Here is a 111,697-nt window from a genome sequence, read left to right as displayed (position 1 = left end):
TTGTCGGGGGCTACGTCGTCCCCATCGACGGTGATCCCATCGACAACGGCACGGTCCTGATCGACGACGGCAAGATCGTCGCGATCGGCACGGAGGCCGACGTCGACATCCCGGAGGACGCCGAACTGGTCGACGCGGCCGGCACCTGGGTGCTGCCCGGCTTCATCGACGCCCACGCGCACCTCGGCGTCCACGAGGACGGCGAAGGCTGGTCCGGCAACGACACCAACGAGATGACCGACCCGAACGGCGCCCGGTTCCGCGCGATCGACGGCATCGACCCGTACGAGCCCGGCTTCGACGACGCGCTGGCCGGCGGCGTCACGAGCGTCGTCATCAAGCCCGGGTCGGGCAACCCGATCGGTGGCCAGACCATCGGCGTCAAGACCTGGGGCCGCAGCATCCTCGACATGGTCTTCGCGGAGCACGTCAGCGTGAAGAGCGCACTCGGCGAGAACCCGAAGCGCGTGTACGGCGAGAAGAAGCAGACGCCGTCGACCCGGCTGGGCGTCGCGGCGATCCTGCGCGAGGCGTTCACCAAGGCCCGCAACTACCAGGCGAAGCGCGACCACGCGGCCGCCGAGGGCAAGCCGCACGAGGTCGACCTGACCCAGGAGGTCCTGGCCAAGGTCCTCGACGGCGAGCTGTACTGGGACCAGCACGTCCACCGCGCGGACGACATGGTCACGGCGATCCGCCTCGCCGACGAGTTCGGCTACAAGCTCGTGATCAACCACGGCACCGAAGGCCACCTGATCGCGGACCTGCTCGCCGAGCGCGACGTCCCGGTCATCCTCGGGCCGCTGTTCACCACGAAGTCCAAGGTCGAGCTGCGCAACCGCACGCTGCGATCCGCGGGCATCCTGGCCCGCGCCGGCGTCAAGATCGCGATCACCACGGACCACCCGGTGATCCCGATCAACTTCCTGGTCTACCAGGCGGCGCTCGCGGTCAAGGACGGCCTCGACCCGCACACGGCCCTCAAGTCGCTGACCGTCAACCCAGCTGAGATGCTGGGTCTGGACAGTCAGATCGGCTCACTGAAGCCGGGCCTGGACGCGGACGTCGTCCTCTGGTCCGGCGACCCGCTGGACGTGATGAACCGCGCCCTGCGGGTCTTCGTCCGCGGCGCCGAGGTGTACCACTTCGACGAGCAGCTGGGCGAAGGCGTATCGGCGGACCGCCGGTACCGAGAGTCCCGCTGACCGTCCCCAGAGCGGACGGACGACACGCCGGTTACCGGGCGGTTCCAGCGTGTCGTCCGTCTATTCACCTCACGACAGCAGGGCGTCGAGGTCGAGCTTGACCGGGAACGGGACGTCGGTCGCGAAGGTCCCGGTGACCGCGGCAGCGTCCATGTAGCCGCGGCAGTCGGCGAGCGAGACCGGCTCGCCGAGGTCGACGATCCAGTAGTGCGGGATCCCCGCGTCGGCGTACTCGTCGTGCTTCACCCGGTAGTCGGTGCGCCGGGAGCCCGGCGACACGATCTCGATGACCACGGCCACCTCGTCGGCGCGGATCAGGTCGCCGGCGCGCGCGACCGCGGCCCGATCGAAGACCAGCAGGTCCGGGCGGCGGGAGAAGCCGGGCTCGCCGTGCGGCGCCAGCTGCAGGTCAAGGTCGGTGCCGAGGGCGAAGGCGAGATCGCGCGGCAACTGCCGTTCGAGCTGTCCGGCCAGCCGGCACGCGGCCATGTTGTGCCTCCGGCCGGCGCCGGGCGACGGCACCACCCGGCCTTCCACCAGTTCGGTGAAACCGCGGTCGGTTTCCCCGAGCGCTCGATACTCCTCGACGGACAGCAGACGGCCGGACATGGGGTAACGGTATCCGTGCCGGCCGTGCGACAGCCTTCGCTGGACCGGGTTACAAGACCCCCGGCCGACAACCCGTAACCCGCGTGATCGAAGCCGCGACTCGCGTGATTGAGGCCGGAACTCGCGTGATTGGGGCCGGAACCGCGAGTTCCGGCCCCAATCACGCCGGATACGGCTCGGATCACGTCGGATACGGCTCGGATCACGTGAGTTCCGGCCCGGATCACGCGAGTTCCGGCCCGGATCACGCGAGTTACGGCTCGGATCACGCGGGTTCGGGGTAGCCGGGCTAAGAGGCCTTCAGTTCGCGGGCGATGACCATGCGCTGGATCTGGTTCGTGCCTTCGAAGATCTGCGGGACCTTCGCCTCCCGCATGTACCGCTCCACCGGGAAGTCGCGTGTGTAGCCGGCCCCGCCGAGGACCTGGACGGCGTCCGTCGTCACCTTCATCGCGCCGTCCGTGGCGACCAGCTTGGCGATCGACGCCTGGCGCTGGAACGGCATCCCGCGGTCGCGCCGCCGGGCCGCGTCCAGGTACGTCGCCCGCGACGACTCGACCGTGGCCGCCATGTCGGCCAGCAGGAACTCGACGCCCTGGAAGTCGATGATCGGGCGGCCGAACTGCGAGCGGCCCTTCGCGTAGGTGACCGCCTCGTCCAGCGCCGCCTGCGCCAGGCCCACCGCGCACGCCGCGATGCCCAGGCGTCCGGAACTAAGGGACGACAAAGCGATCCGAAGTCCCTGCCCCTCCGCGCCGATGAGCCGCGAAGCGGGCACCACGGCGTTGTCGAAGTTCAGCTGGGCCGTCGGGGAGCCCGTGAGGCCCATCTTCCGTTCGCGCGCCGCCGCCGAGAGGCCGGGTGTCGAGCCGTCGACCAGCAGGCAGGAGATGTCCTGCTCGCTCGTGCGGACCATCGTCGTGTAGAAGTCCGCGACGCCGGCGTGGGTGATCCACGCCTTCGTGCCGTTGACGACGTAGTCCGGGCCGTCGAGCCGCGCGCGGGTCGACAACGCGGCCGCGTCCGAGCCCGCCTGCGTCTCCGACAGCGCGTACGCGCCGAGCAAACCCCCTTCGAGCATGTCCGGCAGCCACTCGTCACGCTGCTCGTCCGTGCCCCAGTTCGCCAGGCCGTAGCAGGACATCGTGTGCACCGAGAGCCCGACGCCGACCGTCATCCACGCGGCCGCGATCTCCTCCAGGACCTGCAGGTACACCTCGTACGGCACGTCGCCGCCGCCCCAGCGATCCGCGTACGGCAGCCCCAGCAGGCCGGACTTGCCGAGCAGCCGGAACTGCTCGCGCGGGAACCGCTCGGCCTCCTCGGCCTCGGCCGCGCGGGGTGCCAGCTCGTCGCGGGCGATCTCGGTCGCCAGCGCGACCAGGTCTTCGGCGTCCGAATCGGGCAGCAGGCGTTCGGCAGGCATGGTCGTCCTCCCAGACAACGGTACTGAAAACAGTACTGTGGGTCTGTCGAGAGTACAGTACGACGAGCCTGGGGTGGCCGCGAGACGTAGGAGATAGTGGTCCGATGGAAGCCAGTCGCAGGCCCACCGCGAGGCAGCGCGCCCTGCTCGCCGACCTCGAGGCCCTCTTCCTCGCGGAGGGTTTCGCCGCCTTCACCCTGGACGACATCGCCGCCCGCCTGCGCTGCTCGAAGTCGACGCTCTACGCGCTCGCGCCCAGCAAGGAGCAGCTCGCCGTCAAGGTCGTCGCCCAGTTCTTCCGCGGCGCCGCGGCGCGCATCGAGGAGCGGATCGCCGGGATCGACGACGCGCCCAAGCTCATCGGCGAGTACCTGGCCGGCGTCGCCGAGCACCTGAACCGCGCGTCGGCGACCTTCATGCGCGACATCGCCGAGTTCGCCCCGGCGCGCGAGACCTACCAGGTCAACAGCCGGTTCGCGGCGCAGCGGATCCACGCGTTCATCGACAAGGGCGTCGCCGACGGCGTCTTCCGCGACGTCCACGCCCGGCTCATCGCCGAGATGACCGGGCTGATCGTCGAGGGCATCCAGACCGGCGTGCTCGCCCAGCGCACCGAGGTGTCGGACGCCGAAGCGTTCACCGCACTGGGTGAGCTGTTGCTCGGCGGGCTGAACAAATAGCGGACAGGAATTGTCAGCTGAATCTCCTCTAAACTCGCCGCGTGATCGTCGTAGGCGGAGAAGCGCTCGTAGACCTCGTCCCGGGTGACCCCCTGGACTCCACTGTGGACGGTGGGCTGCGCGCGCTGCTGCCGCGCCTGGGCGGCGGGCCGTACAACGTCGCGCTGGCCGCGGGCCGGCTCGGCGTGCCGACGGCGTTCCTGTCGCGGGTGTCCACCGACCGCTTCGGCGAGGCGATGGTCGAGCGGCTGCACGCGTCCGACGTCGACACGTCGCTGCTGCAGCGCGGCGACGAGCCGACGACGCTGGCCGTCGTCGCGCTCGACGCGAAGGGCGCCGCGCACTACACGTTCTACGTCGAGGGCACGGCGGATCGGCTCGTCGCCGACCCCGGCGCGCTGCCGGAGCAGGTCACCGCGCTTTCGCTCGGCACGCTCGGCATGGTCCTCGAGCCCGGCGCGTCGGCGTACGAGGCGATGCTGCGGCGCGAGGCCGCCCGCGGGGTGCTGACCGTGCTCGACCCGAACATCCGCGAAGCGCTGATCACCGATCCGGCCGTCTACCGCGCCCGGTTCGCGTCGTGGCTGCCGGACGTCCGGTTGCTGAAGATCTCCGACGACGACACCGCGTGGCTCACCGAAGGCGCCGACCCGGTCGCCGCCGCGAAGACGTGGGTCGAGTCCGGTGTGGACGCGGTCGTGCTCACCCGGGGCGCCGACGGCGTCGCGGTGATCACCGCCGCAGGTGAGGTGGCCCACGTGCCGTCGCGCAAGGTCACGGTGGTCGACACCATCGGCGCCGGCGACACCGTGCAGGGGGCCCTGCTGGCCTGGCTGACCACCCGCGAGGTCTCGGACCTGGCCTCTCTGGACGCGGACGCGTGGCGCGAAGCCCTCACCTTCGCCGCGAAAGCCGCCTCGATCACCGTGTCGCGCAGTGGCGCGGAGCCGCCCACATCGGCCGATATGGCATCCACCGTGTGAACCTGGTCCCAAAGCGGGTACCAGGGGCAACGTCACCGCTGCGCGGTGCCGGGGTTCTCGACTAGCGTAGAGGGGCATTCTTCATACCCCAGCGGGGCGGTGTGCAGCGAGGCGCCAGTGTTTCCTCGCGTGAACACGTGGCTACCTGTGGAACCTACAGGCGCCGCCGTCCCGTGCCCAACGTGAGAGGGACTTGCATGTCCGACGCGACGACTGCGGGGCAGTCCGGCGGCGAAACCGCGAAGCTGAGCCTTCCGAGTGGCGAGCACGAATTCAAGATCGTCCACCCGGTCGAGGGCGCGCCCGGGATCGAACTGGGGAAGCTGCTGGCGCAGACGGGGTACATCACCTACGACCCCGGTTTCGTCAACACCGGCGCCGCGTCGTCGGCCATCGCCTACATCGACGGCGACGCCGGCATCCTCCGCTACCGGGGTTACCCGATCGAGCAGCTGGCCGAGAAGTCGACCTTCATCGAGGTCTCCTACCTGCTGATCTACGGTGAACTGCCGACCGAAGCCCAGCTTTCCGACTTCACCCAGAAGATACAGCGCCACACGCTGCTGCACGAAGACCTCAAGGCGTTCTTCAGCGGCTTCCCGCGCGACGCGCACCCGATGCCGGTGCTGTCCAGCGCCGTGTCCGCGCTGTCGACGTTCTACCAGGACTCGCTCAACCCGTTCGACGAACCGAACGTCGAGCTGTCCACCATCCGCTTGCTCGCCAAGGTCCCGACCCTGGCCGCGTACGCGTACAAGAAGTCCGTGGGCCAGCCGCTGCTGTACCCGGACAACTCGCTCGGCCTGGTCGAGAACTTCCTCCGCATGACGTTCGGCTTCCCGGCCGAGCCGTACGAGGTCGACCCGGACGTCGCGAAGGCGCTCGACCTGCTGTTCATCCTGCACGCCGACCACGAGCAGAACTGCTCGACCTCGACCGTGCGCCTGGTCGGCTCGTCCGAGGCGAACCTGTTCGCCTCGATCTCGGCCGGCATCAACGCGCTGTTCGGCCCGCTGCACGGTGGTGCGAACGCCGCGGTGCTCGACATGCTCGAGGGCATCAAGAACGACGGCGGCGACGTCGCCAAGTTCGTCGAGCGGGTGAAGAACAAGGAAAAGGGCGTGAAGCTGATGGGCTTCGGGCACCGGGTCTACAAGAACTACGACCCGCGCGCGAAGATCATCAAGAACACCGCCGACGAGATCCTCGGCAAGCTGAAGGGCGGCGACCAGCTGCTCGACATCGCCAAGAAGCTCGAGGAAACCGCGCTTTCGGACGATTACTTCGTTTCGCGCAAGCTGTACCCGAACGTGGACTTCTACACCGGCCTGATCTACCGGGCGCTGGGCTTCCCGACGAAGTTCTTCACGGTGCTGTTCGCGCTCGGCCGCCTGCCGGGCTGGATCGCGCACTGGCGCGAGATGATCAACGACCCGGCCACCAAGATCGGCCGCCCGCGGCAGATCTACACCGGCCACGCGTCGCGGGACTACACCCCGATGTCGGAGCGCTGAGGGTTCTAACCCCGATCCGGCGTTTTCGGGGGCTCCGGGTGGCGGAGCCCCCGGCCCGGGGCGCAGCCCCGGCTGATACAGCGCCCCGTCGTGCACTGGCACGGCGGGGCGCTTATCGTTGTCCGGCGTGACCAAAGAAGCGCCGGTTGTCCTGTGGTTCCGCCGCGACCTGCGGCTGGGCGACCACGCTGCCCTGCTGGAAGCGTCGAAGCACAGCAAGCACGTCCTCGCGTTGTACGTCCTCGACGAGGCGCTGCTGAAGCCGTCCGGCGATGTGCGGACGGCGTTCCTCTACGGCTGCCTGGAGAAGCTCGACGAGCAGCTCGGCGGCCGGCTGATGCTGGTGCGCGGCGACCCGGCGGCCGAAGTGGTCCGGGCCGCGCGCAAGATCGGCGCGTCCGCGGTGCACGTCAGCGCCGACACCGGCCCGTACGGCCGTCGCCGGGACGCCGAGGTCGCGAAGGCCTTGGCGGAGAACAACATCGACTGGGTGGAGACGGGCTCGCCGTACGCGGTGGCGCCCGGGCGCGTCACCAAGCCGGACGGCGACCCGTACCGCGTCTTCACGCCGTTCTTCCGCGCCTGGACCGCGCACGGCTGGCGCGCGCCCGCGGACACCGGACCGTCCCTTGTGGACTGGGTCGAGCCGCCGAAGTCGTTGAAGATCCCCAAGCCGCCGCGCGTGTCCGCGGTGCTGCCCGAGCCGGGGGAGCAGGCCGCGCTGGACGTCTGGCACGCCTTCCTCGACGGCGGCGTCGACACCTACGACGAGGACCGCGACCGGCCGGACCGTGAAGGCACCACGCGGATTTCGCCGTACCTGCGCTGGGGGTGCGTCCACCCGCGGACGCTGCTGGCGGACCTCGCCGGTGACGACCGCGTCGGCGCGAAGTCGCTGCGCAGCGAGCTGTGCTGGCGCGAGTTCCACGCCGACGTCCTGTGGCACCGCCCGGAAACCGCGCGCAAGAACTACGACAAGCGCTTCGACAAGATGAGCCACGACGACGACCGCGAGGCCTTCGACCGGTGGTGCGCCGGGAAGACGGGCTACCCGATCGTCGACGCCGGGATGCGGCAGCTGCTGGCCGAAGGCTGGATGCACAACCGCGTCCGGATGGTCGTCGCGAGCTTCCTGGTGAAGGACCTGCACCTGCCGTGGTGGCAGGGCGCGCGGCACTTCATGAACCACCTCGTGGACGGCGACCTCGCGTCGAACCAGCTGAACTGGCAGTGGGTCGCGGGCAGCGGCACCGACGCGGCGCCGTACTTCCGGATCTTCAACCCGACGACGCAGGGCGAGAAGTTCGACCCGAACGGCGACTACGTCCGCAAGTACGTGCCGGAACTGCGTCCGGTGGCAGGGAAAGCGGTCCACAAGCTGAAGGACCGCCCCGCGGACTACCCGGAGCCGATGGTCGACCACGCCCACGAGCGCCAGGTGTCCTTGGAGCGGTACGGCAAGATCACCTCGTGAGTGGTAATGAGGGTTCTAACCCTCATTACCACTCACGACCGGTCAGCCGCGCAGGGCCTCCGACAGCTTGATGCGGCTGCCGATGCGCAGCACGCTGTTGCCGTAGATCTTGCCGCCCAGCCAGGTGAGCAGCGCGACCAGCGCGACGGTCAGGCCGAGCGACAGCCCGATCTCCCAGCCCGTCGCGGCGCCGGTCGCGATCCGGGCCGGCATCAGGATCGGCGAGAGCAGCGGGATCAGCGAGACGACCTTGGTCGCCGTGCCGTCCGGGTCCTGCAGGAGCAGGTTGAACCCGGAGACGAACCCGATGATCAGCACGATGTTGATCGGCCCGACCACGGACTGCGTGTCCTCCTGCCGCGACACGAGCGAGCCGAGCGCGCCGTAGATCGTGGCGTACAACAGGAACCCGAGCAGGTACCAGAGCAGGCCCCACAGCAACGCGCCGGTCGCGAAGCCGGTCAGGGAGAGCACGCCGGTCGCCGTCGCCGCGATCAGCCCGGCGACGGTGAGGATGACGAGCTGCGTCAGGCCGACCAGGCCGAGCCCGATCACCTTGCCCAGCAACAGCTGCCACGGCCGCACGCTGGCGAGCAGGATCTCCACGACCCGGCTCGACTTCTCTTCGACGACGCCCTGGGCGACCATCATGCCGTAGGTGATGATGCTGATGTAGAGCAGGAACGCGACGATCACGCCGAGGATGAGCCGTTCCGTGTGGTCGGCGGGCTCCGGCGACAGCGCGTCGTCCTGCACGTGGGTGCCGTTGACCTGCGCCATCACGTCGGCGGGTTCGAGCTGCGCGGCCGAGAGGACGCCGTCGAGCACCTGCTGCTGCGCGACCTGGTCGAGCACCGTGCGCAGGCTGGTGTCCAAAGAGGACTTGTAGGTGGCGGTCAGCTTCGCCGCGCTGCCCGAGACGAGCGCGTCGAAGTCGCCGTCCTCGACCTTCTGCTTGCCTTCGGCGGGATCGGTGACGATGACCGTCGAGATCTGCTGGCCCGACTGCGCCGCCTTGGTCTGCAGCTGCTGGGCGATCCCGATGGCCTGCCCGGTCAGCCCGACCGTGCGCTTGTCCGCCGCCCCGGCCAGCGCCGTCTGAAACCCGACGTAACCCAGCAGCAGCACCAGCATCACGACGGTGCCGATCACGAACGAGCGGGTGCGCAGCCGCGTGTTCAGCTCGCGCTTCATCACGAGCCAGACAGCCCGCCGGCCACTCAGCGTCCTCATCGTGGCTCCCCCTTGTCCGCTGTGTCGTTCTGAGAGACGGCGTCGCGGAACAGCTCCGTCAGTGTCCGGCGGCGGTGGCTGAACTCGGTGACCGGCCCGGTCGACAGCGCCGCGGCGAGCACGGCCTGGTCGTCGGCGCTCGGTTCGAGGCCGAGCACGGTGGTCGTGTCGTGTTCCTCCAGCACGCGCACGCCGGGCAGGCTCGCGGCCCAGCCGGGACGCGCACCCGGCGCCGTCACCACGAGCTTGCTGCCGGCTTCGGCGGTCAGCTCGCCGACGGTGCCGACGGCGACCATCCGGCCGTTGCGGATGATCCCGACGCGGTCGCAGAGCCGTTCGACGAGGTCGAGCTGGTGGCTGGAGAACACGACCGGCACGCCGGCCGCGGCCTTCTCGCGCAGCACCGCGCTCATCACGTCGACGGCCAGCGGGTCGAGGCCGGAGAACGGCTCGTCGAGCACCAGCACGGCCGGGTCGTGCACGAGCGCCGCGGCCAGCTGGACGCGCTGCTGGTTGCCGAGGCTGAGCTTCTGCACCTCGTCCTTGCGGCGCTCGGCCAGGCCGAGCCGGGTGATCCAGGTTTCGGCGTTGCGGTGGGCTTCGTTCGTGGTCAGGCCGTGCAGCTCGGCGAGGTAGACGAGCTGGTCCAGCACCTTCATCTTCGGGTACAGCCCGCGTTCCTCCGGCATGTAGCCGATGTGCGTGCGGGTTTCGTGCGTGATCGGCTTGCCGTCGAAGCGGACCTCGCCGCCGTCCGCGGCCAGCACCCCCAGTGCGATCCGCATCGTCGTGGTCTTGCCCGCGCCGTTGCTGCCGACGAAGCCGAACAGCTCCCCGGCGCGGACGTCGAACGTGACGCCGTCGAGCGCCACTTTCGCGCCGTAGCGCTTGGAGATCGCGTCGATCTCCAGGTTCCCCTCACTCATGTGTGTCCCCATCTTCGAAATCCTCGGGGTCGTCGTCCGGCAGCGACCAGCCCAGCACGACGGGCGGGACGGTGGTGCCGGTGACCAGCAGCGCGGACATCATCATCACGCCGCGGAACGCGCCCTCGGCCTGCCCGGCGACGACCAGGGTGTAGAACATCGCGACCAGCATCAGCGCGACGAGCGCCAGATAGCCGATGTAGGTGACGCGGTGGCGCCACTCGCGTTCGCGCTCGTCCAGCAGCCGGGAGAAGCTCCCGCTCATCCGGCCGGTCAGGATCTTCAGCAGCGTGAAGGCGGCTCCGCCGGCCAGCAGCGAGCCCATCCAGAGGCCGAAGTACAGCCACGGCGAGACCAAGGTGAAGACGGCCGCGCTGCCGACGAGCACCAGGTCGGCAACGACCAGCACCCCGGCCAGCGCACGCCGGTGCCGCCGGTCGCGCCAGCCCGGCAGCCGCTGGGCGTGCCGCAGTTCGCGTTCGTCCATCTTGTCGAGCTGACGTTCCCAGTAGGCCGCCAGCCGACCCTGCTGTTCGATCATGGTCATGCTCCCCCCTCGCGGTAAACCTGGGTGGACAGTGGCAGGAACGGCTCGCGGCTGAACACCGCTTCGACCGGCAGGTCGAACACCGCGCAGATCCGGAAGGCCAGGTCCAGGCTCGGATAGTGGTCGCCGCGCTCGAGCGCCCCGATGGTCTGCGGGTTCACTTCGACGGCATTCGCCAACGCGGCCCGGCTCATCCCCCGCTCCGCACGGAGCACGGGAAGCCGGTTGTGGATCGGCAGCTCCTTGCCGCGTCTGACCGGACTCATGAAACGTACTGTTGCAAAAACCCAACGACTCGTCAACCTAAGAGAACATCAAGCCTGCTTGTCCACAGCCTCCCCGTGATGTGGACAGCTCGGCCTCGGCGACGGCTTTTCGCGGGGTTTGTCGGGGGGTGCCGATACGCTGGAAGCGGGGCCGGTCCCCCGGAGAGGGCGGGGGCTGCTTTTGGGCGGCGGGCGTGGCCGGCGAGATTCAACGGCGGTGTTGGCTGGCGGTTCCCTGGGTGGGGGCAGGCCAGGTGGTGGGCGTTTGCTGGGACGTTCGTGGCGGGGCTGCCGCGGCAGGGCGCTGGCCGGATTCGAGCGGCACTTTCACGTGAAAGTGCCGCCCTGGGGCGAGGCTTGCCGACCGGTCCGCAGCCGCGGTGTTGCCACGGCCGCGTCGGAGGGCCGGTGCGATCGTTCGCGGATGAATGCTTCTGACGATGGAGGTTTCGGGACGTTCAACGTCCCGAAACCTCCATCAACGGCTAGCGGTCGGGGCGCGGGTGGAGTGAGCGGCGGTCGGTGCGTCGGGTCGCGTGCTCTTCGCCCGCCAAGCGGCACTTTCACGTGAAAGTGCCGTCTCGGCGTCAGGCCAGGCCGGCCAGGGCTTTGTCGACCAGTTCGGCCACTCGTGGGGTCGCCGCGGCGGCGTCCGCTGGGACCAGGGCCAAGCGGGTCCGGCGCTCCAACACATCCTCGATGTCCAACGCGCCCTCGTTGCGGACCGCCCAGACGATCTCCGCCGCCGTGATCTCCGTGCTCGGCGATACCGGTGCCGCGAACTCCGCGTCCAGCTCGCCCAGTGCCGCCACCCGAGGGGCCTCCGTGCCGTACTTGGCCACCAAGCGGGCCGGGGCGTCCACAAGGGACAGGTCCTCGCGGCGGGCCGCGCCCAGCAACGGAATTCTGGCCGTTCGGCAAGGGGAGGCCGACAGCCCGGCCAGTCGCACCGCGGCGTCGACCGCGTCTTCCGCCATGCGCCGGTACGTCGTGAGCTTGCCGCCCACCACCGTCAGCAGGCCGTCGGAACCCGCCAGTACCGCGTGTTTGCGGGACAGGTCCGCCGATCGGCCGCCCGTGCCCTCGATCAGCGGGCGCAGGCCGGCGTACGAGCCCGCGATGTCGTCGCGGGTCAGCGGGCGTGACAGGACCGACGACGCCAGTGACAGCAGGAAGTCCACATCGGACTCGGGAACCGTTGGCACGTCGGGCAACGGGCCTGAGACCGGCTCGTCCGTCAGTCCCAAGTAGACGCGGCCGTCCGGTTGGGGGAGCAGGAACACGAAGCGGTTGGTCTCGCCCGGCACGCCGATGTTGATCGACGTCGTGCCCATCGGGACCGTCCCTGGCGCCAGCACCAGGTGCGAACCGCGCGACGGGCGCAGGCGGACCGAGCCGGTCAGCGTGCCGGCCCAGACGCCCGTCGCGTTGATCACCTGGCGGGCGACCAGGTCCAGTTCGTCGCCCGAAACGCCGTCGCGGACGCGGACGCGGTCGGCCGTCACCGAGAGCGCCGACAGCCGCGTGAGGATGCGTGCTCCGAACGTCGCGGCTGTTCGGGCCAGGGAAACCACCAGGCGAGCGTCGTCGACAAGAGCGCCGTCGTACGCCAGCAAGGCTCCGCGCAAGCCGGAAGGGGACAACCCGGGCGCCAGGGCCAACGCTTCGGCCGCGGGGATCGTGCGGGGACGCGGCAGCACCGACGACGGCGTGCGCGCGGCTCGGCGGAGGCCGTCGCCCGCGCGCAAGCCTGCCGACACCAGCGCCTGCTGCGTCCGGGATGTGCTGGGGTACAACGGGAACAGCTGGGGCATCGCGCGCGTGAGGTGCGGTGCCGTGCGCGTCATCATGATGCCGCGCTCGACCGCGCTCTCGTGCGCCAAGCCCAGTTCGCCGTGCGCCAGGTACCGCAGTCCGCCGTGGACGAGCTTCGACGACCAGCGTGACGTCCCGAAGGCGAGGTCGTGCGCCTCGACGAGCGCCACCGACAGACCACGGGACGCCGCGTCGAGCGCGATCCCGGCGCCGGTGACGCCGCCGCCGACCACGATGACGTCGACGCGCTCGCCCGACGCCAGTTCCGCGAGCTCGCGTTCGCGGCGCCGCGCGTTGAGCGAACCGGAGGTCATGGTTTCAAGGCCGCGTCGAGCACGTGGGTGAACTCCGCCATCAGCGCCGCCGGGTCGAGGTCCATCGTGGCCGGCCGCAGCGAGAACGCGAAGGACTGGACCAGCAACAGCACCGACCGGGCCTGCGCCGCGACCGGCGCGCGCCGGACCGAGCCGTCCTGGTGGCCGGCTTCGAGCAGCTGGTGCAGCACCTGCTCGGCGAACCGCTGGGTCGCGCCGAGCCGCTCCACGATGTACGGCAGCACCAGCTCGGGGTCGACGTCGAGCAGCGTGCGGAACAGCGGGTCGTTCGACAGCGCGCGGATGCCGGCCGAGGCGATGAGCACGAGCCGCTCGCGGCTGTCCGCCGCCTCGGCGCCGCGTTCGCTCGCCGTGCGGAGCAAGCCGCTGAACTCGCGCGTCATCAACGCGGCGAGCACGCTGCGCACGTCCGGAAAGCGGCGGTAGACCGTCATCCGGCTGACGCGGGCGGTGCGGGCGATTTCGGCGAGTGTGGTGCGGCGCACACCGACGGCCAGCACGCAGGTGCGCGCGGCGTCGAGCAGCACGTCATCGGCCACTCGCGTCGCCGTCTGCCGGTTACGGGTGTCCGCGAGCGCGGAAGATCCCGCGGTCTGCGTGGTGTGACGTTTCACGTCCATATGTCACACTGTAGTCGTGAACGAGCTGATTGACCACCGTCTCCGTCAGTCCTGGACCGCGGAAGCCGCCGATGCCGCCCAGCTGCCCGCGCGGGCGGCGAAGTGGCTTGAACAGCGTATAGGCCAGGTGGCTCCCAGCGCTGCACAGGTGGCCGAATTGACGGTGAAAATACCGTCGTCAAGTTTGGCCGAGTCTGCAGTGGAAGCGCTGTCCGAGGTCGTCGGAACCGCGAACGTGCTGGTCGACGACGCGGCGCGGCTCGCACGGGCCACCGGGCTGTCCTACCTGGATCTCCTGCGCCGTCGGTCGTCCGCGGCGGACTTCCCGGTGCCGGACGCGGTCGTGCTGCCCGCCGGGCCGGACGAGGTCCAGGCCGTGCTCGACGTCTGCGTGCAGCACGATGTCGGAGTTGTCCCGTTCGGCGGCGGGACCTCTGTGGTCGGTGGGGTCGCGGCGCTCAGCGGCGGGAAGACGTCCGTGATCGCGCTCGACCTAGTCCGGCTCGACGCGCTGGTGTCGGTCGACACCGAATCGCGCATCGCCGTGCTGCAGGCCGGCGTCCGCGGACCGGAAGCCGAGCGGCTGCTCGGCGAGCGCGGCCTGACGCTCGGGCACATCCCGCAGTCGTTCGAACGCGCCACGATCGGCGGCTTCGCGGCGACGCGCTCGGCCGGCCAGGCGTCGGCCGGCTACGGCCGGTTCGAGGACATGGTCACCGGCGTCCGGCTGGCCACCCCGCGCGGTGAGTGGAAGCTCGGCGTCGCCCCGGCGTCCGCGGCCGGGCCGGACCTGCGCCAGCTCGCCGTCGGCAGCGAAGGCACGCTCGGCGTCATCACGGAGGTCTCGCTGCGCGTCCGGTCGGCGCCGCCGGTCAAGCGGTACGAGGGTTACGCGCTGCCCGGCTGGGAAGCCGGCGCGGCGGCGGTCCGCGACCTCGCCCAGAACCACGTGCTCGCCGACGTCACCCGGCTGTCCGATGTGGACGAAACTGAGGTGTCGCTCGCGCTGAACGCCGGGCTCAAGACGACGGCGCTGCGCAGGTACCTGGCCGCGCGCGGGGTGCGGCGGCCGTGTTTCCTCATCGTCGGCTGGGAAGGCACCGCGCACGACGTCGCGGTCCGGCGCCGCGAGACCACGCGCCGGCTGAAGGCGCTCGGCGCGGTGCGCGTCGGCAAGGCGCTCGGCGAGTCCTGGCGGCACGGCCGGTTCGGCGGCCCGCGCCAGCGTGACGCCCTGATGGACCGCGGCGTGTGCGTCGAGACGCTGGAGACCGCGACGTACTGGTCCACTGTGGACGAACTGCGCGACGACGTCCGCGCGGCGCTGACGGCGTCGCTGGGCCGCGCGATCGTCATGTGCCACATCTCGCACGCGTACGAGACGGGCGCGTCGCTGTACTTCACGGTGCTGACCGCGCGCGACCAGGCCGACCCGGTCGGGCAGTGGCAGCGCGCGAAGGCCGCGGCGTGCGAGGCGATCAGCGGCCTGGGCACGATTTCGCACCACCACGCCGTCGGCGTCGACCACGCGCCGTACCTGAGCGCGGAGATCGGCAAGCTCGGCGTCGAGGTGCTGCGCGCGGCGAAGTCCGCGGTGGACCCGACCGGGATCCTGAACCCCGGGAAGCTGATCTAGGGGAAGGTACGCCCGTCCGGCGGCTCGACGACCTCGCACGCGACGCCCGGACCGGCCGCTTCCTCGCCCCGCAGCTCGACGGCCTGCGCCTGCGGGACGTCGGCGGTGCGGACGGGCTTGCCGTCGACCAGCAACGGGAAGCGGATCGGCATCGCGCCGATGTAGGCCAGGACGTCGGTAACCTTGCTGCCGTCTTCGAGCGTGATGTCCGGGTCGGTCAGCCGGACGAGGTGGTAGCGGTTGCCGCGGCCCTCGCAGACGTCCAGCACCGCGAGCTGGTCCGGCGTCACGAACCAGACGGCGTGCTCCTCGACGCCCGGCAGCGCGGTGAGCGTCGCCGGGCGCTGGCCGTCGCGGTAGCGCAGGCCGGACGCCCAGACCGCGGCGAGGCCGTCGCACCGGGCGTGCGCGACGACGACCGGGCCCCGCAGGCCCAGCTCGGCGCGCATCCAGCTGATCTTCGACGGGTTCGCGTTGGAGCCGTACGCCAGCACGGCCTGGCGTTCCCGCCAGCCCTCCGGCGCCGTGTCCAGCGGGTAGCCGGCGCCGTCGGTGTGCACGAAGGAGAAGCCCGGCCGGGTCCCCGGGTAGGGGTCGGCCGGGTAGTCCTCGTCGACGAAGAGCGTCAGAACGTCACCACGCTACGCAGGACGTCGCCGTGGTGCATGCGCTCGAAGGCCTGCTCCACGCCGTCGACGCCGATCCGCTCGGTGACGAACTTGTCGAGCGGCAGCCGGCCCTGCAGGTAGAGGTCCACCAGCATCGGGAAGTCGCGGCTCGGCAGGCAGTCGCCGTACCAGGACGACTTGAGCGAGCCGCCGCGCGAGAAGAAGTCGATCAGCGGGAGGTCGTTCAGCCGCATCTCCGGCGTCGGCACGCCGACGAGCACGACGGTCCCGGCCAGGTCGCGGCCGTAGAACGCCTGGCGCCAGGTCTCCGGCCGGCCGACGGCGTCGATCACGACGTCCGGGCCGAAGGAGCTGGTGGCGTCCTGCATGGCCTCGACGACGGCTTCTTCGCTGAGCCCGCGGCTGTTGACGGTGTGGGTGGCGCCGAAGTCCTTGGCCCACTCCAGCTTCCGGTCGTCCATGTCGATCGCGACGATCGTGGTGGCACCGGCCAGCTTCGCGCCCGCGATGGCCGCGTCGCCGACGCCACCGCAGCCGATGACCGCGACCGAGTCACCGCGGGTGACGGCGCCGGTGTTGATCGCCGCGCCGAGCCCGGCCATCACCCCGCAGCCGAGCAGCCCGGCGACGGCCGGTTCGGCGTCGCGGCTGACCTTCGTGCACTGTCCGCTGTGGACGAGCGTCTTCTCGAGGAACGCCCCGACGCCGAGCGCGGCCGACAGCTTGGTGCCGTCGGCGAGCGTCATCGGCTGGGTGGCGTTGAACGTCGAGAAGCAGTACCACGGCTTGCCGCGCTTGCAGGCCCGGCAGGTGCCGCAGACCGCGCGCCAGTTGAGGATGACGTAGTCGCCGGGTTCGATGTCGGTGACGCCGTCCCCGACGGCCTCGACGACGCCCGCGGCCTCGTGGCCGAGCAGGAACGGGAAGTCGTCGTTGATCCCGCCTTCGCGGTAGTGCAGGTCGGTGTGGCAGACCCCGCAGGCCTGAACGTTGACGACGGCCTCGCCGGGCCCGGGATCGGGCACCAGAACCGTCTCCAGCGAGACCGGCTCGCCCTTCGCCCGCGAAACGACCCCCTGGACCTCGTACGGCATGTATCCACCTTCCGGCTGCACTGCTGGTTCGTCCGCAGCTTGCCACGGATCACGCGCAGATGGCGACATCCGCATGAGTGAGAGTCGATGCGGAGGGTGCACGGTGTTGCGCTCTATGCAACTGTGCGGCCGGACTTGGCGATGGCCTATGCGTGCGTGGCGAGCCAGGCGTCGATGACGTCGAGGTCACCCGGCGCGAGGCCGACGCTCGGCGTGACGGTGTGGAGCAGTGCCTGCCCCGGGTGGTGTGCCGCCACCCAGCGCTGGTCCGGCCAGGTCATCGCGGACAGTCATGAGGGGCACCCTGAGGGACACAACGTCCCTGGGGGTGCCCCTCACGACACGTCGAGGGCTACGCCGGGGTGATGATGTACGCGATCCCGCCCGGGCCGCCCGCTACGGTTCCGTCCGCGCGGTAGCGCTGCGTGCGCTGCCAGATCTTCTCGAACTGGTCCCGCTTGTAGACGTTGCGCACCCGGTCGTTGCTGCTCGACGCCGGGTCGTTGACGATCACGTCGCCGTCCTTGGTGAAGCCGACCACCACCATGATGTGGCCCGCCGTGCCGTAGCCCGCGCCGTCGAGCTCGTCGGCCAGGAACGACTGGGACGTGATCACCGGGATGCCGCGGACGATGTAGTTCTCCAGCTCGTTCAGCGAGTGCAGCCGGGTGATGTGCCCGCGCAGCCCGCGCGACGCCGCGTACGCCGTGTTGAACGGCCAGTTGCCCGTGCCGTCGTACGCGTGGTCGTAGGTGTAGCGCGCCGCGAACGCCACCGACGGGTCGACGTAGTCCGATGGGATCCACGACATCTCCGCCGCCGACGGCTTCTTGCCCCAGTACTCGGCCACCATCTCCGTCGACGTCGGGCTGCACCACGCCTCGCCGCCCCCGCCGTACTGCGGGAACTGTCCCTTGTGGAGGTTCTGCGCGTACGCCGGCACCTTCAGCTCGATCCCGCTCGCGCGGCCCGGCTTCGTCGTCTGGACGTCGAAGCGGCTCGGCACCGCCGAGGTCATCGCGCCCAGCGACGTCACTGACGGCGTCGCGTGCGAGCCCGCCTCGCGGTAGAGGCTGATCCGCAGCTTGTACGACTTGAGCGTGACGCCGGCTTTCGTGACCAGCGTGTCGACGTCGACCAGGGCGTTCGCGTCGTCCTGGCCGTCGACGCTGGTGCGCAGGATGTCGGCGTCGCCGCTGGCCCAGCGGCCCATCACGTACCAGCCGGTCTCCGCGCCCGCCGCCGTCTTGCCCTGCGCCTCGACCTGCAGCCAGGTCTTCGCCGGCGTCTGCGCGTTCCACGACGACACCAGCTGCGTCGCGCCGAAGCCCTGGCGGTACGACGGGGACGTCCACTGGCCGTATTCGTACGTCTTCGTCGTGCCCAGCTCGGGCTCGGCGTGCTCGACCGTGCCGATCGGGCGCGTGATGCGCAGGCCGTCGCGGGTCAGCGCGAGCCCGGCGAAGCTGCCCTCGTGCAGGCGGCCGCCTGCCCACTCGTGGTAGTCGATCGACTCGTCGTCGCCCGGCCGGCCGGGCGCGGCCTCGGCGACCTGCGCGGTCACCGCCGTCAGCATCACAACGGACAATATGGAGAACAAACTGCGTACCCGCATCCCGGCTCCTCGTTCGACCCACCCAGTAGCCAGGGATTTTCGCCGGTCCGGCCGGGTATGTAAACAGGTACCTAGAGGACGGCCTGGGTCTGTGTCACTTTCGCGACCAACTTGCCGTCGTCGTCGTGGATCTCCGTCTCCACCACGACGAACTTGCGGCCCGCGTGCAGTGGTCCGGACGACGCAGTGGCGTAGCCCGAACGCACCGCGCGCAGGAAGTTCGTCTTCGACTCGACGGTCGTCGTGCCCTGCGCGCCCTCGGGCAGGTTGAGGAACGCGCACACGGCACCGGTCGAGTCGGCCAGCGCCATGAGCGCGCCGCCGTGCAGCGCGCCGCCGAGCGTGCAGAGGCTCTCGTCCCACTTCAGCCGGCTGCGCACGAGCGCGGGCCCGTGCTCCAGAACCTCGACGCCGAGGCGTTCGGAGAACGGCATGGAGCGGTGGAAGAGCTGCGTGCCCTCGGGATCGGTCATGCCTCGCAGCTTGCCGGACGCCGGCGCCGCGGGTCGATTACCTCCGGGGTAGTCGTGAGTGGTTAGGGCGGTTAGAACCGCCCTAACCACTCACGACAAGCCGCGGAAGACTCAGGACAGCGGGTTGACGAGCAGCAGTTCCGTGTTGTGGTCCGCGTCCGAGCCGACGCGGCCCAGGTCGACGTGGATGTCGTTGTACGACAGCTCGCGGTACAGGGACGCAAGCGCTTGCGGGGTCCGGGCGTCGTAATCCACGGCGTACGGTGCTTCCGCCTCGATCAACGTCGTGAACAGCGACAACGTGCCGTCGGCGTTGTCCGCTACCTCGACGATGCGGGCCTGCTGCGGGAAGTCGACGTGCGACGCGGTGTTGATCTCCCAGAAGCTCTGCTTCGGCGTGCCGCCGGCGTGGGCGGTGATCTGGTTGCGGTGCGTGTGGCCGTTGACCCAGGCCAGCACGTTCGGGAAGCGCTTGAGCAGCGCCACGAACGCGTTGCCGTCGAGGCGCGGGTCGAGCAGGTGGCGCGAGTCCGGCAGCAGGTTGCCCATCGAGCCGCTGGTGTGGTGGCTGAACAGCAGGAACAGCTCGTCGGTGACGCTGTGGGTGACCTTGCGGCCGAAGAAGTCGTAGTACGCCGAGCTGCCGCGCTTGAGCGTCGACTCGACCCAGCTGTACTGCGCGAGGCCGATCGAGCCGTCGGCGAACCCGGCGTCGGTCGTCGTGTCGAGGCTGATGCCGGTGATGCCCGGCGCGATCCGGAACGTGTAGTAGACGGCCTTGCCGTCGGCGTTGTCGGCGCCGAAGCCGTGCCCGACCGGGCCGGGGCCGGTGTTGGCGGTGTCCAGGTGCGCGCGGACGAACTCGCCGGTGCTGAACGGGCGGCGACGCGCGTCCGGCGTGATCTCGCGGATCGTGCCCCCGCCGCCGAACAGCTCGGCGACGGGCACGCTCGAGCCCGGCTTCTTGATGGCCGCGGCGAGCTTCTTCGCGGTGCTCTCGTCCTTGCCGATCACCTTGTACTTGCTGGTGTACCAGGCGTCGATGCCGGGGATCTGGGCCGGCAGCGAGCCGACGATGCTGTCGTCGTGGTTGCCGAAGGTGCAGAACCACGGGACGTCGAGACCCGGCGCGGTGAACGTCCCGATGCCCGCTTCGAGCAGGCCGGGCAGCTGCGGGAAACCCTTGGCGGAGTAGGCGTCGGCGCCCGGGGTGGCCGGGTTCCAGAACGTGCTGTTCCCGGAGTTCTGGACGCCTTCGTACGCGCTCGCGTCGCCGGAGTTCGGCGTGATGCTGCCGCCGTTGAGCAGCTTGAGGAACCAGTCGAGCTCGATCAGCTCGTGGTTGTCGGTGTTGTCGCCGGTGGTGACCATGAGGTCGAACGGCCGGCCGGTGAACGGGCCCTGCCGCACGCTGTTGACGCGTTCGACGAGCGCGCTGGTCGCGACGGTCCCGAGCGCTTCCTGCGGCCGGTGCGCGGAGCCGATGTAGGGGTGCAGGTACTCGAAGCGCGCGGGGCTTTCGGTGTCGGTGATGTGCAGGTCGGTGAACTGCACGAACGCGCTGAGCGCGCGGCGCCGGTCGTCGCGCCCGGTCTGCGGGGCGGCGAGATCGCCGCGGACGACGAGCGGCCAGCCGGGGCCGGCGCTCAGCCGGGAGTAGGTCGTGGTGCCGCCGCCGGTCGCGACCTGCTCGAGGGTCGTCCCGGCGGTGCTGACGGAGCGGGTGGAGGTGAGCCGCAGCGCGCGGTCGAGCGCGTTCGCGGTGGGCGTGCAGAGCAGCAGCCCGAGACCGGCGGCGCCGGCGGTGGCGAAGGTGCGCCGCGTGAGTTCGGCCATGGTGTCTCGCTCCCCAGGTATCTCGGTTGCCCAGCACCGTGCCGGACGACGTTGACCACACGGTGAACATGAAAAACATTCACCGTGACACTTGGGTTCACCATGTCACGGTGGCTGGGTGGGGTGTACCGCCGAAGGTCGTGGTCATTTCCGCCGCTGCGGCGTATCGACGACGGTTACGCCCGCTCGGAGATGGGTGCTGCGGTCGTTAGGAGGCGATGCTGGAAGCAGTGACCGCCCTGAAGAAGGCGACGAAGATCGACATGGCCGCCTCGCTATAGCACGGTATCTATGATCCATGAACCAGGCCTGCGATCGCCATCGCCCTGCCGGCTGGTGCGCCGCCTAAGTTCGCACCCCATACTGCGCGCCGACGACGGGCGTACCAGGTCGGGCCGGGAAAGAAGGTGCTGTTCTGGCTGGTAGCAGGCGAATTTAGTTGCACCTGCCTCTTGCGCGGTGACGTCGTTCCGTCGACACCGCTCCTTACCTGCGCTGTCGGGTCTCACTCGATTGCTTAGAGTCTGCGAACGAAGCGATGGCTTGGATTTCAGTGGGCTTGCATGGTCGGAACATCATCCTGCGACCGCAGATGGCCCGGTCTTAGGTGTGATACGCAGCGGTATCGCTGCTGCGTAGAGTGCCTTTGCTTCTTGTCGGAAGCAAGTCGATGTCTTGCAACATGGTCTGCCGGTCACATTTTGGTGAATATTGCGGCTGGGGATGAGTCGGTGTTTCCAAGCGATCTAGCCTCATCTTAGGATTGAAAGATGCCTATGATTCCGATCACGCGCATGCGGGAACGACTTGCGCGGTCGCGAGAAGACAGCGATGACATGACCGTGTTATTTGAGTTGATGTTTCTTGGCGAGCTAACCCTGAAGGTTATTGTCGCGGGAATGCTCGCCGCAACAGAAGATGACCGCGATAGGCATAGGTATCGGCTGGAATACGGCCTTGTTAGGGCTAGTGGTTTAGGTGAGTGGTGCGACGCCCTGGATGACCTCCTTACTGGTCCGTCAGCTGCGACTCTGACAAGCGACTCGTTTCCGGATAGAGTTGAACTGACGAAAAACTATGACTTGAAGGCTGCGGATTCATGGCAGGCGAAAGCCTTGAACTCGATGCTCGAAGCCTGTCGAGTCATTGACAGTTCGTACTGGTCTGATCATCCCACCCGGGTGGGGTTGCGGATCTGGGCGCGGCATTTTACGTGGCTGAGAAACAAGACGCGAGGACATGGCGCTACCACCATTGGGACGAGTGCTCAAATTGTGGTAGCACTTGAGTTGTCGATAAATGCAATCATCGATAACTTCAAGATGTTTCAACGCGAGTGGGCTTACCTGCATAGGAATCTTTCGGGTAAGTATCGCGTAGTCCCCATCTCTGAAAGTGTCGCAGCTTTGGATCATTTGAAGCGCAATAACGACTCTTCATACGAAGACGGAGTGTATGTCGTATTCGGGGTGACGCCGCGTCCTGTGCCGCTCATGTTTTCTGATGTAGAACTCAGTGACTTCTTTCTCTGCAATGGTGGTTATAACGAGGTAAAATTTGAGGCTCTGTCATATGTAAATGACACGAGAAAATATCTGGATGCGCAGCGCTATGTGACGCCGCCGACGCAGCTGCCGACAAGTGAGACGGAGGGGCTTGGCAACCTGGAGGCGCAAGGTGAGATTTTTGGCAACTTGCCGCCGAGGAAGCGGGACTACATCGACCGGCCGCAGCTTGAGAGCTCTTTAGAAGCCGTGCTAACCAATGATAGACATGCCATTGTTACTTTGGTTGGTCGCGGTGGCACAGGGAAGACTTCACTCGCGGTCGAAGTCCTACATCGAATGGCAAATTCGAGTGACGAGAAAACGCGGTACCTTGCAATACTTTGGTTTTCTGCAAGAGATGTCGATCTCGCTGAGCGAGGTCCTAAAGTCGTTCGCCCGCGCGTTGTCAGCATTGCCGATATTGCGGATCAGTTTATAGGCCTTATCGAGCCGATTGAAGCTGCTCGGAAAGGTTTTAAGAAGGTAGATTACCTGGCGGATCAGCTTGGTAAACGAGAGGGCGATCCTATGCTCTTTGTCTTTGATAACTTTGAGACGGTTAGGGACCCGCAAGCTATATACGAATGGCTGGACACCTATGTCAGATCGCCTAATAAGATTCTCATTACAACCAGACTTCGTGATTTCAAGGGCGATTACCCGGTGGAAGTCGGGGGAATGCGGCGCGAAGAGTTCGACAAGCTGGTATCGGCGACTGCGGTTCAGCTTGGCGTGTCCAATCTTTTGTCCGAAGCTCATCGGGCCCAGCTTTTCGATCAGTCGGACGGCCATCCTTATGTGGCAAAGCTGCTGCTGGGAGACATTGCGAATCATCAAAAATGGACTGATCTCAGTCAAATAATTGCAGGAAAAGACGATCTCCTTCAGGCTTTATTTGAGCGGACTTACAATCAGTTGAGCCCGTTGGCTAGAAGGATTTTCTTGACCCTTTGTGGATGGCGTTCAGTTGTACCGCGTCTTGCTATAGAGGCGACTTTGCTTCGAGCTGCTGACGAGCCTCTTGATCCTGGCAAGGCTGTCGATCAGTTGATTCTCAGTTCCATGGTTGACCCATCTCGGTCAGATGATGGAGATGAATTTCTTGCCGTTCCGTTGGCTGCAGCATTATTTGGCCGAAAAAAGCTCTTAGTTAGCCCGCTGGCGAGCGCAATTGAGGCGGATCTGCAGTTTCTGCATATGTTTGGTGCTGCACGAGGTTCGGATGTTGGGCACGGCATTCGGCCCAGGCTGGTCCGGATGTTCAAGGCTGTCGCGGAGAAGATTCAAGAGGGATCGAGTGGTGAGGCACTGGAGACTTATAGGCCCGTCTTGGAGCATATCGCCAGGAGATACGCTCCGGCGTGGATGATGTTATCAAACTTATATGAAGAGCAGCAAACGGAAGCCGGCAATCGATTAGCTATTGAGAGTGTTCGTCACTATTTGGAAGAGTCTCCTGATGATCTAACTGCATGGGAGCGGCTGGCCAATCTATGTCGTCGAGTTGGCGACTATGTCGGTGAAGCGCAGGCTCTAGTGAGTCGTAGCATTCAGCCAGGAGCCTCCTTCGACTTGGCTAGCAGGGCGGCTTGGCGAATAAGCTCATTGACCACGTCCCGTTTGCTTTTGGCGATGCCTGAAGATGAGTTCGCTGTACTTGTTGAAACGTTGTTGAATAGACTTGACGCGGAGCAGGGTCAGGCCACGGCAACCGACTACTCGAGGATGGCCTGGCTTGCAGTTGCACTGCATGATCGCTCCCGCGCTGGCGAATATGTCTCGCGTGGGTCTGAACGAGATTCGGAGAATCCGCATATAAAAGGTCTACAGAGCTGGCTATCGCCAAAACAACCATAGGGTAGATCGAAACATGATTGCTCAGCCCTTCAGGCCCGACTCCGTCACCCCCTGCACCAGGTACCGCTGCAGGAACGCGAACAGCAGCACGATCGGCAGGATCGAGACCGCCGCCGCCAGGAACAGCAGGTTCAGCTGCGGGTTCTGGGCTGTCAGCAGGCCCGACAGCGCCACTTGGACCGTCCACGAATCCGGGGACTGGGCGATGATCAGCGGCCACAGGAACGCGTTCCAGCTGCCGATCACCGTGATCACCGCTATGGCCGCGAAGAAGCCGCGGGAGTTCGGGACCACGATGCGCCAGAACACGCCCCAGCGGGTGAGGCCGTCCACCCGGCCCGCCTCCTCCAGTTCGCGGGGGAAGTCCAGGAAGTACTGCCGGAACAGGAAGACGCTGAACGCGCTGAACAAGCCCGGGATCACCAGGCCGCGGAAGTCCGACAGCCAGCCGAGCGTCGAGACCACCACGAAGCTCGGCACGAACGTCACCGACGTCGGGATCATCAGCGTCGCCAGCACCGCGTAGAACACGATCCCGGAATGCCGGTAAGGGATGCGCGCCAGGCCGTAGCCCGCCAGCGAGCACAGCACCAGCAGGCCGACCGTCTGCAGGACCGCCACGATCGCCGAGTTCAGCAAGCTCCTCGCGAAGGGGACGTCGTCCGAGGCGAAGAGCTTGGCGAAGTTCTCCCAGTGCACTGTGGACGGGAAGAACGTCCACTGTGGAGCGGTGATCTCCGCCCGCGAGGCCAGGCCGTTGCGCAGCAGCAGGTAGAACGGCAGCAGGAACAGCACGGCCGCGATGATGAGTGCCGTCCAGCGGAGGAACGCTCTCATGACGCACGTCCGAACCGCAGGACGCGGCCCTGCAGCAGCGTCACCAGAGCGATGATCAGCGCCAGGATCACCGCGCCCGCGCTGCCGCGGCCGAGGTCCTGGCCGCCCGAGCCCAGGGACGTGTAATACAGGTAAACCAACGGCGGCCGCGCGAACGGCGGGTAGCCGCGGGCGTCGCCCATGATGTTGTAGAACTCGTCGAACGCCTGGTACGCGTTGATCAGGTTCAGCAGCAGCACCGCCACGGCCGTCGCGCGCAGCTGGGGCAGCGTGACGTACCGGAACACCTGCCAGCCCGGCTTCGCGCCGTCGAGCCACGCCGCTTCGTACAGGTGGACCGGGATCCGTTGCAGCGCCGCGATGAACAGGATCATGTAGAACCCGAGCTGCAGCCACAGCCGTGCCGTCACCAGCACGATCCAGTACAGCGGCGGGTGGACCGTGCCCGTCCAGGCCACCGGGTCGGCGCCGAACAGCGACAGCACCGTGTTCGCCAGGCCGTACCGGACACCGGAGAACAGCGACGTCTTCCAGATCAGCGACGCCACGACGTACGAGCACGCGAACGGCAGGAAGAACACCGACCGGAAGAACGCGCGCGCGAACCGCAGCTGGTTGACGCCCAGCGCGAGCGCCAGCGACAGGACGAACGTCAGCGGCACGATGAACAGCGCGAACACGCTGAACGTGCCGAGGCTGGACAGGAACGGCTCGTCGGTGAGCATGTGCCCGTAGTTGTCCAGCCCGACGAACCGCGTCGGCGTGACGGTGTTGCGCGCGTCGAAGAACGACAGGTACGCGCTCCAGCCGATCGGCAGGTACGCGAACACCGCCAGCCCCAGCAGGAACGGCCCGACGAACAGCCAGAACGCGCGCGCATCGCGCCGCTTCATCCGAACAGGCGCTTGAGCTCGGCCTGCGCGACCCCGACCGCCGTCTTCACCTGCGCGGCCGGGTCCGCCCCCTCCTTCGCGATCTTCGCGGCCGCGTCGGACAGCGCCGTGTTCGCCTGCTGTGTCCACACCGGACCGCCGACCAGGTGGCTGTTCTCCTTGACGAAGCGGGCGGCGTCGGCGGCCGGGCCGGACTTGAGGCTGTCCGCGCGGTCGATCAGGCTCTGGCGCGCCGGGACGTGGAAGCCGAACTTCGTCGCGAACTCCAGCTGGTCCTGCGTCTGGTCGACCCACAGCCACTTGACGAACGCCTTCGCCTCGGCGACGTGCGCGCTCTTGGCGTTGATCATCGCGCCGTATGCGCCGACCGGCACCGACGGCGCGCCGCTGCCGTCGAGCTTGGGGAAGGGCAGCACGCCGAAGTCGTCGTCGAACGCGTCGCGGATCTTCGGCACGTTCCACAGCCCGGTCCACTGCATCGCGGCCAGCCCGTCGATGAACGCGCCCGGGTCCGACCAGTCGGCGGGCGCGCCGAGCAGCAGCGAGCCGTTGGTGTTGAGCGTGTGCAGCTTGGCCAGGGCGGTCGCCGCGCGCGGGTCGTCGAAGCCGACCTCGCGGTTGCCGTTCTTCAGGTAGTCGAGGCCGGCCGACCACAGCAGCGGTCCGGTGAGCACGCCGACGCCGCCGTCGTTGCCCGCGAAGAAGCCCTTCACGCCGTCCTTGGTGAGCTTCGACGCCGCGTCGATCAGCTCGTCGACGGTCTGCGGCGGCTGCACGCCGGCCGCCTGCAGCAGGCTCTTGCGGTAGAAGAGCACCTGCGTGTCGGTGGCCTGCGGGATGCCGTAGACCTTGCCCTCGACGGTCTGCGCGGCCAGCACGGCCGGGCTGAAGTCGCCCTTCACCGGCCCGATGACGTCGTCGAGCGCGACGACCTGGTTCTGCCGCACCCAGTCGATCTTCACCTGCGCCTCGAAGACGTCCGGCACCTTGCTGTTCTGCAGTGCGGTGACGATCTTCGAGTCGTAGTCGCCGGGGTTCCACTGCACCGTGACGGCGGCGCCGGGGTAGCTCGCGGCGTACCGCTTGACGGCTTCCTGGACGCCGTCCTCGCCGTACGCGTGGTACCACTGCTGCAGGCCGACCTTCGGCGCGTCGGACGGCGGCGGTCCCGCCGAGTACGCCGTCGACGCGGGCGGGTCGCCCTGCCGCCCGGTGTTGGACCCGCACGCCGCGACGAGCGCTCCGACCCCCGCGAGCGCGAGAAAACTACGTCTGTTCCGCATCCCCAGTACTCCTCCGCGTACGTCCGTGAATGCCACATCGAGGGACACAGAGTCCCTCAATGTGGCATTCACGGAACTGAAGCCACGCCGGAGATTTACCCGTTAGAGCTGTGAGATGTCGAGCTTTCCCTCGGAGTAGGACGCGCGGATCCGCTTCTTGTCGAACTTGCCGACGCTCGTCTTGGGCACTTCGTCCACGAAGGTCCAGTTTTCCGGCAGCTGCCACTTCGCGACCTTGTCGCTGAGGAACTCGCGCAGCTCCTCGGGTGTCGCCGTCTGGCCTTCCTTGAGGACGACGGCGACCAGCGGCCGCTCGTCCCACTTCTCGTCCGGGATGCCGACGACCGCGGCCTCGGCCACCGCCGGGTGGCCCATGACCTGGTTCTCCAGGTCGACCGACGAGATCCACTCGCCGCCGGACTTGATGACGTCCTTGGCGCGGTCGGTCAGCGTCAGGAAGCCGTCCGAGCTCACCTTGCCGACGTCACCCGTGCGCAGCCAGCCGTCGTGGAACTTCTCCGGGTCGATGTCCTGCCCGCCGTAGTACTGCCCGGCGATCCACGGGCCCTGGACCTCCAGCTCGCCGACGGCCTCGTTGTCCCAGGGCAGTACCTCGCCCGAGTCGCCGATGAGCCGGGCCCGCACGGACGCCGGGAAGCGGCCCTGCGTGTAGCGGTAGCGCCAGGCCTCGTCGCCGGTCGCCGACGCCGGCGGCCGCGCGACGCTGCCCAGCGGCGACGTCTCGGTCATGCCCCAGGCGTGCAGGATCGGCACGTTGTGGCGCTCCTGGAACGCGTGCATCAGCGACGGCGGCACCGCCGAACCACCGACCACGACCTCACGCAGGTGCGAGATGTCCTGCGGGTGCGCTTCGAGGTGGGCGAGCAGGCCCTGCCAGACGGTCGGGACCGCGCCGGCGAACGTCGGTTTGACCTCGGCCAGCAGCGCGGCGATCGGGGCGGGCTGGAGGAAGCGGTCCGGCATGACCAGCGTCGCGCCGACCATCAGCGCCGCGTACGGCAGGCCCCACGCCATCGCGTGGAACATCGGCACGATGGCCAGCGCCTTGTCGTGCTGGGCGAGGTTCATGCTGTCGCTCATGCAGACCTGCATCGAGTGCAGCCAGATCGACCGGTGCGAGTAGACGACGCCCTTGGGGTCACCCGTGGTGCCCGACGTGTAACACATCGCGGCCGCGGAGCGCTCGTCGATCTCCGGCCAGTCGAAGGTGTCCGGCTGCGCGGCCAGCAGCTCGGCGTAGGAGTGCACCTCGACGCCGGCCGGGGCTTCGAGCGCCGACGCGTCGCCGTTGGCCACGATGACGTGCCGGACGGTCTTGAACTCCGGCAGCTGCTTGGCCAGCAGCGGCACCAGCGTGCCGTCGACGATGACGACCTGGTCCTCGGCGTGGTTGGCCACGAAGACCAGCTGCTCGGGGAACAGGCGGATATTCAGGGTGTGCAGCACGGCGCCCATGGCCGGGACGGCCAGGTAGGCGGCCAGGTGCTCGGCGTTGTTCCACATGAACGTGCCGACGCGCTGGTCGCCGGTGATGCCGAGGCTCCGGAGCGCGTTCGCGAGGCGGGCGGCGTTGCGGCCCAGCTCGCCGTAGGTCTCGCGCCGGGCTTCTGAACCGGTCCAGGTGACGACTTCGCTCGCCGAGTGCACCGACGTGCCGTGGCGGAGCAGGTTCGCCAGCGACAGCTGGCCGTCCTGCATGGTGCTCAACATGGTCACTCCCGGGGGTGTTCGCCGGTGAACTGGGGTTGAGCCGACTCTAGTGCGGATCGGGTGAAGCGGGCATGGTCAACAATGGCTCCGTTCGGTCACGGTCGTCGCCCGATCGCGGGACGACCGAACGGTGATCATGATCATCGGATCTGGCCCTTTTCCTTGTATGTAAGGAAATAAGCGCGAATTCGGGGCGTAGCGGAGGCTTCACTTCCGGGTGAGTCAGGCCACTCGGGACGTGGATTGGGAGCGTTTCCGCAGGCCGGAGCGGGTTGCCCGGCATCACCTCCAGGGGTAATAAGTGCGTGTCGGTTGCACGGCCGCGATCCCGGTGGCGTTTACTGGGGCCGTGGTAAGGGACGGCTGGCCAGCGCTTGCAGCAGCAAGCACAGCAAAAAGCCGTCGGCCGCGAAAGCGGAGACCTGAGAGGAAAGGACTACTACGTTGGCTCTGCCTACGTTGACTCCGGAGCAGCGCGCCGATGCACTCGCCAAGGCGGCCGAGGCTCGCAAGGCGCGTTCGGAGCTGCTCGCGTCGATCAAGTCCGGCAAGGAGAGCATCGAAAAGGTGCTCAAGCAGGCCAAGGAGAACAAGACGATCGGGAAGACGAAGGTCACCCAGCTGCTGAAGGCCGTTCCCGGCCTCGGCGCGGTGAAGGTCGCCGCCCTGCTCGAGCAGGCCGGCATCGACCCGGACCGGCGCGCCGCCGGCCTGGGCGAGCGCCAGCGCGAGGCGCTCATCGACGCGCTCAAGTAGCCGTCACCAGGAGCTGACCGCGGGGGGAGTGTCGCTCGTGACACTTCCCTCGCGGATCTCCCGGATCCTGGGACTCTGGAGTGGTGGACGAACTCCCTGCCGTTGATTTGGCCGCTCGCTACCAGCGCGGCGACTTCCTGTTCACGACCGCCCGGCGCGCACTCCTGGCGCAGGGCACCCTCCGGACCGTCACCGAGACGGACCCCCGGCGGCTCGCCGCGGTGCTTCCCGGCGTCCTCGCCGAGACCGGCGCCCCGCTGGCGGTAGGCGTCCTGCCGTTCGACACCGGGCCCGACACGAAGGTGCCGGGTCACTTGGTCGTGCCGCGGACCGTCCACCGGTCCGAAGGCGCCCCTTCGCTGCCCCGCGAGGTCCTGCCGGCGCCGTCGCGCGTGCGTGCGGTGCCCTCACCCGAGCAGCACATGGCTTTGGTGCGCGCCGCCGTCGACGCTCTTCGTGAGCGTGACCTGCGGAAAGCCGTCCTGGCCCGCGCGCTCGACCTCGAGTTCGCCGCCCCCCTGGTCGCCGAAAGCATCGTGCGCAACCTGGCGGTCGGCAATCCCCGGCACTTCACCTACGCGGCCGAGCTGCCCGGCGGCCGGACGCTCGTCGGCGCGACGCCCGAGCTGCTGCTGCGCCGCACCGGGTCGACGGTCTTCTCCAGCCCGCACGCCGGCTCGATGCCGCGCTCGGCCGACCCGGCGACCGACCGGGCCAACGGCGAGGCGTTGCGGACGTCCCGCAAGGACCAGCTCGAGCACGCCGTGGTCATCGACTACGTCGTCGAGGCGCTGCGGCCGTTCTGCCGGACGCTGGAGGTCCCGGCCGAGCCCGAGCTGGTGACGACGCCGGCCATCTGGCACCTGCGCACGCCGATCACCGGCGAGCTGGCCGACCCGGACGTCACCGCCCTCGACCTCGCGGCGGCCCTGCACCCGACCCCGGCGATCTGCGGCACCCCGACCGAGGGCGCCCGCGACCTGGTCCAGGAGCTGGAGCCGTTCGACCGCGACTACTACGCGGGCGCGGTCGGCTGGGTCGACGCCACGGGCGACGGCGAGTGGGCGGTGGCGATCCGCTGCGCCGAGATCGCCTCGACGTCGATGCGGCTGTACGCGGGCGGCGGCATCGTCCCGGCGTCGGACCCGAGGGCGGAACTGGACGAGACGACGGCGAAGTTCCGGACCCTGCTGACGGCGATGGGCCTGGAAGACTCGCTCAAGTAGTCCAGAGCACGCGAAGCAGGCCGACCCGGCTCTGGCCTTCCAGGACGGGACAAGCCACTACTGCAGGCTGAGCTCCGTCTTGAACGTGCTCCATGACCGGCTGCCGGCTGGTGCTTGCCCGGTTTGGAAGGTCTTGTCCGCGGCCTGGAGCGTGCGCCGGTGCGCGGCCGGGTCCGCGAGCTACCCGGCTTCACGAGGCGAGGGTCTCGACCGGATCGGTCAGGCTCAGCTGCTCGCTTGCGACGTCGAGCGCGTGCTCGCAGTTGCGATCGAACTCGACCGCGACCTTCGTCAGGGCACCCAGTGTTCCTCGGTCACCGACAGCTCTTCGGTGGTCAGGACGGCGATCGCCGCGCGGTAGCCGTCTGCGGCCTTCAGGTCCGTCAGGCTCGTGCGGGCCGGGTCCAGGGCCGGGTCGCCCGAGGCGAGCAGGCGGGCCGGCTCGTCGTAGCGGGAGAACGTGATGCTCTGCAGCGGGATCTTCAGGCCCTTGCCCGTGGCCTTCATCACCGCTTCCTTGCGCGTCCAGTAGACGAAGAACGCGCGCGCCTTCTCTTCGCCCGACAGGCCGGTCAGGTGCTGGGCCTCGGCGGGGCTCAGCGCGTACTCGATGAGGCCCTCGTCGGCCTTGCGCGTCGCCGTTTCGACGTCGAGGCCGACCGGGACCGCCGGGGTGGCCGCGAGGCCGATCAGGTCGCCCGAGTGTGAGATGGACAACGTCAGGTCCGCGCCCGGGATGCGTGGCCTGCCGTGCGGCTTGCCGCAGTCGTCGCAGGTCGCGTCGAACTTCACCGACTCCAGCGGGATGCCCAGGCGTTCGGCCGTGACCGTCTTCGCCAGGACGCGGCCGGTGAGGAACCGGCGTTTGTCCGCGTCCTGCCGGTACGCCCCGAAGCGGTCCTGCTCGACGTCGTCCAGCAGGCGCAGGAAGCGCGGCTCGGCGGGCAACGGCGCTGACCAGCGGACCACGATCTCCATCACACCCCCGATCCTTCCCGGTGCCAGGCCGGTTGTCACGAATTCGGGTGCAGGACTGGGGTAATGCCACACTCAGCGGGTACTCTTGACTAAGCAAGCGCTTAGCCAGTGTCGGAGGAGCAGCTCAGTTATGGACTTTTCTCTCAGCGTCGAAGAACGTGAAGTGCGCGACTGGGTCCGCACGTTCGTCCAGCGCGAGCTGGTTCCGCTCGAGCAGGAGGTCCTGCGGCGCGAGCGCGCGCACCAGCCCGGCCTCACCGGCGAGGAGCTGAAGGACCTCCAGCTGAAGGCCAAGGACTCCGGCTTCTGGGGCATCCTGACGCCGGAGGAGTACGGCGGCATGGGCATGTCCGCCGTGATGGCCGCGCTGCTCGAAGCCGAGCTCGGCCGCACCTTCGTGCCGTTCCGCTTCGGCGGCGCCGCGGACAACATCCTGTTCCACGCCAACGAGGAGCAGAAGCAGGCGTACTTGCTGCCGACCATCTCGGGCGAGCGCAAGTCCTGCTTCGCGATCACCGAGCCGGGCGCCGGATCCGACGCGAAGGCCATCCGGGCGACCGCGCGCAAGGACGGCACGGACTGGGTCATCAACGGCGAGAAGACCTTCATCACCGGCGGCAACGAAGCCGACTTCACCATGGTCTTCGCCATCACCGACCCCGAAAAGGGCGCGAACGGCGGTGTCACGTGCTTCCTGGTCGACCGCGAGGCCGGCTGGAAGTCCGAGTACATCGACACCATGGGCGAGTGGGGCCCGGCGTCGCTGATCTTCCAGGACGTCCGCGTCCCCGAGACGCAGATCCTCGGTGAGGAAGGCCGCGGCTTCGAGCTGGCCATGCAGTGGATCGGCCAGGGCCGCTACCTGCTGCCGGCGCGCGCGATCGGTTCGTGCGAGCGGCTGATCTCGATGGCCATCGAGTACGCCAACACCCGGGAGACGTTCGGGCAGAAGATCGCCGAGCGGCAGGCCATCCAGTGGATGATCGCCGACTCCGGCGTCGAGCTGGAAGCCCTGCGCTGGCTGGTGCTCAGCGCCGCCTGGCAGGTCGACCAGGGCGTCGACTCGCGGCACGCGCAGTCGATGGCGAAGCTGTACGGCGGCCAGAAGGCCAACGAAATCGTCGACCGCGTCATGCAGATCCACGGCGGCATGGGTTACACGCGGGAACTGCCGGTCGAGCGCTGGTACCGCGAGCTGCGGCTGCTGCGCATCTACGAGGGCACGGACGAGATCCAGCGCCGCACGATCGCGCGCAACCTGCTCAAGGGGCACGTGAAGGTCGGCGGCGTCCTCGGCTGAGGACCCCCGGAACGCGGTCAAGGCCACCTCCCGAACTCCGGGAAGTGGCCTTGACGGCGGTTGGAGCTACTTCTTGTTGCGGATGGCGATCGGTACGCCGGCCAGGTCCTCTTCGTTGCACAGCAGCTTCACGTCGTAGTACGGCGAACCCTGGCGGTCGTCGTAGTCGAGGTGGATGGCCAGGACGTCGAGGGGCTCGCCCAGCCACTCCTGCGCCTGCCGTAGCCACTTGGAGCACCGCTCCAGGGCGGTGGGGAGATCGTCATCGCGGAACTCGACCGGGCGGTAGGGCACGTCCTGCACCTGATCGCGGGGGTTTGCCGGCGTCGGGAGGCCCGGCGCGAGACCCGAGTCGTCCAGTTCCAGTTGGATCGTTTCCTCAGTCACCCTTCGAGCGTCCCCCACGCGCGCCGTCTGAGCAAGGCGTACTCAGGTAAAACCGGCGCTAAACGGACAGCCCCCACTCTTTGGCGATGATTTCGCGGCACCGGGCCAGGTTGCTCACGCCGGGAGCCGACGTGCAGCCCAGCGCCCGCGACGCCAGCTCCGCGTAGTGCTCCGCGAGCTGGTCCAGCGCGAGCGGGCCACGCGGCGAATACCACCGCGCGACACCACTGCACATCTCCAGCAGCGCCAGCCGGGTCACCGCCGGGTGTTCGGTGTGGAACACCCCGGCCGCGACACCTTCGTCGATGGCCGCGGCCCAAAGCCGCTCGTAACCGTCGCGCAGCGCCACGACCGGCTCGCGCGCCGCCGGGGACAGGACGTCGACTTCGTTGTCCACCACCCGGGTTTCCGCCGGGCCGACCGCGTGCGCGAGCACGTGCAGGGCCACCAGCGTGCGCAGCCGGTGCACCGGGTCGGGGCTGCCGGCGGTCGCTTCGCGGGCGGCGTCGAGGAGGCGGGTCAGCGCGGTGTGCATGATTTCCGCGAGCAGATCCTCCTTGGTGCCCATGTAGTGGTACAGGCTCGCCGACGAAAGTTCCGCCTCCTGGGCCAGATCCCGGATGCCGGTGCCGTGGAAACCCTTGGTGGCGAACAGTTTCACGGCCGCCGCGCGCACCCGGTCGCGACTGCTCACAGCCATCTCTCCACCTTCGTGTCCCAGGCGCCGGCGCGCAGGTCGGTCACCTTCCGCAGCTCGCCCTTGGCGACGCGCTCCGACGGCGTCAGCGGCAGCTCGTCGGCGAACGCCCAGAACCGGGGAACCTTGAAGTAGGCCAGCATTTCCGCGCAGAACGCCGTCAGCGCGGCCGGTTCGGGACGCTCGCCGTCGCACACGACGTACGCCTTGATCTCCTCGCCGCGCAGCTCGTCCGGCACCGCGATGACGGCCGCCACGCGCACCGCCGGGTGCAGCAGCAGCGCGCGTTCGACCTCGTCGGCGGAGACGTTCTCGCCGCTGCGGCGGATCATGTCCTTCGTGCGGCCGACGTAGTAGACGCGGCCCGCGTCGTCCATCCGGGCGAGGTCGCCGGTGTGGAACCAGCCGTTCTCGAACGCTTTCGCCGTCGCGACCGGGTCCGCGTGGTAGCCGTGCATCAGGCCGATCCCGCGGATCAGCAGCTGCCCGGTTTCCCCGCGCGGCAACGGTTCCCCGTCGGGCCCGGCGATCATCACCTCGCGGTCGCGGCTCGGCCGGCCGATGCAGCCGGTGCCGACGGTCTCGTCGTGGTCGGCGGCGCCCACCCGGATGTCGCCGCCCGTCTCGGTCATCCCGAACGCCTCGAACCACGGCACGCCCCAGCGCTGCTCCAGCTCGGCGTGCAGGTCGAGCGGGATCGCGGACGCGCAGATCGCGCGGACCCGGTGGTCGCGGTCGGCGTCGGCCGGCTCCTGGCGCAGCAGCAGCGCCGGCATCAGGCCCAGGCAGTAGAACCACGTGACGCCGTGCTCGCGGACCTTCGCCCAGAACGTGCTGGGGTGGAACCGGTCCAGCACAACGAGCGTGGCGCCGCCGGCCAGGCCCAGCGCGACGTTCCACTGTGGATCGATGTAGTGGAACGGTTGCGCGGTCAGGATGACGTCGTCCGCGCCGACGGCCGGGAAGTCCGTGGCGAGACTGACCGCGAGGGTGGTCCAGTACCGGTTCGGCAGCACGCAGCCCTTGGGGGCGCCGGTCGTGCCCGAGGTGTACTGGAGGTTCACCGGCGTTTCCGGCACCGGCGTGAAAGCGGCACTTTCACGTGAAAGTGCCGCTTGGAGCGCGTCCGGGGTGACGACTTCGGCGAGGCTGGTTTCCGGGGCGATGCGCGTGAGCAGGTCCACGAACTCCTCGGCGGCGATCGCGAGCCGGGCGCCGGAGTGGCGGAGCACGTGGGCGCCGTCGAACTCGCGGTAGTTCGTGTTGATCGGCACCAGCAGCGCGCCGATCTTGGCCAGGCCGAGCCAGATCAGCGGGAACGCGGGCACGTTGCGCAGCATCACGGCGACCCGGTCGCCCGGGCCGACGCCGCGTTCGGTCAGCGCGGCGGCGATGCGCGACGTTTCGGCGTCGACCTCGGCGAAGGTGAAGCGCTGGTCGTCTTGGTCGAAGATCCACGCTGTGCGCTCGGGCCACAGTTCGGCGGCCCGCGTGACGAGCTGGGCGAGCGTCCCGATCTCGGCCAGGGGCGTCACGTCCGGCTCCGGAAGGCCTCCGTGGACGCGGCGACCGCGGCCGAGTGCTCGGTGATCAGCGCGTGGCTGACTTCCAGCTCCAGCGCGGGCTCGACGTCGATCGGGGTGTCGAGGACGCGCTTCGCCATCGCGGCGGCGGCCGGCGGGTGCTCGGCGATCCGCTTCGCCCAGCTCCGCGCCTCGGCCTGGAGCTGATCGGCGGGCACGGCCGCGTTGACCATGCCCAGCTCCGCGGCCTTCCGGCCGTCGAAGCGCTCGCCGAGCAGCAGCAGCTCCTTCGCCTTGAGCGGGCCGACGAGCAGCGGCAGCAGCCGCGACGCCGCGCCGGTGACGCTCAGGCCCAGCGAGACCTCGGGGAACGCGAACACCGCGTCCTCGGCCGCCAGGATGAGGTCGCAGCCGAGCGCGAACTCGGCGCCCGCGCCGATCGCGTAGCCGTGCACCGCGGCGATCACCGGCTGGCGCAGCGCGCGCAGCCGCCGGGTGACGTCCTGGAGCCGGTCCAGGCGCGCCCGCGAATCACCTTCGGGGGTGGATTCCTTGAGGTCGTGGCCGGCGCAGAAGGCCCGGCCGTTGCCGGACAGCACGACGACGCGCGCGTCACTGCGGGCGGCGGCGTCGAGGGCGGCGAGGAAGTCGTCGACCAGCACGGCGGCGACCGCGTTCAGCCGCTCGGGCCGGTTGAGCCGGATGTGCGCGATGCCGTCCTCGACGGCGAACTCCACGGTGGGCATGAGGCCGATGCTAGACGTTCGATCGATCGATCGATAGCCTTCGAATGAAGCCGCGGCGCGAAGCGCCTCCGTTGAGGGTGGCGGCGGGGAGGAAGGCGGAGATGCGAGTTGATGCGGTCTACGAAAACGCCCTGGTGTGGACGGGCACGGGCCTGACCAGCGCACTCGCCGTGCTGCACGGCCGGGTCGTCGCGCTGGGGGAGGACGCTCTCGGGGTGTCCGCGCGCCGCCGCGTCGACCTCGGTGGCGGGTTCGTCGTGCCCGGGTTCCACGACGCGCACAACCACATGGCCTGGTTCGGGATGGCCCTCGACGACGTCCCGCTCGGCGGCTGCCGCAGCGTCGAGGAGGTCTACGACGCCGTCGCCGCGCGGGCCGCGACGCTGCCGCCCGGCAGCTGGGTGATCGGGAGCGGGTACGACCAGAACAAGCTCGCCGGCGGGCACCCGGACCGGCACGGCCTCGACCGCGCGGCGCCCGGGATGCTGGTCCGGCTCAAGCACACGTCCGGGCACATGACGGTGGTCAACTCGGCCGTCCTGGACCAGCTGGACCTGGCGCACGTGCCGGTCGGCGGCGACGTCGTGCACGCCGACGGCTCGCCCACCGGGCTGCTGCGCGAGCAGGCCCAGCTGCTGCTGCGGCCGCTGACCTACCCGACACCGGTGGAGCAGGTCGTCCGCGGCCTCGACCGGGCGTCGGAGCGGTACCTGTCCGAGGGCATCACGAGCGTCCAGGAGGCCGGGATCGGCGGCGGGCTGGTCGGCGAGACACCCGCCGAACTGGCCGCCTACCAGGTCGCGCGCGACCGCGGCGTGCTGCGCGTGCGCAGCACGGTGATGGTCGCCGCGAGCGTGCTCCACGACCTGCCCGACGGCGCCGGGTTCGGCCTCGACCTCGGGCTGCGCACCGGCCTCGGCGACGAGTGGCTGCGCGTCGGCCCGATGAAGCTGTTCGCCGACGGTTCCCTGGTCGGGCGCACCTGCGCGATGCACGAACCCTTCGACGGCGAGCCCGAAAACCGCGGCTACTTCCAGGTGCCCGAGGACGAGATCGCCCGCACGATCCGGAAGGCGCACGACGCCGGCTGGCAGATCGCGACGCACGCGATCGGCGACCGCGCGATCACCGTCGTCCTCGACGCGTACGAAGCCGCGTTGGCCGCTTCGCCGCGCGCGGACCACCGGCACCGCATCGAGCACTGCGCGGTGCTTCAGCCCGCGGAGCTGACCCGGCTCGCCTCGCTGGGGCTGCTCGCTTCGCCGCAGGGCCGGTTCGTCAACGAGCTCGGCGACGGGATGCGCGCCGCGCTCGGCGAGGCCCGCGTGCCGTGGTGCTACCGGCTGCGCAGCGTCCTCGACGCAGGCTGCGTGCTCCCGGCGTCGTCGGACCGCCCGGTGGTCGACGGCGCGCCCCTGCTCGCCCTGGCGGACATGGTGCGCCGGCGGACGGCGTCCGGCGCGCCCTTCGCACCCGAAGAGGCGCTGACGCCGGAGCAGGCGCTGCGCGCGTACACCTACGGCTCGGCCTACGCGAGTTTCGCCGAGCAGGACCTGGGCACGCTGGAGCCCGGGAAGCTCGCCGACTTCGCCGTGCTCTCCGGCTCGCCGCTGGACGAGTCCGCTTGGGACGACCTGAGCGTGCTGGCCACCGCCATCGGCGGCGAACTGCGTTACCAGGCCTGATGTCTCACGCGCCTCCCACGAACTCGAGTGCCTCCTTCGCCAGGGCGGGCCACGGCTGCGGCGAGTCCGCCGACAGGGCCAGCCATTCCTTCATCGGGGTGCCCTTGTTCGCGTCGAACCGGACGCCGTGGCCGCCGTCGACCAGCTCGTCCACCCGCGCTTCCGGCAGCTTCAGCACCAGCTGCCCGCGGACGAACATCACGAAGATCCGGCCGCCGACGCGCAGGGCGCCACGCCCGAACCCGCCGGTCGCGCCGGGTGGCGTGATGCCCGGTTGTCCGGTGAACTCGTCGACCAGGTCCTCGTACTTCTCCTCCGGTGCCATCGACCACCTCCTCCGCGCTCGACCCTAACGACCACCACCGACAGAAACGGGAGGCGAAATGCCCGTCCGCGACGCCGTCGTCGAAGACATCGAGGAGATCTGCGCGCTCATCGAGGAGCACGCCGTCTACGAGGACAAGCACGACCTCAAGCTGGACCGCGCCGAGATGAGCGGTCACTTGTTCGGGCCGGCACCGAAGGCCTGGGTGCTGATCGCGACCCCGCCCGGCGAGCCCGGCACGGTCGCCGGCTTCGCCTTCTGCAGCTGGAACTTCTCCACCTGGGAAGCCAAGCCGGGGATCTGGCTGGACGACCTGTTCGTGCGTCCCGCTCAGCGGCGCCACGGCCTCGGCGGCGCGCTGCTCGCCGAGCTGGCCGCCCGCACCGACGGGCGCGTCGAGTGGGACATGCAGGCGGGCAACGAGAAAGGCGAGGCGTTCTACGCCCAGCTCGGCGCGGAACCGGTCCCCGGCTGGATCCGCTACCGCTGGCGGCCGTGAGGCGCACGGCGAAAGTACGCGGCCCGTATCGTATGCGGCATGGGAGATGGTTCGGTCCGGAGATCCTCGTCGGTCGAGGACTACGTCCGGGTGATCTACGGCCTGGTCGAGCGCGGTGAGCCGGTCACCAACACCTCGCTCGCCGGCCGGCTGGAGGTCAGCCCGTCCTCGGCGTCGGGGATGGTCACGAAGCTGTCCCAGCTCGGCCTGGTCACCCACGTGCCCTACCGCGGTATCGAGCTCACGGCCGACGGTCGGCTGCTCGCGCGGTCGGTGCTGCGCCGGCACCGGCTGATCGAGACGTACCTGGTCTCCGAGCTCGGCTACACCTGGGACGAGGTCCACGCGGAGGCCGACGCGCTGGAGCACGCGGTGTCCGACCGGCTGGTCGAGCGCATCGCGGCCAAGCTCGGCAACCCGGTCCGCGACCCCCACGGCGACCCGATCCCGGCCGCGGACGGCAGCGTCGAGGAACTGTCGGTCCGCATCCTGGACGACCTGGAGCCGGGCGCGGTCGGCGAGATCGTCCGGGTCTGGGACACCGACCCGGAGCTGCTGCGCTACCTGACCGAACACGCGATCAACCTGGGCGAACGCATCGAGGTGGTGGAACGCCAGCCGTTCGGCGGACCGATGGTGGTCAAGGTGGGGTCACCGCCGGAGGTGGCCACCCACGCGATCGGCAAGGAGATCGCCCAGGCCCTGTCGGTCACGCTGCGCTAGCCGACGTACGTCCGGGTGACGTCCTGGAGCTGATGTGGTGACACCGCCGTGCCGTCGATCATGGCCGCATGACCACTCCGTTCCGCTTCGGCATCGTCGCCGGTTATGCCCCTGACCTCGGTGCCTGGACCGCCCAGGCGCGGCGGGCCGAGGCACTCGGCTTCGACACCCTGCTCGCCACCGATCCCGTCTCCGGGGGTGACCCGTTCGTGCTGCTCGGGGCCGCAGCCGCGGTCACCGAGCGGATCACCCTCGGTACCTTCGTGCTCGCCGATCCCTTCCGGGACGCGCGAGTGCTCGACTGGCAGGCGCAAACCCTCCACCAGCAGACCGGCGGCCGGTTCGAGCTCGGGCTGGGGGCCGGGCGGCCCGGTGCCGACGCGCACGCCGCGGTGCTCGGGCGGGAGTTCGGCTCGCCGGGTGAGCGCGTCACACGAATGGCCGAAACGATCGCGCTCCTCAAGCGATCGATCGACCGGCCGCGGCTGCTGCTCGCCGCAAGCGGGCCGAAAATGCTGGCGCTCGCCGCGCAAGAAGCCGACATCGTCACCTTCTCGTGGGCGCCCACGACCACGGAAGACCAGGCCCAGTCCATTGTGGATCGATTCCGAACGCTCGCCGGGCCGCGGCTGCCGGAGATCGAGCTCGGGCTGAACCTGATCGCCGTCGGTGACGAGCCGTCCCAGCAGGTGGTCCGCTTCGCCGGGGTCGACCTCCCCGAGCTGGCGGCGATGGGTGCGGTCACCGTGCTGCCGTCGGATCCGGGCCGTGCCACGGAAAACCTCCGCCGGTGGCGGGACCGGTGGGGGATTTCCTACGTCACGGTCAACTCCGGCCACATGGCACCCTTCGCCGCGATCGCGGACCACGTCAGGACTTCCGGGGCGTTCGCAGGTGGGTGAGTGGTCTTCCGATCTCGCCGAAGCAGGCCTACGCTCCAAATTTCGGTTTCGGGAGTGCTTCGGAGCGATGTGATGACCGGTCAGCGAACACACACGATCGACCGGGGGGAACAGGCGGAACTCGACCGGCTGCTGGCCGTTGGGCCCTTCGCCGTGGCACTGCGGACGGCGATCCGGCATCGCGGCCTCGGCCTCGACCGGATCCGCTATCGCTTGCGCGGCAGGGGAACCACGGTCAGCTTGGCCACCCTCAGCCACTGGCAGTCCGGGCGGTGCCGGCCCGAGCGGGTGGAATCGTTGGAGGCGCTGAGAAACCTCGAGGACATTCTCAACGTGCCCGATGGTTCGCTCAGCAAACTGCTCGGGCCACCGCGGCCGCGGACCCGCTTCCACCCGCAGCCGCCGCCGCTCAACTGAGCGACGGCAACGGAAACCCGCTCACCTGAGCGGCTCGGTTAGGCTCGCGATATGCGAGCTGTGGTGATGGCGGAGTTCGGCGTCCCGCCCCTGGTCCAGGACGTGCCGGAACCGGTCGCGCCGCCCGGCGGGGCCGTCGTCGAAGTCGACGCCACCGGCGTGTGCCGCAGCGACTGGCACACGTGGCAGGGACATGACAGCGCGGTGACACTGCCGCACGTCGCCGGCCACGAGCTCGCCGGCCGCGTCGTCGCACTCGGCGAAGGCGTGCGTGGCTGGGCGCTCGGCGCGCGCGTCACCGTGCCGTTCGTCTGCGCCTGCGGCACGTGCGCCCAGTGCGCCCGCGGTGACCAGCAGATCTGCGACCGCGAGTTCCAGCCGGGCGCGACGCACTGGGGGTCGTTCGCCGAGCGCGTCGCGGTCGGGCACGCCGAGGTCAACCTGGTGGCGCTGCCGGACTCGCTCGGCGCGGCCGAGGCGGCGGCGCTGGGCTGCCGGTTCGGCACGGCGTTCCGCGGGGTGCTGCGGCAGGGCCGGGTCACGGCCGGGCAGTGGGTGTCGGTGTACGGCTGCGGCGGCGTCGGGATCTCCGCCGTGCTGCTCGCCGTCGCGGCCGGGGCGAAGGTGGTCGCGGTCGACGTCTCGCCGGCCGCGCTGGAGCTGGCGGCGAAGTCGGGGGCGGCGCTGACGGTCGACGCGTCGGCGTTCGACGGCCACGAAGCCGTCGCCGCGCACGTGCGCGAGCTGACCGGCGGCGGCACGCACGTCTCGCTCGACTGCCTCGGCTCGCCGTCGACCTGCGCGGCGTCGGTGGGCAGCCTCCGCAAGCGCGGGCGGCACGTCCAGGCCGGGCTGATGCCGCCGGCGCAGGGCGTCGCGCCGATCCCGATGCACCGGGTCATCGGCGGCGAGCTGGAGCTGGTCGGGATCCACGGCCTGCAGGCCCACGAGTACCCGGAGCTGCTGCGCGTCGTCGAGACGTCGGGCATCGACCTGGCCGCGCTGATCGGCCGCCGGATCGGGCTCGACGACGTCCCGGCCGCGCTGGCCGAGATGAACGACCCGGTGCCGGCGCGGGCGGGCGTCACCGTGGTGACGTTCGGTGCGTGATCCACGGCACGTTGCCGGAAGTCGGGGGCGGGAGTCGCTGGCACAATCGAAGTAGTGGACGCTCTTCTGCCGAGACCCCGCGCCGAACTGGCGCCGGGTGCGGTGCACCTGCCCGACTGGCTCGATTTCGACGCGCAGCGCGACCTCGTCGCCGCCTGCCGCGGCTGGCCCGGCTACCGCAACACGACCTACCCCAACGGCGGCGTGATGTCGGTCAAGACCGTCTGCCTCGGCTGGCACTGGTACCCGTACGGCTACTCGCGCACGACCGACGACGGCCGGCCGGTGCTGCCGTTCCCGGACTGGCTCGGCGACCTCGGCCGCCGCGCGCTGGCGGACGCGTACGGCGAACCGGCCGAGGACTACGTGCCCGACACCGCCTTGGTCAACTTCTACGCCGCGAAGACGAAGATGGGCCAGCACCAGGACAAGGACGAGCAGAGCGCGGCCCCGGTGGTGTCGCTCAGCCTCGGCGACACGTGCGTCTTCCGCTTCGGCAACACGGAGTCGCGCAACAGGCCGTACACCGACGTCGAACTGCACTCGGGCGACTTGTTCGTCTTCGGCGGGGCCTCCCGGTTCGCCTACCACGGCGTCCCGCGGACGTTGCCGGGCACGGCGGACCCCGCGCTCGGCCTGACCGGCCGGCTGAACATCACGCTGCGGGTGTCCGGGTTCTAGGCGGTCTCGGTCTCCGGGACCATGACCAGCCGGACGGCCAGCGCGCGGGACCCCTCGGGGTGCTCGCCCGGCGCGGTGACGTACTTCCAGATCAGGTTCTGGTACTCCTCGACGAACGACGCGATCTGGTCCTTCGTGAGGCGCAGCCCGGAGCGGTGGATCTGGTTCCAGCCCTCGGCACTGTCGTACCCCGCGTACGCCCGCGTGACCAGGCCGATGTCGTGGCTCATCTTGAGCGCGCCCAGCTTCAGCGCGGCTTCGCGCTCGTCCGGCGTCATCTCCAGGCCGGGTGGCGTGAAGATGTCCTTCGACAGTGCCTTCCACCAGCGCTCGCGGCCGGTGGAGCGCTCCTCGATCTCCGCGATCAGGTCCAGGTCGGCGAGCTTGCGGAGGTGGTAGCTGGTCGTCCCGGTGCTTTCGCCGAGGGCCTTCGCGACGCTCGTCGAGTTCGCTTCGCCGTGTTCGCCCAGGTAGGACAGGATGTCGCGGCGCACAGGGTTGGCCAGGGCCTTGTAGAAGGCCTTGAGATCCGCGCCGGTGAGGACCCGCCGCTCGGGACGTTCGACCATGCCCGGAGCGTACTACAGAGACTGTTTGCAAAGAATCTCTGCATTCGGCTACCTTGGGTTCCGGGGGTACGAGACTTCGGGGGTTTCGATGCGGAAGGTCTTCTGGGCGGCGGGATTGTGCCTGCTGCCGTGGATCGCGGTACTGGGGATGACACTGCCGGACGTCTATCCGGCGCAGCACTGGAGCCTGGCGTGGACGGGCTTCGACGCGGCGGAGGCGCTCGGCCTGCTCGCGACGGCCTGGCTGCTCGGCCGCGGCGACCCGCGGATGCCGTTCGCCGCGATCGGCACGGCCACGCTGCTGCTGACCGACGCCTGGTTCGACGTCGTCACGGCCGGCGACGACGTCGTGTTCTCGCTGCTCATGGCCGGGCTGGAGGTGCCGCTGGCCCTCGCGTGCCTGTCGGTGGCCCTGCCGCGGCCGGCGGTCCCGGCCCATGTCTGAGCTGAGCCCGCGGCTGCGCGACGAGATCGACGACCAGGTCGCGGAGGCCTTCGACGCCTACCTGGCGGAGTCCGGCCTGACACGGCGACGGCGGCGGGCCTGGCCGGTGCTGGTCGCGATGGCTCTGGGGGTCATCGCGACCGGCCTGGCCCCGGGCGCGGCCTGGGCGATCTGGCTCGCGGTCACGGTCACGGCCTGGGTGGTCTGCCGCAGCTTGTCGTGAGTGTTTAGGGCGGTTCTAACCGCCCTAAACACTCACGAGGCCCGGAAGCGGAGGGTCTGGCCGGGGCGCAGCTGGGCGGCGACGTCCAGGTCCTCCTCGTCGACGACGGCGATCACCGGGTAGCCGCCCGTCGTGGGGTGGTCGGCGTGGAACAGGATCGGCTGCCCCGACGGCGGCACCTGCAGTGATCCCGGCACGCACGGCTCCGACGGCAGTTCGTCGTGGCGGGTGCGGGAAAGCGGAGGGCCGGTCAGGCGGATGCCTACGCGGTCGGAGTCCGGCGAGACCGTGTACACAGTGGACAGCAGCCGCGCCGGGTCGGTGAACCAGTCGCGACGCGGGCCCGGCGTCACGCGCAGCACCGGCGACACCGGCAGGGCCGCGCGGGGCGCGAGATCGACCGTGGGGAAGCCGATCGGCGGAGATCCGATCGGCAGCAGCATGCCCGCGGCGAGCGGTGGCGGGCCGAGCTTGCCGAGGGTGTCCGTCGACCGCGAGCCCAGCACCGGTGGGACGTCGATGCCGCCACGGACCGCGACGTAACAGCGCAGCCCGGTCGACGCCATGCCGAGCGCCAGTTCCTCGCCCGGCCGGAGTGTGATCGGCCCGTTCAAGCCGCCCTTCGACAGCGGGCAGTCCGCGCCGGTCACCGCGATCGTCGTCAACGCCGTCGCGCGCAGCACCAGGCCGCCGAGCGTGACTTCCAGGCCCGCGGCCCCCGACGGGTTGCCGACGAGCCGGTTGGCCAGCCGGAACGAGCCGCGGTCGGCGGCGCCCGAACGGCCGACGCCGAGGGCCGCGTGGCCGGGGCGGCCGAGGTCCTGCACGGTCGTGGCGAACCCGGGCCGCAGGATCTCGAGCTTCACGAAACCTCCCGGAAGCGCACGCGCGTCCCCGGCGGCAGCAGGTTCGGCGGGTCGCGCTCGACGTCCCACACCGGCGCCTCGGTCCGTCCGAGCAACCGCCAGCCGCCCGGCGACGCGCTCGGGTACACCGCGCTGTACTCGCCCGCGATCGCCACCGAACCCGCCGGGATGCGCGTCCGCGGCGAGGATCGGCGGGCCACGTGCAGCACCGGGTCCGCGCCGGACAGGTAGGCGAACCCGGGCGCGAACCCGCAGAACGCCGAGACGTATGAACCCGCGCTGTGCCGGGCCACGACCTCCGCGACCGACAACCCGGTCTCGGCCGCGACCTCCGTCAGGTCCTCGCCGTCGTACACCACCGGGATGACCACTTCGTGGGCGTCGGCAGGTCCACTGTCCACAGGGGACACTCGACGCAGCAGGGCGCCCAGCCGGTCAGCGGAGGTCACCGCCGGGTCGAAGCGGACCAGCAACGTCCGCGCGGCCGGAACCAGCTCTTCGACACCAAGAGGCGACGCCTGCACCAGCGCGGCCTGATAGCCCAGTACGTCGTCGACCTCCACGAGCACCGCGCGCCGCCCGCACGGCAGCAGCCGGACGGTCATCCGGTGAACGCGGTGAGCGGCACACCCGCGTCGGTCAGGCCGTCGCGGATCCGCCGGGCCAGCTCCACCGCGCCCGGCGTGTCCCCGTGCACGCACAGGGAGTCCGGGCGCAGGTCGAGCTTGGCGCCGTCGGCCGTGACGACCCCGCCGCCGGTCGCCATGGCTACCGCGCGCTCGGCGACGGCGCCGGGTTCGTGCAGCACGGCGCCGGGCTGCTTGCGCGACACCAGCCGGCCTTCCGCGGTGTAGGCCCGGTCGGCGAACGCCTCGGCGTACGCCACCACCCCGGCTTTTTCCGCCTCCCGCTGCATTTCCGAGTCCGGCAGGCAGAGCAGCGCGAGCGCCGGGTCGTAGCGGCGCAGGCCCTCGACGATCGCCGCGGCCTGCTCCGGGTCGGCCGCCGCGGTGTTGTACAACGCGCCGTGCGGCTTCACGTACGTCACGCGGCTGCCGGCCGCGCGGGCGAACGCGTCGAGCGCGCCGATCTGGTAGAGCACCTCGTTGGCCAGGTCCTCCGGGGCGATGTCGAGCGCGCGCCTGCCGAACCCGGCCAGGTCGTGGTAGCCGACGTGCGCGCCGATCGCGACGTCGCGATCGGCCGCCAGCTCGCACACGTGCCGCATCACCGACGGGTCGCCGGCGTGGAAGCCGCACGCGACGTTCGCGCTGGTCACGATGTCGAGGACGGCTTCGTCGTCGCCCATCTTCCAGGCGCCGAAACCCTCGCCGAGGTCGCTGTTCAGGTCCATTTCAGCCCACCCGGTATTCGCTGTCGTGGCGGTCGGTGATGAACATGTACCCCGGCGCGTGGGTGATCGCGTACGGCGGCCGCGACGCCATCAGCGCCGCCTGCGGGGTGACCCCGCAGGCCCAGAACACCGGGACGTCACCGTCGGCCGCGTCCACCGGATCACCGAAGTCCGGCCGCGAAAGATCTTCGACGCCCAGGGTACGCGGGTCCCCGATGTGCACCGGCGCGCCGTGGACGGCCGGCATCGCACGGGTGATGCGGATGGCGTCGTCGACGCGGTCCTCGGGGAGGTACCGCATCGACACGACCATCGGGCCGAAGAGCCGCCCGGCCGGTTCGCACGGCCGGTTCGTCAGGTACATCGAGACGTTGCGGCCCTGCTCGACGTGCCGCAGCGGGATGCCCTCGGCGGCCAGCGCCGTCTCGAAGGTGAAGCTGCAGCCGATCGAGAAGGCGACCATGTCGCTGCGCCACAGTCCGGTCGCGTCGGAGACCTCGCCGGCGAGCACGCCGTTCTGCCAGATCCGGTACCGCGGCAGGTCGGTGCGCAGGTCCGCGCCGTCGGCCAGCTTGGTGCCCGGGTCGCCGGGGTCGGTGACGTCGAGCAGCGGGCACGCCTGCGGGTTGCGGGTGCAGAACAGCAGGACGTCGTAGGCCCAGTCCTGCGGCACGGCGATCAGGTTCGTCTGGGTGAAGCCGCCCGCCCAGCCCGTCGTGGGGCGGGCGGTGCCACGTCGGAACGCTTCGCGGGCTTGCTCCGGCGTGAACGTGGCCGGTTGGTCGAAGGTCGTCATGAGTTCCCCCTCAGTCAACGAGTTCGATCCCTCGGGTTTCGGGTAGCCCCAGCAGGGCGAACGCGGCGATGGCGTAGCCGATCGCGCCGAACACGATCGCGCCGCCCGCGCCGAGGAAGCCGACGACGGTCGGGAAGATCGCGCCGACCGCGCGGCCGAAGTTGTACGTGAAGCCCTGGCCGGTGCCGCGCACCGTCGTCGGGTACAGCTCGGCGAGGTACGCGCCGAAGCCGCTGAAGATCGCGGACATCGAGAAGCCGAGCGGGAAGCCGAGCACCAGCACGAGACCGTTGGCGCCCTTGGGGATCTGGGTGTACGCGACGATCAGCCCGGCCGACAGGATCGCGAAGGTCAGGAAGGTTTTCTTGCGCCCCATCAGGTCCGTCAGGTAGCCGCCGCAGACGTACCCGACGAAGGCGCCGGTGATCAGGAACGCGAGGTAGCCGCCGGTGCCGATGACGGTCAGTTCGCGCGTCTTCTTGAGGTACGACGGCAGCCACGTCGAGATCGTGTAGTACCCGCCCTGGACGCCGGTCGCGAGCAGCGCGGCGAAGAACGTCGTGCGCAGGAGGTCGCGGTGGAAGATCTTGACCAGCGTGCCCTTGACGCGCTCGCCCTTGAGGCGTTCCTCCGCGCGGGGCGCGTCCTTGACGCTCTTGCGGACCCAGAGCACGAGCAGTGCCGGGATGACGCCGGTCCAGAACATGATGCGCCAGGCCAGGTCGGGGCTCGCGAGGCTGAACACGACGGTGTAGACGATCACCGACAGGCCCCAGCCGACCGCCCACGCGCTCTGCACGAACGCCACGGTCCGGCCGCGGTAGCGCGCCGAGGAGTACTCCGCGACCAGCGCCGCGCCGGCCGCCCACTCGCCGCCGAAGCCCAGGCCCTGCAGCGCGCGGAAGATCAGCAGCGTCTCGAAGTTGGGCGCGAACCCGCAGAGCACGGTGAACACCGTGTACATCGCGATGGTGATCTGGAGCGTGCGGACGCGGCCGATGCGGTCGGCCAGCATGCCGGCGCCGATGCCGCCGACGGCCGACACGACCAGCGTCGTCGTGCCGAGCAGGCCGGCTTCACCGCTCGAAATGCCGAAGTACGCGGTGATCGCGGCGAGCCCGAGGGGCAGGGTCTGGTAGTCGAACGAGTCCAGGCCGTACCCGCCGAACGCGCCGGCGAAGGCGAGCCGGCCGCGTTTCCCCAGTGTGCGGAACCAGTCGAACGGCCGGGCCTCGGTTGCTGTGGCAGTCATGTCGGGCACCTCCAGGCCAGTGTCTCATCGTGGCGTGCCTCACACAGTAAGGATTGTTCAACAATTCCACAAGAGTGCAATTCGATCGTCCCCTGTGTGACGGGTACCATCGTCGCCGTGGTCATCGAAGACAGCGTGGTCCCGGACCTTCCCGGCCTGGAGGCCGATCGCGGCCTGGTCAGCCGCAAGAGCACCGCCGAGCGGGTGGCGGGCGTCCTCCGCAAGCGCATCGCGGAGGGCTTCTTCCTGCCCGGTGGGCGGCTGTCGGAGCAGGACATCGGCAACGCGCTCGGCGTCTCGCGCAACACGCTGCGGGAGGCGTTCCGGCTGCTCACGCACGAGCGGCTGCTCGCCCACGAGCTCAACCGCGGGGTGTTCGTGCGGATCCCGAGCATCGAGGACGTCGTCGACATCTACCGCGTGCGCAAGATCATCGAGTGCGCCGCGGTCCGGGGCGTGACGGCGAAGCCGGCGTCGTTCCCGCGGATCAAGGAGAAGGTCGACATCGGTGACGAGGCCGCCCGCAACGGGAACTGGAAGGACCTCGGCACCGCGAACGTCTGGTTCCACCAGGAGCTGGCCGCGCTGTCGGGCAGCGAGCGCGTCAACGAGCTGGTCGGCCGGCTCACGGCCGAGCTGCGGCTGGTGTTCCACATCATGGCCGAGCCGCGCCGCTTCCACGAGCGCTACCTGCCGCGCAACCACGAGATCCTGGACCGCGTCGAGGCGGGCGACGGCCCGGGCGCGGAGCAGCTGCTGATGAAGTACCTGGAGGACGCGGAGGAGCAGCTGGTCGAGGCGTACGCCGACCGCGCGGCCGCCGCCCGGGCGGCGATCGCCGTCGAGTAGTGCGTCTTCGGGCACGCTTGCGGTCCGGACGGGCCGAGCCCGGCGTTTCCGGGCCGCGGACTGGATAACCTCAGCGCGGTTTCGCCGCCGGATACCCCCAGCGGCCCGCGAAACCCGGCTGCCGGGGCGTGGCTACCCCCAGGGTCACCCCCGGCAGTTCCGAAACGGCACGCGGCACCCCCGAACGCCGAAGTCCGTGAATGCCACATTGACGGACACTATGTCCCTCGATGTGGCATTCACGGACTTCAGGGGTGGTGCGTCAGCCGGCGTAGCGGGCGAAGATCCTCGTGAAGTCCCACGCCTGCTGGGAAACGCCCGAACACGTGTCGTCGTTCGGGTAGGCGCCCGGGCAGGGGCGGTCGCGGTTCGCGGACCAGAACGTCAGCCGGGCCAGGTGGTGCGTGTTCGCGTAGGCCAGGATGGTGTTGAAGTCGGCCAGGGTGACCGTCTCGCTGTTGTCCGTGATGCCGTTCATCGACGAGATGCCCATGTGCCGGTAGGCCGTGTCGTCGTCGTAGCCGTAAGCCGACTTGACGACGTTCTTGAGGCCCTCCGCCGCGCGCTGCGTGAGCGTGCCCATGTTCTGGCCGGCGCCGCCGAAGTCGAACGGCATGATGACCCAGCCGTCGACCGTGAGCCCGGACTGGGCCGCGCGGTTCACCAGGCTGTTGTCCGGCCCCGACTGCCCGGTGCCGAACGTGACGTACAGCTTGATGCCCGCGTTGTTCGCCCGGATCGTCTTCAGCGCGTCGACCGTGCGTTGCTGCACGGTCGGGTTGCTGTAGGCGTCGGCCTCGATGTCGATGTCGATCGCCTTGAGGCCGTAGGCGCTGATCACCTTCTGGTACGCCGCCGCCAGCTCACCCGCGCTGCCGCACGACGACTCCAGCTTGTTCCCGGAGTAGCCGCCGAACGACGGGATGACGTCGCCGCCGCCCGCGCGCACGGTGTTGATGGTGTTCTGGTCGACGCCGCCGGTCAGCGCGCGGCCGCCGTCCCACTGCGGGTTGCAGTAGCCGTTGGACAGCACGAACGCCAGCGTGAACCACTTGACGCCGGTGGCGTTCTGGATCGTCGCCGGGCTCGGCGGGTTGCCCCAGCCGTTGTAGAGGTACGGCGCGACGGCCATCACGCCCGGCCCGGACGGTGGCGGGGTCGTGCCGCCGCTCGGGAGCGTCCACTGCTGGTTGGCGCTGCTCGCGCACGTCCAGATCTGTAGCCGCGTGCCGTTCGCCGAGCTGTTGCCGGTGGCGTCGAGGCACTTGCCCGACCCGGTGTTGACGAGGTTCTTCGCCGCGTTGGCCGTCCACTTCTGGGCGTTGGAGCCATTGCAGTCCCACAGCTGGATCAACGCGCCGTTCGCCGTGCCCGCGTTGGTCACGTCGAGGCACTTGCCCAGCGCCTGCAGGGAACCGTCGCTGCCGACTGTCCACTGTTGGGCGTTCGAGCCGTTGCAGTCGTAGAGCTGGATCGCCGTGCCGTTCGCGGTGCTCGCGGCGTTGACGTCGACGCACTTACCGGCGATGCCGGTGATCGGGCCGGTCGCCGCCTGCGCGACTCCCGGGGCGAGCACCAACGCCGACGCCGCGGCTACCAGCGCGCCGAATGCTGCCAGTTTCTTCATGCGGGCACGTTCCACTTCTGGTTGGCGGCGCCGGTGCAGGTCCAGATCTGCAGCCGGGTGCCGTTCGCGCTCGAATTGCCGGTCGCGTCGACGCACTTGTTCGACGCCGCCCCGACGAGGTCCTTGGCCGCCGTCGCCGCCCAACTCTGGTTGGCCGTCCCGCCGCAGTCCCACAGCTGCAGCTGGGCACCGTCCGCTGTGGACTGTCCGGTCACGTCGAGGCACTTGCCCAGCGCGCGGAGCGTGCCGTCGGTGCCGACCGTCCACTGCTGCGCCGCCGACCCGTTGCAGTCGTAGAGCTGCACGGCCGCGCCGTTCGCGCTGCTGCCGCTCGCGACGTCCAGGCACTTGCCGCCGAGGCCGGTGATCGGCCCGGTCTTGCCGGTGCCGCCACCGCCGCCGGTGCCCTGGTTGCCCGCCCAGGTGAACGTCGCCGACGTGTGGCCGGGCAGGTTGTAGGTGAACGACGAGTTGCCCCAGTTCACCCGGACGCTCTGGTTGCCGGTGCTGGTGTTGTACGCGATCAGCGCCTTCGAGCCGTCCGGGTTCTTCCAGGCGACGTTGCGGACGGTCGAGTTGTCGTTCGAGTCGATCCGGACCGCGCCGGGCTTCACGAACTTCGTCAGGTGACCCATCGTGTAGTACTCGACGGTGTAGTCGACCTGTCCGTTGCGCCCGTCTCCGTTGTGGACGGTCACCAGGCCGGTGCACGTGTCACAGCCGCCGTTGTGCGGGTTGTGCGCCTGGTCCATCGCCAGGCTCCACTTGGTGACCGTGCGGCTCCAGTTGCGCGTGTAGTCGACGATGTTCGTCATGTCCTCGGCCTGCTGGTTCGACACCCAGGTGCCGCCGGAGTGCTCGGTCGAGTACGCGTTGACGCTCGGGTACTGGTTGTGCACGGTCGTCTGCTGCGAGACGTTGCCGCCGTAACCGTGCCACGCCATGCCGCCGAAGTTCGGGTCGTTGCGGATGGCGGCGTCGTCCATTGTGGGCGCCGCGAAGGACTGGTACTGGTCCCAGTTCCAGTCCAGCGCGAGGACCTTTGTGGACAGTCCGGCGCTGTGCAGCGCGGGCAGCAGGTTGGTCTTGGTGAAGTACGCCAGGCCCGCGCCGTTCCAGTTGGTCGACGGGTAGCTCGCGCAGCACGTCGGTTCATTTTGGACGGTCAGGTAGTTGATCGGCACGCCCGCGGCCTGGTAGGCCTGGACGTACTTGACGAAGTACTGCGCGTACGCCGGGTAGAACTGCGACTCGACCCAGCCGAGCAGGTAGCTGTCGTTGTCCTTCATCCACGGCGGCGCGCTCCACGGCGAGGCCATGACCTTGATCTGCGGGTTGAGCTGCAGCGCCTGCTTGGTCAGCGGCAGCACGTCCGCCTGGTCGTGCGCGATGGAGAACTTCGCCAGGTTCTGGTCGGTCTGCCCGGCGGGCACGTCGTCGAACGTGTAGCTGTTGCGCGCGATGTCCGACGCGCCGATCGGGTTGCGCAGGAAGCTGATGCCGATGCCCGCGTTGGGGTCGAACAGCTTCTGCATCACCGAGTTGCGCGTGCTGGCGCTGAGCAGGTTGCTCGAGTTGAGCAGCCACGCGGCGGAGTCGGTGAACGACGCGCCGGCGCCCTCGAACTGCTGGTAGGTGGTGTTTTCGTTGACGTTGATGGTCTGGCCGCCGGTGCCGGTGCCCGCGGTGAAGCTGATCGGTGTCTGCTGCTGCAGGCCGCGGGTGACGTTGACGCCCTTGGCGTCGTCGGTCGTGGTGAGCCAGACGTTCACGGCTTCGCCCGCGGCCTGCGCGGGCACGGCGAAGGCGGCCGCGGCGAGCGCGGTCACGCCAAGCAGGGAAAGGAGAGAGCGTTTTCTCATGGGAGCGTCCACTTCTGGTTCGCGCCGGACCCGCAGGTCCAGATCTGGAGCCGGGTGCCGTTGGCGGAGCTGTTGCCGGTGGCGTCGAGACACTTGCCGGAGCCCGCGTTGACGAGGTTCTGCGAGCCGTTGGCCGACCACTTCTGGGCGTTGCTGCCGTTGCAGTCCCACAACTGGACGGTGGTGCCGTTGGCCGTGCCCGCGCTGGTGACGTCGAGGCACTTGCCGAGCGCGCGGATCGTGCCGTCGCTGCCGACTGTCCACTGTTGAGCGGTGGTGCCGTTGCAGTCGTAGAGCTGGACGGCGGCGCCGTTGGCGCTGCTCGCCGCGTTGACGTCGACACACTTGCCGCCGACGCCGGTGATCTGCCCGCCACCGGCGGGCGGCGGGGTGGTGGTGCCGCCGGCGAACTGCGTCGCGACCTGCTCGCCGAGGCTGGTGGCGTTGTTGTGGTTCTCGATCGGGTTGACGTGCGTGTTCGGGAACACGATGTACGTCACCGGGCCTTCGGTGCCGCCGTTGCTCGGGTCGGGGTTGATGCCGAGGTTGACGGCGGTGGCGTAGGACGCCTCGCCGATGATGCTCGTCGGCCCGGTGTCGCCGACCACGGCGTAGGTGACCTGGTTGTTGTAGATCACCGCCACGACCGAACCGCCGTCGATGCCGTAGTTGCGGTAGTCCCATGTGGACGTCGGCTGCGGCAGCACGATGTAGGGCAGCTGGGCCGCGTTGAGCGGCTGGTCGGTCGAGGTGTGGAACGCGGTGTCCGGGTAGAAGCAGCAGTCGGTCTGCTCGTTGCACTGCGTGGTACGGACGCCGTCGCAGTCGATGTCCATGTCGGCCTTGAAGAACACCGCACCGTTGGCCTGGCAGACGGGCACGGTCGCCGCGCCGCCTTCGTCGAAGGAGTACTTGCCGTTCGAGATCTGCTGGCAGGACGTGGTCTTCGCGAGCAGCTGGCTCGCGGACGGACCCGCCTCGACCGCCGCTTGGGCGGAGGTGGACGTCAGGAAAGAAAGCGCTAACAGGGCACACCCCATTAGCGCGACGAGGAATCGCCGCACTTGGATTCTCCTGTGGGGTAAGGGGTCGTGAGTGCGTAACAGTGTTAGAACACTGTTACGCACTCACGAGGGGGGACCGGGTCAGGGAGTGGTCCACTTCTGGTTCGCGCCGCCGCCGCAGGTCCAGATCTGCAGGCGGGTGCCGTTCGCACTCGAATTGCCGGTGGCGTCGAGGCACTTGTTCGCGTTGGGGTTCACGATGTCCTTGGCCCCGCTGATCGCCCACTTCTGGGCGACGCTGCCGTTGCAGTCGTAGAGCTGGACCGCTGTCCCGTCGGCGGTGCCGGCGGCGTTGACGTCCATGCACTTGCCGAGGGCGCGGATCGTGCCGTCGGTGCCGATGGTCCAGTTCTGCGCGGCGTTGCCGTTGCAGTCGGTGATCTGGATCGGCGTGAGGTTGGCGGTGCTGGCGCCCGCGACGTCGACGCACTTGCCGCCGATGCCGGTGATCCGCCCGGTGCGCCCGGACGGCGGGGTGGTGCCGCCGCCGGTGTCGTTGGTGACGTGGACGTAGTCGACGACCAGCTGCTGCGGGAACGTCGTGCTGCTGTTGGGGTCACCCGGCCAGTACCCGCCGACGGCGAGGTTCAGGATGATGAAGAAGTTGTGGTCGTAGACCCAGCGGTTGCCGTTCAGGTCGGACGGCGTGCGCGTCTGGTAGAGGTTGCCATCGACGTACCACTTGATCTGGTTGGGCGCCCAGTCGACGGCGTAGGTGTGGAAGTCGTCGGAGAAGTTGGGGCCGTTGTAGGCCGCGCCGATGCCGCCGGCGCCGGAGTAGCCCGGGCCGTGGATGGTGCCGTGCACGGTGTTCGGCTCGAAGCCGACGTTCTCCATGACGTCGATCTCGCCGTCGGTCGGCCAGTTGCCGCCGCCGAGCATCCAGAACGCCGGCCACATGCCCTGCCCGCGCGGCAGCTTCATGCGCGTCTCGAAGTGGCCGTAGGCCTGGCTGAACTTGCCGGAGGTGTTCATCCGCGCGGAGGTGTACTCGCAGCGGCCGTACCAGCAGTTGTAGTTGCCGGGGTTTTCCTTCTTGGCCGTGATCACGAGGTGGCCCTGGCCGTCGAGCTGGGCGTTGTTCGTGCCGGAGGTGTAGTACTGGCGTTCGTGGTTGTTGACGTTGTCGCCGGTTTCGAGCTGCCACTTGGAGCCGTCGACGGCGGACCCGGCGGGGCCGTTGAAGTCGTCGGTGAAGGTGGCCGCGGCTTCGGCGGCGGGTGCGGTCAGTGCCTGCTGCCCGAGGACGAGCAGCGAGCCGACGGCCAGTAGCGCCGCTGCTCTTCGCAACTTGCGGAATTTCGAGGTGGACATCTTTGTCGCCTCTCTCACCGTGGGGACCGGCGTTCCGCGCGCAGCACGGAACGCGGGGAGGGGAGGGTGGCCGTGCATGCCGGGGCGGCGGCAGGCGTGACCGGGCATCGCGGTGCCGTCCGCGGTCCGGGGCGGGTGGATCGCGGGCGACGAAGGGTTCTACAGGGCTTTGTTGTGCCTGGCAACAAAGTATGCATGGTCCAGACAAGTCGGGCAACAGTCGGACCGTCATTTTTTTTCAACCCGAATTAAGGGTGGGTTGCTGACGGGTGTGGGCGGCTCGAGGTGCGGCTGAGCTGCGGAAGTCGGGTTCCCGCTCAGCGGGGCATGGCGGTTGTCCACAGGGTTATCGGGTTGTGGATGGGGGGTGCTCCTGGTGGGGCTTTCGCCCGGGGTTGTCGGGTGGGGTCGATACGCTGGAGCGGGGATGGACCCCCTGGGGAGGGTGGGCGCTGCTCTGGTGGGCGCTGCTCTGGTGGGCGCTGCTCTGGTGGGCGCTGCTCTGGTGGGCGCTGCTCTGGTGGGCGCTGCCGGTGCAGTGGTGGACGCTGTTCGGTGGGCGGGCGTTGCCCAGGTGGTGGGCGCTGCTCGGGCGGGCGCCGCTCTGGGGCTGCGGGACTGTGCGGTAGTGGAGGCGGTTGGGCTCGGTGTTCGGAATTCCAGCTGTGGTGACGGCCCGATCAGGGGGCATCCACAGCCCTGCCGGGTTGTGGACAAGTGGGCGCCTGACCCGGTCTTCCGCAGCCTTTTGTCGGTCGGCGCCGATACGCTGGTGCGGGGATGGACCCCTGGGAGGGTGGGCGCTGTTCGGGTGGGCGCTGCGCGAAGCCGCCGCGAGAATCTGGCTGCGGAGCCGGCGGCCGCTGCTCGGGCGGGCGGGCGTTGCTCGGAAGGCGGGCGCTACTCGGGAAGACGCTACGCAAAGCCGCCGCGAGAACCTGGCTGGCGGAGTTGGCGGCCAATTGCCAGCAGTGGGCCGGCCTCCCGGCCCGGTAGAGCCGGCCTCGGGCCGAGCCAGCCTCCCGGCCTGGCAGAGTCGGCCAGCCGCAGCCGCAGCCGCAGCCGCAGCCGCAGCCGCAGCCGCAGCCGCAGCCGCAGGCCGCGTCGGCCCCAGCCCGGTCTGACCTCAGGCTGCGTCGGTCCGGGCCCCGCGGGCCTCAGGCCGCGTCGGAGTTTGATGCTCCTGGCTTGGCTAACCGGGATGTCGCTCCCTGCTCCAGCAGGTCCGCCACCGGCAGCGTCGCCGCGCCCGTCGCTACCGCGTCCAGACCGAGAGACCCCAGCTGGATCGACGTCTGGCTGAACGGGTGCCGTAGGGCGTGCTCGCCCGCGGCCTCACGAATGCGCGGCAGGAGCTGCTCGCCCAGGGCCAAGCCCGCCCAGCCGCCGATCACTATGCGTTCCGGGTTGAACAAGTTGATCAAGTTCGCGATGCCCGCGCCCAGGTAGCCCGCCGTGTCGTCCAGGACTCTCGCCGCCGTTTTGGACTTCGGGGCCGCCTCCAGCAGCGCCGAGAACTGGGCCTGCTCGTCCGCTCCCGGGATGTCCTTGCCGCGCGCCTTCCGGTACCGCGTCAGCACGCCCTCCGCGCCGATGTACGCCTCCAGGCAGCCGTGTGCGCCGCAGCGGCATTGTGCGCCGCCGTACGCGATCGTCGTGTGGCCCCACTCGCCCGCGCTGCTCGTCGAGCCGCGGTACGTCGAGCCGTCCGCTACCACCGCCGCGCCTACTCCCGAGCCGATCAGCGCTATCACCGCGTGCTTCGCGCCGCGGCCCGCGCCGAACCACATCTCCGCCTGGCCCTGGGTCTTCGCGCCGTTGTCGACGAACAGCGGCAGCGTCACCCCGGCGTCGCGCAGCAGGTCCGTGAGCGGGACGGCGTCCCAGCCGACCGTCGGCGCGTGCACCAGCACCCGCTCGCCCTGCTCGACCGTGCCCGGGACGCCGATGCCGACGCCGAGGACGGCTGAGTCCCCGATGCCCGCGCTGGCGAACACCTCGCGCAGCCCGGACGTCACCTGCTCGACCGCGGTCGCCGGGTCCGGGGCCGCCGGGAGCGGGTGGTCGACCGTCGCGAGGCGGTTCATCGCCAGGTCGAACAACTCGATCTTGACGCCGGTCTCGCCGATGTCGACGCCGACGACGTGGCCGTACGCCGGGTCGACGCGCAGCAGCACGCGCGGGCGGCCGCCGTCCGATTCCACCTGGCCCGCTTCGGTGATGAGCCGTTCCTCGCCCAGTTCGGCGGTGACGTTGCTGACCGTGGCGGCACTCAGTCCGGTCAGCTGGCTGAGCTCGTGCCGCGACAGCGGGCCGTCGAAGTAGAGTTTCGACAGCAGCAGGGAACGATTGTGCCGCCGCAGATCGCGGACGGTGGTGCGCTTGCTCGCCATGGGCAACCCATCTGAACTCTTACCGGCTACTGACAGGATGCCTGATCACCCTAAGTTGTGGCCATGTATTAACTGGTGAACTAAGTCCCGAACTGATGGTCGCACCGCATGTGTCTGGCACAATCCCCACCGTGACCCAGGTGGTGCGGCAGACGACCAGAGACCTCCGGCGGCACAACCGTGCGGCGCTCCTCTCCACCCTCTACCTCCACGGCCCCGTCAGCAGACTGGAACTGGTAGCTGAATCGGGACTTTCGGCCGCCACCGTTACGAACGTCGTGGCCGAACTGATCGCGGACGGCGTCGTCGCCGAAGCCGGATCGGTCGAATCGGACGGCGGACGCCCGCGGACGCTGCTGGCCGTGCGGCCGGATTTCGGCCACGTCGTCGGCGTCGACGTCGGCGAGACGCACGTCGAGGTCGGCCTGTTCGACTGCGCGCTCGGGACGCTGGGCACCGTGCGCCACCCCCTCGTCGGCACGCGGCTCGACCCGGGTGAGGTCGCCGCGCTGGTGCGCGCCGGCATCGCCGAGGTGCTCGAGGGCGGGGACGCCGCCGCGGTGTTCGGCGTCGGCATCGGCGTGCCCGGGGCGGTCCGCGACGGCGGGATCGTCCACGCGCCCACCCTCGGCTGGCGCGGCGTGGCCTTCGCCGACCTCATCCGCCCGCACGTCGTCGCGCCGCTGCACCTGGACAACCGCGCCCGCACGCTGGGCCAGGCCGAGAGCTGGCTGGGGGCCGGCCGCGGCGCCGGGCGCGCCATCGTCGCCCTGCTCGGTGTGGGGGTCGGGGCCGCGGTCGCCACGGCCGGGCCGTCGCACCCGGGCATCACGACCAGCGAGTGGGGGCACACGGTCGTCAAGGCGGGCGGCGCGGCCTGCCGGTGCGGGTCGCACGGCTGCCTGGAGGCCTACGTCGGCACCGAGGCGGTCGTCCGGCACTACGCCGATCGGGTGGGGAAAGATCCCGTCATCGGGGACGAAAGCGACGCCGAACTGGCCCACATCGTGGCCGAAGCGCAGGTCGCCGGGCCGGCCGCGGAGGTGCTGGCCGAGACCGGCGAGTACCTCGGGATCGGCATCGCGAACCTCATCAACCTGCTCAGCCCCGACCGGGTGGTGCTTTCCGGCTCCGCAGGGGCGATCATGGGTCCGGCGATCCTGCCCGCCGTGCGTGACGCGGTCGGCCGGCACGCGCTCGACTACCTCGCCGGGCGCACCGAAGTCGTCCTCGGCCGGCTCGGGCCGGAGGCCGTCGCGCTCGGCGCGGCCACCCTGCCGGTCGCGCAGCTGCTCGCCGCGGGCGGCCGGACCGGCTGAAACCCCTTGTGTCGCAAGGGGTAAACCGCCGGTCGGCCCAAGCCTGCGAGTTCTTTCAGTACTTAAACTTAGGTACAAAACGTTACCGCCGTGTTATTGACGTGACCCGAGTCACCCAGGTTGACTCGTGGCGTCGTTCGGTCGCCGGCGGTCGGGGCTCGCTACCAGTCGACACGGAGTAGTCGTCGATGACCAGGAGGAACCGATGCGAGTCAAGCGCTCCATCGTCGCAGCGCTAGTGGCACTAATGGCCCTGGGGGGCTTGACCGCGTGCGGGGGAGGTAGCTCGAGCGCAGGTCAGGGCAACCCCAACGCCGTGCTCAACGTGGGGATGCCGAACGGCCCGCAGTCGGAGAACAACAACCCGTTCCTCGAGACGTCGGCCGCGGCCAACCTCGGTTACCGGTGGACGATCTTCGAACCCCTCGTGATGCTCAACCGCGTCAAGCCGCAGGAGCCCGGCAAGCCGTGGCTGGCGACGAAGTGGGATTGGTCGGACAACTACAAGAAGCTGGTCCTGACCGTCCGGGACAACGTGAAGTTCTCCGACGGCCAGCCGATGACCGGTGACGACGTGGCCTACACGTTCGGCCTGCTGCGGGACAACAAGGCGCTGAACATCGACGCCGTCCCGTACAAGGACATCACCGCGGCCGGCAACCAGGTCACGCTGAGCTTCGACAGCTCCCAGTTCGTCAACCAGGTCAAGATCCTGCAGACGATCGTGGTGCCGAAGCACATCTGGCAGGGCATCAAGGACCCGGCGCTCGACACGATCAAGAACCCGGTCGGCACCGGCCCGTACACGCTCAAGTCGTTCACCCCGCAGACGGTGATCGTCAGCCAGCGCGAGGGCTACTGGCAGGAAGCGCCGAAGGTCAAGGAGATCCGCTACACGTCCTACACGGACAACAACGCGCAGGTCTCGGCGCTGGCCAGCGGTGCGGCCGAGTGGAGCTTCGTCTTCATCCCGAACTACAAGGCCGTCTACACGAACAAGGACCCCGAGCACTACAAGCTCTGGTTCCCCGCGCAGCTGGCCGTCCACGGCCTGTGGTTCAACACCGAGAAGGCCCCCTGGAACAGCGCGCCGCTGCGCCAGGCGATCAGCAAGGTGATCAACCGCGACGACATCTTCAACCAGGGCGAGGCGGGTTACTTCTACCCGAAGAACGACCAGGTCACCGGCATCCCGACGCCGGCGGGCGACCCGTTCATCGCGCCGCAGTACCAGGGCCAGACCGTCAAGGTCGACGTCGCGGCGGCCAAGGCGCAGCTCACCGGCGCCGGCTTCACGTTCAACGGCGACAAGCTGCAGGACCCGTCCGGCAAGCCGGTCACCCTCAAGCTCACGGTCCCGTCGGGCTGGTCGGACTACATCACCGACCTGGAGATCATCAAGGACAACCTGTCGCAGATCGGCATCACCGCGACGGTCGACAAGATGAACCAGGACGCGTGGACGAAGTCGGTCGACACCGGTGACTTCGAGGGCCTGATGCACTGGACCAACGACGGTGCGACGCCGTACGACATGTACCGCGACGTCATGGACGGCAACCGCTACAAGCCGACCGGCCAGGGCAACATCAACGGCAACTACGGCCGCTTCAAGAACGACGAGGCGACCAGGGCGCTCGAGACCTACGCCAACGCCGAGGACGACGCCTCCCGCACCGCCGCCATGGCGACGCTGCAGAAGATCATGATCGACCAGCAGCCGATGATCCCGACGTCGGCCGCGAACTCCGGTGGCGAGTACAGCACGAAGAACTGGACGGGCTGGCCCGAGGAGGCGAACCCGTACGCCCCCGCGCAGCCCACCCTGCGCAACGCGCTGGACATCATCCTGCACCTGAAGCCCGCGGCCTGATCGATGGCGGACTCAGGTGTGAAGACCGAACACGGGGACGGCCACGGCGACGCCGCGGCCGCCCCGGCCCCCTCCGATCCGGCTTCGGCCGGATCGGAGGGGGGAACCCCCGGTGCGGTGGTCCTCGAGGCGGAGGGCCTGACCAAGCACTTCCCGGTGCGGCGCAAGGGACGCGCCGGGCTCACCGGCCCGCGCCGCGCCGTCCAGGCCGTCGACGACGTCTCCCTGACGTTGCGGCGGGGGCGGGTCACCGCTCTGGTCGGCGAGTCCGGCTCGGGCAAGTCGACCGTCGCGCGGCTGCTCGCGGGGCTCTACCCGCGCACCGGCGGCGACATCCGGCTGCACGGCGAGACCGTGAACGTGCGGCACGGCAAGGCGTTCCGGGCCTACTGCCGCCGGGTGCAGATGATCTTCCAGGACCCGTTCGCGTCGCTGAACCCGGTGCACACCGTCCGGTACCACCTGACGCGGGCGCTGAAGATCCACGGCCGGGCCGGCGACGACCTGGAGCAGGCGCTGCACGACCTGCTCCTGCGCGTCCAGATGACGCCGCCCGAGCGCTACATCGACAAGTTCCCGCACGAGCTGTCCGGCGGGCAGCGCCAGCGCGTCGCGATCGCACGGGCCCTCGGCGCCGACCCGGAGGCCCTGCTGGCCGACGAGCCGGTGTCCATGTTGGACGTCTCCATCCGGCTCGGTGTGCTGAACCTGTTGCGGGACCTCAAGGAACGCCTGCACCTCGCGATCCTCTACATCACCCACGACATCGCGTCGGCGCGCTACTTCGCCGACGAGACGATGGTGATGTACGCCGGCCGGATGGTCGAAGGCGGCGACAGCGAGACGATCACGCAGCGCCCGGCGCACCCGTACACGCGCCTGCTCATCGAATCCGCACCCGACCCCGACCGGCTCCAGGTCGCCGCCGGGGACAGCGACCTCGCACCCGGCGAGGTGCCCGTCGAGCGCGGGGCCGGCGAGCCGCCGAGCCTGATCGACCCGCCGTCCGGCTGCCGGTTCCACCCGCGCTGCCCGGTCGCGATGGAACGCTGCAAGACCGACCTGCCGCCGCGGTTCGAGGTCGACGACGCACCCGGCCACTGGGCCGCGTGCTGGCTGTACGACGGGGCCGCCCGATGAGGTACCTGCTGCAACGGCTGGCCTTCTACCTCTTCACGGCGTGGGCCGCCGTCACCATCAACTTCTTCATCCCGCGGCTGATCCCGGGTGACCCGGTGCAGTCGCTGATCACGAAGAACCAGGGCACGCTCAGCGCCGACGCGATCCAGTCCCTGTACGTCCTCTTCGGACTGGACAAGAACGAAAGCATGGTGACCCAGTACTTCCACTACTGGGCCCAGCTCTTCCGCGGCGACCTCGGGCTGTCGTTCACGTTCTTCCCGACGCCGGTCACCGAGGTGCTCGGCGACAGTCTGCCGTGGACGATCATCCTCGTCGGCATCACGACGATCATCGGCTTCCTGATCGGCACCGGCCTCGGCGTGGTCGCCGGCTGGAAGCGCGGTTCGTGGGTCGACGGCCTGCTCCCGGTGACGACGTTCCTCTCGTCGGTGCCGTACTTCTGGCTCGGCCTGATCGCCCTGACGCTGCTGGCCGGGCCGGGGAGCTTCTTCCCGTCGTCCGGCGGGTACGACCCGGGCCTGATCCCCGGCTGGGACCCCGACTTCATCGGCAGCGCGATCCAGCACAGCCTGCTGCCCGCGATCACCATCCTGATCAGCTCGATGGGCAGCTGGATCCTGGGCATGCGCAACATGATGGTGACCGTCGCTTCGGAGGACTACGTCACCGTCGCGCACGCCAAGGGCCTGTCCGAACGCCGGGTCGCGGTCGGTTACGCGGCGCGCAACGCGCTGCTGCCGAGCGTCTCCGGGTTCGCGCTGGCGCTCGGGTTCATCGTCGGCGGCACGCTGCTGGTGGAGATCGTCTTCTCCTACCCGGGGGTCGGCTTCGAGCTGTTCCAGGCGGTCGGCTCGCAGGACTACCCGCTGATGCAGGGCATCTTCCTGATCATCACGCTGTCGGTGCTGGTGGCGAACCTCCTCGCGGACGTCGCCTACCTCGCGCTCGACCCGCGGACCCGGAAGGCGGGCTGACATGGCGGTACCAGCAGCGGACGTCAAGGCCGCCCAAGCACTCCCGATCGACGCCGTCGCCGGGCGCGCCAAGCGGCGCCGGTTCCGGTTCCTCACCGGCGGCAAGACGATCACCGGGCTCAGCGTCATCGTGTTCTTCCTGATCATCGCGGTGATCGGCGAGTGGATCGCGCCGTTCGACCCGTCGGCCCGCAGCAACGACCTGCTCGAAGGGCCGTCGGGGCGGCACTGGTTCGGCACCACGCACCTCGGCCAGGACATCTTCAGCCAGGTCCTGGTCGGCACCCGCAGCGTCATGCTCGTCGGGCTGACCGCCGGCGTCGTGGCGACGATCCTCGCGGTCGTCGTCGGCGTCACGTCCGGCTACCTCGGCGGGACGCCGGGTGAAGGACTCTCCGCACTGTCCAATGTGTTCCTCGTGATCCCGGCGCTGCCGCTGATCATCATCATCGGCAGCGCGCTGCCGAGCGGTGGTGACTACCTGGTCGCGGTGGTCATCGGGTTCACGTCGTGGGCGTGGGGCGCGCGGGTCCTGCGCGCGCAGACCCTTTCGTTGAGAGGCCGGGAATACGTCGAAGCGGCGCGCGCCACGGGCGAGTCGACGTGGCGGATCATCTTCTTCGAGATCCTGCCGAACCTGACGGCGGTGATCGCGTCCAGCTTCGTCGGCACGGTGATCTTCGGCGTGATGTCGGAGATCACGCTGGCGTTCGTCGGCGTCTCGAGCTTTTCGAACTGGAACTGGGGCACGATCCTGTTCTGGGCGCAGAGCCAGCAGGCGCTGGCGCAGGGCGCCTGGTGGTGGTTCGTGCCGGCCGGGCTGGCGATCGCCGTCCTCGGCACCGCGCTGTCCCTGCTGAACTTCGGCATCGACGAGTTCGTCAGCCCGCGGCTGCGCGGCAGCGGCAAGGCGAAGGTGAAGGACATCCACGGACGCACGCAGCACATGCGAGTGGGCTTCACGCCCGTGCTCGGGCGGGAGGAACAGGCATCATGACACCGGTCCTGGAGATCAAGGGCCTCGACGTCGACTACGGCGTCGGCGACGAGGCCGTGCGCGCGGTGCGCGACGTGCACCTGACGCTCAACCGCGGCGAAGTCCTCGGCCTGGCCGGGGAAAGCGGCAGCGGGAAGTCCACTTTGGCCTACGGGCTGACGCGGCTGCTCGCGCCGCCGGGCGTGATCCGCGGCGGCGAGGTGATCTACCACCCAGAGAACGCCGAGCCGTACGACGTCCTGAAACTGACCCACAAGCAGCTGCGCGACTTCCGCTGGGCCGAGACGTCGATCGTCTTCCAGGGCGCGATGAACTCGCTGAACCCGGTGCACAAGGTCGTCACCCAGCTCGTCGACGTCATCAAGGCGCACGAGCCGGACACGACCCGCGCCGGGCGGGTGGCCCGGGCGAAGGAGCTGCTGAAGCTGGTCGGCATCTCGGCCGACCGGCTGGAGGCCTACCCGCACCAGCTCTCGGGCGGCATGCGCCAGCGCGTGATGATCGCGATGGCGCTGGCGCTCGAGCCACGCGTGGTCATCATGGACGAGCCGACCACCGCGCTCGACGTCGTGATGCAGCGCCAGATCCTCGGCCAGCTCGTGGAACTGCGCGAGCGGCTGGGCTTCTCGGTCCTGTTCATCACGCACGACCTCTCACTGCTGGTCGAGTTCTCGGACCGGATCGCGATCATGTACGGCGGCCGGATCGTCGAACAGGCCCCGGCGTCGGCGCTCTACCGGGACGCGCTGCACCCGTACAGCTACGGCCTGCTGAACTCGTTCCCCGCGCTGCGGGGTCCGCGACGCGAGCTCAGCGGGATCCCGGGTTCACCGCCGGACACGCGGGGCATGCCGGCCGGCTGCGCGTTCCACCCGCGGTGCCCCAAGGCCTTCGAGCCGTGCGACTCGAAGGTGCCCGTGCTGGGCCTGCCCGGCGGCGACGCGTCGCGCGAAGTGGCGTGTTTCCTGCACCCCGTCGCTACCCCCTGAACGTCGCCCGTCCTGTCCGGTACCACTGGAGGAGAGCCGCCTTGACCGAGACCACAGCCGCGACCGCGCAGCAGCAGGCGTTGATCGACAGCCTGCCGCCGGACTTCCGCTGGGGCGTGGCCACCGCCGCGTACCAGATCGAAGGAGCGGTCTCCGAAGACGGGCGCACACCGTCCATTTGGGACACTTTCTGCCAGGTCCCGTGGGCGATCGACAACAATGACAACGGTGACATCGCCTGCGACCACTACCACCGGATGCCGGAGGACATCGGTCTGGTCAGTGAGCTGGGCGCGGACACCTACCGGTTTTCCGTGGCCTGGCCCCGGATCCAGCCGCGCGGCCGCGGCCCGGTCAACGAGGCGGGCATGGGGTTCTACGACCGGCTGGTCGACGAGACGCTCGGCAAGGGCATCACGCCGTGGCTGACGCTCTACCACTGGGACCTGCCGCAGGAACTGGAGGACGCGGGCGGCTGGCCGGCGCGGGACACGGCGTACCGCTTCGCGGACTACGCGATGCTGGTGTTCGACCGCCTCAAGGACCGCGTGCGGCACTGGACGACGTTGAACGAGCCGTGGTGCTCGGCGATGCACGGGTACGTGCACGGCGTGATGGCGCCGGGCCGCCGGGACTACGCGGCCGGGCTGCACGCGGTGCACCACCTGCTGCTGGGCCACGGCCTGGCGACGCAGCGGATGCGTGAGGCCGCACCGGCGGACACGGAGTTCGGCATCACGCTCAACATGTGCACCGCCGACCCGGCGACCGACGCGCCGGAAGACGTCCGCGCGGCGCGGCAAGCGGACGGCCTGGGCGTCCGGATCTACCTGGACCCGCTGGTGCGCGGGGAGTACCCGGAAGACGTGGTCGAGGACCTGGCCGCGCGCGGTGTCAAGCTGCCGGTGCAGGACGGCGACCTGGAGATCATCTCGGCCCCGCTGGACTTCCTCGGCGTCAACTACTACTTCGGCCAGCAGTTCTCCGGCGTCGACGAGCAGGGCAGCGCGGTCGACTCGGACGGCGTCCCGACGTCCCGCACGGTGCCGTTCGGCGAGCCGACGACGGCGATGGGCTGGGAGATCCTGCCGGACAAGTTCACCGAGCTGCTGACCCGCCTGGGCCGCGACTACCCGGGCGTCCCGATGTACATCACCGAGAACGGCTCGGCGTTCGACGACGACCCGGATTCGAGCGGCTTCGTCCGCGACGAGCAGCGCACGGCGTACCTGGCCTCGCACATCGCCGCGGTGGCGGCGGCGCGCAACGCGGGCGCGGACGTCCGGGGCTACTTCGCCTGGTCCCTTTTGGACAACTTCGAGTGGGCTTACGGCTACGCGAAGCGGTTCGGCCTGATCCGGGTGGACTACGAGACGCAGGAGCGCACGGTCAAGCAGAGCGGCCTCTTCTACCGCGACACGGTCCGCCGGGTCCGCGGCAGCTGAGCTACGTCCGTGAAGGCCTCCTTACCGGCTCTTACGGCCGGTAAGGAGGCCTTCACGGCTTTTCGGCGGTAAGGCGGGCCCCACCAGGGTGGCGGTGGCAGGCCCCATGGTTGGGCCCCGGGGATTTCCCTAGCTTCGTACGGGTAGCCGACCCTTGGGGGAACCATGAGTGTCCGGACGGAAATCAGACCCGCGCCACCGCAGCGGCCGCCGTGGTGGCGACGGCCGTGGATCGGGCCGCTCGCGTTGCTCGTGCTCGCTTTCCTGGCCTTCTCGCTGCCGCCGTACCTCGCCTTCGACCCGGCGCGGTCGCGGGTGCCGCAGCCCGCCGGCTTTCTCGCGCACTACTGGTTCCTCGTCGCTCACGTGATCTTCGGATCCGTCGCCATGGTGGGCGCCGTGCTGCAGATCTGGCCGTGGCTGCGCCGGACGTACCCCGTTTTCCACCGTTACGCCGGCCGCGCGTACGTCTTCGCCGGCGTGCTGCCGGCCGGGGTGATGGCGCTGACCATCGGTTCGCAGAGCCCCTTCGGGCCGACGACGCGGGTCAGTGACATCGTCGCGGCGCTGCTCTGGCTCGGCTGCACCTTCGCCGGCTGGCGCGCGGTGCGCGAACGGCGCTTCGGCGACCACCGCAAGTGGATGATCCGCAGTGCGTCGTTGACGTTCTCGATCATCGTCAACCGGCTGATCACGCCGATCGCGATGGTCGTGCTGGAGCCGCAGATCCCGACCACGTTCGGCGGCAGCGAGCTGGCCTACTCGCAGAGCGTCGCGGCGATCTCGTCCTGGGGCGGTGTGGCGATCGCGCTCGTCTTCAGCCAGTGGTGGCTCGAGCGGAAGCCAGCCACCGCGCGATGATCGTCCGCTGGATCTCCGACGCTCCCTCGTAGATGCGCGGCGCGCGGACCTCGCGGTAGAGGTGCTCCAGCAGGTGCCCGCGCCGCAGGGCCCGGGCGCCGTGCAGCTGGACCGCCGAGTCGACGACGAACTGGGCGGCCTCGGTGGCGAACAGCTTCGCCATCGCCGCGCGGCCGCCGAGGTTCTGCTCGCCCGCGTCGTACGCGCCAGCAGCCGCGTAGACCAAGAGTCGTGCGGCTTCGGTGCGCGTCGCCATCTCCGCCAGCGCGTGTGCCACCGCCTGCTGCTTGATCAGCGGGCCGCCAAAGGCTTCGCGCTGCCCGGTGTAGTCCACAGTGGCGTCCAGCGCGGCCTGCGCCATCCCGACGGCGAACGCGCCGACGCTGGGGCGGAACAGGTCCAGGGTCCGCATCGCGACGGCGAACCCGCGGTTCTCCTCGCCGAGCAGCTCTTCGCGCCGGACCTCGACGCCGTCGAACGTGACGGTGCCGATCGGGTGCGGGCTGACCAGGTCCAGGTGCTCGCCGCCGAGGCCCGGACGGTCGCCGGGGACGACGAACGCGCTGACGCCGCGAGAGCCCGCGCCTTCGGTGGTGCGCGCGAACACCGTGTAGAAGTCGGCCTCGGGGGCGTTGGAGATCCACATCTTCTCGCCGGTGAGGCGCCAGCCGTCGCCGTCCGTCTCGGCTTTCAGCGAGAGCGCGGCCGCGTCCGAACCGGCGTCCGGCTCGGTCAGCGCGAACGCCGCCACCGCGTCACCGGCCGCCACCGCGGGCAGCCACTTCGCGACCTGATCGTCCTGTCCGGACTGCAGGATCGGGTAACTTCCCAGGCCCTGCAACGCCAACGCCGTCTCGGCTTCGGTGCTGACGGTCGCAAGGTTCTCGCGCAGGATGCACAGGTCCGTCGCGGCGGCCTGGCGTGACGGCTTTCCAGCGGCGACGCCGGGGAAGAGCCGCGCGAGCAAGCCGAGCGCGCCCATCGCCTTGAGCAGCGGGCGGTTGACCGCACCCTCCACACCGGACTCGGCGAGCGGGCGCAGCTGCTCCTCGGCCAGCTTCCGGACGTCCGCCGCGAAGGCGAGCTGGTCCGCGTCCAGGGTGAAGGTCATCGGTCGCCTTCCGGTCGCCAGCGGGCGTGGGCGGTACCGGCCGGGCCCGACCGGACGAGGTCCAGCCGAGGTTCCGGGCCGTCACTGCGGCCGGTCTGCGGCTTGCGGTTGCCCGCGGCGAACTGCTTCGGCCAGGCGATCGGATAGCCCTGCTCGGCCGCCGCGTGCAACGTCCACTGTGGATCGTAGAGGTGCGTGCGGCCCAGCGCGCACAGGTCCGCGCGGCCGGCCAGGATCAGCGAGTTGACGTCGTCGTACGACGAGATCGCGCCGACGGCGATCACCGCGATGCCGTACTCCTGCCCGATCTCGTTGCGGATCCGGTCGGCGTACGGCGTCTGGTAGCTGCGGCCGTACTGCGGCTTCTCGTCGCACACGACCTGACCGGTCGAGACGTCGATGCCGTTGGCCCCGTGGGAAGCGAAGGCGCGCGCGATCTCGACGGCGTCGTCGGCGTCGATGCCGCCGTCGGCCCAGTCGGTCGCCGAGATCCGGACGGTCATCGGCCGCTCGGCGGGCCACGCGGCGCGGACCGCGTCGAAGACTTCGAGCGGGAAGCGCAGCCGGTTCTCCAGCGAGCCGCCGTAGCCGTCGGTCCGCTGGTTCGTCAGCGGGGAAAGGAAAGAAGAGAGCAGGTAGCCGTGCGCGCAGTGCAGTTCGAGGACGTCGAACCCGGCGCGGGCGGCGGCTTCGGCGCACGCGACGAACTCGTCCCGGATTGATGTCATGTCCGTTGTGGACAGTTCGCGGGGGACCTGGTTCCGCTCGGAGTACGGCAGCGCCGAAGGTGCGCAGACTTCCCAGTTGTCCGACGGCAGCGGCTCGTCGATGCCGTCCCACATGAGTTTTGTCGAACCTTTGCGGCCCGAATGTCCTAACTGGACGCCGATGCGAGCGGGCGACTGGGTGTGCACGAAGTCGACGACCCGCTTCCACCCGGCTTCCTGCTCGGCCGTGTAGAGGCCGCCGCAGCCGGGCGTGATCCGGCCTTCGGGCGAGACGCAGACCATCTCCGTCATCACCAGCCCGGCGCCGCCGAGGGCCTTGCTGCCCAGGTGCACCAGGTGGAAGTCGCCCGGGACACCGTCCACAGCGGAGTACATGTCCATCGGCGAGACGATGATCCGGTTGGGCAGCTCCAGTTCGCCGAGCTTGAACGGCTGGAACATCGGCGGCCGCGACGTCGTGCCGAGCGAGCGCGCGAACCAGTGGTCCAGCTCGGCGGCGAACTCCGGATCACGCAGGCGGAGGTTGTCGTAGGTGACGCGGCGGCTGCGCGTGAGGATGTTGAACGCGAACTGCGGCGGATCCTGGTGGGCGTACTGCGCGATGTTCTCGAACCACTCCAGGCTGGCCTGCGCGGCGCGCTGGGTCGACGTCACGACCGGCCGCCGTTCCAGCTCGTACGCCTTGAGCGCCTCCGCGACGCCCGCGTTTTCGTGCAGGCACGCGGCCAGCGCGAGCGCGTCCTCCATCGCCAGCTTCGTGCCGGAGCCGATCGAGAAGTGCGCGGTGTGCGCGGCGTCGCCGAGGAGGACGACGTTGCCGTGCACCCAGGTCTCGCAGCGCACGGTGCCGAACGTGACCCACTTCGAGTTGTTCGCCATGACGCCGTGGCCCTGCAGGACGTCGGCGCAGAGTTCGCGGATCAGCGAAATCGAGTTCTCGTCGCTCTCGCCGGGCTTGAGCGCGGTCGCCGCGACGGGGGCGAACGTCCGCTGCCAGACGTCCTCCTGCACCTCGAGGATGAACGTGCTGCCCTCGCGGCCGTACGGGTAGCCGTGGATCTGCATGATCCCGGCCGGCGTCTCGAGGACGTAGAACTTGAAGGCGTCGAACACCAGGTCCGTGCCGAGCCAGATGTAGCGGCACCGGCGCGTCTCGACGCTCGGCCGGAAGTGCTCGGCGTGTTTCGCGCGGACCGCGGAGTTGACGCCGTCGGCGGCGATGACCAGGTCGTAGGCCGACAAGTCGACCGGCGCCTCTTCGCGGAAGCGCAGCTCGACGCCGAGCTCCGCGCAGCGGTTCTGCAGGATGCCGAGCAGGCGCTTGCGGCTCATCGCGGCGAAGCCGTGGCCGCCCGAGGTCGTGACGGTGCCGCGGTAGTGGACGTCGATGTCGTCCCAGCGGGCGAACTCGGCGCGCATGGCCTCGTGCACGGCCGCGTCGGCGTGCTCGATGCCGCCGAGCGTCTCGTCCGAGAACACCACGCCGAAGCCGAAGGTGTCGTCGGGCGCGTTGCGCTCCCAGACGGTGATGTCGTGACCCGGGCCGAGCTGTTTCGTCAGCGCGGCGAAGTACAGGCCCGCCGGGCCGCCGCCGATGACCGCGATACGCACGCCGTCCAGGATATGTCGTCACGCGTACGACCGTCAATGAGGCGAAAGATGGGCTACCGTGTCCGCATGGAACGCATCAACCCGCCGGAGCTGGGCAAGCCGTCCGGGTTCTCGCACGCGGTGGTCGCCGAGGGGCGCGTCGTCTTCCTCGCCGGGCAGACCGCGCTGGACGCGTCGAACCGGATCGTCGGCGACGGCGTCGTCGAGCAGTTCGAGCGCGCGCTGGGCAACCTGCTGACGTCGCTGCGCGCGGCCGGCGGCGCACCCGCGGACCTCTGCAGCGTGACGATCTACATCGTCGACATGGCCGACTACCGGGCGCACGCGCGTGAGATCGGCGCGGTCTGGCGGCGGCTGGCGGGCACCGAGTACCCGGCGATGGCCGGCATCGGCGTCGACCGGCTCTGGGACGAAGAGGCGCTGGTCGAGGTCCAAGGCTTCGCGGTCGTGAGTGGTTAGGGCGGTTAGAACCGCCCTAACCACTCACGACAAGCCGCGGCAGAGGACTCAGCCGAGGTTGATCGCCTTCGAGACGTAGGCGCGGGCCGGGTCCTCCAGCCGGGCGTGCAGCTCGAAGAACAGCTCGGCCGCGCGGATGCCCGACCAGTCGCGCGGCAGGAACTCCGCGGGCAGGCCGGGGTCGAGGTAGGGCATCCGCCGCCAGCCGGTGAGCACCCGGACGTAGTCGCCGAAGGCCTCTTCGTCGGCGACGGACTTGCGCCGCTGCCAGCGTCGCAGCGCCGGGCCGTGCTCGTCGAGGAACGTCGTGTACAGCTCGTCGAGCCGGTCGAGGTCCCACCAGTCGCGGACCTTCGCCGCGACGTCGCCGAAGGCCAGGTGGTCGGCCCGGAACAGGTCCGCGTACCCGGCGAGACCGAGGCGGGTCAGCGCCTCCGCCGTGACGTCGTGCAGGTGCGCGGGCGCGATCCAGACGCCCGAGGCGGCGGTGCCGAAGCCCATCCGGGCGAGCTGGGTGCGCAGCAGGTGGCGCTTGTGGCGCTCGGTCTCGGGCACCGAGAACACCGCGAGCAGCCAGCCGTCGGCCGGGGTCGCGCGCTCCCGGCGGAAGATCCGCTCGTCGCCCTCGCGCAGGATCCCGCGGGCGTCGTCGGACAGCTCGTAGCCCGCGGTGGCGTTGCGCCGCACGGCCTCGAGGATCCCGCGCCGCTTCAGCCGGGAGATCGACGAGCGCACCGCGGGCTCGTCGACCCCGACGGCGGCGAGCAGATCGATCAGCGACGCGACGGAGAGCCAGCCGCCTTCGGTGCGCGAATAGAGGCCGTACACCGTCACGATGAGCTGACGAGGCTGGGCCGCACGGCCGGAGCCGTCCAGTTCGGTCGCCTCGGGTACGGCCGTCATCGGGTCACAATAACAACCGCCCGCCGACGGCTCCGCTACGATTTCGCCGCGATGCCGCGGGAGCCCGGGGGCGATGCGCGGCCCAGGTTCAGCGCGAGGTGCCGGCGGCGGCCGGAACCGCGACGACCACTCCGGCGGACGGCCGCCGCGATTCGCGAGCTGCGCCGGAAGAACGGGAGCACTCCAGGCGTCGTTGCCGCGAGGTGCCGGCGGTCGGAGCCGCGTCCTGGCCGTGACAACTACTGCCGCGAGCTCGCTCCGCTACGATTTCGCCGCGATGCTGCCAGCCACCAAGGGGATCTTCGACCGGCTCAGCCGGCGCGGGCGCCTGATGTCCAAGCGGGCCTGTGACCGGTCCGGCCATGTGGTGCGCACCGGACGCTTCCTGTTCCGGACGCCCACCGCCTGGGAGTACGCCGCCGCGGTCGCCTGTGGGAGTGATCCGGCCGCGCAGCGGTGGCTCGGCTGGCAGCGTGACTCCATCGTCGCGCGGGGGGCTCGTGCGGACGCGTTGCGCGTTGTGCCCGGTACCGGGCCGGACTGGGTGTCGCCCGATCCGCAGTCGATCGACCTGGTGATGATCGACCTCGAGGCCGGCCGGTGCGTCGGGCTGGTCAGCGTGCACACCGGCGAGGACGGCGGGCCGGAGACCGGCGGTTACCTCGCCCCCGACTACCGCGGCCGCGGCATCGGCCGGACGCTCTTCGCCACCGGGCTCGTCCTGGCGCACGACCACCTCGGCCTGCCGCGGGTGCGCGCCGGCGCGGAGGTCGGCAACGTCGCGAGCGCGCGGTCGCTGCAGGCCGCGGGGCTCGCCCGCGTCGCCGGCCCGCCGACCTACCGGCTGCCCGACGGCCGCGTCACCGAGGCCTGGTGGTTCGAGCACGCCGTCCCGCGGGTGACGCGCTGCGCCGGCCCGCAGGCGACCTGGTTCCCGGCGACGTCGGCGCTCTGAAACTTCGGCGGGCGCCGACGTTTCCCGCGCCTACGGTCACCGCATGACCCAGCTGACCGCCCCGGTGCCACCCGTTCCCGCCGCCGTCCCGCCCGGCGGTGTCGCCTGGCTGCGCGCGTCCGTCGCCCGCTTCAGCAACGGCGCCGACCACGTCCGGCGGCGCGCCCTCGCCGTGTCGCTGCTCGCCGAGATCGACGAGAAAGCGTTGCGGGACAAGGCTTTTGTGTGGACCCAGCGGATCGTGGAGTCGGTCGAAGACGTCGATGTGATGGCCGTGATCGCCCGGCCGGTGCCGGTCGGCGTGCTCGCGGAGGCGCTTGGGCTGCCGGACGTCTCGACGGAGGTGACGATGGTCGCGGCCGCGTACCACCCGCACGTCACGCCCTCCGAGGCGGCGGAAGCGGCGATGGGCCGGCTGGTCGAGGTGTGCGGGGGAGCCGACGAACAGACGGCCGCCCGGATCGGCCTGCTCGTCCAGGCCTGCGACGCCACCGCCGGCCTGATCGGCAACGCGCTTTCCGCGCGGCTGGCCGGAAAACCGGGCGAGCTGCTGGCCGATCCGCCGGTGCTGCGCACGCGCCGCCGCGTCGACGGTGAGGACGTCTCCGTCGAACTCACCGGGACGCCGTTCGGCGCCGGACCGCGCGAATGCCCGGGGCCGGCGCACGCGATCGCCCTCGCGACCGGGGTTCTCCAGGCGTTGCGGGGTTTCCGCCTGACAGAAGCGGAAACGGCGTGGGTGTCGTCGCCGAATCTCCGGATGCCCCGAGTACTCCGGGTGACCCGCGGAAGTTCTGCCGGTGGCCTCTGCTAGAACTACCGCGTTCATTCTCTGGGGGAAGGCCGGAAATTGCTGTACATGGATGGGCTGCTCGGTTTCGTCACGCTCGGGCTGTGGATCTTCTGCCTGGTCGACGTGATCACCACGGACGAGTCGTCGTGCCGCAACCTGCCGAAGACGTTGTGGCTGCTGCTCGTGCTGCTGGTGCCGCTGGTCGGGTCGATCGTCTGGCTGGTCGCGGGGCGGCCGCAGCCGGTGTCGCGCGCCACCGGCCGTTACGAGCGCACCGCGCCCGCGTTCCCCGAGTACGACCGGCCGGGCCGGTTCGCGGCGACCAGCGCGGATGACGACGACGAGTTCCTCCGCAAGTGCCGCGAGCGCGCGGAGGCGCAGCGGAAGCTGGCGCGCGAGAAGGGCAGCGACGCCTGAGCTAGCAGGCGGGGCCTTCGCAGGAGCCGCGTTCGTAGGCCTCCAGCGTCGAGATCACCAGCTTGCGCTCGGCCGGCGTCAACGGCGTGAGCGCGTTGCTCCAGGCTTGCGCGCCGCGGGCCAGCCAGGCGTCGACGGCCGGGCGCTTGTCCGGCTGGATGCTGACGATCGTGCGGCGGCGGTCGGCGGGGTCTTCGGCGCGGTTCAGCACGCCCTGGCGGCTGAGGTCGCCGACCATCAGGCTCGCCGTCGTCGGCGCCACCTCCAGGCGGCCGGCCAGCTCGGTGACCGTCATCGGGCCGTCGAAGAGCAGGTAGGACAGCAGCGAGAGGTGCCGCGGCGCCAGCGTGCAGCCGTTGAGCTCGTCGGGGACCGGAGTGCGCTTCGCCCGGCCGACCAGGCGCGGCATGAGCAACAGGAGCTGCCGCACGCCGTCTTCGACACTCGGCCCGGCTTCCGTTGACATCGCACTCCTCCCGTCGGTAGCTTTGTTTGCAAAACAAACGCTTCGGCCGCTCCCGAGCCTACCTCGGGTACCGATCGAGCGTACCGGCAAGAAACAGGGGTTGAGATGACGTCCGAGGTTCCGGGTTTGACCGAAGTTCGCGCGATGAACCAGGGGGTCGCCGAGGAGTTCCGCGCGAACGAGGGTGTCGTCGGCGGCATGTTCGAGGGCAAGAACGTGCTGCTGCTCACGACGATCGGGGCGAAGAGCGGCGAAGAGCGCCTGTCCCCGCTGGTCTACACCCGCGACGGCGACCGCCTGGTGATCGCCGCGTCCATGGGTGGCGCGCCGAAGAACCCGGCGTGGTTCCACAACCTGGTCGCGAACCCGAAGGTGACGCTCGAGGTCGGCACCGAGAAGTTCGAGGCGACGGCCACCGTGATCGCCGACCGCGCCGAGCGCGACCGCCTGTACGCGGGCATGATCGCCCACGCCGAGGGCTTCGCCGACTACGAGAAGAAGACCGACCGGATCATCCCGATCATCGTCCTGGAGCGCTAGGAACCGACGTCCTGGCCGACGCCGGGGACGGCTCGACGCGAGGCTCGGCAGGCTGCTCGGCGGCCTCCCGCTCCTCGCGCCGGGCCTCCTTGCGCGTGATGATCCGCTTGCCGACGTCGATCAGCGGCTTCTCCACCCAGCGGTGGATCAGGTCCGCGATCGCCAAGCCGACCAGGAACACCGTCAACGCCGTGACCGTGCGGTTCACCACGAGCCCCGGCACCGCCTGGACGACGGCGAAGTGCACCGGGCCCTGCAGCAGGTAGAGCGAGTACGACCGCTCGCCGACGAAGCGCATCGGCGCCGTGCCGAGCAGCCGGCCCAGTGGGCCCGGGCTGACCAGGACGATCAGCAGCAGCATCGTCAGCACCGTGTACCCCACGAGCAGCAGCAGGTTCTGCCGCGACTCGTTCCACAGGGTGTCGAGGTTCGTGTGCAGCAGGCCGAACGCGGCGACGATCGGGATCGCGGCCAGCGGGTGCGTCAGCGGCTTCAGCAGCGCGTACCCGCGGCGGTAGTGCAGCAGGATGGCCAGCAGGCAGCCGCTGGCCAGGATGAAGTAGTGGATGGTCGAGCGGTAGATCGCGACCTTCGAGTCGCCGAGGATCCAGCCGCCGGTGGTCAGCGGCACCAGGGCCAGCAGCGTGACCATCGCCACGCCGACCAGCAGGAACTTGCGCTTGGCCGCGCCGATCCCGATCGCGACGAGCAGGAACGGCCAGACCAGGTAGAACTTCTCTTCGATGCCCAGCGTCCACGAGCCGCTGAAGAAGTTGTCCGTGCCGTTGGTGAACGAGGGCAGGAACTCGTTGAGGAACGTCAGGTAGAACTTCAGCGCGTTCGGGAAGTCGCGGGCGTGGAACTCGCCGCGCAGGACGACGAACGCGACGATGCCGCCGAGGATCACCAGGTACGGCGGCAGGATCCGGAAGACGCGCCGGATGTAGAAGTTCGACAGCGAGATCCGGCCGGTGCGGTCCTGCTCGCGCAGCAGCAGCGTCGTGATCAGGAAGCCGGACAGCACGAAGAAGATGTAGACGCCGACCCAGCCCGACAGCCAGCCCCACTTCGGGCCGCCGAAGTGGAAGAAGATGACCATCGTCGCGGCCAGCGCGCGCAGGCCGTCGAGCCCGGGGAAGCGCCGGCTGCCGAGGTAGTCCTCATGGCTCATCGTGCGCAAGACGTTCCCCCATCAGTGTCACAGTCGGGGGCGAGTATAGGGCGTGGCTACGGACGCCCCGGCGGTGTGGGGCGGGGCAGGTGCGTCCGGGCGAACGCGATCAGGGCGCGGGCCGCCGGGCCGATCGGGCCCTCCGCGCGCCACGCCAGCGCCAGCACCCCGCGCAGCCGCGGCCGGACGATGCCGAGCACCCGCACGTCACCCTCGTGGTAGCGGGCCAGGGACTCCGGCACCACCGCCACGCCGAGGCCGCGCACCGCCAGCTGCACCAGCACGTTCGGGTCCGCCGCCTCGAACGCGATCCGCGGCGTCAGCCCTTCGGCCGCGAAGGCCCGGTCCAGCGCCGTGCGCAGGCCGGTGCCCTTCGGCAGGGCCATCAGCGGCGGCCCGGCCAGGTCGGCCAGCGCGACCTCCGCGCGGCCGGCCAGCGGACCCGACGGCGCCGTGACGGCCAGGAACGGCTCGTCGATCAGCACCTGCGTCGTGATGCCCGGCGGCGGCTCGGCCGCGAGACCGACGACCGCCAGGTCGAGCCGGCCCTCCCGCAACGCCGTCAGCATCGTGTCGGAGTTGGCCTCGGCCAGCGTGATCTCCACCGCCGGGTAGCGCTCGTGGAACCCGGCCAGCAGGTCCGGCAGCCCGACCGGGCCCGCCGACGTCACGGCGCCGAGCGCGACCTGGCCGCGGACCAATCCGGCCAGCTCGTCGACGGCTTCGCGCACGCCTTTCACCGCCGCGAGCGCGGCGCGCGCGTGCGGCAGCGCGGCCGCGCCGACGTCGGTGAGCCGCACGGTGCGGCCGGAGCGGTCCAGCAGCTCCTGGCCCAGCTCGCGCTCGAGCCGCCGGATCTGGGCGCTCACCCCGGGCTGGGCGACGTGCATCCGCTCCGCCGCGCGCGTGAAGTTGCCCTCCTCCGCGACGGCGACGAAGTACGCGAGCTGGTGCAGTTCCATAAGCACTGATTCTAGCCGGGATACCAACCAGATCTTGGACTTCTGATCGTCGCGGACCGAAGGTGGAAGGAGCGCCGAAGGAGGAGTTCACGATGGACGTCACCCCGCTCACCGGCCAGGTTTTCGAGCCCGGCCAGGACGGCTACGCCGACGAAGTCGCCGGGTTCCAGCTCGCCGTCGCCAGCCGGCCCGCCGTGGTCGTCGGCGCCGAGACCGCCGCCGACGTCGTCACCGCCGTCCGGTTCGCCGCGGCCCAGGGCCTGCGCGTCACCGTGCAGGCCACCGGGCACGGCCTGACCGCGGGTACCGACGGGCTGCTGATCAGCACCCGCCGGCTGACCGGCGTGGACGTCGACGCCGCGGCCGGCACCGCCCGCGTCGAGGCCGGGGTCCGCTGGGGCGCGGTGCTCGAAGCCGCCGCGAAGCACGGGCTCGCCCCGCTCAGCGGCTCGTCGCCGGACGTCGGCGTTGTCGGCTACACCCTCAGCGGCGGCTTCGGCCTGATGGCGCGGAAGTACGGCCGCGCCGCCGACGACGTGCGCGCGATCGACGTCGTGACCGCCGACGGCTCGCTGCAGCACGTCGAGGCGGGTTCGGACCTGTTCTGGGCGCTGCGCGGCGGCCGGGCGGACTTCGGCATCGTGACCGCGCTGGAGATCGGCCTGGTCCCGGTCACCGAGCTGTACGGCGGCGGTCTCTACTTCGGCACCGGCGACATCCCCGCGGTGCTGCGGGCCTGGCGCACGTGGGCGTCGAGCGCGCCCGACACGCTGACGACGTCACTCGCGATGATCCCGTACCCCGACCTGCCGATGGTGCCGGAACCGTTGCGCGGCAAGCACATCGCGCACGTCCGGGTCGCCTACCTCGGCGACGGCGGTGACGACCTCGTCGCGCCGCTGCGGGCCGCGGCGCCCGCGTTGCTGGACACGCTGAAGCCGATGCCGTTCAGCGAGTCCGGCTCGATCGCGGCCGAGCCGCCGCACCCGCACGGCTACCACGGCACCAACGCGACGGTCACCCAGCTCAACGACGCCATGCTCGACGCCATCGTCGAACACGCGGGCCCCGGCGCGGACGTCGACACGGTGCTGATCGTCGACCGGCTGGGCGGCGCGCTCACCCGGCCGGCCGCGGTGCCTGGCGTCGGCTGGGACAGCGCGGCGGAGTTCGTCGTCCGGGCCCTTTCCGTGGTCGAGGCCGGGATCGAGCCGGTCCGGCGGGCGCACGCGAAGCTGTTCGACGCGCTGACGCCGTGGTCGAGCGGGCGGCTGCTGCCGTTCGTGTACGGCGAGCAGGACCCGGCGGAGGTCGCCGAGAGCGTCTACCCGGCGGGCGACCTGCGGCGGCTGCGCGAGCTGAAGCGCGAGTACGACCCGAAGGCCACGTTCGGTTCTTGACACGACGTTCCCTGAGCAAGGTCGACAGCGGAAACCTGGTCCGGCACCCGGTGAAGCGGACGCGGACCACGCTCACCTACCTCGCCGTCGCCACGATGGGCACCGACGCCGAGCGCGCCGCCTACCGCCGCGGCGTCAACCGGGCCCACGCCCAGGTCCACTCGGCGCCGGACAGCCCGGTGACCTACGACGCCATCGCGGCCGCACCGGCCCGGCGCTTCCACCGCTTCGTCACGACGGGCTTCCTGCCACCGCACTTCCGCGCGGAGATGCACCTGACCTGGACGTCGGCCGACCAACGCCGGTTCGACGCACTCCTGCGCGGAGTCGGCGCGGTGGTCCGGCTCAGCCCGGGCCCGCTGCGGCGGTTCCCGTGCAACCTCTGCCTCTGGGACCTCCGCCGCCGGCTGCGCACCGGGCGTCGGCCGTTCTGAGGAAGGCTCGCAACGAGTTGACCGCTTCGCGCGCGCGGGCGAAGGTGGGCCGATGAGCAGCGATGAGCTCCGTCACGGCGTGAAGCTGAGCAGTCTCGACCAGGAGGTCTTCCCCGGTGCGGGGGCCACCAAGCGCGAGATGCTCGACTACCTCGAAGCGGTCGCCGACCGGATGGTGCCGGAGCTGCGCGATCGGCCGTTGTCGGTGGTGCGGGTGCTGCGCGGCCAGGGGCCGTTCATGCAGAAGAACCTGCCGAAGTACACGCCGGACTGGGTCGAGCGGATGCCGCTGTGGGCCGACCGCTCGCGCCGCGAAGTCATCTACGCGCTCGGCAACGACCTGCGCACGCTGATCTGGTTCGGCAACCAGCGGGCGATCGAATACCACGTGACGCTCTTCCGCGGCGAGCCCACCACCGGGCCGACGCACCTCGTCCTGGACCTCGACCCGCCGGAGGAAGGCCCGTTCACGCTGGCGATCGACGCCGCGAAGCTGGTGCGGGAGGCGCTGCAGGCCGACGGCCTCGACGGCGCCGTCAAGACCAGTGGTTCGAAGGGCCTGCACGTCTTCGTCCCGCTGGCCCCGGGCCAGTCGACCGAGGACATCGCGGCGGCCACCCGGGCGGTGGCGGCCCGGGCCGAGCGCATCGACCCGGCGCGCGGCACGACGGAGTTCGTCAAGGACCGCCGTGACGGCAAGGTCTTCCTGGACTCGACCCGCTCCGGCGGCGGCACGGTCGTCTGCGTCTACAGCCCCCGCAACCGCCCGGGCGCGCCGGTGTCGTTCCCGGTCCGCTGGGCCGACCTGGACGGCGTGAAGCCGTCGGACTTCACGGTCCACACCGCGCCGGCCCTGCTCGCCGACGGCGACCCGTGGACGGCGGAGATGCCGGAGCCGTTCGTGCTGCCGGCGGACCTCGTCGAGGAGGGCCACACGATCCCGGTCGCCCGGGTGGCCGCGATGCACGAAGGCAAGCGCCGCGCCAAGGCCGCCCGCGAGTCGGGCTAGGTTCACCCGTTCACCCGCCCGCCCAGCGGTACCACTGTGATCCTGAAACCACTTAGCGTGACTCCCGTCCGGTCCACGAGTCAGGGAGGCGTCATGCACGGATGTTGCAGTAAGTGCACAGGTCAGGGCTGTGGGTGCTGCGGTAGCTGTAACTAGATAGCTAAGGTCCACGCATGGATTCGCGGCAGACGGCGTTCGTGGCGGCGGCGATCAAGGACGAACTCGCGAAAGACGGGGTCGAGCTTCCGCCTGAGCGTCTCTCCAGGATTGGTGAGATCGCGACCAAGGCGGCGATCACGTGGATGATCGGCGCGGCCAAGGAAGGCATGATCGACGCAGTGCACGTCGACAGTGAGGATCCCCGTCGTGGTGCGTAAGTCCTTGGTGCTGGAGCGACCGCGGGGGAGCGGCATCAACGGGCGTCCCGCGCTGGCGGACAACCTCAAGCACCTGGCCTTCCACGACGACGGCGTGTTCCGCACCTGGTGCGGCCAGGAAGTACCGCGTGAACACCAGTGCCCGGCTGTCGGACGGCGACCGGATGGAACGTCCGGGGCCGTCCTCACGTGCTGGGACTGCGACCTGCTGTACAAACGGGAGCGCGGTCTGCCGGTCACGCCGGACCACCCGGCTTACGACCGTCACTGAGGTTCGCCGCCCGCGAGTCGGGTTAAGCGGCCTGGTTTTGGCCCGGCAGGGCGGTGCCGTGGCCGAGGCGGCGGGTGAGGACCACGATCGGCGCCGGGCGTTCCGCCGGGACGCGCGTCCGGGCCAGCCAGACGACGTCGCGGCCGAACGACCAGACCAGCGACGTCAGCGCCACCACGACCGCCGCGAACGTCCACGCCACCGGCAGGATCTCCGATACCGCGACCACCAAGACCACGCCCTGGACCGCGGCCACCGTCTTGCGGGCCATGCTCGGGTACAGCGGCGCCGTCAGCCACGGCATCGCCCACGACGCCGCGACGAACGCGTAGCGCATCAGGCCGATCGCCAGCACCCAGAGGCCGAGCTTCTCCGACACCTGGACGCACAGCAGCAGGATCAGGAACGCGTCGACCTCCATGTCGAAGCGCGCGCCGAACTCCGACGTCGTCCTGGTGCGGCGGGCGACCTGGCCGTCGACGCCGTCCAGCGCCAGGGCGACGGCGATCAGCGCGACCAGCCACGCGATCGGCTGGTGGGCGTCCGCGATCAGTTCCGCGGCGCAGCCGACGAGCGTCGCCCGGGCGAAGGTGATCCAGTCCGCCGGGCCGAAGGCGTCACGGCCGGTGCGTCGCAGGCCCCAGCCCGTCAGCAGCACCAGCGCGAGGCCGAACACGAGCCCGGTCGCCCAGGCGATCGGCGCGAGGCCACCGGCGACGGCCCCGGCGGTGAGCACCCACGCCGGCACCGCCGCGCGTAGGAGAAGTCCGTGCTTGATCATCGTCCGCTCCGCGAATTTGCTCATAGGGTGGCGGCGACACCAGCCTCCGGTCGCCTGCTAGGAGAAACACGTGGAACGCGCTTTCTGGGTTCAAAAGCCGGGCGAAGGCGAGATCCGGCCCGTGACGCTGCGCGACCCCGGACCGGGCGAAGTCCTTGTGCGCACGCTGTATTCGGGCGTCTCGCGCGGCACCGAGACCCTCGTGTTCCGCGGCGGCGTCCCGGCGAGCCAGTACGACGTCATGCGCGCGCCGTTCCAGGACGGCGAGTTCCCCGGCCCGGTGAAGTACGGCTACCTCAACGTCGGTGTCGTCGAGACCGGCGAGCTCCGGGGCAAGACCGTCTTCTGCCTCTACCCGCACCAGACCGCGTACGTCGTCCCGGTGAGCGCGGTGACCCTCGTGCCCGACAACGTCCCGCCCGGCCGCGCGATCCTCGCCGGCACCGTCGAGACCGCGGTCAACGCCGTGTGGGACGCGCGGCCGCGGCTCGGTGACCGGATCGCCGTGATCGGCGCCGGGATGGTCGGCTCGAGCGTCGCCAAGCTGCTGTCCGGCTTCCCCGCGACGCGCGTGCAGCTCATCGACGTCGACCCGCGACAGAAAGAGATCGCCGACGCACTCGGCGTCGACTTCGCGACGCCGGAAGCGGCGCTGGGCGACTGCGACCTCGTCGTCCACGCGAGCGCGTCCGAAGCCGGCCTCGCGAAGGCGCTGGAGCTGCTCGCGCCGGAGGGCGAGGTCGTCGAGCTGTCCTGGTACGGCGACCGGAAGGTCAGCGTGCCGCTCGGCGAGAACTTCCACTCGCGACGGCTGACGATCCGCAGCAGCCAGGTCGGCACGGTCGCGCGCCCGGACCGCGACTACGCGCAGCGGCTCGGCGTCGCTCTCGATCTTCTGGCCGATCCGGCGTTCGAGGCGCTGGTCAACGGCGAATGTGCGTTTGCCGACCTGCCGTCGGTGTTACCCCGGTTGGCCGCGAATGAACTTTCCGCCCGCTGCCTCCGTGTCATGTATCAGCCGCAGTAACCACGTCCACCCCGAACGCATCGGAGGTCTTGGTGTTCAGCATCACCGTCCGTGACCACGTGATGGTCGCCCACAGCTTCCGCGGAGAAGTCTTCGGACCCGCGCAACGCCTGCACGGCGCGACCTTCGTGGTGGATGCCACCTTCCGCCGCACCGACCTCGACGAGGACAACATCGTCGTCGACATCGGCAAGGCCACGGAAGAGCTCGGGGCGGTGCTGAGCGACCTGAACTACCGCAACCTCGACGACGAGCCGGTGTTCAAGGGCATCAACACCTCGACCGAGTTCCTCGCGAAGGTCGTCGCCGACCGCCTCGCCGACGCCATCCACGCCGGCCGCCTCGGCGAAGGCGCGCGTGGCCTCGAAGGCATCACCGTCTCGCTGAAGGAATCGCACGTCGCCTGGGCGAGTTACGAGCGTGCGCTGTGAACGGCCTCTACGTGATCCTGCCCGGTGACGTCGACGACCCGGCCGTCCCGAGCGGCGGCAACACCTACGACCGCCGGATGTGCGACGGCCTCACCGCCGCCGGGCTGGACGTGCACGAGATCGCCGTCAGCGGCAGCTGGCCGCGGCCGGACACCGAGGCCCGCGCGGTCCTCGGCCACCTGCTTTCGGCGTTGCCCACCGGCTCCGCCGTGCTGCTCGACGGCCTGGTCGCGTGCGGTGTGCCCGAGGTGATCGTCCCGCAGGCGCGCCGCCTGTCGCTCTCGGTCCTGGTGCACCTGCCGCTGGCCGACGAGACCGGCCTGCCGCCCGCGCTCGCCGCCGAGCTGGACGCGCTGGAGCGCGAGACGCTGCACGCCGCGAGCTCGGTCGTCGCGACCAGCGAGTGGGCGGCGCGACGGCTGATCCGCCACCACGGCCTGGCCCCGCACCGCGTCCACGCCGTGACGCCCGGGGTCGACCCGGCGCCGCTGTCGATCGGCACCGACGGCATGTCGCGCCTGGTCTGCGTGGCCAACGTGACCCCGCGCAAGGGCCAGGGCGTGCTCGCCCAGGCCCTCGAGACCGTCGCCGACCTGCGCTGGACCTGCGAATGCGTCGGCGGCATCCGCCGGGAGACGAAGTACGTCGAGCGGCTGCGCGAGCACCGCCTCGGCGCCCGGTTCACCCTCACCGGCCCGCGGACCGGCCCGGCGCTCGCGGCGACCTACCACTCCGCCGACCTGCTCGTGCTGCCGTCGCGCGCCGAGACGTTCGGCATGGTCGTCACCGAGGCCCTCTCCCGCGGCGTGCCGGTGCTGACCACCGACGTCGACGCGCTGCCCGACACCGTCGGCGTCGCGCCGGACGGCTCGGTGCCCGGGATGCTCGTGCCGGGCGACGACGTCGAAGCGCTCGGTGCCGCGCTGCGCCGCTGGCTGACCGAAGCCGACCTGCGCAAGCGTTTGCGCACGTCGGCGCAGCTGCGCCGCGAGACGCTGACCGGCTGGGACGCCACCGCGCGCCGGATCGCCGAGGTGCTGCAGCGGCAGGAGGCGGCCGCATGACCGCGTTCGCACCGGCCTGGCTGTACCTGCGGGAACCCGCCGACGCCGCGGCTCGCGCCACCGAGCTCGTCGACACGCTGCGCGAGAACCTGCCGGAAGGCGACCTGGTCATCCGCGACCTCGGCTGCGGCACGGGGTCGCTCGGCCGCTGGCTGGCCGCGCGCCTGCCCGGCACGCAGCGCTGGATCCTGCACGACGAGGATGCCGAGCTGCTCACCCGCGCCCGCACTTCGCTGCCGGCCGCCGCGCTGGACGGCAGCCCGGTCGCCGTGGTCGCCGAGCAGCGGGACGTCACCGCGCTGCGCGCCGCCGACCTCGCCGGGACGTCGCTGGTCACCGCGTCCGCGCTGCTCGACCTGCTGACCGAGGACGAGGTCGCGGCGCTCGCCACGGCCATCGTCGAAGCGGGCTGCGCGGCGCTGCTGATGCTCTCGGTCACGGGCCGGGTGGAACTCTCGCCCGCCGACCCGCTCGACTCCGCCCTCTCCGCCTCGTTCAACGCCCACCAGCGCCGGCTCACCGGCGGCAGGCGGCTCCTCGGCCCCACCGCGGGCGACGTCGCCGCGACCGCGTTCGGCAGGCTCGGTGCCACGGTCGTCCGCGCCGAGAGCGCCTGGCGGCTCGGACCCGATCAGGCCGAGCTGCAGCGGCAGTGGCTCGAGGGCTGGGTCGGCGCCGCCGTCGAGCAGCTGCCCGAGTTGCGCCCGGCCGCCGACGTCTACCTGCAGCGCCGGCTGGAGATGGCGCAGGCCGGCGAGCTGCACGCGGTGATCCACCACGGCGACCTGCTGGTCCTGCCGCCGAGCCTGGAGGTGGCGGCGTGAAGTGCGCGCTCGCCTGGCTGCGCATCCTCGGCGCCGTCGGCATCCTCGCGGTGCTCGTCTGGCAGCTCGGCAGCGGCGCCTTCCTCGACGGCCTCGGCCGGATCGACACCGTCGGCGTGGTGGCCGCGCTCGGCATCGGCTTCGCGACGACGCTGTTCAGCGCGGGCCGCTGGCAGATCGTCGCCACCCGGCTCGGCCTGCGGCTTTCGCTGCGGACCGCGGTCGGCGACTACTACCGCGCGCTGTTCCTCAACGGCGTGCTGCCCGCGGGCGTCCTCGGCGACGTCCACCGCGCGGTCCAGCACGGCCGCGAGTCCGGCGACGTGCCGCGCGGCGTGCGTGCCGTCGTCCTCGAACGCACCGCCGGGCAGGTCGTCCTCATCGGCTCCGCCGTCACCGTCGTGCTGGCCTGGCCGGGGGTCGTGCCGGGCGCGTTCCGCCAGGTCGTGACGCTCTGCGGGGTCGTCGTGGTGCTGCTCGCGGTCGCCGCCGCGGTGATCGGCCGGACGGTCGGCGGCCGCTGGATCCACAGCCCGTCGAAGGTGCGCCGCGGCTTCGCCGCCACGCTCGCCGACGTCCGCTTGGGCCTGCTGACCCGCGAGACGTGGCCCGCCGTCGGCTTCCTGTCGGTCGCGACGCTGGCCGGGCACCTGGCGCTGTTCGTCGTCGCCGCCCGCGTCGCCGGCGTGGCCGCACCGGTCGGGCAGCTGCTGCCCCTGATGATCCTCGCGCTGCTCGCGATGGGTCTCCCGCTCAACGTCGGTGGCTTCGGCCCGCGTGAAGGCGTCTGCGCCCTGCTCTTCGGCGCGGCCGGCCTCGGCGCCGCCCAAGGTGTCACCGTCGCCGTCGTCTACGGCGTGCTCTCGCTGGTCGCGAGCCTGCCCGGCGCCGGTGTCCTGCTCGTCCGGAGCATCGCCGGGTTCCGCCTGGCCCGCGCTCCGCACGCCGGAACCGTCCCCGCCCCGCGCAAGGCGGCCGACGTTCCTGTCGAATCGGAGATGGGATTGAAGTCATGACCGCAAGCGAAGCCGTCGAAAACCTGCCGCACCGGGCCGTGGTCGAGCGGGTGGTCGACACCCGGCTCCCGACGCGGCACGGGACCTTCCGCGCGGTCGGCTACCTCGACCGGACCGGCACCGAGCAGGTCGCGCTGGTCCACGGCGAGATCACCGAGCTCGGGACGCTCACCCGCGTCCACAGCGAGTGCCTGACCGGGGACGTCTTCGCCTCGACGCACTGCGAATGCGGCGACCAGCTGGCGGCGGCCCTGGACCGGATCGTCGAAGAGGGCGCCGGCGTGCTGATCTACGTCCAGGGTCACGAGGGCCGCGGGATCGGCCTGCTCGCCAAGCTCAAGGCGATGCGCCTGCAGGACGAAGGCCTCGACACGGTGGACGCGAACGTGGCCCTCGGCCTGCCGATCGACGCCCGCGACTACCACTCGGCGGCCGGCATCCTGCAGGACCTCGGCGTCCGCTCGGTGCGGCTGCTGTCGAACAACCCGGAAAAGGCCAACCAGCTCACCCGCTACGGAATCCGCATCAGCGAACTGGTTCCGCTGCTGGTTCCGCCGAATCCGGAGAGCCTCCGCTACCTCCGGACCAAGGCCGAGCGGATGGACCACCTGCTCCCGCACCTGTCAGGCGCTTAACACCTCGAGCACCGCGGCGAAGCGCTGGACCAGCGTGTCCAGCACGACGTGCCCCTTCGCCGCGGTCGCCAGGGACGGCCGGCCGACGACGCCCGACTCCGTGTACGCCCGCAAGCCCAGCGTCAGCAGGTGTTCGCGGTCGGTGACGTGGTCGGCCGTCTCGTAGCCGGGCCCGACCAGGTGCGGGTGCGCGTGCAGCAGGATCGACGTCTCCAGCTCGCCCGCGTGCATGTCGTCGTCCAGTGACGTCCGCAGGCCGGCCGCGGTGTGCGCGGCCTGCCAGTCCGCGACGCCGGGGAAGAGCGCCATCGACCCTTTCGACTCCTGGACCACATTGGACAGTACGTAGTTGCCGCCGTGCCCGTTGACCAGCACGAGCCGGTCCACGCCGGACGCTTCGAGCGAGTCCTTGACGTCGGTGACGACGGCGTGCAGCGTGCGCGCGGAGACGCTGACCGTGCCGGGCCACGCGGCGTGCTCGTGCGAGCAGGAGATCGGGAGCGGCGGCAGGTGCAGCACGGGGTAGGCGTCGGCGACGGCCTTGGCCAGCGTCGCGGCGATGACGGTGTCCGTCACCAGCGGCAAGTGCGCGCCGTGCTGCTCGAAGCTGCCGATCGGCAGCACCGCGACCGCCGCCCGCCGCCGCTGCTCGTCGGCCGTGGTCGCGAGCGGGAACAGGTCGGTCATGGCGCACCCCTTCTCTATGTTGGTGGCATGAGCGAGCATGCCGCACTGCTGGACGTCGCGCGCGAAGCCGTGGCGAAAGCGACCGCGATCATCCGGTCGCGCCCGACCTTTTCCGTTTCCGCGAAAGGTGATCGCGACCTGGTGACCGACGTCGACACCGCGGTCGAGGACGCGCTGCGCGAGTTCCTCGCCGCCGAGACGCCGGAGATCGGCGTCCTCGGCGAGGAGCGCGGGCGCAGCGGTGACGGTGGTGATCGCTGGTGGGCGCTCGACCCGATCGACGGGACCGCGAACTTCGCCCGCGGGATTCCACTGTGCGGGATTTCCCTGGCGCTGGTGGACGGCACGCAGAGCACGGTCGCGGCGATCACGCTGCCCTATCTGGGCGTCACCTACACGGCCGCGGAAGGCGAAGGTGCGTTCGCGAACGGGGAGCGCGTCCGCGCGTCCGCCGCGACCGAGATGTCGGACGCGATGATCGCCGTGGGTGACTTCGCGATCGGTGAACTCGCGGACGAGAAGAACCGCGCCCGGCTGTTGCTCCTTTCGGACCTCGGCGCGCGGGCGCAGAAGATCAGGATGTACGGCAGCGCGGCGATCGACCTGGCGTGGGTGGCGGACGGAAAGCTCGACGCAGCACTGATTCTGGCCAACAAACCGTGGGACACGATGGCCGGCGTGCTGCTGGTGCGTGAGGCCGGCGGCGCCGTCGTCGACCGCGACGGCAGCGAGCATTCGGTCGATTCCACGGCCACGATCGCCGTCGGTGCCGGGCTGCGCAAGGAGATCGTGGACGCGCTTGATCGTGCCCATGGGGTTGTTCGTTAAGATTCCGGGTACACGGTGGGCAGCGCCACGTGCGTGATTGCACTGTCCGCGCAAGGTTTTCGGTTACGTTGGTACCGGTCGGCGGATGAGCCTGGCATGCTGGCCGGATCTCGTGGGCCGCTTCGGAGAATGGTGGATGCTCGTGGAAAGTCGCCGGATCCGCGATCGGTACCGGCTGATCGAGCCGATCGGCGGCGGCGCGATGGGCACGGTGTGGCGCGCGCAGGACGAGCGGCTCGACCGCACGGTGGCGATCAAGGAACTCCTGCTGCCGCACGACCACGACGAGGACCGCACCGAAGAAGCGAAGAACCGCGCGATGCGCGAGGCGCGGATCGCGGCCCGGTTGCAGCATTCCCACGCGATCACGGTGTTCGCCGTCCTCGAGGAAGAGGACCGGCCGTGGCTGGTGATGGAGTACCTGCCGTCGAAGAGCTTCGCCGTCCTGATCCAGGAGGAACCGGTTCCGGTCGACGACGCCATCCGCGTCGGCGCCCAGATCAGCTCCGCGCTGGCGGGCGCGCACCGCGTCGGGATCGTCCACCGCGACGTCAAGCCGGCCAACATCCTGGTCTCCGACGACGGCACGGCGAAGATCACCGACTTCGGCATCTCCCGCGCGATCGGTGACGTCAAGCTCACCGCCACCGGCGAGATCGCCGGAACGCCCGCGTACCTCGCGCCCGAGATCGCCCGCGGCGAGGACGCGAGCTTCGCCGCCGACGTCTTCTCCCTCGGCGCCACGCTGTACGCCGCCGTCGAGGGCTCGACGCCGTACGGCACTTCGGACAACCCGATCGCCTTGCTCTACAAGGCGTCGAGCGGGGAGATCGAGCCGCCGGTCAAGGCCGAGCGGCTGACCCCGCTGCTGCTGCGGATGCTCGCCCCCGAACCCGCCGAGCGGCCGTCGATGGACGAGGTCGAGCGGGAGCTGCGGGCGCTGCTGACGGACGACGAGCCGGGGGAGGCCGTGCTCGCGGCGACGATCCCGGAGGCGCCGGCCGCCATGCCGGCCTCGGCCGTCATCCCGCCCCCGCCGGGCGAGGTCGCCGCGGTGTCGCCGGGCGCGCGCAAGGGCATGATCGCCGTCGGCGCGGGCGCGGCGCTGCTGTGCGTCGCGGTCGTCGTGGCGATCCTGCTGGTCGTGCGCCAGAAGCCGCCGCAGGACAACGCCGCCCCACCGGCCTCGCCGGCGCCGTCCACCTCGGCTTCGGCCCCCACCTCGGCCTCGCCGTCCCCGACACCCCCGCCCACCTCGGCGCCGTCGACCTCGGCGCCGCCGACGTCACCGACGATTTCGACGGTGGCGTCCGCGAAGAACGCCGCCGACGCGCTCAACTCCTACTACCAGTTGCTCCCGGGCAACCCGGCGGAGGCGTGGAAGCTCCTGACCGCCCACTTCAAGGCGTCGCGCAGCCAGACGTATGACACGTACACGCGCTTCTGGAGCCGGTTCAAGTCGGTGAACGCCAGCGGCGTGAGGGAGGTCGGACCCAACCGGGTCACCGCGCACGTCGTCTACGACGGCGGCCAGGCCGAGAACGACACCTTCACCATGGTCCAGGAGAACGGCGTCTGGATGATCGACGGACAGGGCTGAACCGACCCGGTGCCGGCCACGTGTGACAGATGAGCCGTCATCGTCGTCGACCGCGCCTGGAGGTAGCCGTGTCCGTTTCCACCGCCCTGCCCCGGCGTCCGCGATGAGGCCCGCCGACCCGATGGTCTTCATCCTCCCGGCCGCGCCGCCGGGCAGCGACAGCTACGACAAGCGCATGTGCCAGAACCTGCCCGCCGTCGGGCAGCCGGTGCTGGAGCTGCCGATCGTCGGCGACTGGCCGGAGCCGGACGCGACGGCTCGCCGACGGCTCGCGCGGTCGCTCATGGCGCTGCCCGACCGCACGGTGGTGCTGCTCGACGGCATGATCGCGGCCGGCGTCCCCGAGATCGTCGTCCCGCACGCCAGACGGCTGCGGCTGGCCGTGCTGGTCCACCAGGCCCTCGCCGACGAGCCCGGCCTCGACCCGGCGCGCCGCGCGGAGCTGGACGCGTGCGAGCGCGAGACGCTGCGGATGGCGGGCATGGTCGTCGCGACCAGCCCGTGGCTGGCCCGGCTGCTGATCGACCGCCACGACCTGGACCCGAGCCGCGTCTACGTGGCGAAGCCGGGCACGGACGCGGCCCCGCTGGCCGCCGGCGCGGACGGCGTGTCCCGCCTGCTGTGCGTCGGCGACGTCACCCGCCGCAACGGACAGGACGTGCTGGTCGAGGCCCTGGGCGAGGTCGACCACCTCGCGCTGTCGTGCGTCTGCGTCGGCTCGCTCGAGGTGTCCCGGGGTTACGTCGACGAGCTGGGCTGGTCGATCGAGCGCCTCGGCCTCGGCGGCCGGATCACGCTGTCCGGCGACGCGGTGGACCTGGGCGCGGCCTACAACGCGGCGGACCTGCTGGTGATCCCGTCGCGCGGCGGCGCGTCGGGCATGTTCGTGGCGCAGGCCCTGGCCCGCGGCATCCCGGTGCTGGCGACCGAGGTGGGCGGGGTGTACGACGCCCTGGGCGTCGACGCGGACGGCGAGATGCCGGGCCTGCTGGTCCCCCCGAACGACCCGTTCGCCCTGGCGGACGCCCTGCACCGCTGGTACGCGGACCCGGAGCTACGCCGATCCCTGCGCACGGCGGCGCTGGGCCGGGGAAGCGCACTGGAGGAATGGGACGTCGCGGCAAGACGGCTGACGCAGGTGCTGTCGAGGTTGGCGTCGGAGCCACGCATCGTCGCCTGACCCTTGTGGTGAAGGCGCGAGGTCCGAGAACCTGACGCGATGTGGCCCAGACGCCGGACCTCGTCGCCGACCGAACTCACGTCTGAGCGGGGTTATCTGGAACTGGTCGGGCGGCAGCCCGACCTACCGCTCCGCGATGCCTTGCTCGGTTTCCGCGATCTCGTGTCCGCGGACATCGAGTGGATCGATTCGCGCAAGAAGCGGTTCAAGAGGCCCGCGTCGCAGGTGCGGGTCGCCACACTGGCGCTCACCGGGTTGTCCACGATCGTGCTCGGTATCCCGGAGATCCCAGCGCGGGCGTCGATCGCCCTGCCGCTGGTCGCGGCGGTCACGCTGCTTGCCGGGCTGGAGACCTTCTTCACCTGGCGTTCGCGCTGGCTGCTCATGGAGGAGACGCAGTACCGGATGAACCGGCTGCGCGACGACATGGACTACTACCTGGTCACCACACCGGCCGCGGACCTCCGGAGAGACCGGCTCGATGGCTTCTACGCCGAGCAGCAGGATCTGTGGGCCGAGGTGAGCCGCCGGTGGGTGGAGTTCCGGAAGCACGACCGGGCGCCGCAGCCGGAGGTCCGGCCGTCCTGACCTCCCCGCGAAGTTCGCCGCCCCGACCGAAAAGCCGTGAAGGCCTCCTTACCGGCCATAAGAGCCGGTAAGGAGGCCTTCACGGCTTTCAACGAGCGCTCACGCCAGGGTGAGCGCGTAGATCTCCACCCGCGGGTCGTTCGGCAGGCTCACCGACTGCAGGGTCTTCCCGCCGTCCAGCGCCGCCGAGATGCCGAACAGCCGCACCGCCGGCCCGTCGACGCCGCTGCCTGCCTTGATCCGGTGCGGCATGTCCAGCACCACCGGGCTGCCCGATCCCGCCCAGTCGCCGAACGTCGCGGCTAGGTCGGCGCTCGTGCCGTCCGTGTAGTGCGCGGTCAGCGTGGTGGTCACCGGGCCGTTGTGCGACGACCCGACCAGCCGCAACGCCGCGTGCGCACCGGCCGGGAGCAGCAGCGACTGGCCCCGCGCCTCGACGAAGTTCGCCGCGGTCCCCGACGCGTCCGGTGCCGCGTACGTGACGCCGTCCCAGGTCACCGGCCCGGCCGCCGGCAGCAGCGCGGCGTCGTAGCTCCAGCCGCCGCCGTCGAAGTTGCCCTCGGACGACGCCGCGACCGTCGCCGTGCCGTCGTGGTTGTAGTCGCGGCCGAGGTCGACCGCGCACTGCGTCCCGGCGGAAGCGCACGCCGACGGCGTCCGGACCTCGATCGACACCGAGCGGGAAACCGTGTTCGCGCCCAGCCCGGCCGCCTTGACCTGCACCGGGTACGTCCCGGCGGCGGTGCCCGCGGGCACCGTCACCGTGATCGGCACCGTCTTCGACGTCGGGAGCCGCCCGGACCAGATCACCTGGATCGGCTGGACCTTCGTCTTCCACCCGGCCGGCGCGGTCGCCGTCACGGTCACCGGCTGCAGCAGCGGGTTCTGCGCGACGACGTCCAGGTCGAAGTGCACCTGCTGCGCCGCGCCGGCCGGGATCACCACGGACGTCTGCCGCAGCGACGCGTCGACGTGCCGCCGCAGGTCACCGACGGCGTTGTTCACCGACGGCGGCTGAGCGCCGGCCGAAGTCCCCCACGAAGACGGCTTCGAGCCGAGCTTGTGGTTCAGCGTGCCGCCGTGGGCCAGGGCCGGCCAGTCCAGCGACGTCTGCCGGACGTCGCGGCCGTTGAGCGACACGCTCTGGACGTACCGGTTGGTGTCGCTCGCACCCGGCGCGTTCACCGTGAGCGTGCCGCCCTGCGACCGCCCGTACTGACCGATCCGGACGGTCGCCGACTCGAACTGCGGGCTCGACACGGCGAGGAAGTTCGCGCCGCTCATCGTCGGGTACAGCCCGAGCGACGAGAAGACGTACCACGCGGACATGGTGCCGAGGTCGTCGTTGCCGGTCATGCCGTCCGGGCCGGTGGTGAACAGCGTCATCGCCGCGCGGACGACGGTCGCGGTCTTCGCCGGCGCGCCGACCCAGTTGTACATGTACGGCGCGAGCAGGTCGGGCTCGTTGTTCGGGTTGTACGTCGGCTTGCCGTAGTAGTCGTATGGGCTGGCGATCCAGTCGTTGCGCGCGGTCCCCGCCGGGTCGGTGAGCAGCTTGTTGTAGACGAAGAACGAGTCGAGCCGCTTCTCCGTCGCGGGCTTGCCGCCCATCAGCGAGACGAGCCCGGCCGGGTCCTGCGGCACGAGCCACTGGTACTGGTAGGCGCCGCCCTCGTGGAACTGGTGGTCGGCGTCGACCGGGTTGTACGGCGTGAGGAACGTGCCCTCGGTGGTGCGCGGGCGGAACGCTTGCGTCGAGGAGTCCCAGAGGTTCTTGTACCACTGGCCGCGGTCGGCGAACATCCGCGCGTCGGCCTGGTGGTTCAGTCCCTTCGCCATCAACGAGAGTGCCGCGTCGGCCGCCGAGTACTCCATGGTGGCGGACGCCGGGTGCTCGCAGTCGTTGTCGCCGCCCTTGGCCGCGCAGTCCGTGCCGAGCGTCAGCCCGCTCGGGATGTAGCCGCGGTCGTTGTAGTAGTCGACGCCGGAACGTCCGTTGTACGGCGAGTCGGCGGGCGGCGTGCTCGTCGCGTTCTTCTTGAGCAGCGCGTACGCCTCTTCTTCGTGCCCGGCGAGCAGGCCCTTCGACCACGCCTCGACGAGGAACGGCGTCACCGGGTCGCCGGTCATGATGTTCGTTTCGCTCTCGGCCAGCGCCCAGCGCGGTAGCCAGCCGCCGTCCCGGCCGATGGCGACGACCGACAGCGCGACGTCCCGCGCGACCTGCGGTTCGAGCATTTCGAGCAGCTGGTTCTGGGGCCGGTAGGTGTCCCACAGCGAGAAGTTCTGGTAAGGCGTGTACCCACTCGCTGCGTGCACCTTGGCGTCGAAGCCGGTGTACGTGCCGTCGGTGTCGCCGGCGAGGTTCGGGTGCAGCTGCGAGTGGTAGAGCGCGGTGTAGAACGCCGTCTGCCGCTCGGTCGTGCCGCCGCCGATCTTGATCGCGCCGAGCCGGTCGGCCCACTGCTGGTGCAGCGCGGCGCGGGTGGCGTCGAAGTCGTAGCTGTCGTTCGTCTCGGCCGTGAGGTTCTTCCGCGCGCCGTCGAGCCCGGTGTAGGACAGCCCGACCTTGAGGACGACGTCGTGGTCGGTGGTGGCGTCGAAGCTCGCCCAGGCGCCGTTGCCGCCCGTGCCCGCGGCGTCGCGGCTCGCGGGCGTGCGCGTCGAGCCGCGCCAGGTGCCGTAGGAGCTGAACGGCCGGTCGAAGGTGGCGGTGAAGTAGACGGTGTGCTCGTCGTGCCCGGCGCAGAACCCGCCGGCACGCACGCGGCCCTCGAGGGTCCGGTCGCCGACGACGTGGATCTCGGAGTCCTTGACGGACTGGTTGGCCTGGCCGGTGTTGAACAGGACGTTCGCCTGGCCGGTCGACGGGAAGGTGTAGCGCTGCCAGCCGGTGCGCGCGGTCGCCGTCAGCTCCGCGTTCACGCCGTACTTCTGCAGGCCGACGCGGTAGTAGCCGGGCTCGGCGTGCTCGTCGTCGTGGCTGTAGGTGGACTTGTAGGCGTCCTTGTCAACGTTGTCGACGGCGCCCGTGGTCGGCATGATCGGCAGCTCGCCCATCACGCCGCAACCGACGCCGGACAGGTGCGTCTGGCTGAAGCCGTAGATCGCGTTCTGCAGGTAGTCGTAGCCACCCTGCCCGCCGGTGTCCGGGCTGACCTGCACCATGCCGAACGGCGCGCTCGCGCCGGGGAAGGTGTTGCCGAAGTTCTGCGTGCCGACGAACGGGTTCACCAGCGACACCGGATCGGCGGCCGCCGGCGCGGCTTGCGCCACGGCGGGGGCCAGGCCGACGACCACCACCCCCGCGGCCACCGCGGCGGCCAACCGTCTGCTCTGCGACCACATGGGCGCACCTCCCAGGAAATGACAACGTTGTCAGAAGCGGACCTTTGGTCACGTCCTCGGTCCGGTGAGCACCTTTCCACCTCGATGGGCGTTTGAGAAGCCCTCAACCGGCCGCGTCGCGCAGTAACCGAGCATCGTCACTGACAGCGTTGTCGGCGAGCGGCGTTCACTCCGGAGCCGGCGGCCGGAACCTGTCCTCATCGGACAACGGGTTCCGCGCGACGGCGAGCAGCGCGGCGATGCTCGGCTTGCGCTCGTCCCGCCGCCGCCAGGTCATGGTGACGCTGGTTTCCGCGCCGGCCAGCGGAATCGCCGTCGCGCCGGCGTGCTCGACGATCCCGGGCACGATCCCGCACCCCAGCCCCTGCGCGACGCACCGGCACAACGCGGCCAGGCTCCCGACCTCGGCCTCGATGACGGGCCCGTCGATCCGGTCCAGCATCTCCCGGAAGCCACAACCTCGTTGCGTGGCAAGGAACCCGACGCCGTGGAGATCGCCGGGCCGGATCTCCGCCTTGGCCGCCAGGGGATGACCGTCGGGCACGATCACGACGAGCGGTTCCGTACCGAGCACCTCACTGGCGAAGGCGGGGTCGGCGGGCGCGTCCCCGAAGGTGAAGCAAACGTCCATTTCGGACTCCCGGACGGCCGCGTACAGCTCGCCGCGGCCGCCTTCCCGAACCGAGACCCGCACCCGCGGCCACCGCCGCCGGTACTCCTTGAACATCCCCGGAACCCGGTGCGCGCAGAGGGTTTCGAGCGCCCCGATCGTCAGCTCGCCTTCAGGTTCACCACGTTCGTCGTCGACGGCGGCCTTGGCCTCCTCGACGAGCGCGAGCACCCGATCGGCGTACCCCACCAGCCGCTCCCCGGCCGCGGTGAGCGCCAGCCGCCGGCCGCGCTCGAACAACGGCGTCCCGAGTTCGCCTTCGAGGGCCTGCACTTGCTCGGTGACGCTGGACTGCGCGTAGTGCAGCTCACCGGCGGCCCGGGTGAAGTTGAGCGTCCGCGCGACGACGCGGAAAGTACGCAGGTGGCGCAGTTCCATGGTGTCCCCCATCGGAGTTCCCGATACCGGCCATCGTAACTCCCTGCTTTCGCCGACGTCACGGAGCGTCCAGGCTCGAAGTCGTGCCAAGACTCCTCACCGGCCTCTCGCTGGGCTACTTCCTGGTCATGCTGGACACCACGATCGTCACGGTCGCGCTCCCGGCCCTAGCCCCATCGCTGTCCGGCCAGCAGTGGATCTCGAACGGCTACACGCTGACGTTCGCCGCGTTCCTCCTGACGGCGGGAGCGTGGTCCGACCGCTACGGCGCCCGCCGGATCTTCTTCACGGGCTTGCTGTCGTTCGCGCTGCTCTCTCTGTTCTCGGCCTTGTCGGTTTCCGTCCCGATGTTGATCGCGTTGCGCGCCCTCCTGGGCATCGCCGCCGCCCTACTGGTGCCGTCGTCGCTGTCCCTGATCGCGGTCGCTTACCCGGAACCGGCGTCCCGCGCGAAGGCCATGGGCGTGTGGGCGGCGGTGAGCGGAACCGGCCTGGTGGCGGGCCCCCTGCTGGGCGGCCTGCTGACGGAGACGTTCGGCTGGCGGGCGATCTTCGTGGTGAACGTCCCGGTGGCGCTGATCGCCCTGGCCCTGTCCCGCAAGGCCCCGGCAACCCCACCCAAACCCCGCCACACCGACCTGACCGGCCAGGTGTCCGCGGTCATCGCGTTGTCGACCCTGACGTACGCCTTGGTCGAGCGGAATTGGTGGGTACTGTTGCCGTCCGCATCGGCCACGGCGGTGTTCGTGATATCCCAACGCCGCCCGGACGCGATGCTCCCGTCCCGCCTCATTTCCCGGAACCTGCTGGCGGGCGCGATGGTGAATTTCGCATTTTCAGGTGTTCTGTTCGTGCTGTCGCTGTATTTCCAGAAAACTCGGGGCTATTCACCGTCGTCGACAGGCTTGGCGTTCCTCCCACTGACGATTCCGACGGCGTTCAACCCGATCTTCACCGGCCGCCTGGTGGCCCGGATCGGCCCCCGGATCCCGGCGGTGTCGGGTTTCCTCCTGATGTCGGCCGGCACGCTGCTCCAGGCGCTCGCACCTGCTCTTTCGGTGGCGGCGTTGGTACTGCTGGGTTTCGGGGTCTCGCTGGCCATCCCGTCACTGCTGACCGCCGTGGTCGGCTCTGCGCCGCGAGAGCTGGCGGGTATAGCGGGCGGAGCGTTGAACGCCGCCCGCCAAACGGGCGCGGTCCTGGGCGTGGCGATCCTCGGCTCCCTGCTGAACGTCACCACGACGGCCGTCGTACTCGTCGCGGTGAGTGTCCTGCTGGTTACCGGCGCGTCGATTGTCGCGGGCCGTCGCGCCTGATGACTTCGCCTGTTTCCTGTTTCCTGCTTCGTTAGTCAACAGGCAACTCCTTGTTGGGAATTCGTGCGTGACGAATCCTGATCGCAGGGCGCGGAAATACCGCAGAAAGCCCCGATCAAACACCTTTCCCAAGGAGGATTCGTCATGTCTTTGCCCAAGAAGCTGGCCAAAATCGGCGGCCCGGTGCTCGCGTTCTGCATCATCGCGGCGTCCCCGCTGATCGGTTCCACCTCGGCGTTCGCGGACGGCGACGACGGCGGGACCCCGCCCCCGCCGCCCACCAGCACCACCACCCCGCCGCCCGCGGGCACCGACGGCAACCCCTGGCACGGTTGAGGTGCGCCGGGCCGGTCACGATCGGTTCGTGACCGGTCCGGTGAGGGGCGGCGAAACAGCGCCGTCGAATATCACGGCCGGCGGCAGACGCACTCCAGTTTCGCGCGTTCCTCGCGCACCCGCTCGACGTCCGGCAGGTCGAGTTCGGCGAACCCGTGCTCGGCTGCTTTCCAATGCGTGACGGCGTTTTCGTGGTCGCCCATCGCGTGCAGCGTCTTCGCGATGTCGTGGTGGGCGCGGGCCTCGTACGTACGGTTCCCGTGGCCGTCGGCCAAGTCCAGCGCCGCCTTGCCGGCGGTCAGCGCGTCGCGGTGGGCGCCCTGGGCGAGGGCGGTCGCGCCGCGGTCCAGGTAGAGCTGGGTCTGCAGGTCCGCGTCGGGCGCGTTCGCCGCCACCTCGCGCGCCTTGTCGTGGTAGCGCACGGCTTGGGGGAACCGGCCCTGCTGGCGGTGCACGTTGCCGATGTTGTTCAGCGCGTACGCCTCGACGACGTGGTCGCCGACCTCGGCGGCGTGTCCGTGCGCCTCGGTGTAGCTGGCCAGCGCCTCGGTGAGCAGGCCGAGCTTCTCCTGCGCGGCCCCGAGGTTGTTCAGCGTGTGCGCGACGCCCTGGATGTGGCCGATTTCGCGCAGCATCCGCGCGGCCGCCGCGTTCTGCTCCATGGCGACGGCGAAGTTGCCGTGCAGCTCGTTGAGGTAACCGAGCATGCTCAACGCGTGGGCCTCGCCCCGCCGGTCCTCGGTCTGTTCGTACTTCTCACGCGCCGCTTCGAGGTGGGCGATCGCCTGGTCGTGCTTGCCCAGCTCCATCGTCGGGATCGCGAGCGCGCACAACGTCGCCGCTTCGCCGCGCGGGTCGCCGAGGCGGCGCCACTTCGGCAACGCCCGGGCCGCGAGTTCGAGCGCTTCGGACAGCTGCCCGCGCCGGTCGTGCGCGGTCGCCAGCCGGAGCAGCACGTGCGCCTGGCCGTAGTCGTTGCCCGGGTCGGCGGCGACGGTCTCCCAGGCCAGCTCGAGCGTGCCGATCCAGTCCTCGAACTGGTTGGTCGTGTTGAAGTAGCGCCACAGCAACACGGCCAGCCGCCACGTGTGCTCGGGCAGGTCGTGCTTGGCGGCGTACCGGATCGCGGCCACGAGGTTGTCGCGCTCGGCGACGATCCACCGCAGCCCCGCGCCGGTGTCGGCGAAAGCCGGCGTCACCGCGGAAGACCGGTCGGTCGCGGGCAGCTGGGCCTTGTCGAACGGGTACGCGGCGCCGACCGCGGCCGCCAGCGTCACCAGGTAGAAGTCGAGCAGCCGCACGAGAGCCTGCCGGGGCGCCGGTTCGGCGCCGGCGAACTCCTTGAGCGGGTCGAGCATCAGGTACCGCTCCGGCGCGGCCTCCTCCAGCAGGCTGACCTCGTGCAGGTCGTCGAGCAGTGACCGCGCTTCGCCGACGTCGCAACCGGCCAGCGCCGCGCCGCCGGTGACGTCGACCTCCGGTCCGGGCAGGCTGCCCAGCAGCGTGAACATCGCCCGCTGCGGCTCGCCGAGCTGCTGGAAGGACACCCGGACGGCGGCGATGCCGTCTTCCTCACCCCACGGCCCGCTCTCTTCGAGCAGGTGGAGCAGGTGCTCCAGCGGCCACCGCTCGTGCCGCCGGAACAACGCGGCCGCCACCCGGACCGGCATCGGCAGGAACCCGCACCGCTTGACGACCTCGGCCACCGCCGCCGCCCGGCCGCGCACCCGCGGCGGCTCGGTCAGCGCGTGGAACAGGTCGACGGCTTCTTCGGGCGCCAACGGCGAAAGCCGGACGGAGTCGCCGGTGTCGGCGTCGCCCATCCGGCGGCTGGTGACGACGACCAGGCAGCCGTCCGCCTCGGGCAGCAGCGGCCGGATCTGCTCCGGCGACGCGGCGTTGTCCAGCACGATCAGCGTGCGCGTGCCCCAGAGCGTCGTCTGGTAGAGCGTGGCCTTCCGGCCGACGGTGGCCGGGATCTGCTCAGGCGGGACACCCAGCTCGACGAGCAGTTCGGTGAGCGCGTCGCCGACGCTCGTCGGGTCGACGCCGGGGGTGAACCCGTTCAGCCGCGCGAGGAGCTGCCCGTCGGGGAACCGGTCGCGCAGCCGGTGGGCCGCCTCGACGGCCAGCCCGGTCTTGCCGACGCCGGGCGCGCCGCTCACCCAGACCGCGCGCCGCCCGGTCGTGGCCGCCGTCTCGATCGTGGCGAGTTCCGCGGCGCGGCCGGTGAACCCGCCGGGCCGCGACGGCAGTGAGCTGGGCGGTTCGCCGTGCTCCGCGCGCGCGGCGAGGTTGCGCAGCACCGGACCCGGTTCCATGCGCAGCTCGGCGAGGGCGGCGCGAGTGCCGTTGAAGACGCGCAGCGCGCCGACCCGGTCGCCGCCGGCGATCAGGGCGCGCATGAGCAGCTCGGCGTGCATCTGGCCGGCCGGGTCGGAGCGGACGAGTGGCCGCAGCCGGTCGCGCGCCGAGCGGTGGTCCCCGGTTTCCAGCTCCAGCTCGGCCAGGTCGCCGACGGTGTCGGGCAGGCTCTCCTCCGGGAAGACCACCTCCGGGCCGCCGACGCGGTCGATGTCGATGTCCTCGAGGAACGCCCCGCGCCACAGGCCGGCGGCCTCGCGCAGCAGCTCGACGGCCCGGCGCGGATCACGCGTCCGGACCTCGGCGGCTTCGGTCCGCAGCCGGTCGAACCGGACGGTGTCGAGCTGCGCGTCACCGATCCGCAGCAGGTAGCCGGTCGGGGTCGTCTCGATGGTCACGTCGGTGTCCTGCACGACGTCACGCAGCCGCTTGATGTAGCCGCGCACCATGGTGGGCTTGGCTTCCCGGCCGGCCCAGACGATCTCCGCGAGGCGCGCGGGCGTCACCGGCTTGTTCGCGTTCAGGAGCAGCACGACGAGGACGAACCGTTGCTGCTGGTCACCCAGCTGCACCGGGGCGCCGTCGTGCCACGCCTCGAGCGGGCCGAGCATCCGAAACTCCACGCGGCCTCCCCGGCGCCAGCTTGCTGTCCGCAAATGACATCGCGCAATCGGCCGAAAGGGTTTCGAAAATCCGCATTTCCTGCACGTTCGATACACACGGCCTTGCCAGGCTGCGCCGGTGAACCAGGGGCGTGAGGGAGAAACCGGTATGGGGTCCGACGTGTTGCCGTGCTACGTCGCTTGCGATGTGTCGCTTTCGATGGCGGATCACCTCGACGAGCTGAACACCGGACTGCGGGAGTTCCGCGGCGCCGTGGACGCCGACGCGTCGGTCACCGGCCGGATCCTCTGCAGCGTGATCGGGTTCGGGGAGACCCCGCACGTGGTGCAGCCGCTGCTCCCGATGGACGACCTCGCCGAGCTGCCCGCGCCGCGGGCGGGCGCCGGCACCAACTTCGGGCCGGCGTTCACGTTCCTGCGCGAGGCCATCGACGGGGACGTCGGCGGGCTGGAGAAGCACCGGCTGCAGGTGCACCGCCCGGTGGTGTTCTTCCTGTCCGACGGCCAGCCGACGGACCCGGTGACCTGGCCGGCGGCGTTCGCTTCGCTGACCGACCCGGCGTGGGCGCGCCGTCCCCGGGTGGTGGCGTTCGGCGTCGGCGACGCGGACGAGGACGCGCTCGGCCGGATCGGCACGTTCCGCACGTACTTCGGCCGCGACGGCGTCCGCGTGGGCACGGCGTTGATCGCCTCGGTGATGCACGTTCTGTCGACTTCCCGTCCACCGGCCGGTCGCATCCTGTCCAGAAAGGAGACGTCATGGAAACGCACTGAAGGAGACCGGCTGTGAGAGGGCGCGCAGAACTGGTCCAGGAGCTCAAGACCCTGCGCAAGGGGCGCGGCTTGCTGGGCAGGCTGGAGGAGCGGGTGGGCCCGGTGCTGCGGTCGGCCTGCGAAGTGACCGAAGAGGACGGCCTGGCGACGGTCCGCCAGAAGGTGGCCGGCCGCCTGTCCGAACTGGCCGAGCACCTGCCGGAGGACCTGCGGCTGGCGGCGTTGGCGGCCTTCGCGATCTGCGCGGAGGCCCGCCAGCCGCTGTACCAGGACCGGGTGAAGTGGGCGGCGATGCGCGTCGACCGCGACCCGCGGACGGTCCGCCGTCGCGTGGACGAGGCCATCGAGCTGCTGGCCGAGCTGGCCACCGGAGCTGCGGCCGCGCCGGCCGCGTCCCCGGCCGACCGCTGGCACTCGACGTCGCTGACGGTGGCGATGGTCCTCGACCAGCCGCAGCCGGAGATCCTGGAGCAACGCCGGATCGTCGCCGACCAGGACGGCTTGCGTTCGCTGGACCTGGCGGTGTCGTTGCCCGCCGGCCGTCAGGACCTGACGGTGACGGTGTTGTACGGCGGCACGCTGGTGGACCGCGGGATGGAGGCGAGCGACCGCTGGGGCTACGGCCTGGAGCTGCCCCGCCCGCTGGCCCGGGGCGAGTTGTGGGAGGTCGCGGCCCTGTTCCGCCTGCCGTCGGCGGCGGCGCTGAGGCCGTACATGGTGTGCGTGCCCCGGCACCTGTGCGACTCGTTCGACCTGCGCGTCCGCTTCGGACTGGAGCACCCACGCGAGGTCCGCACCCTGGAGGGCGCATTCCAGCGAGACGTCTCAGACCCGGCCTACAGCGGCGGCCGCCACGCGGTCGATTCGGCGGGGGAGGTCCACCTGCGGTTCCGGGGACTGACGCCGGGCCTCGCGTACGGCGCGAGGTGGGACGACGAGCCGTGAGCGGTCAGTCCAGCAGCCGTTGTTCCTTCGCCACCGCGACGGCGCCGGCCCGGGTGTCGACGGCGAGCTTGCCGTAGATCCGGCTCAGGTGGGTCTTGACCGTGGCCTCGCTGATGAACAGCGCGCGGGCGATCTCGCGGTTGCCCAGCCCCTGCGCGAGCTGGCGGAGGATGTCCCGCTCGCGATCGGTGAGCGACGGCCGCGGGGTGCGCAGCTGCGCCATCATCCGGTCCGCGACCGGCGGGGAAACCGCGGTTCGGCCGGCCGCGGCCGCCTCGATCGCCGCGTACAGCTCGTTGGCGGACCCGGCCTTCAGCAGGTACCCGGTGGCGCCCGCGGCGATGGCGCGGGTGATGTCCGCGTCGGTGTCGTAGGTCGTCAGGACCAGGATCCGGGGCGCGCCGGGGTCGGCGAGGATCCGCCGCGTCGCCTCGATCCCGTCGATGCCGGCGCCCAGCTGCAGATCCATCAGGACGACGTCCGGGCGCACGGTGGCCGCGGTCGCGACGGCTTCCTCCCCGCTCGCCGTCTCCGCGACGACCTCGATGCCGTCCGCGCCCGCCAGCAGGGCGCGCAGCCCGGCCCGCACGACGGCGTGGTCGTCGCACACCAGCACGCGAATACTCATGGGGCAGTCTCCAACGGGATCGCGGCCGAGATGACAGTGCCCTGGCCAGGGGCGGATTCGACGGTCAGCCGGCCACCGAGTTGCTGCGCGCGGGCCCGCATGGCCGGCAGGCCGTGGCCGCGTTCGCCGGGTTCTGTTTCTGTCACGGCGAAACCCCGTCCGTCGTCGGCGACGTCGAGCACGACCTGGTCGTCGAGGTAGGTGAGGGTGACCACGGCGCGGCCGGCGTCGGCGTGCTCGAGCGCGTTGGCCAGGGCGCCCTGGGCGATGCGGACCAACGCGGACTGAACGCGCTCGGGCAGCGGCCGCTCGTCGCCGTCGACGCGGACCTCGGCGGGCAGTCCGGCCTGCGTCTGCCGATCGGCGACGGCGTGGAGCGCGTCTTCGAGCGTGGCGTCGGCGAGATCGGCGGGCGCGAGGTCCTGCACGAGCCGGCGCGCTTCCGACAGGTTGCCGGTGCCGACGCGCAGGGCGGAACGCAGGTGCTCGCGCGCCAGCTCGGGCCGGGCCCAGGCCTGGTCGGCGGCCTGCAGCAGCATCGCCTGGCTGGACAGGCCCTGGGCGAGGGCGTCATGGATCTCGCGGGACACCCGGTGCCGCTCGGCCAGGACCCCGGCGTTTCGTTCGGACTCGCGCAGCCGCTCGGTTTGCCGCCGCATGAAGGTGATCACCGCGGTCGTGACCAGGGCGATGGCGATCGGCACGATGGTCAGGTTCGGGTCGAAGCCGTCGGCCAGCCGGTTCTGCGAGACGACCACGAGCGCGGTGACCACGGCGACCAGGGCGACGGCCGGGCCGGTCGGCAGCGTGCGCAGGCCGGTGACGAACAGCGGGATCGCCGACCACGCGAAGCTGGGCGCGAGCACCACCAGCACCATCCAGAACACCAGGACGACGAGCAGCCAGACCAGGCCGGGCTTCAGCAGCCCGACGCCGTACGCGACGACGAGGGCCGCGGTCAGCGCGATCACCCAGGGCGCCAGCGGGGTGCCGTCGTGGCGGGTCAGGAACCGGACCGCGGAGGCGAGCACCAGCAGCAAGAACGCCGAGTGCATGACCACAGCGAGCCACCGCGCGTCCGAGTCGGCTGTCGTCATGTTCACTCCCCTTCGCTCTCAGCGTCAACCGGGCTCGGTGCCCGCGCATCAGCCGATCGGCTGACCCGGACGTCGGCCGGTCGACGCGGGAAACGTCGCCGACGCATCGACCGCGTCGACCCCTTGGCGGGCTGAAGCTGGAGCCATCGAACCCCACGATCCCGAGGAGCGCACCATGATCTCGACCCGCACCCGCATCGCCGCCGCTGTCGCCGCGCTCGCCATCACCACGGTCGGCGCGGTGTCGGCCACGGCGGCTCCGGCCACCGGCGTCGTCCAGACGTCACACCTGACGATCGCTTCCGCGCAGAAGGCCGCCCAGGCCGCACTGAACGCCGCGACCAAGGCCGGCCAGCACGTGTCGGTGGCGGTGGTGGACCGCGACGGCAACACGGTCCTGACCCTGCGCGGCGACGGCGCGGGCCCGCAGTCCTACAGCTCGGCGCAGCAGAAGGCGTTCACGGCGGTCTCGTGGAACGCGAAGACGTCCGAGCTGGTGGGCCGCCTGCAGCAGACCCCGACGTTGAAGGACATCGAAGGCACCCTGTTCCTGGCCGGCGCGGTCCCGGTGACCGCGGGCGCCACCCCGATCGCCGCGGTCGGCGTCGCGGGAGCGCCGTCGGGCGCCCAGGACGAGACGTTCGCCCAGGCCGGCGTGGACGCGCTGGGCAAGTAACGTGTCTCCGATGTTGATCAGTGACGTCCGCCCCTGGGGCGGCGAGCGCAGCGACGTCGAACTGGACGGCGACCGGATCACGGCAATCCGCCCCCACGCTCCTTCTGCGTCTCCTTCGCTCGAGGGCCGAGGCCGCCTGCTGTTCCCGTCGTTCAGCGACGTCCACGTCCACCTGGATTCGACGCGCATCGGCCTCCCGTTCCGCCCCCACACGGGCGGCCCGGGAGTGGTCGCGATGATGACGAACGACCGTCTCAACTGGCGTTCGGCTGAGGTGCCACTGCCGGAGCGCGTGGCCGGAACCTTGGAGCGGATGATCGGGTTGGGTACGACCCGAGTCCGCAGCTACGCCCAGGTAGACGTCGACTGCCGCCTGGAGAAGCTGGACGCGGTCCTGGCCGCCCGCGAGAAGTACGCGGACCAGGCCGAGGTCCAGGTAATGGCGTTCGCCCAGGCAGGCATCCTCCGCGAGCCGGGCACACTGGACCTCCTGGACGCAGCATTGCGCTCCGGCGCAACGGTCATCGGCGGAATCGACCCGTGCACGCTGGACCGAGACCCGAAAGGACACCTGGACGCGGTCTTCGCCCTGGCCGAGAAGCACCAGGCCGAGATCGACATCCACCTGCACGAGCCGGGCCACCTGGGCCTGTTCTCGACGGACTTGGTGATCGACCGAGTCCGGGCGCTGGACATGCGGGGCAAGGTGACGATGTCCCACGCATACGACCTGGGCTCGATCTCGGAGTCGGTAAGCCGCAGGGTGATCGACGACTTCGCTTCACTCGACATAGCGATGACCACAGTCGCCCCTTCCGCCGCCGGCCAGCTACCCCTGCTGGACCTGGTCGCCTCGGGCGTCCGCATCGGCCTGGGCGAGGACGGCCAGCGGGATTACTGGAGCCCCTACGGCAACTGCGACCTACTGGACCGAACCTGGCAACTGGCCTTCACCCGAGGCTTCCGCCGCGACTCGCACATCGAGCTGGCTTTGGCGGTCGCGACGATGGGTGGAGCATCGATCATGAGCCACGACGTCCCCCGCCTATCGGGCATCGACGACCGCCCAGGCCTGGCGGTGGGAGACCGAGCAGACCTGCTGCTGGTGGACGGCGAAACTCCGACAAGCGCGGTGATGGACCGGGGCAAGGACCGAACAGTCCTCCACAACGGCGTCGTGGTGGCCGACGGTCTCGCCGTGCTCAACCGATGACGGACGGCTCAGGATAGGGAGCAGATCAAGCCCACGACCGCACACAGCCTTTCTAATGTCGTGATCAATCCGACGGGTGCGACGCACGTCCCGTGCTTTGTTGGCCGCACGCGTTGATCGAGTGGCATACTGTCCGAATTCGATCGACTACGTAGAGGGGTTACCTGGTGGGCTTCACGGTGGACACCTTTCAGGTCGGGCTTTACGGCGGCCTGGTGAGGAACCACCAGGACGACGCCAAAGCTGCCGAAGGCTCGCGCAGGCGAACCTGCGGATCGGTGAACAGCCCGGGCTGATAGCCGAACTGGTCGGTAGTCATGAGCAGGTCAAGAACGAAATCGTCAAAGCGCTGGACGAGCTGAAGTCGGTGTGCGAGGCGAGCGCTGCCGAACTCGACCGCGCCTGGCAGATGTACGACCACGTCGACAGCGGCTCGGCCGATCGCCTGGATCGGACGTATCCCGATCCGGGCGCTCCACCGCGAATGCCTTCGGTGCCCGGCTTGCCCGCGGACACGAACGCCCAGGTCGTCCGGCAGGTCGCCTTTCCGGCGGAACGGCTGACGCCGCCGCGCGCCGAAGAGTTCACCAATCCGATTCAGATCGTCAACGACCTGGGTAACCTGATCAGCCGGGTTACTGGTCGCAGCAGTTCCTGGACGCCACCATCAACGTCAATCCGGTCGAAGAGTTCTCTCACTGGGTGGCCGGAGACTGGGAGCAGTTCGCCAAGGCGTCGGATGCCTTGAACTCGTTGTCGTTCTTCTGCGCCGACCTGGCCCAAGACCTGCAGGCGAACATCACCGCGTTGCTCACGTCCTGGACCGAAATGCCCGCCGATGAGGCTTATCAGTACTTCGATGGCCTGAGCGAGACCACCAAGGGCTACGCCTCAGGTCTTGCCGCGTTGCGTGACAAGTACCGCGAGGCGGCGCAGGGCGTCGGGGAATTCTCCGAAACGATCAACGACGTCATCCAGGACATCTTCGACAGCATCTTCTGGGGCGCCGTCGAGCTCGCCGCCGGCGGAGTACTGGTCGAAACGGTCGTCGCTCAGGCGGTCCTTTCGAGTCTGGCCGCCTTGGAGTGCAAGAACGTGGTCGACGGCTGGACGCAGATGACGAACCTGCTGATGAACGTGCAGAACACGGTGCGTGTCATTCATGGCAGCGTGCTCGACATCATCGGCTCCGGCGGCAGTTTCGAGGGGCACCCCCTGCCGGTGGGCTACGACCACCGGGAGTCCGACCATGACCGAGAAAGTGCCCGTGTTCTCGCTGGACCCTGTGAAGGATCGAGCTCGTCGTGCGCTCTTGACGAAGCTGGCCGCGAACACCCGCAACCCGGCGGCGGCCGAACTCGCCCGTGAACTCCTGGCCGGCAACGTGACACCGCGGAGGATCTTGAGCTCGAACCTCTATTCCGACCTGCTCGACAGGACGACCTCCGGTCTGACCGAATGGTATGGGAATCTGTCGGAGGCCGACAAAAAAAGAAGACTTCTCCGAGGTGGACTGGCTCGATGGCTGACCGGCAAGGAGGAGCACCGCTGTTCGACGCCGATGCGATCATGCGCAAGGCCTACTTCGGAGTGTGGCTGCTCAGCCTGCTCTTCGCCGCTCTCGCGGTCTGGGGCCTCGTCCGCTACCCGCACTGGATCTGGGCGGCATCCATCGGGCCGCTGCTTGTGCGCTTGCCGCCAACCACCGGCTCCGCGGTGCTCGCAGTCGTGGCGAAACCGTCCTGCTCGGTGTGGGGACCCTCGTGTTCGTCGTGGGTGCGGGTCTTCTGCTCGGCCTCGCCCTCCGCCTGGGCAGATCTTGACGGTCGTTCGCGACGGCTCCAGTTGTTGCCAATAACCAAGTCGGCGTGACAGCGGCACGACCCGGGTTATGCTGAGCTGGGCCAAGGGGGCTTCGATTGAGCACGAAAGAACCGATGCCGGGCGAACCGCCTGCTGGTGCTGCGGTGGTCAGCGAAGTCAAGGCGAAGATCGGTGCGGAAGCCAAGTCCGTCCTCCGGGGCATCGAGGTACTCGCCGGGCGCGCAACCTCCTTGTTGCCGGTCTCCGAGACGCTCCGGGAAGATGCGCGCAAGCAAGTCGGCGTCCTGGTCGACCACCAAGTGGGTCTCGTGCTGGGAGACCGGCCGATCACGGATCTCCGCAACCTGACGAACAAGGGAACCAGGCTGAGTGCCTTGGCCGGAGCCGGGTACCGCACTGTCGGGGACCTCGTCGGCGTTACGTCGCTGCAGCTGCAGCGCGTTCCCAGGATCGGGGAACAGACGGCGCAGCAGGTGTTGTCGGCCGTGCGCCGTTACACGGGGGAAGTCCGGCTCGAGACCCGGATCCGGTTCGATCCGGATCGCCAAGACCTCGGCCAGACGCAGCTGCTTGCCACGCTGGCGGCTGTCCGCCGCGCTGACAGCGCGCGCCGCGCGTTGGAGCCGGCACTACGTGCCTTCGAAACGCGTACCGCGCACCTCGTGAGGGATGCGGAACCCGCCACAAGTCGCGTCGCGATGTTGCTCCGTAGGCGTGCGAAGAAGGAAGTGGCGCTGAGCGCGCTAGCCGGGCTCGAAGCGATCCTTTCCGAACCTCGCACGATCGCCTTGCTGCGGGACGTCGAACAGTACGAAAGGGCCGTTGATCCTGGTGGCCGCACCCGCGCTCAGCTGTGGCAGGAGTACGCCGACGACGCTGCCGGCTTCAACGCGCTGCTGTCGACAGTCGGGGGCCACGGTGCCGCCGACGAGACCGAGGCCGCCCAGGGATACCTTTCGGACGAACTCCGGCAGAAGATCAAAGCCGTTCCGCTCGACACCGGCTTGCTACGGGCGACTCTGCGCGGTTATCAGATGTTCGGAGCGCAGCACGCGATCCACCAAGAGCGTTCCATCCTCGGCGACGAGATGGGACTCGGCAAGACCGTTCAGGCACTCGCCGTCATGGCCCACCTGGCCGCAAAGGGACAGACCCGGTTCCTCGTGGTCTGCCCCGCCAGCGTGCAGATCAACTGGCTCAACGAGATCGGCAAGCACACCTCGCTCGCTGCGCACAGCCTGCACGGTGCAGACCGCGACGCAGCCGTGCACCAATGGCGACGCGCGGGCGGTATCGCCGTCACCACGTTCACCACACTCGGTCGCCTCGAAGATATCGCCGGCGACGGCATTGCGATGCTCGTCGTCGATGAGGCCCACTACATGAAGAACCCGGATTCGCAACGCGCCAAGAACGTCGCGACGATCATCGCGCAAGCTCAGCGAGCACTGTTCCTGACGGGTACGCCGATGGAGAACCGCGTCGAGGAGTTCCGCAACCTCGTGCACCACTTGCAGCCGCGGATCGCCCGGGGTTTGGATCCCGCCGACGCACTGGCGGGAGCGAAGCGGTTTCGCCGCGCTGTCGCACCGGTTTACCTGCGTCGCAACCAGGAAGACGTACTCACCGAATTGCCGGACAAGATCGAAGTCGAGGACTGGGTGCAGTTCGGCCCGGATGACACCCGTTCTTACGCCGCAGCGGTGCGTTCGGGCAACATCATGCAGATGCGTCAGGCGGCGTTCTTCGCACCTCGATCCGCCAAGCTGGACCGGCTTGCCGAGATCGTGGAAGAGGCGCGAGAGGACGATCTGAAGGTGGTGATCTTCTCCAACTTCCTCGGTGTGCTCAACTGCATCCACGCCAGAATCGGTGATGTGGTGGGCCAGCTGACCGGCGCCGTCCGACCCGCCGCACGGCAGGCATTGGTCGACGAATTCACCCGCCGGCCGGGCCACGCCGTTCTCCTGAACCAGATCGAAGCCGGCGGTGTCGGCCTGAACGTCCAGGCGGCTTCCGTGGTGATCATCGCCGAACCGCAGTGGAAGCCCAGCACGGAAGACCAGGCCATCGCGCGGGCCTACCGGATGGGCCAGATCCGCAAGGTCCAGGTGCATCGGTTGTTAGCCAAGGGCAGCGTCGACGAACGTCTCCGGGAAGTCCAAGCGGGGAAGAGCTTGCTGTTCGAAGAGTTCGCACGCAAGAGCGACGCCAAGGAAGCGGATAGCCGAGCGGTGGACGCGAGCGAGTACCGCCCACCCGCCCTCGGCGACGAGACTGTCCCGGAAACGCAGCGCATAATCCGTGCCGAACAGCACCGCCTCGGCATCCAGCCTTGATTCGGGAAGGAGAAGGACAGTGGTCGCGGCACGTGAGACGACTTTGCAGGAACTCTTGGAAGGGTCGAAGCAGTACCAGGTCCCTCTGTATCAGCGGACGTACTCCTGGAGGAACGAGCAGCTGGAGCGGTTGTGGGAGGACGTCGTCCAGCTGGCGGTAGACCGTATGGAAGATCCCGACCTGACCCACTTCATCGGCTCGGTGGTGCTCGCGCCCAGTCCGGCCAACGGGCCGACGGGTGTCCAGGAGTTCCTCGTGATCGACGGCCAGCAGCGTCTCACCACCCTGTCGGTTCTGCTCTGCGCGATTCGCGATCATCGCGCGAAGACGGAATCCGCCGAGCATCGTGAGCGAATCGACCAGCAGTATTTGACCAACAAGTGGAAGCCGGAGAAACAGCGGCTCAAGCTCGTGCCCACCCAGGCCGATCGGGCCGCGTATCTGGCCTGCCTCAACTCCACGCCGCAGGCAGGGGGTAGCGACCGGCTCGGCGCGGCGTACCGATTCTTTTCAGCCCAGCTCGCCGCCGCGGACGATCCCGAAGACGCGACGGACATCGAACGGATCGAAGATGCCGTGATCTCAGGGCTGGCGCTGGTCTCGGTGACCGCTCAACGCGCTGACAACCCACACCGGATTTTCGAGTCGCTGAACAACACCGGCCAGCGTCTCAGCCAAGCGGACCTGCTGCGCAACTACCTGTTCATGCGGCTGCCCACTCGAGGCGAGGTCGTCTACGAATCATTGTGGCTGCCGCTCCAGGAGAACCTCGACAGCGGGCAGCTGGAACTGCTGTTCTGGCTCGATCTGGTTCAGCGTGATCCGCGCATCAAGCAGACCGACACCTACGCGGGTCAGCAGCGCCGCCTCGATCGGATGCGCACTGAAGAAGAGATCGAGCAAGAGATCGCCCGGTTCGTCCGGCTCGGTGGACTCTTGCGGATGATTCTCGACCCGTCGGGTGAGCCGGACGCGACAGTCCGGCATCGGCTCGTGCGACTCCACGCGTGGGGAACCACGACCGTCTACCCGATACTCCTGCACCTGCTCGATCGACGCGATCGCGGTTCCGCCGACTCCGCTCAGATCGCCGCGGCGATGCTGTACCTGGAAAGCTATTTCGTCCGCCGTCTCCTCATCGGCCGGGCTACTGCCAGTATCAACCGCGTCATGCTCGCCGTCGTCACTGAAATGGACGCCGACGCCCAAGTCGATATGGAGGTCAGTCGCTACCTCTCAGCCGGCCGCAAGTACTACGCGAGTGACGAGGAGATCCGATCGTCCGTCCGATCGATTCCTTACTACCTCAACGGGCGACCTCGGCAGCGTGCCTTGGTGCTGCGCTGGCTGGAGGAAACCTACGACAGCAAAGAGCCGGTCGACCTCGCTTCCCTGACCATTGAGCACGTGCTGCCGCAGACCCCCACCGCCGGATGGCGGCAGATGATAGGCGCGGACCTTCAACCCGGGGAGGAGTTCGGCCGTGTGCACGATGCGCTCGTGCACACGCTGGGCAATCTCACTCTCACCGGCTACAACGCCAAGCTGAGCAACAGTTCGTTCGCTGTGAAGCGACCGCAGCTCGCGACCAGCGGCGTGCTGATGAACCAGGAGATCGCCAAGCAGGAGCGTTGGGGACGGCCGCAGATCCACGAACGGGCTG

General features: G+C 69.9%; 108 protein-coding genes (2 of these 108 cut by a window edge). 60 read left to right on the top strand and 48 right to left on the bottom strand.

Annotated features, from left to right (window positions below):
• Positions 1 to 1,205 carry the 3' portion of an amidohydrolase gene (locus OG439_RS33330; RefSeq protein WP_326944655.1) on the top strand. 13 nt of this gene lie to the left of the window's left edge, so 1,205 of the gene's 1,218 nt are visible here — the last part of the coding sequence; its start codon lies off the left edge, out of view; it ends in the stop codon at positions 1,203 to 1,205.
• Positions 1,206 to 1,274: 69 nt separating this feature from the next.
• On the opposite strand, the gene OG439_RS33325 is transcribed toward OG439_RS33330, so the two are convergent.
• Both OG439_RS33325 and OG439_RS33320 read right to left on the bottom strand, forming a co-directional pair.
• Complete coding sequence (locus OG439_RS33325) at positions 1,275 to 1,814, bottom strand: Uma2 family endonuclease (RefSeq protein WP_326944654.1); 540 nt, start codon at positions 1,812 to 1,814, stop codon at positions 1,275 to 1,277.
• Positions 1,815 to 2,103: 289 nt separating this feature from the next.
• Positions 2,104 to 3,240, bottom strand: coding sequence for an acyl-CoA dehydrogenase family protein (locus OG439_RS33320; protein ID WP_326944653.1), 1,137 nt, complete (start codon positions 3,238 to 3,240; stop codon positions 2,104 to 2,106).
• 104 nt (positions 3,241 to 3,344) lie between these two features.
• Between OG439_RS33320 and OG439_RS33315 the strand changes: the two genes are divergently transcribed.
• The 4 genes from OG439_RS33315 (at position 3,345) to OG439_RS33300 (ending at position 7,891) form a co-directional block, all read left to right on the top strand.
• The gene (locus OG439_RS33315) at positions 3,345 to 3,920 is read left to right on the top strand and encodes a TetR/AcrR family transcriptional regulator (protein WP_247058349.1); all 576 of its coding nucleotides are present in this window, start codon (positions 3,345 to 3,347) and stop codon (positions 3,918 to 3,920) included.
• Between the two features lie 41 nt (positions 3,921 to 3,961).
• The gene (locus OG439_RS33310) at positions 3,962 to 4,903 is read left to right on the top strand and encodes a carbohydrate kinase family protein (protein WP_326944652.1); all 942 of its coding nucleotides are present in this window, start codon (positions 3,962 to 3,964) and stop codon (positions 4,901 to 4,903) included.
• A gap of 197 nt (positions 4,904 to 5,100) precedes the next feature.
• On the top strand, positions 5,101 to 6,417 hold the full coding sequence (locus tag OG439_RS33305) for a citrate synthase (protein ID WP_326944651.1): 1,317 nt from the start codon (positions 5,101 to 5,103) through the stop codon (positions 6,415 to 6,417).
• A 127-nt stretch (positions 6,418 to 6,544) separates the two neighbouring features.
• Positions 6,545 to 7,891, top strand: a complete 1,347-nt coding sequence (locus OG439_RS33300) for a cryptochrome/photolyase family protein (RefSeq protein WP_326944650.1) — start codon at positions 6,545 to 6,547, stop codon at positions 7,889 to 7,891.
• Between the two features lie 42 nt (positions 7,892 to 7,933).
• Here OG439_RS33300 and OG439_RS33295 read toward each other — a convergent pair whose 3' ends face one another.
• From OG439_RS33295 to OG439_RS33270, 6 genes are all read right to left on the bottom strand, one after another.
• Positions 7,934 to 9,124, bottom strand: a complete 1,191-nt coding sequence (locus OG439_RS33295) for an ABC transporter permease (protein WP_326944649.1) — start codon at positions 9,122 to 9,124, stop codon at positions 7,934 to 7,936.
• Positions 9,121 to 10,050: an ABC transporter ATP-binding protein gene (locus OG439_RS33290; protein WP_326944648.1), complete on the bottom strand. Its 930-nt coding sequence runs from the start codon at positions 10,048 to 10,050 to the stop codon at positions 9,121 to 9,123. Before OG439_RS33290 ends, OG439_RS33295 begins: the two co-directional genes overlap by 4 nt.
• Complete coding sequence (locus tag OG439_RS33285) at positions 10,043 to 10,597, bottom strand: hypothetical protein (RefSeq protein ID WP_326944647.1); 555 nt, start codon at positions 10,595 to 10,597, stop codon at positions 10,043 to 10,045. The genes OG439_RS33290 and OG439_RS33285 overlap by 8 nt, the downstream gene beginning before the upstream one ends.
• Positions 10,594 to 10,863, bottom strand: a complete 270-nt coding sequence (locus tag OG439_RS33280) for a helix-turn-helix transcriptional regulator (RefSeq protein WP_247058337.1) — start codon at positions 10,861 to 10,863, stop codon at positions 10,594 to 10,596. The genes OG439_RS33285 and OG439_RS33280 overlap by 4 nt, the downstream gene beginning before the upstream one ends.
• A 587-nt stretch (positions 10,864 to 11,450) precedes the next feature.
• A complete protein-coding gene (locus OG439_RS33275; protein WP_326944646.1) occupies positions 11,451 to 12,992 on the bottom strand; it encodes a glycerol-3-phosphate dehydrogenase/oxidase in 1,542 nt (513 codons plus the stop codon).
• Positions 12,989 to 13,552, bottom strand: a complete 564-nt coding sequence (locus OG439_RS33270) for a TetR/AcrR family transcriptional regulator (RefSeq protein ID WP_247063704.1) — start codon at positions 13,550 to 13,552, stop codon at positions 12,989 to 12,991. The genes OG439_RS33275 and OG439_RS33270 overlap by 4 nt, the downstream gene beginning before the upstream one ends.
• Before the next feature lie 97 nt (positions 13,553 to 13,649).
• Here OG439_RS33270 and OG439_RS33265 point away from each other — a divergent pair, with 97 nt between their 5' ends.
• Positions 13,650 to 15,269, top strand: coding sequence for an FAD-binding oxidoreductase (locus tag OG439_RS33265; protein ID WP_326944645.1), 1,620 nt, complete (start codon positions 13,650 to 13,652; stop codon positions 15,267 to 15,269).
• Here OG439_RS33265 and OG439_RS33260 read toward each other — a convergent pair.
• From OG439_RS33260 to OG439_RS33235, 6 genes are all read right to left on the bottom strand, one after another.
• On the bottom strand, positions 15,266 to 15,829 hold the full coding sequence (locus tag OG439_RS33260) for a gamma-glutamylcyclotransferase family protein (protein ID WP_326944644.1): 564 nt from the start codon (positions 15,827 to 15,829) through the stop codon (positions 15,266 to 15,268). The genes OG439_RS33265 and OG439_RS33260 overlap by 4 nt on opposite strands.
• Before the next feature lie 65 nt (positions 15,830 to 15,894).
• Positions 15,895 to 16,992: an S-(hydroxymethyl)mycothiol dehydrogenase gene (locus tag OG439_RS33255; protein WP_326944643.1), complete on the bottom strand. Its 1,098-nt coding sequence runs from the start codon at positions 16,990 to 16,992 to the stop codon at positions 15,895 to 15,897.
• Between the two features lie 146 nt (positions 16,993 to 17,138).
• Positions 17,139 to 17,273: a hypothetical protein gene (locus tag OG439_RS33250; protein ID WP_326944642.1), complete on the bottom strand. Its 135-nt coding sequence runs from the start codon at positions 17,271 to 17,273 to the stop codon at positions 17,139 to 17,141.
• 71 nt (positions 17,274 to 17,344) lie between these two features.
• Positions 17,345 to 18,607 (bottom strand): peptidase C39 family protein, encoded by a 1,263-nt coding sequence (locus OG439_RS33245; RefSeq protein ID WP_326944641.1) that lies wholly within the window; start codon positions 18,605 to 18,607, stop codon positions 17,345 to 17,347.
• A 71-nt stretch (positions 18,608 to 18,678) separates the two neighbouring features.
• On the bottom strand, positions 18,679 to 19,080 hold the full coding sequence (locus tag OG439_RS33240; protein WP_326944640.1) for a PaaI family thioesterase: 402 nt from the start codon (positions 19,078 to 19,080) through the stop codon (positions 18,679 to 18,681).
• A gap of 111 nt (positions 19,081 to 19,191) precedes the next feature.
• Entirely contained in the window at positions 19,192 to 20,916 is a 1,725-nt protein-coding gene (locus tag OG439_RS33235) for a TIGR03767 family metallophosphoesterase (protein ID WP_326944639.1), read from the bottom strand.
• A 770-nt stretch (positions 20,917 to 21,686) separates the two neighbouring features.
• Between OG439_RS33235 and OG439_RS33230 the strand changes: the two genes are divergently transcribed.
• Positions 21,687 to 24,320, top strand: coding sequence for a hypothetical protein (locus tag OG439_RS33230; RefSeq protein ID WP_326944638.1), 2,634 nt, complete (start codon positions 21,687 to 21,689; stop codon positions 24,318 to 24,320).
• 21 nt (positions 24,321 to 24,341) lie between these two features.
• Here OG439_RS33230 and OG439_RS33225 read toward each other — a convergent pair whose 3' ends face one another.
• The 4 genes from OG439_RS33225 to OG439_RS33210 all read right to left on the bottom strand — a co-directional run bounded on the left by OG439_RS33225 (position 24,342) and on the right by OG439_RS33210 (position 29,064).
• Positions 24,342 to 25,157 carry a carbohydrate ABC transporter permease gene (locus tag OG439_RS33225; RefSeq protein ID WP_326944637.1) on the bottom strand — a complete coding sequence of 272 codons (816 nt, stop codon included), beginning with the start codon at positions 25,155 to 25,157 and terminating at the stop codon, positions 24,342 to 24,344.
• Positions 25,154 to 26,050 (bottom strand): carbohydrate ABC transporter permease, encoded by an 897-nt coding sequence (locus OG439_RS33220; protein ID WP_326944636.1) that lies wholly within the window; start codon positions 26,048 to 26,050, stop codon positions 25,154 to 25,156. The genes OG439_RS33225 and OG439_RS33220 overlap by 4 nt, the downstream gene beginning before the upstream one ends.
• Positions 26,047 to 27,333, bottom strand: coding sequence for an ABC transporter substrate-binding protein (locus OG439_RS33215; RefSeq protein ID WP_326944635.1), 1,287 nt, complete (start codon positions 27,331 to 27,333; stop codon positions 26,047 to 26,049). Before OG439_RS33215 ends, OG439_RS33220 begins: the two co-directional genes overlap by 4 nt.
• Before the next feature lie 102 nt (positions 27,334 to 27,435).
• Entirely contained in the window at positions 27,436 to 29,064 is a 1,629-nt protein-coding gene (locus OG439_RS33210; RefSeq protein ID WP_326944634.1) for a long-chain fatty acid--CoA ligase, read from the bottom strand.
• Between the two features lie 444 nt (positions 29,065 to 29,508).
• Here OG439_RS33210 and mihF point away from each other — a divergent pair, with 444 nt between their 5' ends.
• Both mihF and OG439_RS33200 read left to right on the top strand, forming a co-directional pair.
• The gene (gene mihF / locus OG439_RS33205; RefSeq protein ID WP_026468624.1) at positions 29,509 to 29,820 is read left to right on the top strand and encodes an integration host factor, actinobacterial type; all 312 of its coding nucleotides are present in this window, start codon (positions 29,509 to 29,511) and stop codon (positions 29,818 to 29,820) included.
• An 83-nt stretch (positions 29,821 to 29,903) separates the two neighbouring features.
• A complete protein-coding gene (locus OG439_RS33200) occupies positions 29,904 to 31,046 on the top strand; it encodes an isochorismate synthase (protein ID WP_326944633.1) in 1,143 nt (380 codons plus the stop codon).
• A gap of 291 nt (positions 31,047 to 31,337) precedes the next feature.
• Here the strand turns inward: OG439_RS33200 and OG439_RS33195 are convergent, their stop codons facing one another.
• Positions 31,338 to 32,024 (bottom strand): 4'-phosphopantetheinyl transferase family protein, encoded by a 687-nt coding sequence (locus OG439_RS33195; RefSeq protein WP_326944632.1) that lies wholly within the window; start codon positions 32,022 to 32,024, stop codon positions 31,338 to 31,340.
• A gap of 130 nt (positions 32,025 to 32,154) precedes the next feature.
• Here OG439_RS33195 and OG439_RS33190 point away from each other — a divergent pair, with 130 nt between their 5' ends.
• Entirely contained in the window at positions 32,155 to 33,324 is a 1,170-nt protein-coding gene (locus OG439_RS33190; protein WP_326944631.1) for an acyl-CoA dehydrogenase family protein, read from the top strand.
• A 66-nt stretch (positions 33,325 to 33,390) separates the two neighbouring features.
• On the opposite strand, the gene OG439_RS33185 is transcribed toward OG439_RS33190, so the two are convergent.
• The 4 genes from OG439_RS33185 to OG439_RS33170 are packed head-to-tail and all read right to left on the bottom strand — an operon-like array spanning position 33,391 to position 36,677.
• A complete protein-coding gene (locus OG439_RS33185) occupies positions 33,391 to 33,711 on the bottom strand; it encodes a hypothetical protein (protein WP_247058300.1) in 321 nt (106 codons plus the stop codon).
• Between the two features lie 58 nt (positions 33,712 to 33,769).
• The gene (locus OG439_RS33180; protein WP_326944630.1) at positions 33,770 to 34,411 is read right to left on the bottom strand and encodes a TetR/AcrR family transcriptional regulator; all 642 of its coding nucleotides are present in this window, start codon (positions 34,409 to 34,411) and stop codon (positions 33,770 to 33,772) included.
• On the bottom strand, positions 34,402 to 35,943 hold the full coding sequence (locus OG439_RS33175) for an ATP-dependent acyl-CoA ligase (RefSeq protein ID WP_326944629.1): 1,542 nt from the start codon (positions 35,941 to 35,943) through the stop codon (positions 34,402 to 34,404). Before OG439_RS33175 ends, OG439_RS33180 begins: the two co-directional genes overlap by 10 nt.
• Positions 35,940 to 36,677 (bottom strand): enoyl-CoA hydratase/isomerase family protein, encoded by a 738-nt coding sequence (locus tag OG439_RS33170; protein WP_326944628.1) that lies wholly within the window; start codon positions 36,675 to 36,677, stop codon positions 35,940 to 35,942. Before OG439_RS33170 ends, OG439_RS33175 begins: the two co-directional genes overlap by 4 nt.
• A 101-nt stretch (positions 36,678 to 36,778) precedes the next feature.
• On the opposite strand from OG439_RS33170, the gene OG439_RS33165 reads away from it, so the two are divergent.
• Positions 36,779 to 38,362 carry an amidohydrolase gene (locus tag OG439_RS33165; protein ID WP_326944627.1) on the top strand — a complete coding sequence of 528 codons (1,584 nt, stop codon included), beginning with the start codon at positions 36,779 to 36,781 and terminating at the stop codon, positions 38,360 to 38,362.
• 4 nt (positions 38,363 to 38,366) lie between these two features.
• On the opposite strand, the gene OG439_RS33160 is transcribed toward OG439_RS33165, so the two are convergent.
• Positions 38,367 to 38,687 (bottom strand): hypothetical protein, encoded by a 321-nt coding sequence (locus OG439_RS33160; protein ID WP_326944626.1) that lies wholly within the window; start codon positions 38,685 to 38,687, stop codon positions 38,367 to 38,369.
• 58 nt (positions 38,688 to 38,745) lie between these two features.
• Here OG439_RS33160 and OG439_RS33155 point away from each other — a divergent pair, with 58 nt between their 5' ends.
• The 6 genes from OG439_RS33155 (at position 38,746) to OG439_RS33130 (ending at position 43,019) form a co-directional block, all read left to right on the top strand.
• A complete protein-coding gene (locus OG439_RS33155) occupies positions 38,746 to 39,186 on the top strand; it encodes a GNAT family N-acetyltransferase (RefSeq protein ID WP_326944625.1) in 441 nt (146 codons plus the stop codon).
• 39 nt (positions 39,187 to 39,225) lie between these two features.
• Positions 39,226 to 39,909, top strand: coding sequence for a metal-dependent transcriptional regulator (locus tag OG439_RS33150; protein ID WP_247058286.1), 684 nt, complete (start codon positions 39,226 to 39,228; stop codon positions 39,907 to 39,909).
• 68 nt (positions 39,910 to 39,977) lie between these two features.
• Positions 39,978 to 40,811 carry an LLM class flavin-dependent oxidoreductase gene (locus tag OG439_RS33145; protein WP_326944624.1) on the top strand — a complete coding sequence of 278 codons (834 nt, stop codon included), beginning with the start codon at positions 39,978 to 39,980 and terminating at the stop codon, positions 40,809 to 40,811.
• A 72-nt stretch (positions 40,812 to 40,883) separates the two neighbouring features.
• Complete coding sequence (locus OG439_RS33140) at positions 40,884 to 41,228, top strand: transcriptional regulator (RefSeq protein ID WP_326944623.1); 345 nt, start codon at positions 40,884 to 40,886, stop codon at positions 41,226 to 41,228.
• Positions 41,229 to 41,279: 51 nt separating this feature from the next.
• A complete protein-coding gene (locus OG439_RS33135; RefSeq protein ID WP_326944622.1) occupies positions 41,280 to 42,338 on the top strand; it encodes a zinc-binding dehydrogenase in 1,059 nt (352 codons plus the stop codon).
• Between the two features lie 54 nt (positions 42,339 to 42,392).
• Positions 42,393 to 43,019, top strand: a complete 627-nt coding sequence (locus OG439_RS33130; protein WP_326944621.1) for an alpha-ketoglutarate-dependent dioxygenase AlkB family protein — start codon at positions 42,393 to 42,395, stop codon at positions 43,017 to 43,019.
• On the opposite strand, the gene OG439_RS33125 is transcribed toward OG439_RS33130, so the two are convergent.
• Positions 43,016 to 43,588, bottom strand: a complete 573-nt coding sequence (locus OG439_RS33125) for an ArsR/SmtB family transcription factor (protein ID WP_326944620.1) — start codon at positions 43,586 to 43,588, stop codon at positions 43,016 to 43,018. The genes OG439_RS33130 and OG439_RS33125 overlap by 4 nt on opposite strands.
• 88 nt (positions 43,589 to 43,676) lie before the next feature.
• On the opposite strand from OG439_RS33125, the gene OG439_RS33120 reads away from it, so the two are divergent.
• On the top strand, positions 43,677 to 44,033 hold the full coding sequence (locus tag OG439_RS33120; RefSeq protein WP_326944619.1) for a hypothetical protein: 357 nt from the start codon (positions 43,677 to 43,679) through the stop codon (positions 44,031 to 44,033).
• Positions 44,026 to 44,256 carry a hypothetical protein gene (locus tag OG439_RS33115; RefSeq protein WP_326944618.1) on the top strand — a complete coding sequence of 77 codons (231 nt, stop codon included), beginning with the start codon at positions 44,026 to 44,028 and terminating at the stop codon, positions 44,254 to 44,256. The genes OG439_RS33120 and OG439_RS33115 overlap by 8 nt, the downstream gene beginning before the upstream one ends.
• A gap of 32 nt (positions 44,257 to 44,288) precedes the next feature.
• On the opposite strand, the gene OG439_RS33110 is transcribed toward OG439_RS33115, so the two are convergent.
• From OG439_RS33110 to OG439_RS33090, 5 genes are read right to left on the bottom strand one after another with little or no spacing between them, the layout of a single operon-like run.
• The gene (locus OG439_RS33110) at positions 44,289 to 45,122 is read right to left on the bottom strand and encodes a biotin-dependent carboxyltransferase family protein (RefSeq protein WP_326944617.1); all 834 of its coding nucleotides are present in this window, start codon (positions 45,120 to 45,122) and stop codon (positions 44,289 to 44,291) included.
• On the bottom strand, positions 45,119 to 45,727 hold the full coding sequence (locus tag OG439_RS33105; protein WP_326944616.1) for a 5-oxoprolinase subunit B family protein: 609 nt from the start codon (positions 45,725 to 45,727) through the stop codon (positions 45,119 to 45,121). Before OG439_RS33105 ends, OG439_RS33110 begins: the two co-directional genes overlap by 4 nt.
• Positions 45,724 to 46,476 carry a LamB/YcsF family protein gene (locus OG439_RS33100; protein ID WP_326944615.1) on the bottom strand — a complete coding sequence of 251 codons (753 nt, stop codon included), beginning with the start codon at positions 46,474 to 46,476 and terminating at the stop codon, positions 45,724 to 45,726. Before OG439_RS33100 ends, OG439_RS33105 begins: the two co-directional genes overlap by 4 nt.
• A gap of 1 nt (position 46,477) precedes the next feature.
• Positions 46,478 to 47,272, bottom strand: coding sequence for a putative hydro-lyase (locus OG439_RS33095; RefSeq protein WP_326944614.1), 795 nt, complete (start codon positions 47,270 to 47,272; stop codon positions 46,478 to 46,480).
• Between the two features lie 10 nt (positions 47,273 to 47,282).
• Positions 47,283 to 48,524 carry an MFS transporter gene (locus OG439_RS33090; RefSeq protein WP_326944613.1) on the bottom strand — a complete coding sequence of 414 codons (1,242 nt, stop codon included), beginning with the start codon at positions 48,522 to 48,524 and terminating at the stop codon, positions 47,283 to 47,285.
• 117 nt (positions 48,525 to 48,641) lie between these two features.
• Here OG439_RS33090 and OG439_RS33085 point away from each other — a divergent pair, with 117 nt between their 5' ends.
• Positions 48,642 to 49,373, top strand: coding sequence for a GntR family transcriptional regulator (locus OG439_RS33085; protein ID WP_247063703.1), 732 nt, complete (start codon positions 48,642 to 48,644; stop codon positions 49,371 to 49,373).
• Between the two features lie 262 nt (positions 49,374 to 49,635).
• Here OG439_RS33085 and OG439_RS33080 read toward each other — a convergent pair whose 3' ends face one another.
• From OG439_RS33080 to OG439_RS33065, 4 genes are all read right to left on the bottom strand, one after another.
• On the bottom strand, positions 49,636 to 51,000 hold the full coding sequence (locus tag OG439_RS33080; RefSeq protein ID WP_326944612.1) for a ricin-type beta-trefoil lectin domain protein: 1,365 nt from the start codon (positions 50,998 to 51,000) through the stop codon (positions 49,636 to 49,638).
• A complete protein-coding gene (locus tag OG439_RS33075; RefSeq protein ID WP_326944611.1) occupies positions 50,997 to 52,829 on the bottom strand; it encodes a ricin-type beta-trefoil lectin domain protein in 1,833 nt (610 codons plus the stop codon). Before OG439_RS33075 ends, OG439_RS33080 begins: the two co-directional genes overlap by 4 nt.
• A 29-nt stretch (positions 52,830 to 52,858) precedes the next feature.
• On the bottom strand, positions 52,859 to 53,926 hold the full coding sequence (locus OG439_RS33070) for a ricin-type beta-trefoil lectin domain protein (RefSeq protein ID WP_326944610.1): 1,068 nt from the start codon (positions 53,924 to 53,926) through the stop codon (positions 52,859 to 52,861).
• An 81-nt stretch (positions 53,927 to 54,007) separates the two neighbouring features.
• Complete coding sequence (locus OG439_RS33065; protein ID WP_326944609.1) at positions 54,008 to 55,240, bottom strand: family 16 glycosylhydrolase; 1,233 nt, start codon at positions 55,238 to 55,240, stop codon at positions 54,008 to 54,010.
• A gap of 356 nt (positions 55,241 to 55,596) precedes the next feature.
• Here OG439_RS33065 and OG439_RS33060 point away from each other — a divergent pair, with 356 nt between their 5' ends.
• The gene (locus tag OG439_RS33060; RefSeq protein ID WP_326944608.1) at positions 55,597 to 55,869 is read left to right on the top strand and encodes a hypothetical protein; all 273 of its coding nucleotides are present in this window, start codon (positions 55,597 to 55,599) and stop codon (positions 55,867 to 55,869) included.
• A gap of 528 nt (positions 55,870 to 56,397) precedes the next feature.
• On the opposite strand, the gene OG439_RS33055 is transcribed toward OG439_RS33060, so the two are convergent.
• Entirely contained in the window at positions 56,398 to 57,633 is a 1,236-nt protein-coding gene (locus OG439_RS33055; protein ID WP_326944607.1) for an ROK family transcriptional regulator, read from the bottom strand.
• 131 nt (positions 57,634 to 57,764) lie between these two features.
• Between OG439_RS33055 and OG439_RS33050 the strand changes: the two genes are divergently transcribed.
• The 8 genes from OG439_RS33050 (at position 57,765) to OG439_RS33015 (ending at position 67,234) form a co-directional block, all read left to right on the top strand.
• Entirely contained in the window at positions 57,765 to 58,952 is a 1,188-nt protein-coding gene (locus OG439_RS33050; RefSeq protein ID WP_326944606.1) for an ROK family transcriptional regulator, read from the top strand.
• A 316-nt stretch (positions 58,953 to 59,268) separates the two neighbouring features.
• On the top strand, positions 59,269 to 60,825 hold the full coding sequence (locus OG439_RS33045) for an ABC transporter substrate-binding protein (RefSeq protein ID WP_326944605.1): 1,557 nt from the start codon (positions 59,269 to 59,271) through the stop codon (positions 60,823 to 60,825).
• Between the two features lie 117 nt (positions 60,826 to 60,942).
• Positions 60,943 to 61,965: an ABC transporter ATP-binding protein gene (locus OG439_RS33040; RefSeq protein WP_326951677.1), complete on the top strand. Its 1,023-nt coding sequence runs from the start codon at positions 60,943 to 60,945 to the stop codon at positions 61,963 to 61,965.
• Positions 61,962 to 62,942 (top strand): ABC transporter permease, encoded by a 981-nt coding sequence (locus tag OG439_RS33035; protein ID WP_247058240.1) that lies wholly within the window; start codon positions 61,962 to 61,964, stop codon positions 62,940 to 62,942. The genes OG439_RS33040 and OG439_RS33035 overlap by 4 nt, the downstream gene beginning before the upstream one ends.
• Before the next feature lies 1 nt (position 62,943).
• Positions 62,944 to 63,939, top strand: a complete 996-nt coding sequence (locus OG439_RS33030; RefSeq protein WP_326944604.1) for an ABC transporter permease — start codon at positions 62,944 to 62,946, stop codon at positions 63,937 to 63,939.
• On the top strand, positions 63,936 to 64,928 hold the full coding sequence (locus OG439_RS33025; RefSeq protein WP_326944603.1) for an ABC transporter ATP-binding protein: 993 nt from the start codon (positions 63,936 to 63,938) through the stop codon (positions 64,926 to 64,928). Before OG439_RS33030 ends, OG439_RS33025 begins: the two co-directional genes overlap by 4 nt.
• Positions 64,929 to 64,969: 41 nt before the next feature.
• The gene (locus OG439_RS33020) at positions 64,970 to 66,373 is read left to right on the top strand and encodes a GH1 family beta-glucosidase (protein WP_326944602.1); all 1,404 of its coding nucleotides are present in this window, start codon (positions 64,970 to 64,972) and stop codon (positions 66,371 to 66,373) included.
• Between the two features lie 231 nt (positions 66,374 to 66,604).
• Positions 66,605 to 67,234, top strand: coding sequence for a DUF2306 domain-containing protein (locus OG439_RS33015; protein WP_442792353.1), 630 nt, complete (start codon positions 66,605 to 66,607; stop codon positions 67,232 to 67,234).
• Here the strand turns inward: OG439_RS33015 and OG439_RS33010 are convergent.
• Both OG439_RS33010 and OG439_RS33005 read right to left on the bottom strand, forming a co-directional pair.
• Positions 67,191 to 68,345 (bottom strand): acyl-CoA dehydrogenase family protein, encoded by a 1,155-nt coding sequence (locus OG439_RS33010; RefSeq protein ID WP_326944600.1) that lies wholly within the window; start codon positions 68,343 to 68,345, stop codon positions 67,191 to 67,193. The two genes, OG439_RS33015 and OG439_RS33010, sit on opposite strands and share 44 nt — an antisense overlap.
• Complete coding sequence (locus OG439_RS33005) at positions 68,342 to 70,684, bottom strand: bifunctional salicylyl-CoA 5-hydroxylase/oxidoreductase (RefSeq protein WP_326944599.1); 2,343 nt, start codon at positions 70,682 to 70,684, stop codon at positions 68,342 to 68,344. Before OG439_RS33005 ends, OG439_RS33010 begins: the two co-directional genes overlap by 4 nt.
• A 66-nt stretch (positions 70,685 to 70,750) precedes the next feature.
• Between OG439_RS33005 and OG439_RS33000 the strand changes: the two genes are divergently transcribed.
• Complete coding sequence (locus tag OG439_RS33000) at positions 70,751 to 71,143, top strand: RidA family protein (RefSeq protein WP_326944598.1); 393 nt, start codon at positions 70,751 to 70,753, stop codon at positions 71,141 to 71,143.
• Between the two features lie 48 nt (positions 71,144 to 71,191).
• Here OG439_RS33000 and OG439_RS32995 read toward each other — a convergent pair whose 3' ends face one another.
• Positions 71,192 to 72,046: a PaaX family transcriptional regulator gene (locus tag OG439_RS32995; protein ID WP_326944597.1), complete on the bottom strand. Its 855-nt coding sequence runs from the start codon at positions 72,044 to 72,046 to the stop codon at positions 71,192 to 71,194.
• Positions 72,047 to 72,323: 277 nt separating this feature from the next.
• Between OG439_RS32995 and OG439_RS32990 the strand changes: the two genes are divergently transcribed.
• The 3 genes from OG439_RS32990 to OG439_RS32980 are packed head-to-tail and all read left to right on the top strand — an operon-like array spanning position 72,324 to position 74,211.
• Positions 72,324 to 73,001 (top strand): GNAT family N-acetyltransferase, encoded by a 678-nt coding sequence (locus tag OG439_RS32990; RefSeq protein ID WP_326944596.1) that lies wholly within the window; start codon positions 72,324 to 72,326, stop codon positions 72,999 to 73,001.
• A gap of 43 nt (positions 73,002 to 73,044) precedes the next feature.
• Positions 73,045 to 73,815, top strand: coding sequence for a hypothetical protein (locus OG439_RS32985; RefSeq protein WP_326944595.1), 771 nt, complete (start codon positions 73,045 to 73,047; stop codon positions 73,813 to 73,815).
• A 36-nt stretch (positions 73,816 to 73,851) separates the two neighbouring features.
• The gene (locus tag OG439_RS32980; RefSeq protein ID WP_326944594.1) at positions 73,852 to 74,211 is read left to right on the top strand and encodes a PLDc N-terminal domain-containing protein; all 360 of its coding nucleotides are present in this window, start codon (positions 73,852 to 73,854) and stop codon (positions 74,209 to 74,211) included.
• 1 nt (position 74,212) lies between these two features.
• On the opposite strand, the gene OG439_RS32975 is transcribed toward OG439_RS32980, so the two are convergent.
• Positions 74,213 to 74,677 carry a MarR family winged helix-turn-helix transcriptional regulator gene (locus tag OG439_RS32975; protein ID WP_247058219.1) on the bottom strand — a complete coding sequence of 155 codons (465 nt, stop codon included), beginning with the start codon at positions 74,675 to 74,677 and terminating at the stop codon, positions 74,213 to 74,215.
• Between the two features lie 144 nt (positions 74,678 to 74,821).
• Between OG439_RS32975 and OG439_RS32970 the strand changes: the two genes are divergently transcribed.
• Positions 74,822 to 75,217 (top strand): nitroreductase family deazaflavin-dependent oxidoreductase, encoded by a 396-nt coding sequence (locus tag OG439_RS32970; protein ID WP_326951676.1) that lies wholly within the window; start codon positions 74,822 to 74,824, stop codon positions 75,215 to 75,217.
• On the opposite strand, the gene OG439_RS32965 is transcribed toward OG439_RS32970, so the two are convergent.
• Both OG439_RS32965 and OG439_RS32960 read right to left on the bottom strand, forming a co-directional pair.
• Positions 75,198 to 76,388, bottom strand: coding sequence for an acyltransferase family protein (locus OG439_RS32965; RefSeq protein WP_326951675.1), 1,191 nt, complete (start codon positions 76,386 to 76,388; stop codon positions 75,198 to 75,200). The two genes, OG439_RS32970 and OG439_RS32965, sit on opposite strands and share 20 nt — an antisense overlap.
• A gap of 56 nt (positions 76,389 to 76,444) precedes the next feature.
• Positions 76,445 to 77,350 (bottom strand): LysR family transcriptional regulator, encoded by a 906-nt coding sequence (locus OG439_RS32960; protein WP_326944593.1) that lies wholly within the window; start codon positions 77,348 to 77,350, stop codon positions 76,445 to 76,447.
• Positions 77,351 to 77,442: 92 nt separating this feature from the next.
• Between OG439_RS32960 and OG439_RS32955 the strand changes: the two genes are divergently transcribed.
• From OG439_RS32955 to OG439_RS32935, 5 genes are all read left to right on the top strand, one after another.
• On the top strand, positions 77,443 to 78,750 hold the full coding sequence (locus OG439_RS32955) for an FAD-binding oxidoreductase (protein WP_326944592.1): 1,308 nt from the start codon (positions 77,443 to 77,445) through the stop codon (positions 78,748 to 78,750).
• Complete coding sequence (locus OG439_RS32950) at positions 78,747 to 79,184, top strand: oxygenase MpaB family protein (protein ID WP_326944591.1); 438 nt, start codon at positions 78,747 to 78,749, stop codon at positions 79,182 to 79,184. The genes OG439_RS32955 and OG439_RS32950 overlap by 4 nt, the downstream gene beginning before the upstream one ends.
• Positions 79,185 to 79,236: 52 nt before the next feature.
• Positions 79,237 to 80,193: a non-homologous end-joining DNA ligase gene (gene ligD / locus OG439_RS32945; protein ID WP_326944590.1), complete on the top strand. Its 957-nt coding sequence runs from the start codon at positions 79,237 to 79,239 to the stop codon at positions 80,191 to 80,193.
• A 173-nt stretch (positions 80,194 to 80,366) separates the two neighbouring features.
• The gene (locus OG439_RS32940; RefSeq protein WP_326944589.1) at positions 80,367 to 80,570 is read left to right on the top strand and encodes a hypothetical protein; all 204 of its coding nucleotides are present in this window, start codon (positions 80,367 to 80,369) and stop codon (positions 80,568 to 80,570) included.
• Positions 80,563 to 80,841 carry a hypothetical protein gene (locus OG439_RS32935; protein WP_326944588.1) on the top strand — a complete coding sequence of 93 codons (279 nt, stop codon included), beginning with the start codon at positions 80,563 to 80,565 and terminating at the stop codon, positions 80,839 to 80,841. Before OG439_RS32940 ends, OG439_RS32935 begins: the two co-directional genes overlap by 8 nt.
• Before the next feature lie 22 nt (positions 80,842 to 80,863).
• Here OG439_RS32935 and OG439_RS32930 read toward each other — a convergent pair whose 3' ends face one another.
• The gene (locus tag OG439_RS32930) at positions 80,864 to 81,622 is read right to left on the bottom strand and encodes a CDP-alcohol phosphatidyltransferase family protein (RefSeq protein ID WP_326951674.1); all 759 of its coding nucleotides are present in this window, start codon (positions 81,620 to 81,622) and stop codon (positions 80,864 to 80,866) included.
• A 70-nt stretch (positions 81,623 to 81,692) separates the two neighbouring features.
• On the opposite strand from OG439_RS32930, the gene OG439_RS32925 reads away from it, so the two are divergent.
• From OG439_RS32925 to ribA, 6 genes are read left to right on the top strand one after another with little or no spacing between them, the layout of a single operon-like run.
• Complete coding sequence (locus OG439_RS32925; RefSeq protein WP_326944587.1) at positions 81,693 to 82,649, top strand: zinc-dependent alcohol dehydrogenase; 957 nt, start codon at positions 81,693 to 81,695, stop codon at positions 82,647 to 82,649.
• A gap of 32 nt (positions 82,650 to 82,681) precedes the next feature.
• Positions 82,682 to 83,080 carry a 6-pyruvoyl trahydropterin synthase family protein gene (locus OG439_RS32920; protein WP_247058211.1) on the top strand — a complete coding sequence of 133 codons (399 nt, stop codon included), beginning with the start codon at positions 82,682 to 82,684 and terminating at the stop codon, positions 83,078 to 83,080.
• Positions 83,077 to 84,144, top strand: a complete 1,068-nt coding sequence (locus OG439_RS32915; protein WP_326944586.1) for a glycosyltransferase family 4 protein — start codon at positions 83,077 to 83,079, stop codon at positions 84,142 to 84,144. The genes OG439_RS32920 and OG439_RS32915 overlap by 4 nt, the downstream gene beginning before the upstream one ends.
• Positions 84,141 to 84,968 carry a class I SAM-dependent methyltransferase gene (locus OG439_RS32910; protein WP_326944585.1) on the top strand — a complete coding sequence of 276 codons (828 nt, stop codon included), beginning with the start codon at positions 84,141 to 84,143 and terminating at the stop codon, positions 84,966 to 84,968. Before OG439_RS32915 ends, OG439_RS32910 begins: the two co-directional genes overlap by 4 nt.
• Positions 84,965 to 85,984: a lysylphosphatidylglycerol synthase transmembrane domain-containing protein gene (locus tag OG439_RS32905; protein ID WP_326944584.1), complete on the top strand. Its 1,020-nt coding sequence runs from the start codon at positions 84,965 to 84,967 to the stop codon at positions 85,982 to 85,984. Before OG439_RS32910 ends, OG439_RS32905 begins: the two co-directional genes overlap by 4 nt.
• Complete coding sequence (ribA, locus tag OG439_RS32900; RefSeq protein ID WP_247058202.1) at positions 85,981 to 86,619, top strand: GTP cyclohydrolase II; 639 nt, start codon at positions 85,981 to 85,983, stop codon at positions 86,617 to 86,619. Before OG439_RS32905 ends, ribA begins: the two co-directional genes overlap by 4 nt.
• On the opposite strand, the gene OG439_RS32895 is transcribed toward ribA, so the two are convergent.
• On the bottom strand, positions 86,608 to 87,306 hold the full coding sequence (locus OG439_RS32895) for a creatininase family protein (protein ID WP_326944583.1): 699 nt from the start codon (positions 87,304 to 87,306) through the stop codon (positions 86,608 to 86,610). The genes ribA and OG439_RS32895 overlap by 12 nt on opposite strands.
• 27 nt (positions 87,307 to 87,333) lie before the next feature.
• Between OG439_RS32895 and OG439_RS32890 the strand changes: the two genes are divergently transcribed.
• From OG439_RS32890 to OG439_RS32875, 4 genes are all read left to right on the top strand, one after another.
• Positions 87,334 to 88,134 (top strand): inositol monophosphatase family protein, encoded by an 801-nt coding sequence (locus OG439_RS32890; protein WP_326944582.1) that lies wholly within the window; start codon positions 87,334 to 87,336, stop codon positions 88,132 to 88,134.
• Positions 88,135 to 88,270: 136 nt separating this feature from the next.
• Positions 88,271 to 89,734, top strand: coding sequence for a serine/threonine-protein kinase (locus OG439_RS32885; RefSeq protein WP_326944581.1), 1,464 nt, complete (start codon positions 88,271 to 88,273; stop codon positions 89,732 to 89,734).
• Positions 89,735 to 89,855: 121 nt separating this feature from the next.
• Positions 89,856 to 90,914 (top strand): glycosyltransferase, encoded by a 1,059-nt coding sequence (locus tag OG439_RS32880; protein WP_326951673.1) that lies wholly within the window; start codon positions 89,856 to 89,858, stop codon positions 90,912 to 90,914.
• Positions 90,915 to 91,076: 162 nt separating this feature from the next.
• Positions 91,077 to 91,502: an SLATT domain-containing protein gene (locus tag OG439_RS32875; protein WP_326944580.1), complete on the top strand. Its 426-nt coding sequence runs from the start codon at positions 91,077 to 91,079 to the stop codon at positions 91,500 to 91,502.
• A 99-nt stretch (positions 91,503 to 91,601) separates the two neighbouring features.
• On the opposite strand, the gene OG439_RS32870 is transcribed toward OG439_RS32875, so the two are convergent.
• Together OG439_RS32870 and OG439_RS32865 are read right to left on the bottom strand one after the other, a co-directional pair.
• The gene (locus OG439_RS32870) at positions 91,602 to 94,850 is read right to left on the bottom strand and encodes a GH92 family glycosyl hydrolase (protein WP_326944579.1); all 3,249 of its coding nucleotides are present in this window, start codon (positions 94,848 to 94,850) and stop codon (positions 91,602 to 91,604) included.
• Positions 94,851 to 95,016: 166 nt separating this feature from the next.
• A complete protein-coding gene (locus OG439_RS32865; protein WP_326944578.1) occupies positions 95,017 to 95,910 on the bottom strand; it encodes a LysR family transcriptional regulator in 894 nt (297 codons plus the stop codon).
• Between the two features lie 71 nt (positions 95,911 to 95,981).
• Between OG439_RS32865 and OG439_RS32860 the strand changes: the two genes are divergently transcribed.
• Positions 95,982 to 97,214, top strand: coding sequence for an MFS transporter (locus OG439_RS32860; protein ID WP_326944577.1), 1,233 nt, complete (start codon positions 95,982 to 95,984; stop codon positions 97,212 to 97,214).
• A gap of 144 nt (positions 97,215 to 97,358) precedes the next feature.
• Positions 97,359 to 97,550 carry a hypothetical protein gene (locus tag OG439_RS32855; RefSeq protein WP_326944576.1) on the top strand — a complete coding sequence of 64 codons (192 nt, stop codon included), beginning with the start codon at positions 97,359 to 97,361 and terminating at the stop codon, positions 97,548 to 97,550.
• A gap of 71 nt (positions 97,551 to 97,621) precedes the next feature.
• Here the strand turns inward: OG439_RS32855 and OG439_RS32850 are convergent, their stop codons facing one another.
• The gene (locus OG439_RS32850) at positions 97,622 to 100,537 is read right to left on the bottom strand and encodes an AfsR/SARP family transcriptional regulator (RefSeq protein ID WP_326944575.1); all 2,916 of its coding nucleotides are present in this window, start codon (positions 100,535 to 100,537) and stop codon (positions 97,622 to 97,624) included.
• 148 nt (positions 100,538 to 100,685) lie between these two features.
• Here OG439_RS32850 and OG439_RS32845 point away from each other — a divergent pair, with 148 nt between their 5' ends.
• The gene (locus OG439_RS32845) at positions 100,686 to 101,327 is read left to right on the top strand and encodes a vWA domain-containing protein (protein ID WP_326944574.1); all 642 of its coding nucleotides are present in this window, start codon (positions 100,686 to 100,688) and stop codon (positions 101,325 to 101,327) included.
• Positions 101,324 to 102,256, top strand: coding sequence for a hypothetical protein (locus tag OG439_RS32840; RefSeq protein WP_326944573.1), 933 nt, complete (start codon positions 101,324 to 101,326; stop codon positions 102,254 to 102,256). The genes OG439_RS32845 and OG439_RS32840 overlap by 4 nt, the downstream gene beginning before the upstream one ends.
• 4 nt (positions 102,257 to 102,260) lie before the next feature.
• Here OG439_RS32840 and OG439_RS32835 read toward each other — a convergent pair whose 3' ends face one another.
• On the bottom strand, positions 102,261 to 102,884 hold the full coding sequence (locus OG439_RS32835; RefSeq protein ID WP_326944572.1) for a response regulator transcription factor: 624 nt from the start codon (positions 102,882 to 102,884) through the stop codon (positions 102,261 to 102,263).
• Positions 102,881 to 103,981 (bottom strand): sensor histidine kinase, encoded by a 1,101-nt coding sequence (locus OG439_RS32830; RefSeq protein ID WP_326944571.1) that lies wholly within the window; start codon positions 103,979 to 103,981, stop codon positions 102,881 to 102,883. The genes OG439_RS32835 and OG439_RS32830 overlap by 4 nt, the downstream gene beginning before the upstream one ends.
• A 175-nt stretch (positions 103,982 to 104,156) precedes the next feature.
• On the opposite strand from OG439_RS32830, the gene OG439_RS32825 reads away from it, so the two are divergent.
• The 7 genes from OG439_RS32825 to OG439_RS32795 form a co-directional block, all read left to right on the top strand.
• Positions 104,157 to 104,657 carry a GlcG/HbpS family heme-binding protein gene (locus OG439_RS32825; RefSeq protein WP_326944570.1) on the top strand — a complete coding sequence of 167 codons (501 nt, stop codon included), beginning with the start codon at positions 104,157 to 104,159 and terminating at the stop codon, positions 104,655 to 104,657.
• Positions 104,658 to 104,667: 10 nt separating this feature from the next.
• Positions 104,668 to 105,870, top strand: coding sequence for an amidohydrolase family protein (locus OG439_RS32820; protein ID WP_326944569.1), 1,203 nt, complete (start codon positions 104,668 to 104,670; stop codon positions 105,868 to 105,870).
• 100 nt (positions 105,871 to 105,970) lie between these two features.
• Positions 105,971 to 106,618, top strand: a complete 648-nt coding sequence (locus OG439_RS32815) for a hypothetical protein (RefSeq protein ID WP_326944568.1) — start codon at positions 105,971 to 105,973, stop codon at positions 106,616 to 106,618.
• Positions 106,573 to 107,238, top strand: a complete 666-nt coding sequence (locus OG439_RS32810) for a hypothetical protein (RefSeq protein ID WP_326944567.1) — start codon at positions 106,573 to 106,575, stop codon at positions 107,236 to 107,238. The genes OG439_RS32815 and OG439_RS32810 overlap by 46 nt, the downstream gene beginning before the upstream one ends.
• Before the next feature lie 153 nt (positions 107,239 to 107,391).
• Positions 107,392 to 107,742: a hypothetical protein gene (locus OG439_RS32805; protein WP_326944566.1), complete on the top strand. Its 351-nt coding sequence runs from the start codon at positions 107,392 to 107,394 to the stop codon at positions 107,740 to 107,742.
• A 47-nt stretch (positions 107,743 to 107,789) separates the two neighbouring features.
• Positions 107,790 to 110,033, top strand: a complete 2,244-nt coding sequence (locus OG439_RS32800) for a DEAD/DEAH box helicase (protein ID WP_326944565.1) — start codon at positions 107,790 to 107,792, stop codon at positions 110,031 to 110,033.
• 19 nt (positions 110,034 to 110,052) lie between these two features.
• Positions 110,053 to 111,697: the 5' portion of a GmrSD restriction endonuclease domain-containing protein gene (locus OG439_RS32795; protein WP_326944564.1), read on the top strand. The gene runs 899 nt beyond the window's last position; 1,645 of the gene's 2,544 nt are visible here — the first part of the coding sequence; its start codon is at positions 110,053 to 110,055; its stop codon lies off the right edge, out of view.

Origin of the sequence: Amycolatopsis sp. NBC_01307, from assembly GCF_035975215.1 — a bacterium.
GTDB lineage: Bacteria > Actinomycetota > Actinomycetes > Mycobacteriales > Pseudonocardiaceae > Amycolatopsis.
The sequence above is the reverse complement of the archived record's forward strand: the minus strand, read 5'-3'. Positions and strand labels throughout refer to the sequence as shown.

Excerpts from the sequence above, each read along its gene's own strand:
- OG439_RS33325 (WP_326944654.1), bottom strand. The coding sequence starts at position 1,814 with ATGTCCGGCCGTCTGCTGTCCGTCGAGGAGTATCGAGCGCTCGGGGAA.
- OG439_RS33320 (WP_326944653.1), bottom strand. The coding sequence starts at position 3,240 with ATGCCTGCCGAACGCCTGCTGCCCGATTCGGACGCCGAAGACCTGGTC.
- OG439_RS33315 (WP_247058349.1), top strand. The coding sequence starts at position 3,345 with ATGGAAGCCAGTCGCAGGCCCACCGCGAGGCAGCGCGCCCTGCTCGCC.
- OG439_RS33305 (WP_326944651.1), top strand. The coding sequence starts at position 5,101 with ATGTCCGACGCGACGACTGCGGGGCAGTCCGGCGGCGAAACCGCGAAG.
- OG439_RS33295 (WP_326944649.1), bottom strand. The coding sequence starts at position 9,124 with ATGAGGACGCTGAGTGGCCGGCGGGCTGTCTGGCTCGTGATGAAGCGC.
- OG439_RS33290 (WP_326944648.1), bottom strand. The coding sequence starts at position 10,050 with ATGAGTGAGGGGAACCTGGAGATCGACGCGATCTCCAAGCGCTACGGC.
- OG439_RS33285 (WP_326944647.1), bottom strand. The coding sequence starts at position 10,597 with ATGACCATGATCGAACAGCAGGGTCGGCTGGCGGCCTACTGGGAACGT.
- OG439_RS33280 (WP_247058337.1), bottom strand. The coding sequence starts at position 10,863 with ATGAGTCCGGTCAGACGCGGCAAGGAGCTGCCGATCCACAACCGGCTT.
- OG439_RS33275 (WP_326944646.1), bottom strand. The coding sequence starts at position 12,992 with ATGACCTCCGGTTCGCTCAACGCGCGGCGCCGCGAACGCGAGCTCGCG.
- OG439_RS33255 (WP_326944643.1), bottom strand. The coding sequence starts at position 16,992 with ATGCCGTACGAGGTCCAGGGGGTCGTTTCGCGGGCGAAGGGCGAGCCG.
- OG439_RS33250 (WP_326944642.1), bottom strand. The coding sequence starts at position 17,273 with ATGACCTGGCCGGACCAGCGCTGGGTGGCGGCACACCACCCGGGGCAG.
- OG439_RS33245 (WP_326944641.1), bottom strand. The coding sequence starts at position 18,607 with ATGCGGGTACGCAGTTTGTTCTCCATATTGTCCGTTGTGATGCTGACG.
- OG439_RS33240 (WP_326944640.1), bottom strand. The coding sequence starts at position 19,080 with ATGACCGATCCCGAGGGCACGCAGCTCTTCCACCGCTCCATGCCGTTC.
- OG439_RS33235 (WP_326944639.1), bottom strand. The coding sequence starts at position 20,916 with ATGGCCGAACTCACGCGGCGCACCTTCGCCACCGCCGGCGCCGCCGGT.
- OG439_RS33230 (WP_326944638.1), top strand. The coding sequence starts at position 21,687 with ATGCCTATGATTCCGATCACGCGCATGCGGGAACGACTTGCGCGGTCG.
- OG439_RS33225 (WP_326944637.1), bottom strand. The coding sequence starts at position 25,157 with ATGAGAGCGTTCCTCCGCTGGACGGCACTCATCATCGCGGCCGTGCTG.
- OG439_RS33220 (WP_326944636.1), bottom strand. The coding sequence starts at position 26,050 with ATGAAGCGGCGCGATGCGCGCGCGTTCTGGCTGTTCGTCGGGCCGTTC.
- OG439_RS33215 (WP_326944635.1), bottom strand. The coding sequence starts at position 27,333 with ATGCGGAACAGACGTAGTTTTCTCGCGCTCGCGGGGGTCGGAGCGCTC.
- OG439_RS33210 (WP_326944634.1), bottom strand. The coding sequence starts at position 29,064 with ATGTTGAGCACCATGCAGGACGGCCAGCTGTCGCTGGCGAACCTGCTC.
- OG439_RS33195 (WP_326944632.1), bottom strand. The coding sequence starts at position 32,024 with ATGGAGATCGTGGTCCGCTGGTCAGCGCCGTTGCCCGCCGAGCCGCGC.
- OG439_RS33190 (WP_326944631.1), top strand. The coding sequence starts at position 32,155 with ATGGACTTTTCTCTCAGCGTCGAAGAACGTGAAGTGCGCGACTGGGTC.
- OG439_RS33180 (WP_326944630.1), bottom strand. The coding sequence starts at position 34,411 with ATGGCTGTGAGCAGTCGCGACCGGGTGCGCGCGGCGGCCGTGAAACTG.
- OG439_RS33170 (WP_326944628.1), bottom strand. The coding sequence starts at position 36,677 with ATGCCCACCGTGGAGTTCGCCGTCGAGGACGGCATCGCGCACATCCGG.
- OG439_RS33165 (WP_326944627.1), top strand. The coding sequence starts at position 36,779 with ATGCGAGTTGATGCGGTCTACGAAAACGCCCTGGTGTGGACGGGCACG.
- OG439_RS33160 (WP_326944626.1), bottom strand. The coding sequence starts at position 38,687 with ATGGCACCGGAGGAGAAGTACGAGGACCTGGTCGACGAGTTCACCGGA.
- OG439_RS33155 (WP_326944625.1), top strand. The coding sequence starts at position 38,746 with ATGCCCGTCCGCGACGCCGTCGTCGAAGACATCGAGGAGATCTGCGCG.
- OG439_RS33150 (WP_247058286.1), top strand. The coding sequence starts at position 39,226 with ATGGGAGATGGTTCGGTCCGGAGATCCTCGTCGGTCGAGGACTACGTC.
- OG439_RS33145 (WP_326944624.1), top strand. The coding sequence starts at position 39,978 with ATGACCACTCCGTTCCGCTTCGGCATCGTCGCCGGTTATGCCCCTGAC.
- OG439_RS33140 (WP_326944623.1), top strand. The coding sequence starts at position 40,884 with ATGACCGGTCAGCGAACACACACGATCGACCGGGGGGAACAGGCGGAA.
- OG439_RS33135 (WP_326944622.1), top strand. The coding sequence starts at position 41,280 with ATGCGAGCTGTGGTGATGGCGGAGTTCGGCGTCCCGCCCCTGGTCCAG.
- OG439_RS33125 (WP_326944620.1), bottom strand. The coding sequence starts at position 43,588 with ATGGTCGAACGTCCCGAGCGGCGGGTCCTCACCGGCGCGGATCTCAAG.
- OG439_RS33120 (WP_326944619.1), top strand. The coding sequence starts at position 43,677 with ATGCGGAAGGTCTTCTGGGCGGCGGGATTGTGCCTGCTGCCGTGGATC.
- OG439_RS33115 (WP_326944618.1), top strand. The coding sequence starts at position 44,026 with ATGTCTGAGCTGAGCCCGCGGCTGCGCGACGAGATCGACGACCAGGTC.
- OG439_RS33105 (WP_326944616.1), bottom strand. The coding sequence starts at position 45,727 with ATGACCGTCCGGCTGCTGCCGTGCGGGCGGCGCGCGGTGCTCGTGGAG.
- OG439_RS33100 (WP_326944615.1), bottom strand. The coding sequence starts at position 46,476 with ATGGACCTGAACAGCGACCTCGGCGAGGGTTTCGGCGCCTGGAAGATG.
- OG439_RS33095 (WP_326944614.1), bottom strand. The coding sequence starts at position 47,272 with ATGACGACCTTCGACCAACCGGCCACGTTCACGCCGGAGCAAGCCCGC.
- OG439_RS33090 (WP_326944613.1), bottom strand. The coding sequence starts at position 48,524 with ATGACTGCCACAGCAACCGAGGCCCGGCCGTTCGACTGGTTCCGCACA.
- OG439_RS33080 (WP_326944612.1), bottom strand. The coding sequence starts at position 51,000 with ATGAAGAAACTGGCAGCATTCGGCGCGCTGGTAGCCGCGGCGTCGGCG.
- OG439_RS33065 (WP_326944609.1), bottom strand. The coding sequence starts at position 55,240 with ATGTCCACCTCGAAATTCCGCAAGTTGCGAAGAGCAGCGGCGCTACTG.
- OG439_RS33055 (WP_326944607.1), bottom strand. The coding sequence starts at position 57,633 with ATGGCGAGCAAGCGCACCACCGTCCGCGATCTGCGGCGGCACAATCGT.
- OG439_RS33035 (WP_247058240.1), top strand. The coding sequence starts at position 61,962 with ATGAGGTACCTGCTGCAACGGCTGGCCTTCTACCTCTTCACGGCGTGG.
- OG439_RS33030 (WP_326944604.1), top strand. The coding sequence starts at position 62,944 with ATGGCGGTACCAGCAGCGGACGTCAAGGCCGCCCAAGCACTCCCGATC.
- OG439_RS33025 (WP_326944603.1), top strand. The coding sequence starts at position 63,936 with ATGACACCGGTCCTGGAGATCAAGGGCCTCGACGTCGACTACGGCGTC.
- OG439_RS33010 (WP_326944600.1), bottom strand. The coding sequence starts at position 68,345 with ATGACCTTCACCCTGGACGCGGACCAGCTCGCCTTCGCGGCGGACGTC.
- OG439_RS33000 (WP_326944598.1), top strand. The coding sequence starts at position 70,751 with ATGGAACGCATCAACCCGCCGGAGCTGGGCAAGCCGTCCGGGTTCTCG.
- OG439_RS32995 (WP_326944597.1), bottom strand. The coding sequence starts at position 72,046 with ATGACGGCCGTACCCGAGGCGACCGAACTGGACGGCTCCGGCCGTGCG.
- OG439_RS32990 (WP_326944596.1), top strand. The coding sequence starts at position 72,324 with ATGCTGCCAGCCACCAAGGGGATCTTCGACCGGCTCAGCCGGCGCGGG.
- OG439_RS32985 (WP_326944595.1), top strand. The coding sequence starts at position 73,045 with ATGACCCAGCTGACCGCCCCGGTGCCACCCGTTCCCGCCGCCGTCCCG.
- OG439_RS32975 (WP_247058219.1), bottom strand. The coding sequence starts at position 74,677 with ATGTCAACGGAAGCCGGGCCGAGTGTCGAAGACGGCGTGCGGCAGCTC.
- OG439_RS32970 (WP_326951676.1), top strand. The coding sequence starts at position 74,822 with ATGAACCAGGGGGTCGCCGAGGAGTTCCGCGCGAACGAGGGTGTCGTC.
- OG439_RS32965 (WP_326951675.1), bottom strand. The coding sequence starts at position 76,388 with ATGAGCCATGAGGACTACCTCGGCAGCCGGCGCTTCCCCGGGCTCGAC.
- OG439_RS32960 (WP_326944593.1), bottom strand. The coding sequence starts at position 77,350 with ATGGAACTGCACCAGCTCGCGTACTTCGTCGCCGTCGCGGAGGAGGGC.
- OG439_RS32955 (WP_326944592.1), top strand. The coding sequence starts at position 77,443 with ATGGACGTCACCCCGCTCACCGGCCAGGTTTTCGAGCCCGGCCAGGAC.
- ligD (WP_326944590.1), top strand. The coding sequence starts at position 79,237 with ATGAGCAGCGATGAGCTCCGTCACGGCGTGAAGCTGAGCAGTCTCGAC.
- OG439_RS32940 (WP_326944589.1), top strand. The coding sequence starts at position 80,367 with ATGGATTCGCGGCAGACGGCGTTCGTGGCGGCGGCGATCAAGGACGAA.
- OG439_RS32930 (WP_326951674.1), bottom strand. The coding sequence starts at position 81,622 with ATGATCAAGCACGGACTTCTCCTACGCGCGGCGGTGCCGGCGTGGGTG.
- OG439_RS32910 (WP_326944585.1), top strand. The coding sequence starts at position 84,141 with ATGACCGCGTTCGCACCGGCCTGGCTGTACCTGCGGGAACCCGCCGAC.
- ribA (WP_247058202.1), top strand. The coding sequence starts at position 85,981 with ATGACCGCAAGCGAAGCCGTCGAAAACCTGCCGCACCGGGCCGTGGTC.
- OG439_RS32895 (WP_326944583.1), bottom strand. The coding sequence starts at position 87,306 with ATGACCGACCTGTTCCCGCTCGCGACCACGGCCGACGAGCAGCGGCGG.
- OG439_RS32890 (WP_326944582.1), top strand. The coding sequence starts at position 87,334 with ATGAGCGAGCATGCCGCACTGCTGGACGTCGCGCGCGAAGCCGTGGCG.
- OG439_RS32885 (WP_326944581.1), top strand. The coding sequence starts at position 88,271 with ATGCTCGTGGAAAGTCGCCGGATCCGCGATCGGTACCGGCTGATCGAG.
- OG439_RS32880 (WP_326951673.1), top strand. The coding sequence starts at position 89,856 with ATGGTCTTCATCCTCCCGGCCGCGCCGCCGGGCAGCGACAGCTACGAC.
- OG439_RS32870 (WP_326944579.1), bottom strand. The coding sequence starts at position 94,850 with ATGTGGTCGCAGAGCAGACGGTTGGCCGCCGCGGTGGCCGCGGGGGTG.
- OG439_RS32865 (WP_326944578.1), bottom strand. The coding sequence starts at position 95,910 with ATGGGGGACACCATGGAACTGCGCCACCTGCGTACTTTCCGCGTCGTC.
- OG439_RS32855 (WP_326944576.1), top strand. The coding sequence starts at position 97,359 with ATGTCTTTGCCCAAGAAGCTGGCCAAAATCGGCGGCCCGGTGCTCGCG.
- OG439_RS32845 (WP_326944574.1), top strand. The coding sequence starts at position 100,686 with ATGGGGTCCGACGTGTTGCCGTGCTACGTCGCTTGCGATGTGTCGCTT.
- OG439_RS32835 (WP_326944572.1), bottom strand. The coding sequence starts at position 102,884 with ATGAGTATTCGCGTGCTGGTGTGCGACGACCACGCCGTCGTGCGGGCC.
- OG439_RS32830 (WP_326944571.1), bottom strand. The coding sequence starts at position 103,981 with ATGACGACAGCCGACTCGGACGCGCGGTGGCTCGCTGTGGTCATGCAC.
- OG439_RS32825 (WP_326944570.1), top strand. The coding sequence starts at position 104,157 with ATGATCTCGACCCGCACCCGCATCGCCGCCGCTGTCGCCGCGCTCGCC.
- OG439_RS32820 (WP_326944569.1), top strand. The coding sequence starts at position 104,668 with ATGTTGATCAGTGACGTCCGCCCCTGGGGCGGCGAGCGCAGCGACGTC.
- OG439_RS32805 (WP_326944566.1), top strand. The coding sequence starts at position 107,392 with ATGGCTGACCGGCAAGGAGGAGCACCGCTGTTCGACGCCGATGCGATC.